The 81,641-nt window shown below is 73.2% G+C and carries 83 protein-coding genes; 48 read left to right on the forward strand and 35 right to left on the reverse strand.

Going from position 1 to position 81,641, the window contains the following annotated elements; translation table 11 throughout:
- Positions 1 to 107 precede the first annotated feature (107 nt).
- Both ACNAW0_RS15965 and ACNAW0_RS15970 read left to right on the forward strand, forming a co-directional pair.
- Positions 108 to 1,079 (forward strand): pirin family protein, encoded by a 972-nt coding sequence (locus ACNAW0_RS15965; protein ID WP_416288647.1) that lies wholly within the window; start codon positions 108 to 110, stop codon positions 1,077 to 1,079.
- 31 nt (positions 1,080 to 1,110) lie between these two features.
- Positions 1,111 to 1,779 (forward strand): hypothetical protein, encoded by a 669-nt coding sequence (locus tag ACNAW0_RS15970; RefSeq protein WP_416288648.1) that lies wholly within the window; start codon positions 1,111 to 1,113, stop codon positions 1,777 to 1,779.
- A 199-nt stretch (positions 1,780 to 1,978) separates the two neighbouring features.
- Here ACNAW0_RS15970 and ACNAW0_RS15975 read toward each other — a convergent pair whose 3' ends face one another.
- Positions 1,979 to 2,353, reverse strand: coding sequence for a hypothetical protein (locus ACNAW0_RS15975; protein WP_416288649.1), 375 nt, complete (start codon positions 2,351 to 2,353; stop codon positions 1,979 to 1,981).
- A 9-nt stretch (positions 2,354 to 2,362) separates the two neighbouring features.
- Positions 2,363 to 2,635, reverse strand: a complete 273-nt coding sequence (locus tag ACNAW0_RS15980; protein ID WP_416288650.1) for a DUF2795 domain-containing protein — start codon at positions 2,633 to 2,635, stop codon at positions 2,363 to 2,365.
- A gap of 159 nt (positions 2,636 to 2,794) precedes the next feature.
- Here ACNAW0_RS15980 and ACNAW0_RS15985 point away from each other — a divergent pair, with 159 nt between their 5' ends.
- Positions 2,795 to 3,199 carry a DUF2267 domain-containing protein gene (locus ACNAW0_RS15985; protein WP_416288651.1) on the forward strand — a complete coding sequence of 135 codons (405 nt, stop codon included), beginning with the start codon at positions 2,795 to 2,797 and terminating at the stop codon, positions 3,197 to 3,199.
- Between the two features lie 17 nt (positions 3,200 to 3,216).
- Here ACNAW0_RS15985 and ACNAW0_RS15990 read toward each other — a convergent pair whose 3' ends face one another.
- Positions 3,217 to 4,374: a CaiB/BaiF CoA transferase family protein gene (locus ACNAW0_RS15990; RefSeq protein ID WP_416288652.1), complete on the reverse strand. Its 1,158-nt coding sequence runs from the start codon at positions 4,372 to 4,374 to the stop codon at positions 3,217 to 3,219.
- Between the two features lie 189 nt (positions 4,375 to 4,563).
- Between ACNAW0_RS15990 and ACNAW0_RS15995 the strand changes: the two genes are divergently transcribed.
- From ACNAW0_RS15995 to ACNAW0_RS16010, 4 genes are all read left to right on the forward strand, one after another.
- On the forward strand, positions 4,564 to 5,553 hold the full coding sequence (locus tag ACNAW0_RS15995) for a TerC/Alx family metal homeostasis membrane protein (protein ID WP_416288653.1): 990 nt from the start codon (positions 4,564 to 4,566) through the stop codon (positions 5,551 to 5,553).
- A gap of 68 nt (positions 5,554 to 5,621) precedes the next feature.
- The gene (locus ACNAW0_RS16000; protein WP_416288725.1) at positions 5,622 to 6,212 is read left to right on the forward strand and encodes a sulfite oxidase-like oxidoreductase; all 591 of its coding nucleotides are present in this window, start codon (positions 5,622 to 5,624) and stop codon (positions 6,210 to 6,212) included.
- 1 nt (position 6,213) lies between these two features.
- Positions 6,214 to 6,975, forward strand: coding sequence for a ferredoxin reductase (locus ACNAW0_RS16005; protein WP_416288654.1), 762 nt, complete (start codon positions 6,214 to 6,216; stop codon positions 6,973 to 6,975).
- Between the two features lie 16 nt (positions 6,976 to 6,991).
- A complete protein-coding gene (locus ACNAW0_RS16010) occupies positions 6,992 to 7,285 on the forward strand; it encodes a DUF6510 family protein (RefSeq protein WP_416288655.1) in 294 nt (97 codons plus the stop codon).
- 76 nt (positions 7,286 to 7,361) lie between these two features.
- Here the strand turns inward: ACNAW0_RS16010 and ACNAW0_RS16015 are convergent, their stop codons facing one another.
- The gene (locus tag ACNAW0_RS16015) at positions 7,362 to 8,600 is read right to left on the reverse strand and encodes an MFS transporter (protein ID WP_416288656.1); all 1,239 of its coding nucleotides are present in this window, start codon (positions 8,598 to 8,600) and stop codon (positions 7,362 to 7,364) included.
- Between the two features lie 370 nt (positions 8,601 to 8,970).
- On the opposite strand from ACNAW0_RS16015, the gene ACNAW0_RS16020 reads away from it, so the two are divergent.
- The gene (locus ACNAW0_RS16020; RefSeq protein ID WP_416288657.1) at positions 8,971 to 9,504 is read left to right on the forward strand and encodes a GNAT family N-acetyltransferase; all 534 of its coding nucleotides are present in this window, start codon (positions 8,971 to 8,973) and stop codon (positions 9,502 to 9,504) included.
- A 48-nt stretch (positions 9,505 to 9,552) separates the two neighbouring features.
- On the opposite strand, the gene ACNAW0_RS16025 is transcribed toward ACNAW0_RS16020, so the two are convergent.
- The 4 genes from ACNAW0_RS16025 to ACNAW0_RS16040 form a co-directional block, all read right to left on the reverse strand.
- Complete coding sequence (locus ACNAW0_RS16025) at positions 9,553 to 9,711, reverse strand: hypothetical protein (RefSeq protein ID WP_416288658.1); 159 nt, start codon at positions 9,709 to 9,711, stop codon at positions 9,553 to 9,555.
- A complete protein-coding gene (rpsD, locus tag ACNAW0_RS16030) occupies positions 9,708 to 10,319 on the reverse strand; it encodes a 30S ribosomal protein S4 (protein ID WP_416288659.1) in 612 nt (203 codons plus the stop codon). The genes ACNAW0_RS16025 and rpsD overlap by 4 nt, the downstream gene beginning before the upstream one ends.
- A 99-nt stretch (positions 10,320 to 10,418) precedes the next feature.
- Positions 10,419 to 10,583: a hypothetical protein gene (locus tag ACNAW0_RS16035; RefSeq protein WP_416288660.1), complete on the reverse strand. Its 165-nt coding sequence runs from the start codon at positions 10,581 to 10,583 to the stop codon at positions 10,419 to 10,421.
- A gap of 221 nt (positions 10,584 to 10,804) precedes the next feature.
- A complete protein-coding gene (locus ACNAW0_RS16040) occupies positions 10,805 to 12,472 on the reverse strand; it encodes a recombinase family protein (RefSeq protein WP_416288661.1) in 1,668 nt (555 codons plus the stop codon).
- A 327-nt stretch (positions 12,473 to 12,799) separates the two neighbouring features.
- Here ACNAW0_RS16040 and ACNAW0_RS16045 point away from each other — a divergent pair, with 327 nt between their 5' ends.
- Entirely contained in the window at positions 12,800 to 14,098 is a 1,299-nt protein-coding gene (locus tag ACNAW0_RS16045; RefSeq protein ID WP_416288662.1) for an NAD(P)/FAD-dependent oxidoreductase, read from the forward strand.
- Between the two features lie 114 nt (positions 14,099 to 14,212).
- Here the strand turns inward: ACNAW0_RS16045 and ACNAW0_RS16050 are convergent, their stop codons facing one another.
- Positions 14,213 to 15,001, reverse strand: a complete 789-nt coding sequence (locus ACNAW0_RS16050; protein WP_416288663.1) for a spermidine synthase — start codon at positions 14,999 to 15,001, stop codon at positions 14,213 to 14,215.
- A gap of 57 nt (positions 15,002 to 15,058) precedes the next feature.
- Positions 15,059 to 16,036 carry a DUF2267 domain-containing protein gene (locus ACNAW0_RS16055; protein ID WP_416288664.1) on the reverse strand — a complete coding sequence of 326 codons (978 nt, stop codon included), beginning with the start codon at positions 16,034 to 16,036 and terminating at the stop codon, positions 15,059 to 15,061.
- Between the two features lie 188 nt (positions 16,037 to 16,224).
- Between ACNAW0_RS16055 and ACNAW0_RS16060 the strand changes: the two genes are divergently transcribed.
- Together ACNAW0_RS16060 and ACNAW0_RS16065 are read left to right on the forward strand one after the other, a co-directional pair.
- Entirely contained in the window at positions 16,225 to 16,539 is a 315-nt protein-coding gene (locus ACNAW0_RS16060; protein WP_416288665.1) for a hypothetical protein, read from the forward strand.
- A 189-nt stretch (positions 16,540 to 16,728) separates the two neighbouring features.
- Complete coding sequence (locus ACNAW0_RS16065; protein WP_416288666.1) at positions 16,729 to 17,259, forward strand: ATPase; 531 nt, start codon at positions 16,729 to 16,731, stop codon at positions 17,257 to 17,259.
- An 8-nt stretch (positions 17,260 to 17,267) separates the two neighbouring features.
- Here ACNAW0_RS16065 and ACNAW0_RS16070 read toward each other — a convergent pair whose 3' ends face one another.
- Positions 17,268 to 18,107 carry a hypothetical protein gene (locus tag ACNAW0_RS16070; RefSeq protein WP_416288667.1) on the reverse strand — a complete coding sequence of 280 codons (840 nt, stop codon included), beginning with the start codon at positions 18,105 to 18,107 and terminating at the stop codon, positions 17,268 to 17,270.
- A gap of 331 nt (positions 18,108 to 18,438) precedes the next feature.
- On the opposite strand from ACNAW0_RS16070, the gene ACNAW0_RS16075 reads away from it, so the two are divergent.
- A complete protein-coding gene (locus ACNAW0_RS16075; protein WP_416288668.1) occupies positions 18,439 to 19,386 on the forward strand; it encodes an endonuclease/exonuclease/phosphatase family protein in 948 nt (315 codons plus the stop codon).
- A gap of 3 nt (positions 19,387 to 19,389) precedes the next feature.
- Here ACNAW0_RS16075 and ACNAW0_RS16080 read toward each other — a convergent pair whose 3' ends face one another.
- Positions 19,390 to 19,818 carry an OsmC family protein gene (locus ACNAW0_RS16080; RefSeq protein WP_416288669.1) on the reverse strand — a complete coding sequence of 143 codons (429 nt, stop codon included), beginning with the start codon at positions 19,816 to 19,818 and terminating at the stop codon, positions 19,390 to 19,392.
- Positions 19,819 to 20,033: 215 nt separating this feature from the next.
- Between ACNAW0_RS16080 and ACNAW0_RS16085 the strand changes: the two genes are divergently transcribed.
- Positions 20,034 to 20,252, forward strand: a complete 219-nt coding sequence (locus tag ACNAW0_RS16085) for a hypothetical protein (RefSeq protein WP_416288670.1) — start codon at positions 20,034 to 20,036, stop codon at positions 20,250 to 20,252.
- A 228-nt stretch (positions 20,253 to 20,480) separates the two neighbouring features.
- On the opposite strand, the gene ACNAW0_RS16090 is transcribed toward ACNAW0_RS16085, so the two are convergent.
- On the reverse strand, positions 20,481 to 20,777 hold the full coding sequence (locus ACNAW0_RS16090; protein WP_416288726.1) for a helix-turn-helix domain-containing protein: 297 nt from the start codon (positions 20,775 to 20,777) through the stop codon (positions 20,481 to 20,483).
- Positions 20,778 to 20,912: 135 nt separating this feature from the next.
- On the opposite strand from ACNAW0_RS16090, the gene ACNAW0_RS16095 reads away from it, so the two are divergent.
- The 3 genes from ACNAW0_RS16095 to ACNAW0_RS16105 all read left to right on the forward strand — a co-directional run bounded on the left by ACNAW0_RS16095 (position 20,913) and on the right by ACNAW0_RS16105 (position 24,082).
- Positions 20,913 to 21,650 (forward strand): response regulator transcription factor, encoded by a 738-nt coding sequence (locus tag ACNAW0_RS16095; RefSeq protein ID WP_416288727.1) that lies wholly within the window; start codon positions 20,913 to 20,915, stop codon positions 21,648 to 21,650.
- Positions 21,628 to 23,169, forward strand: a complete 1,542-nt coding sequence (locus tag ACNAW0_RS16100; protein ID WP_416288671.1) for an ATP-binding protein — start codon at positions 21,628 to 21,630, stop codon at positions 23,167 to 23,169. The genes ACNAW0_RS16095 and ACNAW0_RS16100 overlap by 23 nt, the downstream gene beginning before the upstream one ends.
- An 82-nt stretch (positions 23,170 to 23,251) precedes the next feature.
- Positions 23,252 to 24,082 carry a helix-turn-helix domain-containing protein gene (locus tag ACNAW0_RS16105; RefSeq protein ID WP_416288672.1) on the forward strand — a complete coding sequence of 277 codons (831 nt, stop codon included), beginning with the start codon at positions 23,252 to 23,254 and terminating at the stop codon, positions 24,080 to 24,082.
- 92 nt (positions 24,083 to 24,174) lie between these two features.
- On the opposite strand, the gene ACNAW0_RS16110 is transcribed toward ACNAW0_RS16105, so the two are convergent.
- Positions 24,175 to 24,579 carry a VOC family protein gene (locus ACNAW0_RS16110; protein ID WP_416288673.1) on the reverse strand — a complete coding sequence of 135 codons (405 nt, stop codon included), beginning with the start codon at positions 24,577 to 24,579 and terminating at the stop codon, positions 24,175 to 24,177.
- A gap of 180 nt (positions 24,580 to 24,759) precedes the next feature.
- On the opposite strand from ACNAW0_RS16110, the gene ACNAW0_RS16115 reads away from it, so the two are divergent.
- The 4 genes from ACNAW0_RS16115 to ACNAW0_RS16130 all read left to right on the forward strand — a co-directional run bounded on the left by ACNAW0_RS16115 (position 24,760) and on the right by ACNAW0_RS16130 (position 29,853).
- The gene (locus ACNAW0_RS16115; protein WP_167604403.1) at positions 24,760 to 24,909 is read left to right on the forward strand and encodes a hypothetical protein; all 150 of its coding nucleotides are present in this window, start codon (positions 24,760 to 24,762) and stop codon (positions 24,907 to 24,909) included.
- A gap of 5 nt (positions 24,910 to 24,914) precedes the next feature.
- Positions 24,915 to 26,330: a class I SAM-dependent methyltransferase gene (locus tag ACNAW0_RS16120; RefSeq protein WP_416288674.1), complete on the forward strand. Its 1,416-nt coding sequence runs from the start codon at positions 24,915 to 24,917 to the stop codon at positions 26,328 to 26,330.
- Complete coding sequence (locus tag ACNAW0_RS16125; protein WP_416288675.1) at positions 26,323 to 28,365, forward strand: sulfatase-like hydrolase/transferase; 2,043 nt, start codon at positions 26,323 to 26,325, stop codon at positions 28,363 to 28,365. The genes ACNAW0_RS16120 and ACNAW0_RS16125 overlap by 8 nt, the downstream gene beginning before the upstream one ends.
- A gap of 204 nt (positions 28,366 to 28,569) precedes the next feature.
- Positions 28,570 to 29,853 (forward strand): citrate synthase, encoded by a 1,284-nt coding sequence (locus ACNAW0_RS16130; RefSeq protein ID WP_416288676.1) that lies wholly within the window; start codon positions 28,570 to 28,572, stop codon positions 29,851 to 29,853.
- A gap of 72 nt (positions 29,854 to 29,925) precedes the next feature.
- Here the strand turns inward: ACNAW0_RS16130 and ACNAW0_RS16135 are convergent, their stop codons facing one another.
- The 4 genes from ACNAW0_RS16135 to ACNAW0_RS16150 all read right to left on the reverse strand — a co-directional run bounded on the left by ACNAW0_RS16135 (position 29,926) and on the right by ACNAW0_RS16150 (position 35,186).
- The gene (locus tag ACNAW0_RS16135) at positions 29,926 to 30,633 is read right to left on the reverse strand and encodes a fasciclin domain-containing protein (RefSeq protein ID WP_416288677.1); all 708 of its coding nucleotides are present in this window, start codon (positions 30,631 to 30,633) and stop codon (positions 29,926 to 29,928) included.
- 80 nt (positions 30,634 to 30,713) lie between these two features.
- On the reverse strand, positions 30,714 to 32,831 hold the full coding sequence (locus ACNAW0_RS16140; RefSeq protein ID WP_416288678.1) for a M14 family zinc carboxypeptidase: 2,118 nt from the start codon (positions 32,829 to 32,831) through the stop codon (positions 30,714 to 30,716).
- 125 nt (positions 32,832 to 32,956) lie between these two features.
- Positions 32,957 to 33,613, reverse strand: coding sequence for a response regulator transcription factor (locus ACNAW0_RS16145; RefSeq protein WP_416288679.1), 657 nt, complete (start codon positions 33,611 to 33,613; stop codon positions 32,957 to 32,959).
- 175 nt (positions 33,614 to 33,788) lie between these two features.
- Positions 33,789 to 35,186, reverse strand: a complete 1,398-nt coding sequence (locus ACNAW0_RS16150; RefSeq protein ID WP_416288680.1) for a glycosyltransferase family 4 protein — start codon at positions 35,184 to 35,186, stop codon at positions 33,789 to 33,791.
- A gap of 161 nt (positions 35,187 to 35,347) precedes the next feature.
- On the opposite strand from ACNAW0_RS16150, the gene ACNAW0_RS16155 reads away from it, so the two are divergent.
- The 3 genes from ACNAW0_RS16155 to ACNAW0_RS16165 all read left to right on the forward strand — a co-directional run bounded on the left by ACNAW0_RS16155 (position 35,348) and on the right by ACNAW0_RS16165 (position 37,681).
- The gene (locus tag ACNAW0_RS16155) at positions 35,348 to 35,560 is read left to right on the forward strand and encodes a hypothetical protein (protein ID WP_416288681.1); all 213 of its coding nucleotides are present in this window, start codon (positions 35,348 to 35,350) and stop codon (positions 35,558 to 35,560) included.
- Positions 35,557 to 37,020, forward strand: a complete 1,464-nt coding sequence (locus ACNAW0_RS16160; protein WP_416288682.1) for a DUF3459 domain-containing protein — start codon at positions 35,557 to 35,559, stop codon at positions 37,018 to 37,020. The genes ACNAW0_RS16155 and ACNAW0_RS16160 overlap by 4 nt, the downstream gene beginning before the upstream one ends.
- Before the next feature lie 70 nt (positions 37,021 to 37,090).
- On the forward strand, positions 37,091 to 37,681 hold the full coding sequence (locus tag ACNAW0_RS16165) for a GNAT family N-acetyltransferase (RefSeq protein ID WP_416288683.1): 591 nt from the start codon (positions 37,091 to 37,093) through the stop codon (positions 37,679 to 37,681).
- Between the two features lie 4 nt (positions 37,682 to 37,685).
- On the opposite strand, the gene ACNAW0_RS16170 is transcribed toward ACNAW0_RS16165, so the two are convergent.
- Positions 37,686 to 39,164 carry a glutamate--cysteine ligase gene (locus ACNAW0_RS16170; protein WP_416288684.1) on the reverse strand — a complete coding sequence of 493 codons (1,479 nt, stop codon included), beginning with the start codon at positions 39,162 to 39,164 and terminating at the stop codon, positions 37,686 to 37,688.
- A 129-nt stretch (positions 39,165 to 39,293) separates the two neighbouring features.
- Positions 39,294 to 39,839 (reverse strand): hypothetical protein, encoded by a 546-nt coding sequence (locus ACNAW0_RS16175; RefSeq protein WP_416288729.1) that lies wholly within the window; start codon positions 39,837 to 39,839, stop codon positions 39,294 to 39,296.
- 142 nt (positions 39,840 to 39,981) lie between these two features.
- On the opposite strand from ACNAW0_RS16175, the gene ACNAW0_RS16180 reads away from it, so the two are divergent.
- From ACNAW0_RS16180 to ACNAW0_RS16190, 3 genes are all read left to right on the forward strand, one after another.
- Entirely contained in the window at positions 39,982 to 41,106 is a 1,125-nt protein-coding gene (locus tag ACNAW0_RS16180; protein WP_416288685.1) for a Vms1/Ankzf1 family peptidyl-tRNA hydrolase, read from the forward strand.
- A 319-nt stretch (positions 41,107 to 41,425) separates the two neighbouring features.
- A complete protein-coding gene (locus tag ACNAW0_RS16185; RefSeq protein WP_416288730.1) occupies positions 41,426 to 42,778 on the forward strand; it encodes a hypothetical protein in 1,353 nt (450 codons plus the stop codon).
- Between the two features lie 223 nt (positions 42,779 to 43,001).
- Positions 43,002 to 44,135, forward strand: coding sequence for a SigB/SigF/SigG family RNA polymerase sigma factor (locus tag ACNAW0_RS16190; protein ID WP_416288686.1), 1,134 nt, complete (start codon positions 43,002 to 43,004; stop codon positions 44,133 to 44,135).
- A gap of 140 nt (positions 44,136 to 44,275) precedes the next feature.
- Here ACNAW0_RS16190 and ctaD read toward each other — a convergent pair whose 3' ends face one another.
- From ctaD to ACNAW0_RS16210, 4 genes are all read right to left on the reverse strand, one after another.
- Positions 44,276 to 46,279: a cytochrome c oxidase subunit I gene (gene ctaD, locus ACNAW0_RS16195; protein ID WP_416288687.1), complete on the reverse strand. Its 2,004-nt coding sequence runs from the start codon at positions 46,277 to 46,279 to the stop codon at positions 44,276 to 44,278.
- 140 nt (positions 46,280 to 46,419) lie between these two features.
- Complete coding sequence (locus tag ACNAW0_RS16200; RefSeq protein WP_416288688.1) at positions 46,420 to 46,884, reverse strand: DUF4383 domain-containing protein; 465 nt, start codon at positions 46,882 to 46,884, stop codon at positions 46,420 to 46,422.
- 122 nt (positions 46,885 to 47,006) lie between these two features.
- Positions 47,007 to 48,161 (reverse strand): glycosyltransferase, encoded by a 1,155-nt coding sequence (locus tag ACNAW0_RS16205; RefSeq protein ID WP_416288690.1) that lies wholly within the window; start codon positions 48,159 to 48,161, stop codon positions 47,007 to 47,009.
- Positions 48,158 to 49,165 carry a glucosyl-3-phosphoglycerate synthase gene (locus ACNAW0_RS16210; RefSeq protein ID WP_416288731.1) on the reverse strand — a complete coding sequence of 336 codons (1,008 nt, stop codon included), beginning with the start codon at positions 49,163 to 49,165 and terminating at the stop codon, positions 48,158 to 48,160. The genes ACNAW0_RS16205 and ACNAW0_RS16210 overlap by 4 nt, the downstream gene beginning before the upstream one ends.
- 157 nt (positions 49,166 to 49,322) lie before the next feature.
- On the opposite strand from ACNAW0_RS16210, the gene ACNAW0_RS16215 reads away from it, so the two are divergent.
- The 7 genes from ACNAW0_RS16215 (at position 49,323) to ACNAW0_RS16245 (ending at position 58,195) form a co-directional block, all read left to right on the forward strand.
- Entirely contained in the window at positions 49,323 to 50,780 is a 1,458-nt protein-coding gene (locus ACNAW0_RS16215) for an RNA-guided endonuclease InsQ/TnpB family protein (protein ID WP_416288691.1), read from the forward strand.
- A gap of 143 nt (positions 50,781 to 50,923) precedes the next feature.
- Positions 50,924 to 51,970, forward strand: a complete 1,047-nt coding sequence (locus ACNAW0_RS16220) for a Gfo/Idh/MocA family protein (RefSeq protein ID WP_416288693.1) — start codon at positions 50,924 to 50,926, stop codon at positions 51,968 to 51,970.
- The gene (locus tag ACNAW0_RS16225) at positions 51,963 to 53,051 is read left to right on the forward strand and encodes a zinc-binding dehydrogenase (protein ID WP_416288694.1); all 1,089 of its coding nucleotides are present in this window, start codon (positions 51,963 to 51,965) and stop codon (positions 53,049 to 53,051) included. The genes ACNAW0_RS16220 and ACNAW0_RS16225 overlap by 8 nt, the downstream gene beginning before the upstream one ends.
- A gap of 128 nt (positions 53,052 to 53,179) precedes the next feature.
- Positions 53,180 to 55,474, forward strand: coding sequence for an accessory Sec system translocase SecA2 (gene secA2, locus ACNAW0_RS16230; RefSeq protein WP_416288695.1), 2,295 nt, complete (start codon positions 53,180 to 53,182; stop codon positions 55,472 to 55,474).
- Between the two features lie 195 nt (positions 55,475 to 55,669).
- A complete protein-coding gene (locus ACNAW0_RS16235; RefSeq protein WP_416288697.1) occupies positions 55,670 to 56,410 on the forward strand; it encodes a GAF and ANTAR domain-containing protein in 741 nt (246 codons plus the stop codon).
- 117 nt (positions 56,411 to 56,527) lie between these two features.
- Complete coding sequence (locus tag ACNAW0_RS16240) at positions 56,528 to 57,811, forward strand: RNA-guided endonuclease InsQ/TnpB family protein (RefSeq protein WP_416288698.1); 1,284 nt, start codon at positions 56,528 to 56,530, stop codon at positions 57,809 to 57,811.
- 30 nt (positions 57,812 to 57,841) lie between these two features.
- On the forward strand, positions 57,842 to 58,195 hold the full coding sequence (locus ACNAW0_RS16245; protein ID WP_416288700.1) for a DUF2231 domain-containing protein: 354 nt from the start codon (positions 57,842 to 57,844) through the stop codon (positions 58,193 to 58,195).
- Here ACNAW0_RS16245 and ACNAW0_RS16250 read toward each other — a convergent pair.
- Entirely contained in the window at positions 58,176 to 59,360 is a 1,185-nt protein-coding gene (locus ACNAW0_RS16250; protein WP_416288701.1) for an MFS transporter, read from the reverse strand. The genes ACNAW0_RS16245 and ACNAW0_RS16250 overlap by 20 nt on opposite strands.
- 123 nt (positions 59,361 to 59,483) lie before the next feature.
- On the opposite strand from ACNAW0_RS16250, the gene ACNAW0_RS16255 reads away from it, so the two are divergent.
- The gene (locus ACNAW0_RS16255) at positions 59,484 to 60,242 is read left to right on the forward strand and encodes a class I SAM-dependent methyltransferase (RefSeq protein ID WP_416288702.1); all 759 of its coding nucleotides are present in this window, start codon (positions 59,484 to 59,486) and stop codon (positions 60,240 to 60,242) included.
- Positions 60,243 to 60,256: 14 nt separating this feature from the next.
- Here ACNAW0_RS16255 and ACNAW0_RS16260 read toward each other — a convergent pair whose 3' ends face one another.
- Positions 60,257 to 61,183, reverse strand: coding sequence for a DUF3500 domain-containing protein (locus ACNAW0_RS16260; protein ID WP_416288732.1), 927 nt, complete (start codon positions 61,181 to 61,183; stop codon positions 60,257 to 60,259).
- 152 nt (positions 61,184 to 61,335) lie between these two features.
- On the opposite strand from ACNAW0_RS16260, the gene ACNAW0_RS16265 reads away from it, so the two are divergent.
- The 5 genes from ACNAW0_RS16265 (at position 61,336) to ACNAW0_RS16285 (ending at position 64,648) form a co-directional block, all read left to right on the forward strand.
- Entirely contained in the window at positions 61,336 to 61,719 is a 384-nt protein-coding gene (locus ACNAW0_RS16265; protein WP_416288703.1) for a signal peptidase I, read from the forward strand.
- A gap of 210 nt (positions 61,720 to 61,929) precedes the next feature.
- Positions 61,930 to 62,538 carry a winged helix-turn-helix domain-containing protein gene (locus tag ACNAW0_RS16270; protein ID WP_416288704.1) on the forward strand — a complete coding sequence of 203 codons (609 nt, stop codon included), beginning with the start codon at positions 61,930 to 61,932 and terminating at the stop codon, positions 62,536 to 62,538.
- A 68-nt stretch (positions 62,539 to 62,606) separates the two neighbouring features.
- Entirely contained in the window at positions 62,607 to 63,236 is a 630-nt protein-coding gene (locus tag ACNAW0_RS16275; RefSeq protein ID WP_416288705.1) for a uridine kinase, read from the forward strand.
- A 228-nt stretch (positions 63,237 to 63,464) separates the two neighbouring features.
- Complete coding sequence (locus ACNAW0_RS16280; protein WP_416288706.1) at positions 63,465 to 63,863, forward strand: TraR/DksA family transcriptional regulator; 399 nt, start codon at positions 63,465 to 63,467, stop codon at positions 63,861 to 63,863.
- A 356-nt stretch (positions 63,864 to 64,219) separates the two neighbouring features.
- Positions 64,220 to 64,648: a DUF2267 domain-containing protein gene (locus ACNAW0_RS16285; protein ID WP_416288707.1), complete on the forward strand. Its 429-nt coding sequence runs from the start codon at positions 64,220 to 64,222 to the stop codon at positions 64,646 to 64,648.
- Positions 64,649 to 64,718: 70 nt separating this feature from the next.
- Here the strand turns inward: ACNAW0_RS16285 and ACNAW0_RS16290 are convergent, their stop codons facing one another.
- Positions 64,719 to 65,462, reverse strand: coding sequence for a PIG-L deacetylase family protein (locus ACNAW0_RS16290; RefSeq protein ID WP_416288708.1), 744 nt, complete (start codon positions 65,460 to 65,462; stop codon positions 64,719 to 64,721).
- A gap of 254 nt (positions 65,463 to 65,716) precedes the next feature.
- Between ACNAW0_RS16290 and ACNAW0_RS16295 the strand changes: the two genes are divergently transcribed.
- Positions 65,717 to 66,004, forward strand: a complete 288-nt coding sequence (locus tag ACNAW0_RS16295) for a hypothetical protein (protein ID WP_416288709.1) — start codon at positions 65,717 to 65,719, stop codon at positions 66,002 to 66,004.
- Between the two features lie 9 nt (positions 66,005 to 66,013).
- Positions 66,014 to 67,285 (forward strand): cupin domain-containing protein, encoded by a 1,272-nt coding sequence (locus tag ACNAW0_RS16300; RefSeq protein WP_416288710.1) that lies wholly within the window; start codon positions 66,014 to 66,016, stop codon positions 67,283 to 67,285.
- A gap of 12 nt (positions 67,286 to 67,297) precedes the next feature.
- Here ACNAW0_RS16300 and ACNAW0_RS16305 read toward each other — a convergent pair whose 3' ends face one another.
- From ACNAW0_RS16305 to ACNAW0_RS16325, 5 genes are all read right to left on the reverse strand, one after another.
- The gene (locus ACNAW0_RS16305) at positions 67,298 to 67,963 is read right to left on the reverse strand and encodes a hypothetical protein (protein ID WP_416288711.1); all 666 of its coding nucleotides are present in this window, start codon (positions 67,961 to 67,963) and stop codon (positions 67,298 to 67,300) included.
- Positions 67,960 to 70,632, reverse strand: a complete 2,673-nt coding sequence (locus tag ACNAW0_RS16310; RefSeq protein WP_416288712.1) for an FtsK/SpoIIIE domain-containing protein — start codon at positions 70,630 to 70,632, stop codon at positions 67,960 to 67,962. Before ACNAW0_RS16310 ends, ACNAW0_RS16305 begins: the two co-directional genes overlap by 4 nt.
- Positions 70,625 to 71,512, reverse strand: a complete 888-nt coding sequence (locus ACNAW0_RS16315) for a hypothetical protein (protein ID WP_416288713.1) — start codon at positions 71,510 to 71,512, stop codon at positions 70,625 to 70,627. Before ACNAW0_RS16315 ends, ACNAW0_RS16310 begins: the two co-directional genes overlap by 8 nt.
- Before the next feature lie 8 nt (positions 71,513 to 71,520).
- Complete coding sequence (locus ACNAW0_RS16320; protein ID WP_416288714.1) at positions 71,521 to 71,781, reverse strand: hypothetical protein; 261 nt, start codon at positions 71,779 to 71,781, stop codon at positions 71,521 to 71,523.
- A gap of 226 nt (positions 71,782 to 72,007) precedes the next feature.
- The gene (locus ACNAW0_RS16325) at positions 72,008 to 72,391 is read right to left on the reverse strand and encodes a hypothetical protein (protein WP_416288715.1); all 384 of its coding nucleotides are present in this window, start codon (positions 72,389 to 72,391) and stop codon (positions 72,008 to 72,010) included.
- Between the two features lie 143 nt (positions 72,392 to 72,534).
- Between ACNAW0_RS16325 and ACNAW0_RS16330 the strand changes: the two genes are divergently transcribed.
- From ACNAW0_RS16330 to ACNAW0_RS16340, 3 genes are all read left to right on the forward strand, one after another.
- Entirely contained in the window at positions 72,535 to 75,078 is a 2,544-nt protein-coding gene (locus ACNAW0_RS16330; protein WP_416288716.1) for an ATP-dependent Clp protease ATP-binding subunit, read from the forward strand.
- 62 nt (positions 75,079 to 75,140) lie between these two features.
- Positions 75,141 to 75,308, forward strand: a complete 168-nt coding sequence (locus ACNAW0_RS16335; protein WP_167402628.1) for a hypothetical protein — start codon at positions 75,141 to 75,143, stop codon at positions 75,306 to 75,308.
- Positions 75,308 to 75,658 (forward strand): DUF3140 domain-containing protein, encoded by a 351-nt coding sequence (locus tag ACNAW0_RS16340; RefSeq protein WP_416288717.1) that lies wholly within the window; start codon positions 75,308 to 75,310, stop codon positions 75,656 to 75,658. Before ACNAW0_RS16335 ends, ACNAW0_RS16340 begins: the two co-directional genes overlap by 1 nt.
- A gap of 82 nt (positions 75,659 to 75,740) precedes the next feature.
- Here ACNAW0_RS16340 and ACNAW0_RS16345 read toward each other — a convergent pair whose 3' ends face one another.
- Positions 75,741 to 75,974, reverse strand: a complete 234-nt coding sequence (locus ACNAW0_RS16345; protein ID WP_416288718.1) for a hypothetical protein — start codon at positions 75,972 to 75,974, stop codon at positions 75,741 to 75,743.
- Positions 75,975 to 76,136: 162 nt separating this feature from the next.
- Between ACNAW0_RS16345 and ACNAW0_RS16350 the strand changes: the two genes are divergently transcribed.
- Positions 76,137 to 77,465, forward strand: a complete 1,329-nt coding sequence (locus ACNAW0_RS16350; protein ID WP_416288719.1) for a M20/M25/M40 family metallo-hydrolase — start codon at positions 76,137 to 76,139, stop codon at positions 77,463 to 77,465.
- Positions 77,466 to 77,525: 60 nt separating this feature from the next.
- Entirely contained in the window at positions 77,526 to 78,179 is a 654-nt protein-coding gene (locus ACNAW0_RS16355; protein WP_416288720.1) for a hypothetical protein, read from the forward strand.
- 85 nt (positions 78,180 to 78,264) lie between these two features.
- Here the strand turns inward: ACNAW0_RS16355 and ACNAW0_RS16360 are convergent, their stop codons facing one another.
- On the reverse strand, positions 78,265 to 78,456 hold the full coding sequence (locus ACNAW0_RS16360; RefSeq protein WP_416288721.1) for a DUF5703 family protein: 192 nt from the start codon (positions 78,454 to 78,456) through the stop codon (positions 78,265 to 78,267).
- An 80-nt stretch (positions 78,457 to 78,536) separates the two neighbouring features.
- Positions 78,537 to 79,508, reverse strand: a complete 972-nt coding sequence (locus tag ACNAW0_RS16365) for an aldo/keto reductase (RefSeq protein ID WP_416288722.1) — start codon at positions 79,506 to 79,508, stop codon at positions 78,537 to 78,539.
- Positions 79,509 to 79,678: 170 nt separating this feature from the next.
- Between ACNAW0_RS16365 and ACNAW0_RS16370 the strand changes: the two genes are divergently transcribed.
- Entirely contained in the window at positions 79,679 to 80,731 is a 1,053-nt protein-coding gene (locus ACNAW0_RS16370) for an LLM class F420-dependent oxidoreductase (RefSeq protein WP_416288723.1), read from the forward strand.
- Positions 80,728 to 81,564, forward strand: a complete 837-nt coding sequence (locus tag ACNAW0_RS16375; RefSeq protein ID WP_416288724.1) for an undecaprenyl-diphosphate phosphatase — start codon at positions 80,728 to 80,730, stop codon at positions 81,562 to 81,564. The genes ACNAW0_RS16370 and ACNAW0_RS16375 overlap by 4 nt, the downstream gene beginning before the upstream one ends.
- Positions 81,565 to 81,641 lie beyond the last annotated feature (77 nt).

Raw genomic sequence — 81,641 nt, forward strand, 5'->3', positions numbered from 1 at the left:
GCCGGCACCCCACCACGGGTAGCCGGCCAGCGGCGTCCGCGTACCCCCAACAGCAACCAGCCCCCAACAGCAACCAGTGAGCCGGAGGCGGCGCGTACAGTCGGGCGGTGGACCGTACCGAATCCTTGCCGGCGCAGACCGTGCCACCCGGCGCCGCGCCCACCGACCCGGGCAGCGTGCTGCTGCCCGGCCACGACGTGCCGCTCGGCCGCTACACCACGGTGCGGCGGCTGCTGCCGCAGCGGCAACGACGGATGATCGGGGCCTGGTGCTTCGTCGACCACTTCGGACCGGACGACGTCGCCGAGCGACCCGGCATGGAGGTGCCGCCGCACCCGCACACCGGGCTCCAGACGGTCACCTGGCTGCTCGACGGCGAGATCCTGCACCGGGACAGCCTGGGCAATGTGCAACCGATCCGCCCGGGGCAGCTCAACGTGATGACCTCCGGTCACGGCATCGCCCACTCGGAACGCAGTCCGGCGACACACCCACCGGTGATGCACGGTGTCCAGCTCTGGGTGGCGCTGCCGGACCCGGCTCGCGCCGGCGCGGCCGACTTCGCCCACCATGCGGAGCTTCCCGGGTGGCGTGACGGCGACCTGGACGTGATCCTGCTGGTGGGCGAGCTGGGCGGCGAAAGCTCCCCGGCGGTGGTGCACACCCCGCTGGTGGGCGCACAGCTCGAGCTGCGCGGGTCGGCACCGGTCACTGTGCCGCTGCGCCGCGACTTCGAGTACGGGCTGCTGGCGATGTCCGGTTCCGCCGAGGTCGACGCCGTACCGTTCGACCCGGGCGCGTTGCTCTACCTCGGGACCGGTCGGGACACGCTGACTCTGCGCGCCGCCCCGGGCAGTCGGTTGCTGCTGCTCGGCGGTGCTCCGTTCGAGGAGCCCCTGGTGATGTGGTGGAACTTCGTCGGCCGCTCACACGAGGAGGTCGTCGCGGCCCGGGAGGACTGGATGGCGGGCCGCCGCTTCGGCGTGGTCGCCGACGACCCCGCGCCTCCGCTGCCCGCCCCGGCGCTGCCCACCACCCGGCTGAAGGCCCGGAACCGGCACGGTGGTGTGCTCGGCTGAATGCCCGGCCCGGGCCTGGGTAGACGCGGGCATGCCGACCAGTGTGATTTCCAGCATCGAGGAAAAGAAGCGGCTGGTCCGCCGGCTTGCCGGGGACAACCGCGGGTTCGCCGAACGGTACGGGTTCCAGGTCACCAACAACCCGTCCCACCTGTTCCAGGTGCTCTACCTGTCCGTTCTGCTCGCACGGCGGGGAGACTTCCGCAAGGCGGTCGACAGCGCGCTGGCGTTGCGCGACAACGGGTGGGACAGCGCCGCGCGGATGGCCCGGTCGCTGCACGCCGACCGGGTACGCGTACTGCGTGCGGCGGGCCAGCGGGGCGACGTGAACGCGCTCGCGGACACCCTCGGCGACCTCGCCCGTGCCGTGGTGGACCGCTACCGGGGCGACCTGCGCCGGTTGCGGACGGCGGCGCACCAGGATCCGGCCCGGGAACGGCAACTGCTCGCCGGTCTGCCGGGGGTGGACGATCAGGTGATCGACCTCTTCCTGCGCGAGGCGCAGGCGGTGTGGCGCGAGGTGGCGCCGGTCGCCGATCGGCGAGCGCTCGCCGCGGCCCGTCGCCTCGGTCTCGGGCGGTCCGCCGACGACCTGGCCGGGCTTGCCGGCAGCGGTGAGTCGGAGCGGCTGGCCTGGCTGGTGGGGGCACTGGCCCGGGTGGACCTCGAGAAGCGGTACGCCGAGCTGACCGGGGTGTGACCGGCCACAATTCCGCGATTCTCACCCGTTCGGCTGACCTCATCTCGTATGATGATCGTGGCAGCGATGCCCGCCCGGTTCGGGCGAACATTCACCGCCTAGTGGTCGTGACCCGGTTCGGGTGCGTACCGACGGGGACAGGTGCTGCGTGGCGCCCCAGGTCGCGGTTCGTGACCCGGGGCGCTCGCCTTTCCACAGCCTATTTCGCCAGACCCGACGACGAACGCCAGATACGCGAAGTCCGCGTAGCAGGGCCGAAGTGGACGCGCGGCAGCCAGCAGCACACGCCAGGATCCTGACCAGGCAGGCGACCAGGAGCAGCGCGGTTCGGGTCCTTGTGCAGGGCCAACCGTGCGGTGGCCGCGGCGTCCAATCGCCACAGCCGGCGCCAGATCAGGGTCAGCCAGGCCAGCGCGGCGGTGTCCCAGCCAACCAGCGGGCCGAGCGCCGGCGATGTGAGCACTCCGACGAGCCCACCGCAGACGACCCCGACCAGCCCCATCACGGTGAGCTGGATCCCGGCCGGAGTGTGTTCGAGAGTGTGTTCGTCCGGGGTGGCGATCGGCCCCGGCACCGGGGGGCGTCAGATGCCGCGCAGGTGCTGCGACACGCGGTGGTGGCGCTTGTCCCGGGACTGCGCCGCCCGCTGGGAGCGGCCCACCTCCGGCGCGGCGTCGATGCCGGCCGACCGGGCCACCTCGGTGCCGTTGGCGTAGTCCACCGGAGGCAGTGCCCGCAGCGCCTGCAACACCTCCGGCGGCGCGCCCTCCCGCTCGGCCTCGCGGATGACGTCGTCCTTGCCCGCCGGGTAGTCCAGCGCCGACAGGTACTCAAGGACGTCCGTGTAACTCGCCATGGATCGGGCTCCTCGCGCCTCGATTGCGGTCACGACCGGCGGCGGTTACCCCGCGTACGGCCGGTCACGCGCGACCGCTACGAATTTCACGGCCGTTTCCACCGCGCGTCGGTGGGTAGGCGGCGCAAGGCGCGAGGCAGCCGTGAGGGGGTACGCCGGATGAAATACGACACCTTCGTCGACAAGGTCGCACGGCGGACCGGGGCATCCCCGGAACGGGCGGTCGAGCTGACCCGGGCCACGTTGGAGACTCTGGCGGAGCGGCTGACCGGGGGCGAGGTGCTGGACCTGGCCGCGCAGTTGCCGAAGCCTCTGCAACGAATGCTGAAGCCGCACCCCGCCACCGAGGCGGCCGACCGGTTCGGGGCGGCGGAGTTCATCGCCCGGGTGGGGCAGCGGGCCGGCGTCGACGGAAACATCGCCCGGTACGTGGTGCGCGCGGTCTTCACCACCCTGCGCGAGGCCGTCAGCGGCGGTGAGTTCGAGCACGTGGTCGTCCAGATGCCGCGCGACTACCGGGACATGGTGGAGCCGGCGCTGGCACCCGGCGCGATGCGTCGCTGAGCCCGGCACCGACCCGATCAGCTGGATCCGGCGACCGCCCCGGCGGCGCGCAGCTCGGCGATCCGCTCGGCGTCGAAGCCCGCCTCCGCGAGCAGTTCGTCGGTGTGCTCGCCGGGCTGCGGCGGCGGTCGGCGTACGGAGGTGGGAGTGGCGGAGAAGCGCGGCGCGGGGGCCGGCTGGGTGACCCCGTCGTGGTCGACGAAGACGCCCCGGGCGGCCAGGTGCGGATGCTCGGGGGCCTCCGCCCAGTCCAGCACGGGAGCGACGCAGGCGTCGGTGGCGGCGAGCAGCTCCGTCCACTCGTCCCGGGTCCGGCTACGGAACAGCCGCGCCCACGCCGCGCGTAGTGCCGGCCAGTTCGCCGGGTCGGTCCGGTCCGGGGCGTCGTCACCGTCGGCGGGGAAACCGGTGAGCCGTACCAGCTCGTCGTAGAACCGCGGCTCCAGTGCGCCCACCGCGAGGTACCGGCCGTCGGCGCACTCGTACGTGTCGTAGAAGGGCGCCCCACCGTCGAGTAGGTTCGCCCCGCGCGAGTCCTGCCACATGCCGGCCCGGCGCAGCGCGTGGATCTGCGTGGCCAGCACCGAGACGCCGTCCACAATGGCCGCGTCGACGACCTGGCCGGGGGCGCCGGCGCGCACCGCGTACAGGGCGGCGACGACGCCGAGGGCCAGCATCATTCCGCCGCCGCCGAAGTCGCCGAGCAGGTTCATCGGCGGCACGGGGCGCTCACCGGCCCGACCGATGCCGTGCAGCGCGCCGGTCAGCGCCAGGTAGTCGATGTCGTGGCCGGCGGTGCGGGCGAGCGGGCCGTCCTGACCCCAGCCGGTCATCCGCCCGTACACGAGCCCGGGGTTGACGGCGAGGCAGTCGTCGGGGCCGAGGCCGAGCCGCTCGGTCACCCCGGGCCGGAAGCCCTCGACCAGCGCGTCCGCGCCGGCGACCAGGGCCAGCACGACCTCGCGTCCCCCGGGTGACCGGAGGTCGACGGCGATCGAGCGACGGTTGCGGTTCAGCAGGTCCGCGGGGATGTCGCCGAGCCCGCCGCGGGCGGTGCGATCGACGCGGACCACGTCGGCGCCGAGGTCGGCCAGCATCATGGCGGCGAAGGGGCCGGGCCCGATGCCGGCCAGCTCGATCACCCGTACGCCGGCGAGCGGCCCCTGGTTGCTCATCGCGCCACGATAGGACGCCCAGGCGACTTGGAAAAAGAGGTGAGGTTGCCCTAACCTGGAGCGCGGCGAGGGGAGTACTTCCCACGAACCATCCCGGTCAGTACGGCGTGCCCGGGCGCGCCTCGGGTGGTTGCCCACGACGGTGGGTGAAGGAGACCTCGAACATGTCACCGTGTTCGAGGAGACCCCATGGCCGAAGTGCCGTATCTGTCCGCCGCCGCGCTGTCGACCGTCGGCACTCCCACCCTCTGGGCGACGACCATCGCCGGCGTGCTCGCCCTGCTGGCGCTGGACTTCCTGGTCACCCGCCGGCCACACGAGGTGTCGCTCCGCGAGGCGCTGGCCTGGTCGGCGTTCTACATCGCCCTGCCGCTGGCCTTCGGCGCGTGGGTCTGGTCCCGGTACGGCTCCGAGCTGGGCGTGCAGTACCTCACCGGTTACCTGGTGGAGAAGTCGCTCTCGGTCGACAACCTCTTCGTCTTCATGCTGCTGCTGGCGGCGTTCGCGGTGCCCGCCGTGCTCGCCCAGCGGGTGCTGCTCTACGGCATCGCCGGCGCGCTGGTGCTGCGCGCGGTCTTCATCGCCGTCGGCGCCGCCGCGCTGCAGACGCTTGACTTCGCCTTCCTGCTCTTCGCGGTCGTCCTGATCGCCACCGCGGCCAAACTGCTCCGCGACGCCCTCTCCGGGCACGAGCAGGAGGTCGACGTCAACACGATGCGGTCGGTCCGGCTGCTCCGCAGGGTCATGCCGGTGGTCGACGAGTACCACGGCACCAGGATGACCATCCGGGAGCAGGGCCGCCGGGCACTCACCCCGCTCGCCCTCGTGGTGGTCGCGGTGCTCGCCACCGACGTGATCTTCGCCGTCGACTCGGTGCCCGCCGTCTACGGCATCACCGAGGACCCGTACCTGGTCTTCGCCACGAACGCGTTCGCCCTGCTCGGCCTGCGGGCGCTCTACTTCGTGCTGCACGCCGCGCTGAGCCGGCTGGTGCACCTCAGCTACGGCCTGGCCGTCATCCTCGCCTTCATCGGCGTCAAGCTCGGCCTGCACTGGGCGCACGGCAGCTGGCCGGGCGTACCGCAGATCCCCACGCTCGCCTCCCTCGGCGTGATCATCGGCGTCCTCGCGGTGGTCACCCTGACCAGCCTGCGCGCCACCCGCCAGCCCGAGGCGTAAGACTTCCGGCTTCGGCGAAGGGGGCCGGGCATCGCCCCGACAGGTGGTACGACTGACGGGTGGGAATCGTGTCGCCGGGTTTCCAGGGCCGGCCCCGTTCGGCCGAGCCGGCCCTGCCGCCGGGGCAGTACCTCACCGAGGACTGGCCGGTGCTCTCCGCCGGTCCGACACCGAAGGTGCCGCTGGACACCTGGGAGTTCGTGGTCACCACCGAGACCGGCGCCGAGTACCGCTGGTCCTGGGACGAGTTGATGGGGCTGCCGCAGGAGACGCCCACCGTCGACATCCACTGCGTGACCCGCTGGTCCAAGCTCGGCACCAACTGGCAGGCCGTCTCCCTGGACACCCTGCTCGACGGCATCGACACCACCGCCCGCTACGCGCTGGCCCACTCGTACGGCGGCTACACCACCAACCTGCCGCTGGAGGACCTGCGCGGCGGACGGGCCTGGGTGGCGCACACGTACGACGGGGGTCCGCTCCCCGCCGAGCACGGCGGCCCCGCTCGGCTGCTCGTCCCGCACCTGTACTTCTGGAAGTCGGCGAAATGGGTGCGCGGCGTCCGGCTGCTCGTCGACGACCAGCCCGGCTTCTGGGAGACCGCGGGCTACCACGACTACGGCGACCCGTGGCGCGAGCAGCGCTACCAGGGCGACTGAGGTGTCCGCGCCCACCGCCGGAGGCCGGGTCGCCGCGCCGCTGACCTGGCGGGTGGCCCGTCTCGCCGAGCGCCGGATCGAGACGCCGACCGCGCAGACCCTGGTGCTGAACGTGCCCGGCTGGCCGGGGCACCTGCCCGGGCAGCACGTCGACGTCCGGCTCACCGCCGCCGACGGCTACCAGGCGGCCCGGTCGTACTCCCTCGCGGGGCCGGTCGAGGACGACCGGATCGCGCTGACCGTGCAGCGGGTGCCCGACGGGGAGGTGTCGCCGTACCTGACCGAGGTGTACGCCGAGGGCGACCCGGTGGAGGTGCGCGGGCCGGTCGGCGGCTGGTTCGTCTGGCGTACCGACGAGACAGCGCCGGTATTGCTGGTGGCCGGCGGCTCCGGCGTGGTGCCGCTGATGGCGATGGTCCGCGCCCGCCGTGCCGCCGGCAGCCGGGCACAGTTCCGGCTGATCTACTCGGTACGCGGCCCCACCGACGTCTTCTACGCCGACGAGCTGCGCCGCCGCACCCGCGACGATCAGGGCCTCGACGTGGCGTACCTCTACACCCGGCGAGCGCCGGAAGGCTGGCCCGGCGAACCGCACCGGATCGGCCTGGCCGACCTGACCGCCCACGGCTGGCCGCCCGACCTCGAACCCCTCTGCTACGTCTGCGGCCCCACCGGCTTCGTGGAGAGCGTGGCGGACCTGCTGGTGGGGCTGGGCCACCCGACCCGGCGGGTGAAGACCGAACGCTTCGGCCCCACCGGCTGAGCACCGAGGAGGACGCATGACGGACATGTCCTACGTGGACGGGAACATGCTCGACGGGCCGCTGCGGGAACTCTTCGCGGTCGACCTCAGCGCCGCCACCGGGCGGTGTGCGTCCTGCGGCGCGGTCGGCCCGATGGCCGGACTGCACGTCTACTCCCACGCCCCCGGCCTGGTCGGCCGCTGCCCGGTCTGCGGCCAGGTGATGCTGCGGCTGGTCCGCGCGCCCGACCGGGCCTGGCTGGACCTGCGTGGGACCACCTACCTGCAGGTGCCGATGCCGTTCGACCAGCCGCACCCCGGCCCGCTGTGACGGCCGCCTCGGACAGTTACCGTCCGTGCGGGACGGCAACTGTCCAAGGTCTCGTGAGGGGTGGAGGTTCGGCGGGTCAGCCCGCCGCGTCGGCCAGTCGTCGCCAGGCCAGCGCGGTGAGCAGCGCCAGCGCGCCGGCGGCCAGCCAGAACGGCGCCAGGATGTTCCCGGTCGCCTGGGCGACGAGACCGCCGGCCGCCGTGCCGACGGCGGCCCCGCCCAGGTCGGCGAGGGAGTAGACGCTGTTCACCCGGCCGCGCAGCCGGTCCGGCACGAGCCGCTGCCGCAGCGACACCACGAGCACGCCCCAGACCATGGCGTGCACCCCCCAGACGGCGAGCGCCGCCCCGGCCACCCAGACGTTCCGGGTGCTGACCAGCACGACCTGCAGCCCGATCTCGACCAGCAGCCCGACCCGGAGCAGCGCCGGGGTGCCGAACCGGGCCCGCAGCCGCGTCGCCAGGGTGCTCCCGGCGAGCCCGCCGAGGGCAGACGCGGTCAGCAGCAGGCCGTACCCGATCTCGGCGAGGCCGAGCCGCTGCCGGGCGTAGAGCACGAACGCCGCGAACGCCGCGCAGAACGCCACGTTCATCACCGCGATGCAGCCGGCGAGGGTCCGCAACACCGGGATGCCCCATAGCGCCCGTACCCCGGCGGCGATGTCCGCCCGTAGCGAGCGCTTCGGGCCGGTGTGCACCGGCTGCGGCGCCGCCGGCGGGACCGGCCGCCAGCGCACCAGCGCGAGCAGCAGCGCGGCCAGCCCGAAGGTGGCCGCGTCGAAGGCGAACGGCAGCGCCGCCGCGAGCACGAACAGGTACGCCCCGAGCGGCTTCGCGGCGAACTGGTTGCCGACCACGAAGGTGGCGAAGAGCCGGCTGTTGGCCTGCTCCAGCCGCTCGGGCGGGACCACCGACGGCAGCAGCGCCCCGGCGGCGGTGTCGGCCAGGGTCTCCCCGATGCCGGCGAGGAAGAACGCCAGGCAGATCAACGGCACGGTGGCCACCCCGGCGAGCACCGCCACGGCCAGGGCAGCGAGGACCAGGCCCCGGCCGAGGTTGACCCCGATGATCAGCCGGCGCCGGTCCAGCCGGTCGACGAGCGCCCCGCTGACCAGCGCGAACAGCAGCCAGGGCAACTGCGGGGCGAGGGCCGCGGCGGCAACGGCGGCCGGGTCCGGGGTGAGCGAGGCGACCAGCAGCGGGCCGGCGACCATGGTGACGCCGTCGCCGAGGTTGGAGACCGCGGAGGCGGTCCAGAGGCGGAGGAAATCCCGGCCGAGGCGGCCGGTGGGGACGGTGGGGGCGGTGGTCGTCATGCCGACCACCGGATATGGGTACGTGGTCCGGGCACGACGGGCTGCCCGGACGGATTCTCCGGAAACACGAGGAGCTCCCTCGGAAGCGATGCGGTGGCGTGGGTACGCCAGGAAAAAGGACCCGCGCGGGGCAGGTCACCTGATCGCTTCGCGGTGCGGGAAGGGTGTCGAGGGGGAGGCCCTCGCGGCGCCGGGCGTGGCCCGGGTCAGGACACCGTGGTCCCCAGCGGCGAAGCGGATACCAGCACCGTGCCGAGATGAGCCATCCGCATGATCGCCTCCTGTCGTTCGGGCTCACGGTAAGGGATGCCGATCCGTCGCGCGACCCCGGTTGGACAGCGGACGGGTCGGTGGCCGAGAGTGAGGCAACGTGAGATACCTGCGTACCGACGGGCGGGTCGGCATCCGCCGTCCACGACCCGGCGACGAGGCGGAGTTCATCGCCGCCGCCCGGCGCAGCCGGGACCTGCACCACCCGTGGCTGTCGGCTCCGGACGACCCCGAGCAGTTCGCGGCGTACCTGCGCAAGATCCGGCGGCGGGGCGACGCCGGCTACCTGTTCTGCGACGTGGCCACCGGCGAGATCGCCGGGTACGCCAACATCAGCGGCATCGTCATGGGCGCGCTGCGCGGCGGCTACCTGGGCTACGCCGTCTTCCTGCCGTACGCGGGCACCGGGCACGCCTCGGCCGGGGTCCGGCTGGTCATCGCGCACGCCTTCTCCGCGCTCGGGCTGCACCGGCTGGAGGCGAACATCCAGCCCGGCAACGAGCCGTCGAAGCGGTTGGCCCACCGCCTCGGCTTCCGGCTGGAGGGCTTCTCGCCGGACTACCTCTTCATCGAGGGGGCCTGGCGGGACCACGAGCGATGGGCGATCACCGCACCGGACCCCGAGGGGGCCTGACGCGCTGTGGCGGCCGCCGACCCGGCGACCGCCACCCGTACTCTCGGCTCAGCGTCCGGGGCCGCGCGCCTGCGTGCGCTGCCCGGTCAGCCGCTCCAACTTCGCCTGCTTGTGGTCCACGCGGCGGCGCTGCCTGGCGGTGAGCCGCGGGCGGCCACTCTGCCGCTGGTAGTTGGACACGCGCCGGTCGGTCGGGAGGATGCTCACAGCGGGCTCCCTTCGATGGTCTGGACGGCGAGTGGGACGTCCCGCAGCGCCGGCACCTCCTGCCGCTGTGGCTCCCGGGTAAGTGTCGCGGTGCCGCGGTCCGCGCGGACGTCCAGGTAGGGCGGGCTCTCGCCCTCGGCCTGATCGGCCATCGCGACGGCGACTCGGCCCCGGCACTGCCGGTCCGGGCGCACCTGGATGGTCTGCCCAGGCCGGACCAGGTACGAAGCCCGGTTGGCCCTTCCGCCGTCGACCGTGAACGTGTTGTGCGCGACCAGGTCGCGGGCCTCGTTGATGGAGCGGGCGAACCCGGCGCGGTGCACCAGCGCGTCCATCCGCTGCTCCAGTCGGCCGGTCAGGTTCTCGGCCGAGTCACCTGGTTGGCTGACGGCCGCCACGAGGGCCCGCGCCAGTTGCCGGTCGCGCAGCGCGTAGCGGGCGCGTACCTGGTGCCGCGCGGCGTCGTCCAACCAGGGTCCCCCCGGGGCCGGCCGTGGCCCACCGCGTACGCCCACCGGGTTGCGTTGCCGTCGCATCCGGTAGCCGTACGCGGGGTGGATCGGGAAGACGTCCTCGGGCGAGGGACGTACGGTGGTGCGGACCGCCATGTCGTTTCCCCCTTCGGCTCTCGCGGTCCCACCACCGTCCGTCGCGGCCGGGTGAGGCCGCCCCACCCGTTCCGGGTGACGAGCCCGGCCAGCTTCACATCAGTGACTTTTACCCCGGACCCGCATCTGGGCCGCCCCGTTCTCGGCGACGTCGCTGACGAAGCGGGCGAGCTGGCGGGACGGCGGGTCGTTCTCGCCACCGACGGACTGCCGGGTGCTCGCCTCGGCCGCCGGGGCCCTGGCCTTCGCTGCCTGGGCGGTCATCTGGGCCAACGACAACGGATACGCCTGATCAGGGGGCTGGACTCAGTGACCACAGCAGAGGCCCGACGTAAGGCGTTGATCGACCGTCAGCTCAAGGCTCCACCGCTCAGGAACAGTGGGTGGCCGCGAACGTGGCACTCGGGATCAAGGTGAAGCGCAGGCAGCCCGCATAGCAGAAGCTCCCAGCATCGCGCTGGGGGCTTCTTGCGCTTACGGGCCGGCTACCGCCACCCGATCTCGATCAGATCCTTGTTGAACTCCCTGCCTGCCGGCCGGACCATCCGGCCCTGCTTCTCGTTCCACACGGGCTCGATCGGCAGGATGATCACCGCCTCCACGTACCGCTCGATGAAGGCCCGCTTCTCGTGCACCGTGGCCCTGTCCCAGTGCTTACGCACGTCGTCGGCCTGGTCCGCAGACACCGCCTGGCGCTCGACCATCGACTGCGCCGCCAGCAGCTCGTCGCGTTCCTTGATCAGCTCGGCGCGCATGGCGAAGTAGTCCGTCCCCGGTAGCCTCTGGCTCCTGTCCGGGTGCTTCCACTGCGCCCATAGCTCCTGAAGCAACTCCTCGATATCGCTCAGCCGCTCCTTGTCCGACTCGTCCGGCTCTGCCGCTGGCTCCCCGACCTCGGACAGCTTGTCGTGGTGCTCGAACACGAGGTCGCGGATCAGGTCGTCGACCTTGGCCATGCTCCGGCTGTTGCCTCCGCAGCCACCGTCGAGCGAGCCATCGCAGGTGTACCGGGAGTACGGCGTGCCTCGGATCTTGCTGGTGGCTCCGGTCATGCGGGGGTGGTGCTGGCACTTGCCGCACCGGACCAGACCGGAGAGCAGGTACTTGCGGTTGCCTCCCACCTCGTAGTCCATCGCCGGCTTCGCGGATTCGCCGATCCGAGCGATCAGCGCGTTCCACTGCTTCCGCTCGATGATCGACTCCCACTGGCCGACAACCTCGGTGCCGTCCGGCTTGCGGACGATCTCCCAGTGGTCGCTGACCCGGCCTACCGCGTCCGGCGTACGCACCATCCGCGCCCGCAGCCCGCAGAGCCGGGGGTTGCGCAGCATCGACAGGAACGGCGACCACTTCCAGGTGTTGCCGCGTGGAGTGAGCACGCCCCGGTTGTGCCAGTCGTGCATGATCCCGGTCGGCGTGACGCCGGCCAGGATTTTGTCGACGGCGTTGCGGATCTCCTCGGCCTCGGTCTGGTTGAGCGTGCGCTTGTCGGCCATCCAGCCGAAGGGACGGTGCGCACCCACAGGGATGCCCGCCGCGGCCAACTCCTGGTGCTTGCGCTTGTTCCGCCGCGAGGTGTCGGCGCTGGACTTGTTCGCCATTGCCACCATGACCCGCGCCATCGCCCGGCCGTCGTCGTTGTTGAGTTCGAGCGAGCCGCTGGCCCCCTCGAATCGGCGCTTGTAGTACTCGGCCAGCTCGATCGCGTCTTCGAGGTCCCGAGGATCGCGGGCAAGGCGGTCCATGTTGTAGACGACCGCTCCCTGCTGCGCGCCGCTACGCAGGGCCGATAGCATCTTCTGCCAGCGAGGGCGGATCACCCGCCACACGTAGTACCGGTTGCCTTCGGGGTCGACCATGGTGAGGCGCTTCTTCTTGAACGCCGAGGTGTCGTTCTCGACGTAGAAGGTGATCTGGGTAGCACCTCGCAGGAGAGCGTGCCCTACCGTGTCGTCACCCTGCCGGCGTACGCCGCCCTCATCCTCGTTGCGGTCGTCCGAGATCCGCAGGTAGATGGCGACATCCATCCCCGCGAACATCTGCGCGTGGGAAGGCAGCAGCTTGATGCCCAGTTGTTTGCGGGCCAGATCGCCTGGGACGGTGACCCGATCGAGGTCCTCCGTGCTCTTGAGGAGAGTCGGGAGATCGAACACCCGTTCCTCCCGGGTAACGGCGCGAAGACGATGGTGGCCTCGGTGCGCCGGGTTGCCATCACCCGGGCAGCTCCATGATCACCTCCACGCCGGAGGTGTCGTCGGTGCCGGGGGCGTCGCTCACCGCGTCCACGTGGCGGCGGTGGCCGCGGCGGAGGCGGTCAGGAACGTGCCCCAGGTCGACCTCGTGGGACGCCCGCGTCCGGGGTGACTGTTCATCGCCGCATCGCCCCCGTCAGTAATTACCTCTGCCTATCTTCATACGACGGAAGCGGTCCGCCCCCGACCCTACGTTTGTCGGCCGTGTCGACGGGAAGGGCAGCGGGCATGACGAAACCTCGTGTGGTGATCGTGGGGGCCGGGTTCGCCGGATACCACGCGGCGAAGACGTTGAGCCGGCTGGCCGCCGAGCGGGCCGAGATCGTCCTGTTGAACACGACCGACTACTTCCTCTACCTGCCGTTGCTGCCCGAGGTCGCCGCCGGGGTGGTCGAGCCGACCCGGATCGCTGTGCCGCTCGCCGGCACCCTCGACGGGGTCCGGGTGGTGATCGGCGAGGCGGATCGGGTGGACCTGCAGAACCGCTGGGTCGGCTACCGCTCGCCGGAGGGCGACCACGGCCAGCTCGCGTACGACCGGCTGGTGCTCTCCGTCGGCAGCGTCAACAAGCTGCTGCCCATCCCCGGCGTGACCGAGTACGCACACGGCTTCCGCGGCCTGCCCGAGGCGCTCTATCTGCACGACCACGTGGTCCGCCAGATCGAGATGGCGGAGCTGACGGAGGACCCGGCCGAGCAGCGGGCCCGCACCACCTTCGTGGTGGTGGGCGCCGGCTACACCGGCACCGAGGTCGCCGCGCACGGGCAGCTCTTCACCGACCGCCTCATCGCCCAGCGACCCCACCTGAAGGCCCGCCCGCGCTGGATGCTGCTCGACGTGGCCCCCCGGGTGCTGCCCGAGCTGGACCAGCGGATGTCGGTCAGCGCCGACCGGGTGCTCCGCCGGCGCGGGGTGGACGTACGGATGGGCACCTCGGTCTCCGAGGCCACCCCGGACGGCGTCATGCTCACCGACGGCGAGTACGTCCCGACGTGCAGCCTGGTCTGGTGCGTCGGGGTACGCCCCGACCCGTTCGTCGCCGAGCTGGGGCTGCGTACCGAGCGGGGGCGTCTGGTGGTCGACGAGTACCTCACCGTCCCCGGCTACCCGGAGGTGTACGCGTGCGGCGACGCGGCGGCGGTGCCCGATCTGAGCCGCCCCGGGCAGATCTGCGCGATGACCGCGCAGCACGCGCAGCGCCAGGGCAAGCTCGCGGCGCGCAACATCGCCGCCTCGTACGGGCAGGGCACGCGGAAGGCGTACAAACACTACGACCTGGGCTGGGTGGTCGACCTGGGCGGCAAGCAGGCCGCGGCCAACCCGCTGAAGGTGTCGATGTCCGGCCTGCCGGCGAAGACGGTCACCCGCGGCTACCACCTGTTCGCCATGCCGGGGAACCGGGCCCGGGTGGGCGCCGACTGGCTGCTCGACGCGACCCGGCCCCGCCCGTCGGTGCGGCTCGGCCTGGTGCCGGCGAACGCCGTACCGCTGGAGAGCGAGTCGCCCGAGGTGGTGCACGGCCGCTGACGGGCGCAGCCGGTAGCTGTCGCGCGACGGTGGCCGGCCGGCCACCGAGGCGGATCAGCTTCATCATCGGGCAGGGCCGGCGCCCCGGCGATGATCGCGAGGCCGCCGGCGGGTTCAGCCGACGGCCAGGGCGGCGTCGGTGGCCGGGCGGGCGCCGGCGACGAACGTGTCCAGAGTCGCCCGGTGCAGCACGCCGCCGGGCACCGGGTCCCGAGCGGCGCGGGCGACGAGCCGGCGTACCGGCAGCCGGTCCGGGTGGCGGGCGGCGGCGAGCACCAGGTTGCCGTAACGCCGGCCGCGCAGCATGCGCCGGTCGGCGATCAGGCAGACGTCGGCGAAGACGGCGCGCAGCGTGGCCACCTGGGTACGGCAGAAGACCAGCGGCGGCAGGTCGGTCACGTTGACCAGGTAGACGCCGTCCGGTCGCAACACCCGGGCCACCTCGGTGACGAACTCGACGCTGACCACGTGCCGGGGCATCCGGGCCGCCCGGTAGACGTCGGCGAGCACCAGGTCGTACGCGTCGGACGGCGCGGTGGTCACCGCGTCACGGGCATCGCCGATCTCCACGGCCACCTCGGCGGGCGCCGGCGGCAGCTCCCGGCGGACCAGCTCGACCACCGCGGGATCCCGCTCGACCACCCGCTGCGGGGAGCCGGGCCGGGTGGCGGCCAGCCAGCGCGGCAGGGTGAGCGCCCCACCGCCCAGGTGCAGGGCGGTCAGCGGCCGGCCCGGCGGCGCGGCCAGGTCGATCACGGCGGCCATCCGGCGGACGTACTCGAAATGCAGGTGGCGCGGGTCGGCCACGTCCACGTAGGACTGCTCGACCCCGGCGGCGAGCAACGTCCGCCCGGTCGGCCGCCCCGGGTCCACGACGATCTCCAGGCTCTCGGCGCTCCCCACGGCGGGCAACGGTACCGCCCGGACCGGCGGGCGTGACGCCCGCCGGTCCGGGGCGGCTCAGCCGGCGTTCATGCCGGCACCCGCCTCGTCGATGGCGTCGTCGACCCGCAGGGCCAGGTCCACGTCCTGCGCCGTCACTCCGTCGACCTGCCGGGTGCGTACGGTGATCACCGCGCTGTCCGGTTCGGGCCGGCCGATCTGCGGGCCGCGCCCGGTCTCGACCCGGAGCAGGTCGAGCTGGTCGAGCACCCGGTCCAGGTTGTCGGCCGGCAGCTCGATGGTGCGTACCAGTGACTGCCGGTCGCTGGACCAGTACCGCAGCCGAGCGAGCGCGTCGCGCAGCTCCTGGTCGTTCAGCGGCGACGTGGCGGACGTCGGCCCCACCAGGCCACCGCCGGGCGACGGCGGTGCCAGCAGGTCCCGCAGCCCGTCCGGTACGCGCAGCGACTCGACCAGGTCAGCGTCGGCGTCGGCCAACGCGGCCAGGGTCGCCTCCGCCTGGTAGCGCGCCTGCTCCGGGGTGAGGCGGCTGCGGCGGCCCACCTCGGCCAGAAAACCGGGCAGGTCTTGGTGCCGTCCGACGCCCTCCACCGGCACCACGTCGTGCAGCTTCAGCGGCACCGCCCGGAGCAGCTGTTCCCGCTCGGCCTCGCCCAGCGCGTAGGCGAGCGCGAGCACCGTCGCCTCCGCCGCCACCTTCGCGGTCGAGAAGTCCACCCCGGCACGCCGGCTGACGTCGTCGACGAGATCCCGGTAGCCCAGCGTGGTCACTCGTGCGGCGCCCGGTGCCTGGTCCGGGCGGGGCCGGGGACGTTCGGGGATACCGGCCGGTGGCGGTGCGGGACCGCCCCGCGTGGTGTTGGGCTTGTGTCGCCCGGCTGGTGGCGGGCCAAACCGTTCCCGCTGGTCCAGCGAGGTGACCTGCTTGGACGCGCTCAGGCTGGCGCCGGTCTGGCTCGGCCGCCGACCGCGTTCCCGTGCCTCCCGGGCCAGGGCCCGGCGGCGCTGGTTGTCGCCCTCCATCTGCTTGCGCATCGTCGCACCTCGTTCCTCGTTGGTTCCGCCTTCGCGGGTGGCCTTCCCGGCGCAGGCCGGAAGGAAACGGGTGCCGTCGGGGGGGCCGGCGGGCTTCATCCGTCGGGGGTGAGGGCCGCTCACCCGCCGGTGTTCCATGATCGGGGTGGACCGGAAGACTTCCGATGCACGCGGAAGGGAAGGTCGTCATGAAGAGGATCATCGAGATCGTCCCCGCCCGCCCCGGCTGGTACGCGCGGTGGCAGGTCACGCCGGAGGCCACGCGCTGCTACCCGGTAACGCTGTGGGCGCTGCTCGAGGAGGCCGACGGCACCGGCCGCGAGGTGGTCGGCGTCGACTGTGTGGGGCAGTGGCCCGGAGCGGACGACAACGAGGTCGGTGGTGACTTCGTTCGCTATCTCTTCCAGACGCCCGATTCCGGTGCGCCGGAGGACGCCGAGTCGCCCACCGTCGCGGAGTTGCGCGAGTCGGGGCCGCGCCTGCAGCCCGTCCCGGCCACCTGAGCCATCCTCCCCGGGCCCCCGACCCCTGGTCCCAGGGTCGGGGGCCATCCCCTGTCCGATCCTTCTGCGCCTCGGCCGGCCCTCCGCCACGCGGATGCTGAATTTTTTCCGGGAACCGCCACGGCCGACGCCGCCACCCAGCAACATCGGCAGGTGGGGAAGTAACACCAGCTGCCTGGGGGGCGACAGATGAGGTTCTCCGTCGTTGAGACCGGTTACGACCAGCGGCAGGTGGACTCCTGCCTGGACGAGCTGGGAATCCGGTTGGTCCGGCTCGCCGCGCGCGCGGAGAGCGCCGGCGCCGGCCGCGAGTGGGACCGGATCCGGCAGGAGGCGACCCACCTCTGCGACCTGCTGCACCGGCGCACCGTGCCGGGCGAGGACGCGGCGACGGTGCGGGCCGGTGCGGTCCTCGTGGAGCGGGAGGCAGCCGAGCTGCTGGCCCGCGCGCGCGGCGAACTGGAGGCCGCTCGCGAGGAGGCCCGCCAGGTCCGCGAGCAGGCGTACGCGGAGGCGCTGCGCACGCGCCGCGACGTCGAGGCGGCCCTGCTGGCCCGGCGGCGGCGGGAGGCCCGGGTGGACGAGATCCTGTCCGGCGTACGCGGCGACGTGGTGCCGCCGGACACCCCGACTGCCGCGGCCGGGGTGCCGGCAACCCGGGTGGCCACCGGCGCTCCCGGCGATCCCGCGACCGGGCCCACCGAGCGCAGCGCCGCCTGAGTTTCGGCTCAGACCAGTGCGGCGACCACCGTGGTGGCGCGCTGCTCGTGCTGGGCGTACGCGTCGGGGTAGGCGGAGACCTGCACCGCCTGGGCCGCCTCGGTGAGGCTGAGTTCCGCCCAGCCCGGCACCTCGGCGAGCGCCGTGAAGAAGGCGCGGGCCGCGTACGCCGGCCGCATCAGCTCGGCGACCGTGCCCCAGCCGCTGCTGGGTCGCTGCTGGAACAGCCCGACCGAGTCGTGGTCGGAGCCGCTGCCCTGGTGCGGGTAGTCGTAGGACTCCGGCAGCACGTCGCTGGCCAGGTTGTACAGGTTGCTCTCCTGCATGGCCGTGGCGACGGCCACGACGAGGGCACGACGCGGCATCCGCATGGCCCGCCCGACGTCGACGATCACCTTGGCGTTGTCCATCTGCCGTTGGTCGAGGCCGGCGACCGGACGGGGGCGCTTCGGCCGGGCGGGCTTCTTCGGCGCCTGCTTGGTGGGCTTCGGGCGCGGGGTGGCCGCCGGGACCGGGGTGACCGGCACGGCCACCGGCGGCGCGGTGCGGACGAAGTCCCGGGAGGCGTGCTGCTCCGCGCCGGCGCGGTCGGCCAGCACCGAGCGGACCGGCTCCTGGCGCGGCCCGGCGTCCCGGGTGCCGACGAAGCCGACGAAGCCGACGAGGCTGAGGCAGCAGATCACCCCGAGCGCGAGAGCGACCCGGGCGGGGGTCGACCTGAGCGGGCCACGGCGAGGCCGTGCGACCCGGTGCCGTCCGGTCCTCCGTTCGGCCCATGCTCGGTCGGCCGTCAGGCCACAGACACACGTCTCGGTCAGGTTCTGCTGCGGGGGGTCGTCGGGGTGCACCCGGAGAGGCTAGAAAGCTGCGCGCCGTCTGCCAGCAGCCTGGCTGGTGGCATTCGCCACAATTTGCCATGATCCGCACCGGCATTACGCTCGGTAATTCATGAAAGGTGTCATCCTGCCTCTTCGTATTTGCCGGTAATAACCGAAAAAGCAGGACGAAATACGCGGTTGATCATCCTTGCGATGGCTCGCCCGCGCCTCCTCCGTTCGGCCGATGCGCACCCCAGCCACCTGCGACAACGCGCTCGGCCGGTGGGGCCATCCGGATCGCGGGCCCAGTGTGCCGGGATCCCGGCCACCCGCGGCAGTCCGGCTCGGTACGATGCGGACGGTGACGGAGCAGATGGTCGATGAGCGCGCCGCCGGCGATCCGGCCGGTCGCCAGGGCCGGCGGGGGCTGGTGATCAGCATCTCCGCCGTCCTGCTGGCCGGGCTGCTCGCCGGCCACCGGGCGGTGCCCAACGTCCACGGCCTGGGCAGCCTCGTCGACAGCGCCGTCCCGCTGCTCGGGCTGGGCGTACCCCTGCTCGGGCTCGCGGCCCTGCTACGCCGCTCCCGGCGGGCGCTGCTGGCGGTGCTCGTCCCGGCGGTCGTCTGGGCCGTGCTCTTCGGGCGCGTCTGGCTGCCGCCGGCGGCCGGCGCCGGGTCAGCCTCGCTCCGCGTGGCCAGCCAGAACCTGCGCTCCGGGAATCTCGACCAGGCCGCCACCGCCGGCGCGCTCGCCGCTGCCCGAGTGGACCTGATCGGGCTGCAGGAGGTCGACGACGACCGGGTCGACGCGGCACTGCGGCAGCGGTATCCGCACCGGGCCGCGGTGTCGACGGTCGCGCTGTGGAGCCGGTGGCCGATCCGCGACTCGGTCGGCGTGGACACCGGACTCGGCTGGGACCGGGCGCTGCGGGCGGTGGTCGCGGCCCCGCAGGGTGACCTGGTGGTGTACGTGGTCCACCTGGGCTCCGCCCGCGCCGGGCACACCGCCACCCGCGACGAGACCCTCGCCGCGCTGGCCGCCACCGTGCGGGCCGACCAGGCACCCCGGCTGGTGGTACTCGGAGACCTCAACACCGCCACCACCGACCGGGTGTTCGTCCCGCTCACCCGGCTGCTGCACGACGCGCAGGCCGACGCCGGTCGAGGCTTTGGCTTCACCTGGCCGGCGGAACTGCCGGTGACCCGCCCGGACCACGTGCTCTACCGGGGACTCACCCCCACCACGGCGGGGGTCCTGCACACCCCGGACAGCGACCACCGGGCGGTGACCGCCGGTTTCCGCTGGTGAGGGTCAGCGCCGGCCGTTGTCGGCGGGAGTGACGGTCAACCGGTGCCGGCTGGTGTCGCCGCTGGAGAACGGCCAGAGCCGGTCGGCGCACACGGCCAGGTCGGCCAACTGCTCACGGGTCAGCCCGGCGGAGGAGATCTCGGCGCGCACGTCCGCCCGGTACCGGCCGTCGTCGTCGCGGCCGAGCTTCGCCTCCGCGGTCACCTCGACGGTGTGCGCCTCGTCGGTGATCTCGGCGGCGGCCTCCACTGCCGCGTGGTGCAGGCAGGAGGCGAACGCCGCGGCCAGCAGCTGCTCGGGCGTCAGGCCGGTGCAGTGCGGCGCCAGCGGGGACGCCAGGGCTGTGGAGAGCCCGCCGTCCTCGGTGCTTACGTGACCCCCCGCAGCGGTCGCCGTGGCCTTCTCGGGCAGCCAGGAACTCGGATTCGGCATCGCGTTCCTCCCGTCACTCACCCGCCCGGCTACCCGGCCCCCGCACCGCGAAACCGGGCCCGCTCCGGCGGCGCTGCGAGTCGCGGTGCCGCGCCCCGAGCAGGGCAGACCGCCGGGGTTTCCCGGTGCGGGGGCGGTTGGCGCAAGGTAGCTTCCCGGGCAGGGCGCCGTGACGCGGCGTGCCACGGAGAAGCGGAGGGGGCGGGGTGGCTCTGGTGCGCGTACGGTTCGTCGGCGGGCCGGCCGACGACCTGGTCCGGGACCTGCCGGCCGACCCGGACGGGGCACCGCCGCAGCGGTGGATCCTGCGCCACCCGGACCGCCCGACCGCCGGCGGCGAAGCCGACCACCTCTACGAACGGGACCGCCGCGACGGCTGGGGCACCTGGACCATGCGGTACGTGCGTACCGAACCGTTCGGCGTCACCGAGTGAGCGTGGGTTACAGCGTGTCTCATCTCCCACCCGGATGCTTGCCCGACCTGCCTTGGTGGTCTTGCAGCGGATCCGATACGACGGCCGGGTGCGGGACTTGCGTTTGAATGTCGGGAACCCCACCCGGCGGCCCGACCGTTTCCCCCGCCGGGACTCGGCCCAGGCGCTCAGGCCACGACCCAGGTCGACAGCGGCTTCCTCACACACCTGCTGACACACCTGCGCCCGTCACGACAACCCCGTCACCACGACCTCGACCGAGCCGGCCGCATCGACCACGAACCGGCGACCCGCCGCAGCCGAACACTTCCACGAGTTGAACGCGTTGATCAGGTCGAAACCCGACCACGGCACCACCACCGACCCACCCCGACGCTTCACATCCAGGGCTTCCTTCACCAGAGCCAGGCACTGATTGAACGCGAACCGCGACGCCCCCGCATGACGAGCCAACACCACCACCTGCAACGGCGACGCGTCGACCGTGAACCGAAACGCGGTAAACCTCCCCACAACCCACACCATGCCCGCCACCTACGACACTTCCGAAACACGGCGTAGGCCGCCGGGTGCGCCGCCCGCCCGCCCGGGCCGTACAGCTGGTACACAGACTCGGGACAGGTCCGGCACAGCGGACACGCCCACGATGGGGGTATGGCCATGGAGGGGCAGACCGCGCAGGGCCGGATCGAGCTGCGTCGACCGGACGGTGAACCGGTCCGCGTACTGGTGGTGGACGACGAGCCGACGCTCACCGACCTGCTCTCGATGGCCCTGCGCTACGAGGGCTGGCAGGTGACCACCGCCGGCAACGGGACGGCCGCGATCAGCAGCGCCCGCCAGTTCAGGCCGGACGCGGTGGTGCTCGACGTCATGCTGCCCGACCTCGACGGGTTCCAGGTGCTGCGGCGGCTGCGTGAGGAGACCCCCACTGTGCCGGTGCTTTTCCTGACCGCACGGGACGCGGTGGAGGAGCGGATCGCCGGGCTCACCGTCGGCGGCGACGACTACGTCACCAAGCCGTTCAGCCTGGAGGAGGTGATCGCCCGGCTGCGCGCCCTGTTGCGCCGTTCCGGGTTCGCGGTCGCCCACGAGGACGCCGTACTCGCCGTCGGCGACCTCACCCTCGACGAGGACAGCCATGAGGTACGCCGCGGCGGCGACCTGATCACCCTCACCGCCACCGAGTTCGAGCTGCTGCGCTTCCTCATGCGTAACCCGCGCCGGGTGCTGAGCAAGGCGCAGATCCTCGACCGGGTCTGGAACTACGACTTCGGCGGCCAGGCCAACGTGGTCGAGCTGTACATCTCGTACCTCCGCAAGAAGATCGACGCCGGCCGCGAGCCGATGATCCACACGTTGCGAGGCGCCGGGTATGTCCTCAAGCCCGCGGAGTGACCGGGGCGGGCGGCTGCGCGTTTGGTTGGCCGGCTGGTCGCTGCGCCGCCGCCTGGTGCTCTCCGTGGTGGCGCTGCTGGCCCTGGTCAGCATCGGCATCGGCGGCCTCACCACGGTGGCGCTGCGGCACTTCCTGATCGCCCAGGTCGACAGCCAGCTCAGCATGGGCGACCGCCGCCCCGGCGACGTGCCGTCCTGGTTCCGCCAGTCCGGCGAGCAACGGTGGCCGGGCCCGGCCCCCGAGCCGCCGTCCCCCGAGCCGCCGTCCCCCGAGCCGCCGCGCGGCTTCCCGCCGGGCTCGATCGCGGTGCGCGTCGCCGACGGCAGCACGCAGGCGACGACTCGGGCCGAGGGCGGCGGCCTCGAGCAGGTGCCCGCCGCTCAGGTCGCCCCGCTGGCCGCGCTCCCCACGGACGGCCGGCCGCACACCGTCGACCTCGACGGCCGGGGCGACTACCGCGCGGTGGCCCGGCAGTTGCCCGACGGCGACCGGTTGGCCGTGGCCATCCCGCTCTCCGTGGTGGAGGAGACGGTCATGTGGATGGTGGTCGCCCAGGCGGGCGTGGTCACCGCCGGGCTGCTCATCGCCGGCAGCCTCGGTGCGCTGATCGTCCGGGCCGCCCTGCGCCCGCTGAACCGGGTCGCCGCCACCGCCGGCCGGGTCACCGAACTGCCGCTGGACCGCGGCGAGGTGGCGCTGTCGGTCCGGGTGCCGGCGACTGACACCGACCCGCGTACCGAGGTGGGGCGGGTCGGTGGCGCCCTCAACCGGATGCTCGGCCACGTCGCCGCCGCGCTCGCCGCCCGGCAGGCCAACGAGATCCGGGTACGCCAGTTCGTCGCCGACGCCAGCCACGAGCTGCGTACCCCCCTGGCGGCGATCCGGGGCTACGCGGAGGTGGCCCGGCGCGGCCGGGACGAGGTGCCGCCGGACGTGGCGCACGCGTTGCGTCGGGTGGAGTCGGAGAGCACCCGGATGACCAGCCTCGTCGACGACCTGCTGCTGCTCGCCCGCCTCGACTCCGGCCGGCCCCTCGCGGCCGAGCCGGTGGACCTCACCGCCCTGGTCGTGAACGCGGTCAGCGACGCGCACGTGGCCGGTCCCGACCACCGCTGGGAGCTCGACCTGCCCGACGAGCCGATCGGCGTCACCGGCGACGGCCACCGGCTGCACCAGGTGGTGGCGAACCTGCTCGCCAACGCCCGGGTGCACACGCCGCCGGGCACCACCGTCACCATCCGGCTCACCGCCGTGTCCGGAGGTGTCGAGCTGAGCGTGACGGACGACGGTCCCGGTATCCCCGCCGACCTCCAGCCGGAGGTCTTCGAGCGCTTCGCCCGCGGCGACAGCTCCCGTTCCCGTGCGAACGGCAGCACCGGCCTCGGCCTGGCCATCGTGGCCGCCGTGGTGGAGGCGCACCACGGACGGCTCGAGGTGTCCAGCCGTCCCGGCCGCACGGTCTTCACGGTGCTGCTGCCGGAATCCCCAGGCCCGCCTGAACCGCCGTGTCGATCATGAGTTTGTTGTCGAGCCGCCCGGCGTGTCACGACAACAACTTCATCGTCAGTGGTTCCGGTGGGTGGCGTGGCAGGGTACCGGAATGTATCGGGAACGGGCGGCGGCGGGGGTCCGTGGGGCGGTGGTCTGGCACAGCGTCGCGGCCGGTGGGGCGCCCGCCCGGGTGTTGCCGGACGGGTGCCTGGACCTGCTCTGGTCAAGCCGGGCAGGCCTGCTGGTCGCGGGTCCGGACCGGGCCGCCCACCTCTCCGTCAGCGCGCCCGGCGAGCGGTGGGTCGGGCTGCGCCTGCCACCCGGCACCGGTCCCGCCGTCTTCGGTGTCCCCGCCGAGGAGTTGCGGGACCGACGAGTCCCGCTGGCCGACCTGTGGGGGCGGCCGGCCGTCGAGCTGGCCGAACGGTTGGGGGTAGCCGCCGAGGCCGGCCGTCCACGGCAGACCGTTGGCGCGGCGCTTCCGGCGGTCCCCGGTCATGCCGGGTCACCCACCGGGCAGTTCCACGCCGCGCCGGGCGCCGTCGGGGTCCTCAACTGGCCGGGCGAGGCCGCGCCGGTCGCCGCCGTGCTGGAGGCGGTCGCGGTGGCGCGGCTGCGGGCCGCCGGCGGTCCCGATCCGGTCGGCGCGCGGGTCGCCGCCCGGCTGGCGGCCGGCGTCACCGTGGCCGCCACCGCCGCCGAGGTCGGCCTCGGCGCGCGGGCGCTGCACCGGCGCAGCCACGCCCTCTTCGGGTACGGCCCGAAGACCCTCGCCCGCATCCTGCGGATGCGCCGGGCCCTCGACCTGGCCCGCTCCGGCACCCCGCTGGCCGAGGTCGCCGCGCTGGCCGGGTACGCCGACCAGGCCCACTTCACCCGGGAGGTCAAGGAGTTGGCCGGGGTGCCCCCGACCCACCTGCTGCCGGCCCGCCGCGCCTGACCGGCCCGCCCCCCGGCATTGGCATGGAGGTGTTAGTTAGGAGGGGGCCCCTGTTATGCACCAGGCGTTAACAGGGGCCCCCTCCTTGCAACTCAGCCGGCGGGGGTGGGGAGCGGGGCGAACAGGTCGACGGCGTTGCCGTCCGGGTCGTGCAGGACGGCGTAGCGCTGGCCCCAGAAGGCGTCCCAGGGCGGCAGGTGGCCGTGGTGACCGACGTCGGTCAGCTCGGCGTACCAGCGGTCGACCTCGCCCGCGTCGGCGCAGCGGAAGGCGAGGCTGGTCCGGGGGCTGCCGGTGGGTGGGGTGTAGCCGGGGTCGAAGCCGCGGATCGTCTCCGCCGTGTCCCAGGCCAGCCGGACGCCGTTGGCCAGGGTCACCTCCACGTGCGGCTCGCGTTCCGCACCGGCGGGGACCGCCAGGCCCAGCCGGCGATAGAAGTCCAGGGTGCGGCCCATGTCGGTGACGACCATGCCGATGAGATCGAAGTGCGGTGTCATGCCGGGAACGGTAGGGGCAGGCGGGGCAGGGTGTCTTGAACGGAACGGACGGGGGTGCAGTGACCCGTGCGGCCTCCGCGCCCGGCCTCGACAGCGTACGGTGGAGGACAAGTCCGGCTTAGGGGTATGAAGGTGAACATATCGGGCCGGCCTCCATCAACGGCGAGGAAGGGAGCAGCCGTGACGCACCTGGCCTACCTGGACGCGGGATCGGGCAGCCTCATCGTGCAGGCGGTGGTCGGCGGGGTGGCCGGAGCGGCGGTGGCCGCCAAGCTCTACTGGCGACGGTTGGTGGCCCGGTTCCGCCGGCAGCCCACCGACCAGGGCTGACCGGCGTGGCGGTCTCCGACGCCGGCGCCTGGGTGGAGCCAGGCTCGTTCCGCGATCCGGGCAACCGGGTCTTCCACCGCCACGGCGAGGTGCTGCGCGGCCTCGACGAGCGGTCCGCCCGCGACTGGCGGGCCCTCGCCGCCAGCGACTTCTTCCGGGACCTGCGCGCCGCCGGCAAGGTGTGCGGCACCGAGGAACTCGTCCCGACCCCGGTCGACGTGCCCTGGGCCGCGGTGCTGCGGCACGAGCGCATCCCGTTCGTATCGCACCCGTACGAGTGGTCGTACGGGATGCTGCGCGATGCCGCCCTGCTGCACCTGGAGATCCTGCGGTCGGCGCTGGCCGCGGGCTTCACCATCAAGGACGGCTCGGCGTACAACCTCCAGTGGCGGGGCGCGCTGCCGGTCTTCATCGACATCGGCTCGTTCGAGCCGGCCCGCGACGGGGAGCCCTGGGCCGGGTACCGGCAGTTCTGCCAGACCCTGCTCTATCCGCTGCTGCTCCAGGCCCACCTCGGGCTGGACTTTCAGCCCTGGCTGCGGGCCCGGATCGACGGCATCGAGCCGGACCAGATGCGCCGCCTCTTCGCCGGCACGCGCCGGCTGCGCGCCGGGGTGCTCACCCACGTCCACCTGCACGGCGCGCTGCAGGCCCGCCACGCGCACGCCAGCACCAGCGACGTTCGGGCCCAACTGCGGGAGGCCGGCTACTCCCGCGAGCTTGTCCTGGCGACCGTACGCGGCCTCGAGAAGCTGGTCCGCCGGTTGGCCGTCATGCCGGGGGAGAGCCACTGGTCGGACTACCAGCGCACCTGCGCGTACTCGGTGCCCGACCGGCAGGCGAAAGAGGGCTTCGTCGACCGGGCGGCGGCGGTGACCGTGCCGGGGCTGGCACTCGACCTGGGCGCCAACGACGGCCGGTACGCCCGGATCGCCGCCCGACACGCCGAGTACGTGGTCGCGGTCGAGCAGGACCCGACGGTGGCCGACGTGCTCTACCGCGCGCTGCGGGACGAGGGGGAGCGGCGGATCCTGCCGCTGGTGATGGACCTGGCCGACCCTTCTCCGGGCGGGGGCTGGCGGGGCGTCGAGCGGGCCGCCTTCGCCGACCGGGCGCGGGGCGACCTCGTCCTCGCCCTGGCGCTGGTGCACCACCTGGCAATCGGCCGGAACGTGCCGCTGGCCGAGGTGCTGGACCAGTTCGCCGGGCTGGCGACGCCGGGCGGCACGCTGGTCGTGGAGTTCGTCCACCCCGAGGACCCGATGGCCCGGCGGCTGCTGGCCAACAAGCCGGACGGGCTCTTCCCGGACTACCGGCGCGAGGCGTTCGAGGGGCTGCTCGCGGCGCGCGGCCGGATCGTCCGCCGGGTCGAGTTGCCGTCCGGCACGCGGACGCTCTACCAGGTGGTGACAGGTGGCTGAGCAGACTCTGGCACCCCCCGAGGCACCCCCGGTCGCACCGGCGTCGACCGGCCGCCGGAGCGGCTGGCGGAACGAGCTGGGCCGGCTGCTGGAAGTGGTGGCGCTGGTCGGGCTGGTGATCACCCAGCCGCTGCTGGACGTGCTGGGTCACAGCCCGGACTTCTTCCTGTTCCACCGCGCCTCCCCGGCCGACGTGCTGCTCCTGGTGGCCCTGATCGCCGTCGTGCCGACCGTGCCGTTCGCCCTGCTCGGCGCGGTCAGCCTGGTGGTCGGGCGGATCGCCCGGGCGGCCGTGCACACCCTCGTGGTGGGGCTGCTGCTGGCTGCCCTGGCCGTCCAGGTGGGGCGGCACACCACCCCGCTGCGGGGCGTACCGCTGCTGTTGGCGGCGGGCGTGGTCGGCGTCGGTGCGGCGGTCGCGCACCGACGGTGGCGGGCCCTGGGGCGGGCGCTGCGGGTGGCCGCGGCCGGGCCGGTGGTCTTCGTCAGCCTCTTCCTCTTCGCCTCGCCGGCCTCGGCGGTGGTGCTGCCCCGGGGCCACGCCGGGGCCGCCGGGTTGGCCGGCGCGGGCGCCCACCCGCCGGTGGTCATGATCGTCCTGGACGAGCTGCCGCTGGTCTCGCTGCTGGGCCCGGACGGGCGGATCGACGCCACCCGGTACCCGCACTTCGCCGAACTCGCCGCCGGGTCGACCTGGTTCCGCAACGCCACCGGGGTGAGCGGCTGGACGCCGTACGCGCTGCCGGCCATGCTGACCGGCCGCTACCCGGCCGAGCCAGTCGCCCCGCACTACTCGCAGTACCCGGACAACCTGTTCACCGCCCTCGGCGGCCTGTACGAGATCAAGGCCGAGGAGAACATCACCCGGCTCTGCCCGCCCAGCCGGTGCGAACAGCCGGCCAGCCCGGAGCAGGGGCTCGGCGTGCTGGTCCGGGAGAGCGGCAAGCTGCTGCGGCAGGTCACCGCGCCGGTGGACAGCCAGGTCGACCCGGAGAGCTCGTACCGTGAGCTGACCCGGGCCGAGGCGAATCTGGACGCCGCCGAGCCGGTCCCGGCCGACCCGAAGTTCCGCTGGGACAAACTCAACGACAACCAGCCGGCCCGGTTTACCACCTTCCTCGCCGGGCTGCGCCCGTCCGCCCGGCCCACGCTGCACTTCCTGCACCTGCTGATGCCGCACGCGCCGTGGGCGTACCTGCCGTCCGGGGCGCGCTACGCCGCCCCCGAGGACCTGCCGAACGACGGCGCCGGCTGGGTGGACCTGGCCCGCCAGCGGCACCTGGCGCAGCTCGGCTACACCGACCGGCTACTCGGGGAAACGCTGCGGACGCTGCGCGCCAGCGGCCTCTACGACCAGGCCCTCGTCCTGGTCACCGCGGACCACGGGGTGAGCTTCCTGCGGGACTGGCAGGGCCGGGGGATGGACGCCATCAACCACGCCGCGGATCAGGTCGCCTGGGTGCCGATGTTCGTCAAGGAGCCGGGCCAGCAGGCCGGTCGGATCGACGACCGGAACTGGCAGCACGTCGACCTGCTGCCCACCATCGCCGACGAGACCCACATCAGGATCCCGTGGCACATGGACGGCCGGTCGGCGAAGCAGACCCCGCGCGACGGGGCCGGCAAGCTCTTCTACGACCGCCCCAGCGAGCCGGTGCCGATCACCGGCGGGGTGCCGTCCCCGCCCGCCACCCCCGCCCCGGACCCGCTGATCGGTACCCGGGTCGGCGACAAGCCCGCCGGCGGTACGGCAACGGTGGCGAACCTGGCCGCCTTCCGCGCCGTCGACCCGGCGGGCGACCTGCCCGCCCTGGTCTGGGGCACCGTGCCCGCTTCCGTGCCGGACGGGACGAAGCTCGCGGTGGCGGTCAACGGCACCGTGGGCGCGGTCGTCCCGGTCGTCCCGCGCGACAAGGGCGGCCGGCGGTTCGCCGCCTTCCTCCCCGACGACCGGCTCTTCGCCGCCGGGGCCAACCGCCTGGACATCTACCGCGTGAACGCCGACGGCAGCCTGCGTAGCCTCCGCCTGTCCTGACCGTCACCTCGCCTTTCGCCAGCCTCCGCCCACCTCGGCCTCGGCCGGATGGGCGCGCTCCCACAGGGTTTCCTCGCCGGCCGGTCGGGAATCGGGTGACGCATACCTCACCACTGAACCACGACGAGCGGTGTCCTCCGGACCGTGACTACGGTAAAAGCGAAGGCAACTCAATGAAGATCTTGCCGGCGAAGCGAGGAACAGATGACGGAAGTCAAGCTCGACCATCCGGGTGGCCAGCTGTCGATGCCGGTGCAGTCCGCGGTCGAGGGCCCCGGCGGAATCAAGGTGGGCAACCTGCTCAAGGAAACCGGGTTGACCACCTACGATCCCGGTTTCGTCAACACCGCGTCCTGCTCCTCCGCGATCACCTACATCGACGGTGACGCGGGCATCCTGCGGTACCGGGGCTACCCGATCGAGCAACTGGCCGAGAAGTCCTCCTTCCTGGAGGTCTCGTACCTGCTGATCTACGGCGAGCTGCCGACCCAGCAGCAGCTGACCGAGTTCAGCGAGCGGATCCGGCGGCACTCGCTGCTGCACGAGGAGATGCGCCGGTTCTTCGACGGCTTCCCGCGCGACGCGCACCCGATGGCCGTGCTCTCCTCGGCGGTCAGCGCCATCTCGACCTTCTACCAGGACAGCCTGGACCCGTTCGACTCCGAGCACGTGGAGATGTCCACGGTGCGGCTGATGGCGAAGGTCCCGACCATCGCCTCGTACGCGTACAAGAAGTCGATCGGCCAGCCGCTGCTGTACCCGGAGAACTCGCTCGGCTATGTCGAGAACTTCCTGCGGATGAACTTCGGCGTACCGGCCGAGCCGTACGAGGTCGACCCGGTGGTGGCCCGGGCGCTGGACATGCTCTTCATCCTGCACGCCGACCACGAGCAGAACTGCTCCACCTCGACCGTGCGCCTGGTCGGCTCCAGCAACGCCAACCTCTTCGCCTCCGTCTCGGCCGGCGTGAACGCGCTGTTCGGCCCGCTGCACGGCGGCGCCAACCAGGCCGTGCTGGAGATGCTCCAGCGGATCCAGGCCGACGGCGGTGACGTCCGCTCCTTCGTGCAGAAGGTGAAGGACAAGCAGGCCGGCGTGAAGCTGATGGGCTTCGGCCACCGGGTCTACAAGAACTACGACCCGCGCGCCGCGATCGTGAAGCAGGCCGCCCAGGACGTGCTCAGCCGGATGGCCAAGCCGGACCCGCTGCTGGACCTCGCGGTGCAGCTGGAGGAGATCGCCCTCGCGGACGACTTCTTCGTCTCCCGGCGGCTCTACCCGAACGTGGACTTCTACACCGGCCTGATCTACAAGGCCATGGGCTTCCCGACCAAGATGTTCACGGTGCTCTTCGCGCTGGGCCGGCTGCCCGGCTGGATCGCCCAGTGGCGCGAGATGATCAACGACCCGGAGACCAAGATCGGCCGCCCGCGGCAGATCTACACCGGCTACGCCGCGCGCGACTACGTACCGGCCACGGAGCGCTGACCTCCGGCACAACGGCGAAGGCCGCCGACCCCGCGCGGGGTCGGCGGCCTTTCGCGTACGCGGGTGTGCCGCTCAGTGGGTGTGGCTGCCCGTGCCCGCGGTGACGGGCAGGCTGCCGAGCACCCGGTTGATGAGGTGGATCCGCGCGTCGGCGGCCCGGTAGTCGGCGCACACGGTGTCGGCCTTGTCGGCCAGGCGTGCCGTCGCCCCGCCGCCGGTTACCCGGATCTTCGTACCGGCGAGCGTGGTGACCTCGCCGGCGGCCACCAGATCGGACAGCGACAGCGATCCGGCGACGAGGTGCTCGCGGAGCAGGCCGCGGAGCTTGTCCTTGTCGGCGATGAAGAGCTCGTCCAGGTTGTCCTCGGAGAACTGCTTCGCGAACGCGTCGTCGGTGGGGGCGAGGATGGTCACCCCGGACGTGGCGTGCAGTTCGGCCGTCATACCGGCGGCTCGTACCGCCGACTCGAACGTGGTGAGTACGGGCAGCCACTGCAGGGCCGTCTCCGGCGGTTCAGCGGCCAGCGATGCCGGGTTGCCCGGCTCGGTGCCCGAGGGCAGCGCGTCACACAGCGGTCCATGGACGGCGGACGCCGCCGGTGCGTTCGTGCCGGCGGTCGCCGCGGCTGCGCGGCCCGTCGGCCCGGCACCGGCGCCGGAGCAGCCCGTGCCGGCGAGGGCCAGGGACAGGCCCACCGCGGCGAGCGCGGCGAGCCTCCGTCGTGAATCGCGACGACCCGGCCGGCGGGGACGGGATGGTGCGGTGACGGGCTGGTCCACGGCGTCTTCTCCAGGTCAGGTCGGGCCGTACCGGCCGGACCGGCCCGGAGGCCGGCCCAGCCGGTACGACGATCAGCAGGTCACAGACCGGCGCACTGGCCGCTCTTCGGACCCTGCACCGAGTTGGCCACCTCGAGGTTGACCGGGGCCGCGGCGTTGCCGCCGCAGGACAGCGGACCCGCCACCGTGTTGGCCGCCAGCAGGGGCGCGCCGCCCCGGCTGTCCGACACCTCGACCGGACCGTCGACCGTGGCGTCGACGACCACCACCGGGCCGCTGGCGCCCGTGACCCGGACCAGGCCGGTGACCTTGCTGCTGGTCAGGAAGACACCCGCGGCGCCGCTGGCCTCGACCGTGCCGTTGATCGACGAGCCGGTCGCGACCAGCGTGGCACCGGGCTGGACCCGGACCGGGCCGGTCACGGTCGCCTCCCGCAGGCAGGTGAAGCCGGAGACCACCAGCTTGCCGGCGTGCCTGCCGGTCATGGTCGGGTAGACCCGCTCGGCGTCCACCAGGCTCTCGACCCCCTGCCCGTCGAGCAGCAGCGGGATCAGCCCCCGCTCCGGCTGGGCCAGTGGGACGACGTACCCGTCGGCGGTCTTGACGACCTGCCAGCCGTGCGCGGCGAGGCGCTCGGCCACAGTGGTACGCAGGCCGGCCGGGCCGTCGGTACGCGCCCCGTTGTACTGCTCCTCGGTGAGCTTGTACGCGCACGGCGCGTTGTCGAGGATCTGGCCGTCCTTCGGCGCGTCGATCGGCGGCGGGGCCTCGCCCGGGTGCGGGGCCGGGTGCGCCTCGATCGGGCGGGACCCGCGGAAGACGATCCGGCCGGTGTTCGAGACCTGGAAGGTGATCGCGTCGGCCCGCGCCGTGGTGATCTCCTTGAGGTTCGCGCGGTGGTAGTCGAGGAACTGGTTGAACGTCCACAGCGCGGAGAAGGTCTTACGCCGCCGGTTGTTCGCCGTGTTGGTCTCGTCCGGGCGGGTGGTGCCGCCGGAACTGCGCAGCTCGAGCAGCGAGTTGACGACGTTCTTGAGCCCCAGCGTGTTGCGGAGGATCGTCTCTTCGCTCAGGCCCACGTTCCCGCCGCCGTTGCACCCGTACGGGCACGGCCACCAGCCGTCCTTGGCGCCCTGGGTGTACATGTGGCCCTCGATCATGTGCTGCGACTCGTCGAAGATCGACTTGGCCACGTTCTGGTGCCGCGGCGGCAGCATCGGCAGGTCGCCGGCGCTGGAGTTGCCGAACTCGTGCCCGTCGTAGCCGGCCACCGGGCGGTACTGGCGCAGCATGTTGACCAGCGCGAACGTCTCGGGCTGACGGATCAGCGAGTAGTCGCGGTTGAGGTCCTGCCCGGTGGAATTGCCCCGGGTGTTGGCCGCCCGGCCGTCGCCGTTGATGGTCGGCACGATCACCACGGTGGTGTGCGACAGCAGGTCGATCGTCCGGGCGTCGTTGCTGAAGGCCAGCTTGCGCGCCATGATCAGGCAGGCTTCCCGGTCACCGGGCTCGTTGCCGTGCACGTTGCAGTTGACCATCAGCGGCGACGTGGCCGCCACGGCCGCCGGGGTGGCCGGCGGCGTCGGGTAGCCGATGACGAACATGTTGATCGGCCGGCCGAGCGCGGTCTTGCCGATCTCGGTCACCCGGACGCGGTCGCTCGCCTCGTCGAGCGCCTTGGTGTAGGCGTACTCTTCCACGTCGCTCGTGTACTGCGCCGCCAGGGTGGTCTCCCACTGGGTCCGCAGGTTCTCGCCCGGCACGTTCGGGTCGCCCCAGGGGGCCGAGGTGGTGCCGGACACCGGCGCCGAGTATGGCTGCTCGGTGGTCCCGAAGCGGGCGCGGACCCGCCACTGGAACCGGGCGCCCGGGTTGAATCCCGCGTCGGCGAAGGTCGGCGACTCGTTGTTGATCTGGCGGTTCGGCCGCCAGACGCCGGTGATGACGGCAGGGCCGGTCGCCGAGCCGTCAGCGGCGACGGGCGTGCGTTCGATCTGGTAGTCGGTGGCGCCGCCGACCGGCGTCCAGCCGAGGGTGGCGTAGCCGTCACCCTGCACGACCGTCAGGTTCTGAACCTGGTTCGGTTCGGCCTGGGCGGTGACGCCGGCCGGTTCGGCGTACGCCGGCGCGGGTGCGACGGCCGCCGCCAGGGTGGCGGCGAGTAGGACGGAGAAGATGGTCGTCCGTCTGTCTCTCATGGAAGCTCCAGAACAGGTGGGATGACACGGTGGGGCAAGCACACGTCAGCCGTGCCGCCGGCGGCCGACGGGGCGGGATTTCTTGAGGATGATCTGAGAATTCGACGGGAATCCCGCGCCGGCCCCTAGTGTGGTCGTAGCCGGTAGCCCACCCCGCGTACGGTCTCCACCAGGCCGGCGTCGTCGAGCTTGCCGCGCAGGGCCGCGACGTGGACGTCGAGGGTGTGTCCGGCCTTCCAGGTGGTCTGCCACACGTCCATCAGCAGCCGTTCGCGGGACACGACCGTGCCCGCCTGCCGGGCCAACGCCAACAGCAGGTCGAACTCCTTGCGGGTCAGGCTCACCTCCCGGTCGGAGAGCCAGACCTGCCGGGCGTTGAGGTCGACCCGCAGGTCGCCGACCTGCAGCGTGGCCTCGGCCCGTGCGGCGCGGGCGGTCCGGCGCAGCACCGCCTCGATCCGGGCGTGCAGTTCCGCCATGGAGAACGGCTTCACCACGTAGTCGTCGGCGCCGGCCCGGAGCCCCGCCACCCGGTCCCGCGCCTCGGACCGGGCGGTCACCGCGATGATGGCGACGTCCTCGTTCTCCCGGCGGATCTGCCGGCACAACTCCAGGCCGTCCCGGTCGGGCAGGTTGAGGTCGAGCAGGACGAGGTCGACCGGACCTGCCGTGGCCGCCTCCGCCACGGTCGTGGCCGGGATGACCGCGTAACCCCGGCGGCGCAGCGCGGCGCCCAGCGCGGACGCGACTCGCAGGTCGTCCTCCACCATCAGCACCCGCACGCACGTCTCCTCGGCCCTTGTCTCAACAGGTCCACGCGAGTTTGTCCGATGGACATCTGCTGTGACCAGCCTCGACCCAAGATCGTGACCGCACGATGACGTGGCTCGAACCATCACGGCGACCGCCCTATCGGGCGAGCGACCCGGACCGGGCCGCCCGCCGGCGGGGTACGCCTCAGCGCAGGCCGGCGGCGGCGAGCAGGTTGCCCTCCGGCAGCGGCGGGAGCGCCCGGCCGAGGGCCATCCGCTGTTCGGCCCGCTCCGCGGTGAACGCGGCGTCCCGGGCGATGGCGGCCGCGTACGCGGCGGCGGTGCGGGACGCGATCGCCGACCAGGCGTACCGCTCGTGGACCATGGCGCGGGCGCGCTGGGCGAGGCCGCGGGCCCGCTCCCGGTCCGACAGCAGCGCGTGCACCGCCTCGGTCAGCCCGTCCGGGTCATGTGGAGCGAAGGTCATCCCGGTGACGCCCGGCTCGACGATCTCGGCGAGCCCGCCGGCCCGTGACACGGCCAGCGGCGCGCCGGCGGCGGCGCCCTCCAGGGCCACCATGCCGAACGGCTCGTAGATGCTCGGTACGGCGAAGCAGTCCGCGGCGGCCATCACCGCGGGCAGGTCGGCGCCGCCGAGGAAGCCGGGCATGCTCACCGTGTCGGCCAGGCCGAGCCGGTGCACCTCGGCCTCCAGAGCCGCCTTGTACGGCCCGTCGCCGACGATCACCGCGCGCAGCCCGGGGTGCCGCTCGCGCAGCGTCGGCAGCCCGGCGAGCAGGTGCTGCACGCCCTTCTCGTAGACCAGCCGGCCCGCGAAGGTGACCAGCGGGCCGTCGCCGGCGAAGCGGGCCCGGGCGGCCGCCACCGCGGCCGCCGGCACCTGCCAGCGCTGCGGCTCGACCCCGTTGGGCACCACGTCGACCCGCCCGGCCGGCACGTCGAACAGCGCGGTCACCTCGTCGCGCATGTATCCGGAGCAGACGATCACCCGGCCGGACTCGGCGGCCAGCCAGTGCTCCACCCCGTGGATGGTGCGGTTCATCTCCTCGGGCAGCCAGCCCTGGTGCCGGCCCGCCTCGGTGGCGTGGATGGTGCTGACCAGCGGCGCGTCCAGGTGCTCGCGCAGGGTCATCGCGGTGTGCGCGACCAGCCAGTCGTGGGCGTGGATGACGTCGTACGCGCCGGTCTCGGCGGCGCGCAGGGCAGCCCGGGTGAGCGTGTGGTTGAACGCCATGGTCCAGGCGAGCAGCGAGTTCGTGGCGAGCGGGAAGGTGACCGGGTCCTCGGCGGCGCGGACGATCCTGACGCCCTCGGCGTACTCCTCCAGCGGGGCGCCGTCGGCGTGCCGGGTGACGACGGTGACCTCGTGGCCGGCGGCGGCCAGGGCGACGGAGAGGGCGTGCACGTGGCGGCCGAGGCCGCCGACGAGCACCGGCGGGTACTCCCACGACAGCAGCAGGATGCGTCGCGGCCGGGACGGCGCGCCGGGCTGTTGGGGGACGGTGGGGCGGGAGGTGAGGGTGGGCCGGTGGGGTCGGTCCGTCGCGGCGGCGGGGTGCTCGCCGACCCGCAGGATGGTCACATCAATCTCCGTCCAGGCATGCAGGGATGCGCCGACGACGCTGACGGCGTGGGAAGTGCGGTGAGGGTGGCCGAATGGCCGGGGTTGGCGCGGGCGGGCGCACGCGTCCGACATCCAGGAAAGGCCATCCCGCCCGAATCCGCACGTGGAAACGGGCGATCGTGACGGACGACACCCGAAGTTCCCTCCCCCAGGCGGACGGTCTGGTCCTGGAGAGGGGCGGCCTGACCGCGCCGTCGATTTCCGTTCATCGTGTTGCGGACATGTTCACCCGCCGGGTCTACAGTGGGTTTGAGCTGCTCCTTCATGATCTGTCGAGCACCTGTCCCCTCGCCCTGCTGGCCCCCACCGACTCCGTGGAGGATGCCGCATGACCGAGTTCACGGTGTGGGCGCCCGCAGCCGCCCGGGTCCGGCTGCGCCTGCCCGGCGTCGCCGATCACGACCTGCGGCGCGGGCCGGACGGCTGGTGGCGGGCCGAGGTGCCCGGCACCGGGCCGGGCACCGACTACGCCTTCCTGCTGGACGACGACGAGCGGCCGCTGCCCGACCCGCGCTCGCCCTGGCAGCCGGCGGGCGTGCCCGGGCCGAGCCGCCGCTACGATCATGCGGCGTTCCGCTGGACCGACCAGGGCTGGACCGGCCGGCAGCTGCCCGGCAGCGTCCTCTACGAGCTGCACGTCGGCACCTTCACCCCGGAGGGCACCTTCGACGCGGCCATCGGCCACCTCGACCACCTTGTCGACCTCGGGGTCGACCAGGTGGAGCTGCTGACCGTCAACGCCTTCGACGGCGAGCACAGCTGGGGCTACGACGAGGTCTCCTGGTACGCCCCGCACCAGCCGTACGGCGGGCCGGACGGGCTCAAGCGGCTGGTCGACGCGGCGCACACCAAGGGACTGGGGATGATCCTCGACGTCGCCTACCACCATTTCGGGCCCGCCGGGGCCCACCCGCCGATCTTCGCGCCGTACCTCTCCGAGCAGAACAACCCCTGGGGCCGCACGGTCGACCTGGACGGGTCGCACGCCGACGGGGTACGACGCCACATCATCGACAGCGTGCTCATGTGGCTGCGCGACTACCACGTCGACGGGCTGCGGCTGGACGGCGTACCCGCCGCGCCGGGCTCCCGGCTCCTCCACGAGTTGACGGCGGCGGTCGAGTCGCTCTCCGTTCAGCTGGGCCGGCCGCTGTCGCTGATCGCCGAGCCCGACGTGAACGACCCGGCCCACCACGCCCTGCCCACCCTGTTCACCGGGGACCGGGCCGCGCAGCCGCTCTCCGCCGGCCTGCTCCGCGTCGGCGCCACCCTGCTGATGACCGCGCCGCTCACCCCGATGCTGTTCATGGGGGAGGAGTGGGCGGCCAGCGCGCCGTGGCAGTTTCTCACCAGCCGCCCCGAGCCGGACCTGGTCACCGCGGTGGCGGTCGGGCGGCGGCGGCAGTTCGCCGGGCACGGCTGGGCGGCGGGGGAGGTGCCCGACCGGCAGGACCGGCAGGCCATCGTCCGATCCCGGCTGGACTGGGCCGAGCTGGACAAGCCCGAGCACCGCGAGATGTACGACTTCTACCGGCGGCTGATCGCCCTGCGCAGAAGCCGACCCGACCTGTCCGACCCGCGGCGGAGCCGGAACGACGTGCGGCACGGCGACCAGTTCCTGCTGATGCGCCGGGGCGAGTGCCTGGTGGTGGCGAACCTGGCAGGCAAGCCGCAGCGGATCAACCTGTCCGGTGTGGTGCGCCGGGTACTGCTGGCCACGGAGAGCGGGGTCACCGTGATGCGCGACGGGATCGAGCTGCCGCCCGAGTCGGCCGCGATCGTCGCGCTCTGACCGTCCGGGCGGCGGACGGCTGTCTCGCCCGGGGCCGCGCCCGGGGCGGCGAGCGTTTACCGTGTCGACGATGGATGGGACGTATCCGCCGGTGTCCGTCGCCGGCACCGCGCACGAGTTCGACGGAGTCGTCGTCCGGCTGCGGCCGGTCGCCGAGCCGGACCTGGCCATGCTCCGCCGGTTCCTCACCGAGCCGGGGCTGATCGGGCTGGACTGGGCCGGCTTCCGGGATGCGGGCGCGCCGGCCCGCCGGTACGCCGAGGACGGCTACCTCGGCACCCAGGACGGCCGGCTGATCGTCCAGGTGGAGCCGGAGGGCGCCGCCGCGGGCTTGGTCAGCTACCAGTCCGGGATCTACGGCGGGTCGGCGCCGTACTGGGAGATCGGCATCGTGCTGCTACCCGAGTGGCGGGGCCGGGGCATCGGCTGGCGAGCCCAGGCCCTGCTCTGCGACTACCTGTTCGCGCACAGCCCGGCCCAGCGGATCCAGGCCGGTACGCACGCGGAGAACCCGGCCGAGCAACGGTCGCTGGAGAAGGCCGGCTTCCAGTTGGAGGGCGTCGTGCGGGCCTGCGAGTTCCGGGCCGGTGCCTGGCGCGACGGCTACCTCTACAGCCGGCTGCGCGACGACCCGTCGCCCTGGGGCCGGAACCCCGGCTGAGCCCTCAGGGGATCGGCCACTCGTGGACGGGCCGGTTGCTGTGCATCAGGTCCACGTAGTGGCGGAGCACCTCGCGCAGCGCCTCCGGCCGGTCCAGGTGGTCGGCGGACTCCAGCCGGTGCAGCGTCTCCACCTGCCAGGTCGCGCCGTTGCGGCCGGTCAGGCAGCGCTGCTCGACGATGCCGAGCAGCCGGTCCCGCTCGGCCGGGTCAAGCCCCCACCGGTCCAGCCCGTGGTACGCCAGCGGCAGCAGCCGGCGCAGCACCAGCTCGGTCGCCGGCAGGTAGCCCAGCCCGGGCCAGAACACCTGGGCATCGATGCCGTGGCGGGCGCAGCTGGTGAAGTTCTCCTCGGCGGCGCTGAACGACATCTGCGACCACAGCGGCCGGTCGGACTCGGCCAGCGCGCGGACCAGCCCGAAGTAGAACGCCCCGTTGGCGATGGTGTCCAGCACGGTCGGGCCGGCGGGTAGCACTCGGTTCTCCACCCGCAGGTGCGGGCGTCCCTTCAGGACGTCGTACACCGGGCGGTTCCAGCGGTAGACGGTGCCGTTGTGCAGGCGCAGCTCGGCGAGCTGGGGCACGCCGCCGCTGGCCAGCGCTGCGGCCGGGTCCTCCGGGTCGCAGACCGGCAGCAGCGCCGGGAAGTAGCGTACGTTCTCCTCGAACAGGTCGAAAACGTTGGTGATCCAGCGTTCCCCGAACCAGACCCTGGGGCGTACCCCCTGGGCCTTGATCTCCTCCGCGCGGGTGTCGGTGGCCTGCTGGAACAGCGGCACCCGGGTCTCCCGCCACAGCTCCCGGCCGAAGAGGAGCGGCGAGTTCGCGCCGAGCGCGACCTGGATGCCCGCGATGGCCTGCGCGGCGTTCCAGTAGTCGGCGAAGTGCGCCGGGCTGACCTGCAGGTGGAACTGGGTGCTGGTGCAGGCGGCCTCCGGGGTGATGGTGTCGGCGGTGACGGCCAACCGCTCCACCCCGCTGATCGAGATTCGCAGGTCCTCGCCCCTGGCGGCGAAGATCTGCTCGTTGAGCAGCGCGTAGCGGGGGTTGGCCGAGAGGGTGGCGGCGGTCAGGTGCTCCGGGCGCAGGGTCGGCAGGATGCCGATCATGACCATGTGCGTGCCGACCGGGCGGGCCTTCTCCTCGGCGGCGTTGAGGCTGGCCCGTACGTGCTCCTCGAACTGGGCGGTGCCGGCGTCGCTGAGCCGGCGCGGCGGCACGTTGATCTCCACGTTGAACTGGCCCAGCTCGGTCTGGAAGCTGGGATCGGCGATCGCCTTCAACACGTCCGCGTTGCGCATCGCCGGCTGGTAGTCGTCGTCGACCAGGTTGAGCTCGATCTCCAGCCCGGTCATCGGCCGTTCCACGTCGAAGCGGGACTCGCGCAGCATCTCGGCGAAGACGTCGAGGCAGCGCCGGACCTTCTCCCGGTAGCGGGCCCGGTCCTCCCGGCTGAAGGTGCGTACGCCGACATCCTCGCCCATGGTCACCGCCCTGTCACCGTTGGCTTCCCCTAACCTCGCACGGGACGGCGGAGTGGGGAAGACCCGACGGACCCCTTACCTACCCATTCCTGGGCGGCGTGATCCCTGTCGCGTTCGGCGCGGAGCCCCTCAGGTGAGCGCCGAGCAGGCGGCGACGCTCAGCACCAGCAGCACGCCCAGCGCCGCCTGGAGCAGCAGCGGTGGGCCCAGGTGCGACCAGACCGTGGCGGTACGCGGGGTCAGCAGCTGGCCGGTGGTCAGGTTGACGATCCGCTCGATCCGCGGCGGCAGGTCGGCGTCGCGCTGGGGGCGCAGGGTGAGCTGCACGTGGTCGCCGGGATGCAGCGCGCTCTGCGGCAGGTGGCCGTGCAGCTCCACCTCCAGCAGCCGGTCCGCGACGTCGCGCAGGCGTACCGGGGTGACCAGGAACTCGGGGCCCTTCTTCAGCTCCTTGAAGCTGCGCCGGCTGCCCCCGGCCCCGCGGCGCATCGCCCGCACCAGCGGCGACAGCAGTCGCACCGTGCCGGCGGCGGCCAGCACCGCGACGAGCGTCGGCCGGCTCACCCGCACCTCGCGCGGGTAGCCCGTCAGGAGCCGGACCAGCCGGCCGGTGACGATCCGTTCGGTCGGCTGGACGACGCGCCGGATGTGGAGGTCAGCATCCATGAACACCACCGAGAGTCCGGTTTCGTGCACCCATGGTAGCGACTGTCGTTGGTTGAACGACGTGAATGAACTGTGGTCACGCGGCGGACGGGACAGGTGACATCCCTGGTGGCGCGGGTATGCGTGCGGCCGAGCTGGAAAGGGGTCGAGCATGCAGCTGTCCTTCCTGCGTCCGCTCTACGACCGTCCCGGGCCGTGGTGCTCGGTGTACATGGACGCCTCCCGGGACACCCACGACTCCCGTCCCGCGGTCGACCTGCGCTGGCGGTCCCTGAAGGGGCACCTGCTGGAGCAGGGCGCCGACCAGGTGACCATCGACGCGGTCGAGGACGTCATCCGTCGACACGCCCCGATGCCCGGCGACTACGGGCTGGCCGTGTTCGCCGCCCGGGGCCGGGTGGTGCTCACCGAGTACCTGTCCGCGCCGCCGCTGCGCGACCTGGCCACCTGGTCCCTGGTGCCGCACACGATGCCGCTGGTCGCGCAACGGGGCGAGCAGATCGCCTGGGTCCGGGTGCTGGCCGACCGGACGGGGGCGGACGCCGTCGCGGTCAGCGCCGGCGGGGTGCCCCGGCGGGCGCACGTCAAGGGGCGGGAGAGCTGGCAGTTGCGCCGGGTGAAGCCGGGCGGCTGGTCGCAGTCCCGCTACCAGCGCGCCGCGATGGAGGCCTGGCACCACAACGCCGGCGATGCCGCCGCGGCCACCGCCGAACTGGCCGACAAGGTCGGCGCGGACGTGGTGGTGGCGGCCGGGGACATCAGGGCCACCGGCATGATCGCCGCCCAGCTGCCGGAGCGCTGGCAGGACGTGCTCGTGCGTACCGACGCCGGCGCGCGGACCGGCGGCGCCGACCCGGCCGCCATGGATGACCTCACGGTGCAGACCATCGCCGAGGTCGCCGACAAGCGGATAGCCGCCGCGCTGGACCGGTTCGGCATGCAGGAGGACGTCGGGGCGGGCCTGGACGCGGTGGTCGCCGCCCTGCAACGCAACCAGGTCGACACCATGCTGATCGTGGACGACCCCTCCGCGAACGGCGAACTCTGGATCGGTCCCGAGCCGACCGAGATCGCCACCGACCCGCGGCAGTTGGAGGCGATATCGGTAGCCGACCCGCAGCGGGTCCGCGCCGACGCCGCGCTGCTGCGCGCGCTGGTCGGTACCGACGCGGAACTCACCGTGCTCGCGCCCGAGGAGGCGCCGGAACTCACCGACGGGGTCGGCGCGGTGCTGCGTTACGTCGACGCGAGCACGCCCGGGCGGGGCAACGCCTGACCATACGGGCGGGGACCCGGAGTTCATCCCGGCCATGAGAAAACGGCCGACAGCACGGGGCGGCGGGTGTCACCCGCCGCCCCGTCCGGTTCCGCCCCTGGGGCGGCGAGCCGTGCCGGCCTCGACGGCCTGGGTGCGGTGCGTGGCTCGGGCCCTGCCGCCGGAGACCCGAGGATTGGTGCGACCCGTGGGGCGATGCCCGTTTAGACCACATCCGGACGGGAAGCCGGGCCGCGTGGTGAGCGAACGAGGCAAGGTGGGGCCGGTGCGGAAGGTGTCCGTGGGGCTGGCGGCCGACGGACTGACCGGGGACCGGGTGATGGCGGCGGGCAGCGCGGCCCGGGTCCTGGTGGCGGCGACGGTCCGGGCCCTGCGCGGCGACGACTGCGCCGACCTCGGCCACGCCGCCCCGCTCTCCCGGTTCACCGGGGCGCCCGAGCCGGTGCGGCGGGCCGCCGCGGCACGGGCCGCCGGCCGGCTGGCGCTGACCCCCGAGCAGGTCGCCGAGGTGGACGCCGAGCGGGTGGCGGGCTGGATCGTCGACCAGTACCCGCCCAGCCGCTGGCCCGGCGTGGTGATCGGCTCGCCGCACGGCGCGGCGGCGCACCTGGCGGTGGCGCTGGGCGTGCCGTGGCTGCCCGCCGCGTTCGAGATGGCGGTGCACTGGAACCGTGGTGCGGTGGACCGGCCCCGATCCGCGCTCGACCACGGCGCCGCCCTGGCGGGCCGCCTGCTCGCCGGCAACCGTGACGTGCACGTCCGGCAGGTGCACTGCCCGGCCAGCCGCGGCGCGTCGGCCGGCGCCATCGTGAGCCTCGCCGTGCGTTGGCGCGCCCTGCCCGGGGCGTACGCCCGGTTCGTGGCCGAACACCTGGCCCCCGGCGCGCCGGTGCTGCTGCTGCACGACGCCCGCACCTGGCCGGTGCTAGACGAGGGGCGGGGGCACAGCTTCCAACTCGGCTCACCGGCCAGCGGCCTGGAGCCGGTCGACTTCCATCCCGACGCGCCGGCGCTCCGGCAGGTGCTGCGTACCGCCGGTGGCGACGGGCGGCACTGGGAGACGACGGACGTCTCCTGCCCGGCCGCGTACGCCGAGAACGGGGTGGAGCCCGGTTTCGAACACAGCACCCGGTACTGGACCGGCCGGCACGGTCACCCCCTGCACCGGGTGCTCGTCCCGCAGCCCGACGCGTTGAGCGCCGCCACCGCCGACCTCTACCGGTACTGGCTGCGCCGGGCCGGCAAGACCGGCGACCGCCTGGTGGTCGAGTGCGGCCGGCTGCTGGACCCGTGGCAGGTGGTCCGGGCCGGGCTGGTGCCGTACTGGTGCGAGAACGCGACCCGGCGCCGGGTGGAGGGGGCGGAGTGGTGGCTCGCCGGCAGCGAACCGTTCAGCTCGGTGGACGTGCTGCCGGAGCCGCCCGGTGTCCGGTCGCCCGCCCTCGCCGGCCTGCCCCAGTGGCTCGCCGTGGCCGGCTTCGGGCTCCGCCGCCGGGCGCTGGACCGGGGAACGGCGCGCGGCTACCCGGTCGCCTCGGTACCCACCCGGCGTGCCGCGGAGGTGTTGCGCAACCAGCCGTACGACCTGCCGGTCCCGCCGCCACTGGGGATGGCCGAGGCCCTCGCGGCGCTCCGGGACGCGGGCGCCCACCAGGGGCTGCTGGTCTCCTGAACCGAACCCGGGCGAAACATCCTCGCGATCCTGCGGTCCGTGATTGAGTACCTACGGAGCGGGAACACCGCTCGCTGCGAAGACGGCCCACGACGCCGTGCGGCGGGCTGTCGCGCTCCTGGCGTTCCGTCACGTAACCCACTTCCGGCCCGGCGTGCGGCCCGACCACGCGTACGACCGGGTTTCCCAATCCGGGCGAGGGACCTTCCTGAGGGAGGCGCGGATGTTCGGACAGACCACCACACCCACACCACCACCGACCGAGCGGGGCCTGGAGGACCTCGACGCAGCGGCTCTGGCGTACGCGGCACGGATCGAAGGGCTGCCGCCCGAACGGCGGCAGGAGGCGCGGGACGATCTGGTCCGTTTCGCGCTCCCCTTCGCCGGCCGGCTGGCCCGCCGCTACCGAGGTCGCGGGGAGCCGCTGGAGGACCTGGAGCAGGTGGCCCGCCTCGGCTTGGTCAACGCCGTCGACCGGTACGACCCGGAACGGGGCTCCTTCACCGCGTACGCGGCGATCACCATCGTCGGGGAGATCAAACGGCACTTCCGGGACCGCACCTGGGGCGTGCACGTGCCGCGCCGGCTGCGCGACCTGATCCTGGAGGTGGGGCAGGCGACGGCGGCGCTGACCAGCGAGTTGTCCCGGGCGCCCTCGGTCGCCGAGCTGGCCGCGCGGCTGGAGACGCCGGAGGAGGAGATCCTCGCCGCGCTGGAGTCGGCCGCCGGCTACAGTCCGGCATCGCTCAACGCGCCGGTCGGCGGGGAGAGTTCCGCCGAGTTCGGTGACCTGGTCGGCGAGTCGGACAACGCCCTGGAGTCGGTCGACGATCGGGTAACCGTCAGCGGCCTGCTGCACCGGCTGCCCTGGCGGGAGCGGCGGATCCTGGCCATGCGCTTCTACGGCAACCAGACCCAGGCGGAGATCGCCGCCCGGTTCGGCATCTCCCAGATGCACGTCTCCCGGCTGCTGTCCCGGGCGTTGACGTGGCTGCGGCAGGCGATGCTCGCCGACGCCCCACCGCCCTGGCAGAACGGCGCGGCCGAGGCCGAGCCGCCGAAGGCGAAGATCTCGGTGCGGCAGAACGGCGACCGGGTGGTCGTCGAGGTCGGTGGGGAGGTCGACCGCAACGGCGCGGACCAGCTCCGTCGGGCGATGCTGGAGGCGGTCACCGGGCAGCCCCGCGAGGTGGTCGTCGACCTGGTGGGCGCGGGTGGCTTCGACGCCGGCGGGATCGCCGCGCTGATGGCCGGCCGGGACGCGGCCGCGCGCACGGGGGTGCCGCTGCGGCTGACCCGGGTGCAGCCGGCGGTCCGCCGTTCGCTCGCCGCGGCCGGCCTGCCGGCGGCCGACTGACCCCGTACGCCGTCGGCGCGGACTGACCCCGTACGCCGTCGGCGGACTGATCCCGTACGCCGTCGGCGGGCTGATCCCGTACGCGGAAGTCGGGCCGGCGCCTCGCGGCGCCGGCCCGACCGTTCTCCTGATGGGCCCGGTCAGTCTTCCGGGCTGTCCTCGTGTCCGCTGGGGTTCCGCCACCGCTTGTTCCCCGGCCGTTCCCGCTCCGCGCCCTGGATGGTGACGCCCTCGGGCTCGCCGGTCTCCTCGAAGCTGGGCCGGCGGATCTCCTCCGGCGTCGGCACGTCGACCGGCCGGGCGCCGGACTGCGGGGCGGGGTGGTACTCGACGGCCTCGCGGGCGCCGTGCGCGCCCTCGGCGGCCGGCGATTCCGGAATCCGCGGCACGTGGTGCAGTTCCTCGATGAAGTGCTGCGGCGGTTTGGTGGTGCGCTGCGGCAGGTCGCGGCCCAGGTCGGCGACGAGCGGACCGTACTTGGCGTCGAACGCCGGCCGCTCGGAGCGGATCCGCGGCATCCGGTCGAAGTTGCGCAGCGGGGGCGGGCAGGTGGTGGCCCACTCCAGCGAGTTGCCGAAGCCCCAGGGGTCGTCGACCGTCACCCTCGCCCCGTACCGCCAGCTCTTCCAGACGTTGTAGATGAAGAACAGGGTGGAGAGGCCGAGGACGAACGAGCCGATCGACGAGACCGTGTTCAGGATGGTGAAGCCGTCGCTGGGCAGGTAGTCGGAGTATCGGCGGGGCATTCCCTCGTTGCCCAGCCAGTGCTGCACGAGGAAGGTCGTGTGGAAGCCGAGGAACATCGTCCAGAAGTGCATCTTGCCCAGCCGCTCGTCGAGCAGCCGTCCGGTCATCTTCGGGAACCAGAAGTAGATCCCGCCGAAGAACGCGAAGACCACCGTGCCGAAGAGCACGTAGTGGAAGTGGGCCACCACGAAGTAGGTGTCGGTCACGTGGAAGTCGACCGGCGGGCTGGCCAGCAGCACCCCGGTCAGCCCGCCGAACAGGAACGTGACCAGGAAACCGATGGCGAAGAGCATCGGCGTCTCGAAGGTGATCTGGCCCTTCCACAGCGTGCCGATCCAGTTGAAGAACTTGACGCCGGTCGGCACCGCGATCAGGAAGCTGAGGACGCTGAAGAACGGCAGCAGCACCTGCCCGGTGCCGAACATGTGGTGCGCCCAGACGCTCATCGACAGCACGGTGATCCCGAGGGTGGCGAACACCAGGCCGGTGTAGCCGAAGATCGGCTTGCGGGCGAACACCGGGATGATCTCGGTGATGATCCCGAAGAACGGCAGCGCGATGATGTAGACCTCGGGATGGCCGAAGAACCAGAACAGGTGCTGGTAGAGCATCGGCCCGCCGGTCGTCGCGTCGTAGACGTGGGTGCCGATCAGCCGGTCCGCCGCGAGCGCCAGCAGCGCGGCCGCCAGCAGCGGGAACACGAAGATCACCAGGACGCTGGTGAGCAGGATGTTCCAGGTGAAGATCGGCATCCGGAACATGGTCATCCCGGGCGCGCGCAGGGTGACGATGGTGGCGATCAGGTTGACCGCGGTGAGGATGGTGCCCAGACCGCTGATGACCAGCCCGATTATCACCATGTTAGGGCCGACGCCGGGGGAGTGCTGGCCGTTGCTCAACGGCGGGTAGGCGAACCACCCGAAGTCGGCTGATCCGCCCGGCGTGAGGAAGCTGCCGTAGAGCATCAGACCGCCGAAGAAGAACAGCCAGTAGCCGAAGGCGTTCAGCCGGGGGAACGCGACGTCCGGAGCGCCGATCTGGATCGGGACGAGGAAGTTTGCCATCCCCAGCGCCGCGGGCGTGGCGAAGAGCAGCAGCATCGCGAAACCGTGGGTGGTGAAGAGCTGGTTGTACTGCTCCGGGGAGAGGAACTGCAGCCCCGGTTGGGCCAGTTCGGCCCGGATCAGCATCGCCTCGATCCCGGCGGCCAGGAAGAAGCCGAAGGACGTGGTCAGATACATCAGGCCGATCAGCTTGTGGTCCGTGGTGCGTAGGAATCGCCACAGGGAGTCGCCCGGGATCGTCACCCGGATCGGGCCGGGAAAACCGCCGAACTCGGCCGGTGCGAGGATCGCGGGCCCCCGATCCCGCGGCTCCGTGACTACCCGCTTGGGCATAACTCTCACCCCGTCATGACGGCAAAAGGGACGGGCACCCCTACCCGGCCCTCTGCCCATGAAACCAGGCGAGAGCGATGATTTCGGTCAGTTCGCCATGCTGCCGTCCATCACGGCCCACGAACGGCGGCCGGTGCCGGTCAGCGGCGGACCGGGTCACGGACGGTGAGCAGCCCGAGCGCGATCATCCCAAGGCCGAGCCCGAGGTGCAGCCAGTTGTCGGCGAGGTTGACCGGGATGAAGTTCGCCGCGCTGCCGCGGTTGATCACCAGGCCGTAGAGCCAGAGCACGACGTAGATCGCCCCGCCGCCGACCAGGAAGGCGCGGGACCCGGGGACGGTGCGGGACATCGCCAGGCCCGCGACGCCGGACAGCAGGTGCACGATGTTGTGCAGCACGGAGACCTGGAACGTGCCGAAAAGCTTCGCGCCCGACTCGTGCCCGGCCCAGTACAGCTGGTGGAAGTTGCTGGTGACCCCCGGGAGGAAGCCGAGCACCCCGACGATCAGGAAGACCACGCCGACGCTTGCGGAGGCCTGCTGTGCCGGGGCGCGGCCCTGGGCCGGATTGCGCCGCCCGCGCGAATGCGCCATCGCGTTCGTCATGCCGGCCTCCTCACCTGGCCCGGGACCGCGCGGCATTCCCGGCGTCCCGGGCGGCAAACGCGCAGCCGGGCCCGGCCGCGCGGAGCACGGCCGGGCCGGACGACCGGCACGGCGCCCAAGTCTCAGGCCGACAGCAGTGGTGGCGCGGTGGGTTGGCGGACCCGCTCGTACAGGCCCACGTACTTCTCGGCCATCACGGCCGGGGTGAACCGGGCAGCGGCCTCGCGCCGGCACTCGTCCGGGTCGAGCAGGCCGGCGGCCAGCAACAGGTCGCCCAGTTCCTCCTCGTCGGTGCTGAGCAGGCCGGTGCGGCCGTGCTCGACCAGCTCCGGCAGGCAGCCGCGGCCGATGGCCACCACCGGGGTGCCGAGGGAGAGCGCCTCGACCACGGCCGTCCCGCCGGGCTCCTCCCAACGCAGCGGGAAGAGCGCGGCGCGTGCCCCGGCGAGCAGGTCGTCCCGCTCCCGGCCGGCGACCGTGCCGACCCAGCGGACCAGGTCGCCGTCGACGTACGGGGCGACCTGGTCGTGGAAGAAGCGCACGTCGGGGTTCTGCCGGGCCGCGTCGCCCGCCGCGGCCAGATCCTCCGGCCGGTGGTACGGCCCGACCGGGCCGGCGAGCACCAGCGGGAAGCCGCCCTGCCGCGCCAGCCGGGCGCCCAGGTCCTGCCCCTTGCCCGGGTTGATCCGGCCCAGGATCACCGTGTGGTCACCCTTCTCCACGGTGGGCCGGCGGTCGGCGTCGACGGCCAGCGGCGTCGACAGGTGCACGTGCCCGACCGAGTGCTCCCGCAGCGCGCGGGGTGCGCGGGCCAGCTGCGCCGCGGAGACCCCGTTGACCCGTACCCGGTCGCCGCCGTCGAGGTTGCCGTAGAGCTCCGGGTGTTTGGCCAGGTCCCAGTGCAGGGTGTGCAGCACCGGCGGCCCGTCCGGCCCCATCGCGGCCATGGTGGCCAGCCCCACCGCCTCCACGTGGTCGTGCACCAGGTCGATGTCGTCGCGGGTGTGCAGCGCCCGCACCACCCCGTTGAGGTGCGCCTGGGACACCCCGCAGACCTGGTTGTACGGCCGCTGCAGGGCGTGGAACTGCCCGTCCGGAAAGACCCAGATCTTCTCGTCGACCGGCAGTGTGCTGGCCTCCACCGAGGCGAGCACCACCCGTACGCCGAGTCTGCGCAGCTCGGGCACCAGGGTGGCGACCACGTTCTCGATCCCGCCGTAGCCCGGCGGCGGCACGGACAACCATGGACCCGCGTTCATCAGGACGGTGAGTGTCACCCTGCCCGATCCCCTCCCCCGGGGCACGCCGCGACCGGCCGCCGGGGCAGCCGGGCCCGCAACTCCGCCAGCGGCGGGCGCTCCTCGATCGAGACGTCGCTGACCAGGATCTCCCGCTCCAGGTTGGGCAGCACGTCCGAGCCGCCGCGCCGGAACTGGGTCAGCAGTGGGGTCGGCACGGCGCCCGGGCTCGCCCAGCCCCGCCGCTGCAGGCGTCCCCACACGGTGAGCAGGATCTGGGCGGACATCCGGCCCAGCGCCGCGGTGTCCTGGTGGCGGTGTTTGCGCTCGCCCAGGTCCACCTGGGCGAGGGCGTCCAGCCCGACCAGCTCCAACAGGTCGATGAGCATGGCCGTCTCCACGCCGTACCCGGAGACGAACGGCAGCTGCTCCAACACGTCGCGGCGGCCGGCGTACTCGCCGGCCAGCGGCTGTACGAAGCCGGCCAGCTCCGGCCAGAACAGGTTGAGCAGCGGACGGGCCGTCAGCTCGGTCACCCGTCCGCCACCGTCGGCCTCCACCCCGGTGGCCGAGAGCAGCGGCCGGTGGTAGAAGCCCTTGACGAACTCGACCGACGGGTCGGTCAGCAGCGGGCCGACCAGCCCGGTGACGAAGTGCGGCCGGAACTCGCGTAGGTCGGCGTCGACGAACGCGACCACGTCACCTCCGGCCGCCGCCAGCCCGGCCCAGAGCGCGTCCCCCTTGCCGACAAGCCGGGGCAGCCCGCGGGTCATCGCGTCCTGGCTGACCACCTCGGCGCCGGCCGCCCGGGCCACCTGGGCGGTCCGGTCGGTGGATCGGGAGTCGACCACGAGCAGCTCGTCCACCAGCGGGACCCGGTCCATCAGGTGCTCCCGGATCGTCGACACGATCGCGCCGACGGTGGCCTCCTCGTTGTGTGCCGGCAGCACCACGCTGACCTTGCTGTCGCCCTTGGCCAGCAGCAGCCGCCGTACCGGCCAGTCCTCGGCCGACGTGGTGCGGTACGTGGCCCACGCCTCCACCACGGGTGACACGATCGTTTCCGCAGCCCGCACTGGCACACCCCCAGGTCGTGGTGGAAGCGGGGGACGAGCTTTTCCCCTCAATCACCCGCACTAACCCGATCATGCCTACGCCGTGTTTCGGAAGTGTCGTAGGTGGCGGGCATGCTGTGGGGCTGTGGGGAGGTTTACCGCGTTCCGGTTCACCGTCGATCCGTCGCCGTCGCAGGTGGTGGTGTTGGCTCGTCATGCGGGGGCGTCCCGGTTCGCGTTCAACCAGTGTCTGGCTCTGGTGAAGGAAGCCCTGGATGCGAAGCGTCGGGGTGGGTCGGTGGTGGTGCCGTGGTCGGGTTTCGACCTGATCAACGCGTTCAACTCGTGGAAGTGCTCGGCTGCGGCGGGTCGCCGCTTCGTGGTCGATGCGGCCGGCTCGACGGAGATCGTGGCGACGGGGTTGTCGTGGCGGGCGCAGGTGTGTCAGCAGGTGTGTGAGGAAGCCGCCGTCGACCTGGGCCGCGCCCTGACCGCCTGGACTGATTCCCGGCGAGGGAAACGGCCGGGCCGCCGAGTGGGGTTCCCGACATTCAAACGCAAGACCCGCACCCGGGCGTCGTTCCGGATCCGCTGCACCACCAAGGCCGGTCGGACGAGCATCCGGGTCGGGGATCCCACGGCGGGACCGCGCAGCGTCTGCCTGCCGAAGATCGGGGTCCTGAGGGTACGGGAGGACACCCGCCGCCTGCGGCGGATGATCCACACCGGCCGAGCCCACATCCGGTATGCCACCGTCTCTGCCCGGGCCGGCCGATGGACCATCACCGTGACGGTCCAGGCGGCGGACCTGCATCCGGCCCGCCAGCACCCGCCCCGCCCCGACACCGACAGCGGTGGTTGGGTGGGTGTCGATCGGGGTCTTGCCGCTCTCGTCGTGGCCGCCGACACCACCGGTCTGCAGGTGTTGCGCGTCGATGACGCGCCGCGCCCGCTACGGGCCGCCCTGCCGAGGCTACGGCGTCTATCCCGCCAGGTCACCCGCAAACAGCGAGGCTCACGCAACCGGGCTGAGGCTGTCGCCCGGCTGGGCCGGGCCCACCATCGTGTCGCGAACGTACGTCGATATTTTCTGCACGAGGTCGCCAATCGGCTGGTCAAGACTCACGACCGGCTGGTCCTGGAAGACCTGCACACCGCCGGCCTGCTGCGTAACCGGCGTCTGGCCGCCGCCATCTCCGACGCGGGCTGGGCTGACCTGGCCCGCATCATCGGCTACCAACAATGCTGGCGCGGCGGGCAGACCATCCTGGCGCCCCGCTGGTATCCGTCGACCAAGATGTGCAGCGCCTGCCGCACCATCGGCCCCGCTCTGCCCCTGTCCGTCCGCGTCTTCCGCTGCGGCGAGTGCGGGCACACGGCGGACCGGGACGTCAACGCGGCGGTCAACCTCGCTGTCTGGGCCGAACACCACCATGCCCAGACCCGGGACCCCGAAGTACGAGGCCCGGTCATCAACGCCTCCCGAGAGGACGGCTCTGGCCGGCGCCCACGCGCCGGTGAAACCAGCCCCGATGACGGAGGAACCCTGCCGCCACGAACACCCGTGACGGCAGGGACGCCCGAGAAGGGCGGTGCCTCATGAGCCAAAAGACTTATGAGACACGCTGTAGCAGGCTGCTCACCATCCGCGTGTCGGCGGGTTCCCCGCCGGTGGACGTTTGACCGCGCGCCCACCCGGGGAGAGCTGACGGCAGCCTTCGGTGACGCGGCGAGAGGGACGAGGCCATGCGCACGTGCCGGGTGGGACTGGTGGGAGCCGGTGGGGTGGCGCAACGCCATGCCCGGGTGCTGACCGGCTTCGAGGACGTGGAGTTGCTCGGGGTGACCGACACCGCCCCGGACCCGGCGCGGACGCTGGCCGAGGCGCACGGCGGCCATGCCTTCGCCGACGTGGCGGACCTGCTCGCAGCCGGCCCGGACGCGGTGTACGTGTGCGTGCCGCCGTTCGCGCACGGCCCGGTCGAGGAGTTGGTGATCGAGGCCGGCGTGCCGATGTTCGTGGAGAAGCCGGTGGCGGTGGACCTGGAGACGGCGGAGCGGGTCGCCGCGTTGGTCGAGCAGCGGGGGCTGCTCACCGCGGTCGGCCACCACTGGCGCTACCTGCACGTGGTGCAGCAGGCCCGGGAACTGCTGGCCGACCGCCCGGTGCGGATGGTCAACGGCGCCTGGCTGGACAAGGTGCCGCCGGCGCCCTGGTGGGCCCGGCACGACCGCTCCGGCGGCCCGGTCGTCGAACAGGCCGCGCACGTGCTGGACCTGGTCCGGCTGCTGGCCGGCGAGGTGACCGAGGTGACCGCGTACGGCGACGGCAGCCCGCCGCCGGTGGAGGGTGCCGACATCGACTCGGTCACCACAGCCGCCCTGCGCTTCGCCACCGGTGCGGTCGGCACCCTCGCCGTGGCCTGCGTGCTCACCTGGAAGCACCGGGCCGGCGTGGAGATCCTCGCCGACGGGCTGGCGCTGTCGTTGGCCGAGGACGGCCTGCTGATCCGCGACGCCGACGGCGAGCGGCACCTGCCCGCCGACCCGGACGGCGCCCGGGTGGCCGTGGACCGGGCCTTCGTCGACGCGGTCCGGGGGGTCGGCGACGACGTCCGAGTCCCGTACGCCGAGGCGCTGCGTACCCAGCGGCTCGCCTTGGCGGTGGCCGAGTCGGCGCGGACCGGACGCGCCGTGGCGCTGCCCACCGGCCCGGCCGCCCGGCTCACCGCGCCGGTCGCCGACGCGACACCGGCCGAGGTCACCCTGCCGGGCGTGACCATCGATGCGTGACCGGGTGGTGGTCGTCAGCGGACCGGGCGCCGTCGAGCTGGTCGAGCAGGAGGCGGCCGAGCCGCGCGAGGGCACCTTCCGGGTGGAGACGCTGTTCAGCGGCGTCTCCGCCGGCACCGAGCTGAGCTACGTCAAGGGCACCAACCCCTACCTCAACGCCACCTGGAACGCCGACCTCGGACTTTTCCAGCCCGGCGCGGCGAGCGCCCCGTACCCGGTGACCCGGCTCGGCTACATGCAGGTCGGCCGGGTGGTGGAGAGCCATACCCCGGCGATCCCGGAGGGCACGGTGGGCGCGATGACGTACGGCCACCGCAGCGGGTACCTGGCCGACCCGCTCGCCGAGCGCTTCGTCCCGCTGCCCGACGACCTCGACCCGCTGCTCGGCGTCTACGTCGCGCACATGGGCCCGATCTGCGCCAACGGCCTGCTGCACGCCGCCGCCGACCTGTGCGGCCCCGACGTACGCGCGCTCGGCGACGGGGTGCGCGGCCGGCGGGTGGCGGTGGTGGGCAGCGGGGTGGTCGCCCTGCTCACCGCGCTCTTCGCCCGGCGGCACGGCGCCGCCTCCGTGGTGGTGCTCGATCCCACCCCGGCGCGGCGGGAGGTGGCCGAGGCGCTCGGTCTGGAGACGCTGGATCCGGCGGCGGACGACCCGGCGGTGCTGCTCAAGACCCGGTGGCACCACGCCGCCGGCGACCGGGGTGCCGACGTGGTCTTCCAGTGCCGGGGCCAGGCCTGGGCGCTGCAGCTCGCGCTGCGCCTGCTGCGCCCCCAGGGCACCGTGATCGACCTGGCCTTCTACCAGTCCGGCGCGGACGCGGTCCGGTTCGGGGAGGAGTTCCACCACAACGGGCTGTCGCTGCGCTGCGCCCAGATCGGGCGGGTGCCGCGCGGGCTCGCCCCCAGCTGGGACCGGGAGCGCCTCTCCGCGGCGACCATCGAGCTGCTGCGGCAGTACGGGGACCTGATCCGCGAGCACCTCGTCTCGGCGGTGGTGCCGCTGGCGGAGGCACCGGCGGTGCTGACCGACCTGGCACAGCGCCGCCGGCACGAGCTGCAGGTGATCCTCACCGCCTGAAAACGCCGGTACGGCCATCCGGCCGGACCGCCTCTGAACTCCGGAAACAGACACGGATTCGAACATCGGGCAACACCGGCGCCAGGCGGGGGTCACAACCGGCCCCGGTTCGCGTACCGTTGCCGCTCATGGGTGTGTCGCAACGGTTCAAGAGCAGGTTCCGGCGGTTCCTCCAGCGCCCGGGGACGACGGTCGACCTGGCTCCGCTGGAGAAGCTGCTGCCGGCCGTCGAGGCCCGCGAGGCGGAGCTGGAGAAGCTCACCGACGCCGAGCTGACCGAGGCCGCCGGGCAGGCCGAGGGGTACGAGGAGATCTGTGCGATTGGCCGCGAGGCGGCCCGCCGCGGCCTCGACCAGCGGCCGTACGACGTCCAGCTGCTCGGCGCGATGGCCCTGCTCTCCGGCAAGGTCGCCGAGATGGCCACCGGTGAGGGCAAGACGCTCACCGCGACCGTCGCCGCGTACGGGCACGTCCGGATGGGCAACGGCCCGGTGCACGTGCTCACGGTCAACGACTACCTGGCCCGCCGCGACGCCGAGTGGATGGCGCCGGTCTACGACCTGCTCGGGCTCACCGTCGGCTGGGTCAACGAGGCCTCCACCCCCGACGAGCGGCGCGCCGCGTACGCCTGCGACGTCACCTACGTCTCGGTCAGCGAGGCCGGCTTCGACTTCCTCCGCGACCAGCTCGTCACCGACATCGACGACCGGGTGCAGCCGGCGCTGAAGACCGCCATCGTCGACGAGGCCGACTCGATCCTCATCGACGAGGCCCGGGTGCCGATGGTCCTCGCCGGCGCGGTCCCCGGCGAGCAGGACCCGGTGCACGCGGCCGCGGCGCTGGTCCGCGGGCTGCGCAAGGGCAACCACTACACGATCGCCGACGACGGCCGCAGCGTCGCCTTCACCTCGGCCGGTCTGGCCACCGTCGAGGCCAAGCTCGGCGGCATCGACCTGTACGACGAGGAGCACGTCGGGCAGCTCTCCGCGGTCAACGTGGCGCTGCACGCGCACGCCCTGCTGCACCGCGACGTGGACTACATCGTCCGGGACGGCTCGGTCGAGCTGATCGACGAGATGCGCGGCCGGGTGGCCCAGCGTCGCCGCTGGCCGGACGGGCTGCAGGCGGCGGTCGAGGCGAAGGAGGGCCTGGACGCCACCGCCGAGGGCGAGGTGCTGGGCACCATCGCCGTGCAGGCGTTCATCGCGCTCTACCCGAAGGTCTGCGGGATGACCGCGACCGCGGTGCTCGTCGGTGACCAGCTCCGCGAGTTCTTCGGCCTCGAGGTGGCGGTGATCCCGCCGAACACCCCGTGCGTCCGGGAGGACGAGCCGGACCGGATCTACGCCACCCGCGCCGAGAAGGAGGAGGCGCTGATCGACGAGATCAAGCGCTGCCACGAGGCGGGTCGTCCGGTGCTGGTCGGCACCCTCGACGTGAAGGAGTCGGAGGGCCTGGCGGCCGGGCTGCACGCGGCCGGGGTGTCCTGCGTGGTCCTCAACGCCAAGAACGACGACGAGGAGGCGGCGATCATCGCCGAGGCCGGCGCGTACGGCGCGGTGACCGTCTCCACCCAGATGGCCGGCCGGGGCGTCGACATCCGCCTCGGCGGCAGCGACCAGTCCGACCGGGAGCGGGTGGCCACCCTCGACGGCCTCTACGTGATCGGCAGCGGCCGGCATGACAGCCGCCGGGTCGACGACCAGCTCCGCGGCCGGGCCGGGCGGCAGGGCGATCCCGGCGGTTCGGTGTTCTTCGTCAGCCTGGAGGACGACCTGGTCGTCCGGCACGCCGGCGACACCGTCCCGGCCTCACCCCGGATGAACGCCGACGGCCTGGTCACCGACCCCCAGGTCGACTACGCGGTGGAGCACGCCCAGCGGGTCGCCGAGGGCGTCAACCACGAGATCCACCGCAACACCTGGCGGTACAGCGTGGTGATCGAGCAGCAGCGCAAGGCCCTCGCCGAGCGTCGGGAGCGGCTGCTGACCAGCGACATCGCCGCGCTGATGCTGCTGGAGCGGGTGTCGGAGAAGGCCGGCGAGATGGACGAGGACCTGCTCGCCGACGTGGCCCGGAAGATCGCGCTCTACCACCTGGACCGGCTCTGGGCCGAGCACCTGGCCGAGCTCTCCGAGGTCCGCGAGGGCGTGCACCTGCGGGCGCTGGGCCGCCTCGACCCGCTGGACGAGTTCCACCGCAGCGCCGTCCCGGCGTTCAACGCGCTCGTCCCCGAGATCGAGACGCGGACCATCGCCACCTTCGAGGAGACGGAGTTCTCCGACGGCTGGGAGCCGGACGCCGCGAAGCTGGTCCGGCCGAGCGCCACCTGGACGTACCTGGTGCACGACAACCCGTTCGGCTCGGAGCTGGACCGGCTGATCGCCTCGGTGGGCCGGCGGCTGATCTCCGGGTCGCGCTGACCTTCGACGAAGGGGTCCCTGCCGGCACCTCCGCCACGCCGGAAGGGACCCCTTTGCACTGTTTCGAACCTGGTTTGGAAGGGTAGTAGGCCGGGGCTTCGAGTCAGGGAGAGAGCAGCGGATGGCACAGGCAATGGCGCCGGACGGGAACATCGCGCGGTCGTACGCGGGGGTGGTGGCGGGGGCCGTGGGCCGGTGAACCTCGACACACGGAAGCCCCGGCTCGACACGTTCGGGGTGCTGGAGACCGCCGCGCTGCTGCGCGAGCTGACCGCCGGCCTCATCGCCGTCGCCGACTTCGACGAGGCGCTGACCCGGCTGGTCCGCATCGCGCGGGACGCCGTACCCGGGATCGACTGCTGCGGCTTCACCGCCCTGCGGGCCGGCGAGCCCGCCGGGGTGGCGGCCTCGGACGTCGGCCGGGCCGAGCTGGACGACCTCCGGCACGGCCCGGACACCCCGGCGATGACGGCCATCCACCGTCGCGAGATGATCATCGCGCCCGACCTCCACCGGGAGGCGCGCTGGCCGGCGTGGGCCGACCGGGCCCGCGGGCTCGGCGTGCGCGGGGTGATCTCCGCGCCGGTCGACGTGGACGAGCAGGTGATCGGCGCGATCAACCTGTACGCCGAGTCCGCCGCCGCGCTGGCCACCCGGCACCAGCTCACCGCGATGCTCCTCGCCGAGCACGCGGGGCTGCTCCTCGCCGCCGTGCGGAATCGGGAGCGGCAGGCCGCCTGGGCCGACCAGCTCGACTCGGCGTTGCTGGAGGAGGGGGTCGTCGGGCAGGCCGTCGGTGTGATCATGACCCAGCGCGGCTGCCCGGCACCCGAGGCCCTGGACGTGCTCCGCACCGCCGCCTCCTCGTTGGACATACCGCTGCGCGAGGTTGCCGAGCGGCTGGTCCTCACCGTCTCCCGACCCCGGGACAACTGAACGACTTGCCCGGTACTTTCTGACGAAAACCAAATGGGTGTGAAGCAGGAAAACGCAGTGCCTGCCAGCGGGAACCGGGTAACCGGTGGCCATCAGAACAAGTGTACGATGTAGAACGTGACGGCGGATATGGGCCGCAGGTACCGGCTGTACCCCGCAGAGGACCAGGCGCAGCGCCTGGCCTCGTGGGGGCACACGTGCCGCTGGCTGTATAACACCGCTTTGGAGCAGCGTCAGTTCGCGTGGCAGCAGCGCAGGGCCACCCTCGGGGTCGCCGTGCAGTGCGCCTCATTGACCGAGGCGCGCAAGGAACTCGACTGGGTGGCTGACCTGCCGGCGCAGTCCGGCCAGCAGGTGTTGCGGCAGCTGGATCAGGCGTATCGCAACTGGTGGGACCCGCAGCACCCCGCCGGAGCGCCGACGCGCAAGCGCCGCTCCGCGCGGCTGTCGGTTCCGTTTCCGGGCCAGGCGATTGCCGTACGGCGGGTCAACCGCCGGTGGGGCGTGGTCAGCCTGCCGAAGATCGGCGAGGTCAGGTTCCGCTGGTCCCGCCCGTTGGGCGGCGCGGTCCGTAACGCGGTGGTGTCCTTCGACGGAGTCGCCTGGCACGTCGGGTTCGGCGTCCACGCCGGTGTCAAGACGCCCGAGGCGCACGCCCAACCTGGCACCGTTGTGGGCGTCGACCGTGGCGTGAAGGTCGCCCTTGCCATGTCCGACGGGCGCATGTGGAACCGCATGTTCACCAGGCCCGGCCAGGAGCGGGAGTTGGCCAGGCTGAAATCGGCAGCTGGCCGGCAGGAGACCGCCCGCCGCAAACACGGCACGAAGACCTCGAATCGCGCCCGCAAGATCCGTGCCGAGATCGCCCGAACCGAGGCGAAGATCCGTAATCGGCGTCGCGACTTCGTCATGTGGGCGGCGAACCGGCTCTGCGCCCAGCACGCGGTCGTCAAGCTGGAGCGCCTGCCCGTCATAGCGATGACCGCGACCGCGAAAGGCACCATCGCGGAGCCTGGCGTCAACGTGCGGCAGAAGGCCGGGCTGAACCGGGCGATCCTCGACAAGGGCTGGGGGCTATTCGAGACGGCCCTGGCCAACCGGGCACGTGTCACCGGCACCCGAATCGCCAGGGTGCCAGCCGCGTTCACGTCCCAGCGGTGCAGCCGCTGCGGGTACACCGATCGGAACAATCGCGAAAGCCAAGCGATGTTCCGGTGCGGGTCCTGCGGATATCAGGCCAATGCTGACGTGAACGCGGCGATCAACGTCAGGGACGCCGCCGAGGCGGCGTCCCCACTCCCCGGGCGGGCAGTCCGGGACAGGGATCGAAAGGTGCCCTGTCGACCACCCACCCAGCGCCGATCACGCACGGCGCTGGAAGCGGGAATCTCCCGCCTTTAGTTAGGCGGGGGAGGATGTCAATGGACCGCCGTGGTCGCCCTGGTCGCCGCCGCGCTCGCCGTCGTCGCCGGGATGGTCGACCTGTGGGACGTACGCGCCGATCCGGCCCGGCGCACCGCGGTCACCTGCCACCTGGTCAATGCCGCGATGGTGGCGCTGTTCCTGCTCACCTGCCTGATCCGGGCCCAGGCGCCGCAGCGCGGCGCGACCGGCGTGGAGCTGGCCACCGAGCTGGTCGCGTTGGGCGTCGGGTCGGTCGGCGTGTGGCTCGGCGCCCGGTTGATGCGCCAGCTCGACCTCGGTCCGGCCGCCGAGGCGACCGGCCTGGAGACGCTTAGCGATCTCCCCGTCTCCACCGTGGAGATCATCCGCCCGCCGGCATGAGCCGGCGTGTCGCCGCGCGGGCGCGTGGCAGCACGAGTGCCGCAGCGAGGGGCGCTGACGCCGCGAGGGCATACGCGGGGCCGTAGCCATGTGCCTGGATGCCGGCGCCAAAGGCATACGGCGTCAGCGCGGCGGCGACGTTCTGCACTGTCGTCTGGGCGCCCACGGCCCGTCCGGTCCAGCCACTCGGCGCGGCATCGCTGACAGCTGCGTACGCGATGCCGTGCCAGCTCACCGTGACCAGTCCCGCCAGCAGCAACGCGAACACCGACGCACCCGGGCCGAACTCGGCCGTGACGGCCAGCATGCCGAGCGCGGCCGTGGCCGCGACCGCGATGACCCGCAGCGGGACCATCCGATCGGCGACCCGGTCCGACCATCGCCCGGCCGCCACCCGGGCCACCGCGCCCGCGAACTGCGCGCACGCCAGCACGGCGCCCGCGGCGGTCAGCGACCAACGGCGTTCGTGGACGACGAAGTCGGTGGCGAAGGTGACCGCCACGGACTGGGCGACCACGAGCAGGACGCTCGCGCCGTGAAGCTGCCAAATTTCGGCCCGTCGATAGGGCGACGGGCCGGTGGCGGCCACGGCGGCCGCCGGGCGGTGCGCGTCCACCAGCAGGAACGCGCACACAACGGCGGCACACACGCAGGCGGCAGAGCAGGTCAGCAGCGCTGCCCGCACGCCGCCCCACTCGGCGAGCGCCGGCAGCACCGCGCCGGCAAGCCCGACGCCGACCGGCTGCGACGCCTGCCGTATGCCCATCGCGAGCCCACGTTGCCCGGGCGGAAACCATCCGACGACCACTCGTCCACTCGCGGCGTAGACCGCCGAGCCGGCGGCCCCGGCCAACACCAGCAGCAGCCCCTGGAGCAACAGTGGTCCCTCGGCCGCGGCGGCGACCAGCAGGACCGCTGCCGCGCCGAGGCCGACGAGGATGGTGAGCCGCTCGCCCTTCCGGTCGGCGATCGCTCCCCACGCGAATACTCCGAGCACCATCCCGATCCCCGGCGCCGCCGTCACCCCGCCTAGCGCCGCCAGCGAGGCACCGGGGCGCTCGGCGTGCAACGCGGGGATGAGACACACCAGCCCGTACAGGTACGTGGTCCCGGCCGTCTGCGCGCCGGTGCCGAGACCGAGCATGGTCCAGCGTGAGTTTCGCATGTGCCGGACAGTAGGGGGTCTGTCTCATAACCAGGGAAATAGCTCCCACTATGTAAAATGCCGCGTTCTCGTGCGGCACGGAAACCTGTTGCCGCAGCGCGGGCTGACGTGCAGGGTCGGCTCGTGAGCGCGAACCGTGACGTCGAGGATTTGATCACCGAGGGCGCCGCCGCGCCGGTCGAGGGCTGGGACTTCTCCTGGCTCGCCGGGCGGGCCACCGAGGAGCGCCCACCCTGGGGGTACGCCCGCCTGGTCGGCGCCCGGATGGCCACCGTCGACGCCGCGCTGGACATCGACACCGGCGGGGGAGAGGTGCTGGCCGAGGTGCCCGTCCCGCCCCCGCTGCTGGTCGCCACCGAGGCGTGGCCGCCGAACGTCGCGGTCGCCCGGCGTACGCTGCGCCGGGTCGGCGCCGCCGTCGTGCAGGTGGCCGGAAAGCCGTCGCTGCCGTTCCGGGCCGGGTCGTTCGATCTGGTGGTGAGCCGGCACCCGGTGGACACCTGGTGGGGCGAGATCGCCCGGGTGTTGCGCCCCGGTGGCAGTTACCTGTCCCAGCAGATCGGCGCCGGCACGGTGCGGGAGCTGAGCGAGGCGATCCTCGGGCCGCTCCCGCCGCCGGCCGCCCGCCACCCCGAGCAGGCGGTCGCCGCCGCCGGGGCCGCCGGGCTGGCGGTCGTGGACCTGCGTACGGCCACCCTGCGTATGGTGTTCCACGACATCGGCGCGGTGGTCTACTTCCTGCGCAAGGTGATCTGGACCGTCCCCGGCTTCACCGTCGACCGCTACCACGACGAGCTGCGCCGCCTGCACGACCGCATCCGCGCCGACGGCCCCTTCGTCGCCCACGCCCAGCGCTTCCTCATCGAGGCCCGCCGCCCCTGACCGCCCAGCGACGGTCAGTGGGCGTGGGTGGTGTGGTGGGCGGCGAGGACGTCGGTGCCGAAGTCGCTGGCCGGACGGCGCAGCACGGTGTGCGCGTGGTTGCCGTCGTCGGTGGTGTTGTCGTACTCGATCAGCAGGTCGTCGCCCTGGATCCGGTAGTAGTGCCGCTGCCCGGGGCGGGTCGCGCCGGCCCAGGCGAAGTGCAGCTCCCCGCCGTCGAGCCGGCCCGCCTCGCGCGCCGCCAGCTCGGGCGGGAGCCGGTCCAGGTAGAGGGCGACGAGCTGGTCGAGCAGCGCCCGCCCCGTCGGGGTGAGCCGATCCCGGGGTACGCCGAGCGGATCGAGCCGCTCCGGGGCGGTGGGCCGGGTGGCGCTGATGATGTCGGCCGGCGCCTCGTCGGCGATGATCGTGGCGGCCCGCCCGGCCGGCCCGAGCGCGTCGAGCAGCTCGCGGGCCAGGTCCTCCTCGGGGCCGAGCGGCCGGGAGACCGGGCGGCCGGCGTGCCGGACGGTGGCCGGGTTGGCGCCGAGGAACAGCGGGGCGGGGGAGACCTGGTCGTCGACCACGGTCATGCTCACCGACAGGTGGTGCCCCTCGAACCGCCACCCCCACCGGTCGTCGCGGGCCGGGTCGCCGAAGACGGCCACCCAGTAGTCGCCGCTGTGCCGGCCGCGCCGCCAGTCCTCCGCCCGGTCGAGCACCTCCTCAAGCGCGACGACCGCCATGGCCTGGGCGTACGCGGCGGGGCTGAGCGCGGTGGCGAGCAGCCGGTGGGCGGCCTTGCGGGCGGTGGCGTCCACGTCGGCCAGGCTGACCCCGGGCCGGGGCCGGGGTCGGTACTCCAGCCAGCGCCGGGCGTCGTCGTCGTCGAAGTCGTGCCGGGCCCGCTGCCGGGCCGGCTCGTCGAGCGCCGTCAGCAACGCGCCGGCCGCCGCGCGCATCTGCTCGGTTACGGGATCCTCCACCGCACCTGTATACCGCCTGGCCGGGTCCTGCGCGGGAGCACGGCGGGAGGCCAGTTCCGGTCGAGCAGGTTGGTGCGATCATCCCGGTACCGGCGGACAGCTTGCCGAGCCGGTGGGGGAGGGGTCGGATGGACGATCGGGTTTACGTCGGCAACGCGGCGGTGGACGGGGCGACGGACGCGGGCTGGCTGCTCGGCCACTTCAAGCCGCCCGGCGACGTCCGGCACAGCACCGAGGTCGAGGTGAAGTGGGGCGTGCACCCGGCCGGGGAGGCCCGCTCGACATGGGCGACGGGGGAGCGGCGTACCGCGCTGCTGGTGCTGATCAGCGGCGCGTTCCGGGTCGAGCTGCCGGATCGGACGGTGCTGCTGCGGGACCCGGGCGACTACGTGGTGTGGGGCCGGGGCGTGGACCACTCCTGGTACGCCGAACGGGAGTCGGTGCTGCTCACCGTGCGCTGGCCCTCGGTGCCCGGCTACCGGGTGGATCCGCCGGTCCGCAGCCCACGGTGAATCGGGCGGGGACCCCGGGTAGCGGATCATCTCGTCGCTCTGCTGTAATCATCTGACCCATACGCAGAGCGAGCATCTGGCTCCGATGTGTTCGTCAATTGTCACAGTCATGCAACGCGGTAGCCCCTTGATCCTCGGAGGGGGCCGGGATGCATCGATGAAGCGGCGCCCCGGGCCGCGGGGGGATCCCCGGACCAGCCAAGGAGGATCATGTCCGTCAGCCCCGCCTCGTCGCGCGCCGGATGGCATCTGTCCCAGCCCGCGGTTCCCGGGCGTCCCCCCGGCGGCCAGCGTCGCCCGGCCAACACGGGCACCCCGGTGCTCACGGTCACCCTCAACATCCCGCTGGCCTGTGACGAGTCGCTGAGCCCGGCCGCGCGGCGACTGCTGGAGGCCGCCCGCGAGCTGCTGGAACGCGGCGACGCCGTGATCACCGGCGGGAGCGGCCCGGCGGAGCGGCGGCCCGACCCGGTGCCGGCCGGGCGTTCGCCGGCCCTGCCCCTCGCGCCGGCCGTCCCGGCCCTGCACATCCTGGCCGCGTCCCGATCCGTGCTGCGCGACGGCGAGCCGCTGCCGCTCACCCGGCTGGAGTTCGACCTGCTGCTGCACCTGGTCGCCAACCCCCGCCGGGTGTTCACCCGGTTGCAGCTGCTCAACGCCGTCTGGGGCTACGAGCACGCCGGCGTCCGCACCGTCGACGTGCACGTGCGCCGGCTGCGCGGCAAGGTCGGCGTCGACGTCCCGCTGGTCACCACCGTCTACGGCGTCGGCTACCGGCTCGCCGACGACGCCCGCGTCACGATCGACCGCACCGGCTGACCGGCGTCGGGGACTGGGAGGCTGCCCCGGGCGCGGCCGCCGGCGTCGTGGCCGGGCACGATGGTCGGGTGCGTGTCCGTCCGATCACTCCCGAGCGACTCGTCGCCGAGCTGACCGACCGGCTCGCCGGCGCCGCCGTACCGGGCCGGCTGAGGGTGGCCGTCGACGGTCCGCCGGCCGCCGACCCGGACGCCCTCGCCGCCGCCCTGGTCGATCCGCTGCGCGCCGCGGGGCGTCCGGTGCTGCACGTACGGTCCGCCGACTTCCTCCGGCCCGCCTCGGTCCGCCTCGAGCACGGCCGGACCAATCCCGACGCGTACTACGAGGGCTGGCTCGACGAGGCCGGGCTGCGCCGGGAGGTCCTCGACCCGGCCGGCCCCGACGGGTCGGGGCGGGTGCTGCCCTCACTCTGGGACGCCGGCGCCGACCGGGCCAGCAGGGCGGCGTACGTCGAGCTGCCGCCCGGAGGGGTGGTGCTGGTCAGCGGGGCGCTGCTGCTCGGCGGCGGGCTGCCGTTCGACGTCATCGTCCACGTGGAACTCTCCCCGGCGGCGCTGGCCCGGCGGACCGACCCCGGGCTGCGCTGGACGCTGCCCGCCTTCGCCCGGTACGCCGACGAGGTGGCGCCCGCCTCCTTCGCCGACGTGGTGGTCCGGGCCGACGACCCACGCCACCCGGCCCTGGTCGAGGCCGCCTGATCCGAAATCCGATGATCCGGTCATCAAGGACGTCAGGTGACGAACCGGATCGGCGCAACGTGCACGAAGGTCGGCAAAGAACGCGGAAGTCCCCGGTTTGACCCGGAGTGGCGGCGGGTAATCGCCCGGCTCACACAGCACGGGTGATCCGCCAGTGCATCCATCGGACCATGTCCGGGGCGCTCGTCGCCCCGGACCGGCATGAGGCGCCAGGAAAGGCAGGCAGCGATGCTCGTCCACGACACGACAGCCCAGGGCCGCTCCCAGGCGGAGGTCGACCAGATCCGGCAGTCCCTGCAGTCGCGGTACGACGAGCTGACCGCGGAATACGAGCAGGCCGTGGTGCAGAGCCAGGTGCTCCGGCTGGTCGAGATCGGCGACACCGCCGGCGACGACCAGGCCGACAGCGGCACCAAGACCGCCGAGCGGGACACCGCCCAGTCCCTGCTGCGCAGCATCCTGGACCGGCGGGCCCAGTTCGAGCACGCGCTCACCCGGCTCGACGAGGGCACGTACGGCTTCTGCGAGGGCTGCTCCGCGCCGATTCCCGTGGAGCGGCTGGAGATCTTCCCGTCCGCCACATCCTGCGTGTCCTGCAAGCAGAACCGGGAGCGGCGGGCGGCCTGAGCGGCCCCGGTCGCGCCCAGCGCAACGGCCAGCGATTGCCGGCGCTGCCCGGCGGCGACTGACGGCGGAATCATCCCGACGGGGTGAGGCGGGCTCACCCGCTCCCCGAACAGTCTGGACGGTGTGTGCGGTCCGTCGTCGACGCGGCCGCCAAGCCGACAGGAGGTGGGCCATGGTTCGGGTGGTATCGGATCCACGCCGTGGCGGGGTGCTGCATGTGGTCGGGCAGTCCGACGGCCCCCGGCGCGGCGAGCGGTCCGGTCGGTTCAATCCGACCCGGCAGTGGCGGGGGCCCAGCGGGCCGCCGCGACGCACAGACGACCGACGATGGGAAACCGACCAACGGGGGTGGGCAGATGGCTGAGCAGCTGAGTACCGCGGTTGAGTCCTCCATCGAGAAGACCAACCTGATCCTCAAGGACATCGAGCAGGCCTACGGGTGGCCGAAGTCCCAACGCAACCAGTCCTACTGCGCCCTGCGTACGGTGCTGCACCTGCTGCGCGACCGGATGCCGGTGCAGGAGAGCGCCGAGTTCGCCCAGCAGCTGCCGGTGCTGCTGCGCGGCATCTACTTCGACGGCTGGCAGCCGACGAACGTGCCGGTGAAGCTGAACCGGGACGACTTCCTGTTCGAGGTGCGGCAACGCTTCCCGTACGACGTCGAGGGAGGCACCGAGCGGGTGGTCCAGGTGGTGCTGGACGCCCTGAGCCAGCACATCACCCCGGGGCAGTGGCAGGACGTGAAGGACAACATGCCCCAGGACCTGGTGCAGAACTTTCCCTGACCGGCAGTCCCGACCGGCCCGCCCCACCATCGGTGGAGCGGGCCGTCCGCGTCGACCCGTCGCCGCCGCTCTAGGCGAGGTCGAGGCGGAAGACCTCGAAGGCGGCGCCGTACCGGACGCCCAGGCGGGTGCCGGCCGGGCGGGCCAGCCCCTCGAGGAACTCCTCCGCGTCGAAGCCGCCGTCGCCCAGCCCGCTCAGGTACGCCCCGTGCGCCCGCAGCGACGCCACGCCCCGGTCGAAGGTGGCGGTCACGTCCACCCCGTGCCGGGCCCGCGGCGAGGCCGCCGCCCACACCTCGCGTACCCGGGGCCACGGCTCGACACCGTCCACCAGCTGCTCCGGGAAGAGCCACCGGTTGCCGGCGTCGCGGACCCCGTCCAGCACCGCCCGGCCGCACGCGATGTGGTCGGCCTGATTCAGCGCGTACGCCCCGTCCCAGGTGTCCCGGAAGTTGTTGGTGATCACGATGTCGGGGCGGTGCCGGCGGACCACACCGGCGACCTCCCGGCGCAGCGGGACCCCGTACTCCAACAGCCCGTCCGGCAGGCCCAGGAACTCCACCGTGTCCACCCCGACCACCGCCGCAGACGCGCGTTGCTCCTCCTCCCGGAGCACCCGGGCGCGGTCCGGCGGCATCCCGTCGATGCCGGCCTCGCCGCTGGTGAGCAGGCAGTAGACGACCTGCTTGCCCTGCCCGGTCCAGCGGGCCACCGCGGTCGCCGCGCCGAACTCCAGGTCGTCGGGGTGGGCCACCACGGCGAGCGCCCGCTGCCAGTCCTCGGCTAGCGGCGTCAATGGCTCCGGCTGCCCCACGGCCATCTCCTCTCCGGCGTACTCTCCGCCATCCTGGCACCGACCGGGCCGGCGCGCCGGTCACGTCCGCGCCCACCACCTTCACCGTCAACGGCCTCACCCGCCGCAACGGGCGAGTCCCGGCGGGCCCGGCGAACGGTCCGTGTCGCCCGGTCCCGCCGTCTAACGTGTGGTTAGAGAAGATCGCGTGGGGTATCACCCGCTCCACGACGAACCCCGACGTACGCGGGGGCGGCACACCCGAGGGAGCACCCATGGCACTCAACGACGACGACATGCAGACCAGCGGCGGCGGCGCGGAGGGACCGGCCGACGGTGGCGCGACCCTGGGCCAGCGGGACGGCGGCGCGGACGGTGCCGCCGACCGCGGCGCGGAGCGCGGGGCGGATCGCGGCGCCGACCGGGGCGCCGAGGGGCCGGCCGACGGTGGCGCCACCCCGGGCAAGCAGGACGGTGGCGCGGACGGCGGCGCCGAGGGCCCGGCCGACGGCGGTGCGACCCCCGGTCAGCGCGACGGTGGCGCCGACGGCAGTGCCCGCTGACGGCTCGTCATGCGCCACATCGACCCGCCGGGCGGCGACAGCCGCCCGGCGGTTTTGTCCTCCGCCACGGCGGCGCTCGCCCGCTGCGTGGCCGTCGATCCGGCCAAGTTCGCCGCCGACCACTGGGGGCGTAGCCCACTGCTGTCCCGGGCGGCCGAGTTGCCCAACCCGGACGGGTTCACCGACCTGCTCAGCCCCGCCGACGCCGACGAGCTGCTCAGCCGCCGCGGCCTGCGTACCCCGTTCCTGCGGGTGGCCAAGGACGGCGAGCTGGTGCCCGCGGCGCGTTACACCGGCGGCGGTGGCGCGGGCGCGGAGATCGGCGACCAGGTCCTCGACGAGAAGATCCTCGAGCTGTACGCCGACGGCGCCACCCTGGTGCTGCAGGGCCTGCACCGGACCTGGCCGGCACTGGTCGACCTCGCTCGCGACCTGGGCGCCATGCTCGGCCAGCCCACCCAGGTCAACGCCTACCTGACCCCGGCCGGCAGCCAGGGCTTCGCCACCCACTACGACACCCACGACGTCTTCGTGCTCCAGGTCGACGGCCGTAAGCACTGGCGGATCCACCCGCCTGTGCTGCCCGACCCGCTGGAGCGGCAGCCCTGGGGCGGGCGGGCCGACGAGGTGTCCGCCACCGCCGAGGGGCGGCCCGCGCTGGACGTGGTGCTCGCCCCGGGCGACGCGCTCTACCTGCCCCGCGGCTGGCTGCACAGCGCCCAGGCGCAGGAGGCCAGCTCGCTGCACCTGACCGTGGGCATCCGGGTGCTGACCCGGTACGCCCTGGTCGAGGAGCTGCTGGCGCTCGCCGCCGAGGATCCTCGGCTGCGGTCCGGGCTGTCCTTCGGCGTCGACGTGGCCGACCCGGACGCCATCGAGCCGGAACTGACCGAGACGGTGGAGGCGCTGCGCGACTGGCTGCTGCGGGTCGACCCGGCCGCCGTGGCCGCCCGGATGCGGAACCGGGCCTGGCCGGCCGTCCGGCCGGCACCCATCCGCCCCCTGGCCCAGGCCGCCGCGCTGGCCGCGCTGACCGCGGACAGCCGGGTCGCCCCGCGGGAGGGCCTGCGCTGGCAGCTCGAGCCGAGCGGGGACGGGCGGATCGTGCTGCGCCTGTTCGACCGCACCATCACCCTGCCCGGGACCTGCGAGCCGGCCCTGCGCGCCGTACTCACCGGCGAGGTGACCCGGGTCGGTGACCTGCCCGGCCTCGACGACGACGCCGACCGTCTGGTGCTGGCCCGCCGCCTCCTCAAGGAAGCCGCCCTGACCCCCACCTGACCGGGGTGGGGATCAGCGGGGGGCCAGGGCGACGAGAAGGATGGTTGTCGCCAGGGCGGCGGCGACCACCACGGTGATCGCGCGGGGGGTCAGCACGGCGTGCCGGCGGTCGGCCAGCAGGCGGGCCGGGGCCAGCCCGACCAGCGGGCCGAGCAGCGTCACCACCAGGGCCAGCACCGGCATCCCGACCGCCAGGTCCCCGCCGGAGCCGGCGCCCAGCGCCCGCGCGCCCACCCCCAGCGCGTACGCGACGACCGACCCGCCGACCCCGCAGAGCACCAGCAGCGGGTTCGTCGAGCCGGGCAGCTCGCCCCGCTGGCGGATCCGGTCCAGCAGGTCCCGAACCCCGCGCAGCCGGGGCACCGGGTCGCCGGTGGCGTCCCGAGCCGGCCCGGGCGGGTCGCCCAGCCGCCCGCCGGAGCGGACCCGAGCGCTCAGCTCCCCCCACAGGTGGGCGGCCTCGGCGTCCACCCGGTCCACCAGCTCCCGCGCCTCGGCGACCTCCGCCTCGGCCCGGCGGACCTGCTCCGCGGCTTCGGCCACGGCCCGGTCGGCGGCGGCGCACTGCTGCGCGTACCAGGTGTGCGCCTCGGCGCGCTTGGCGGCCACCCGGGCGGTCAGCTCGGAGAGCCGGCGGATCTGGGCGGCGTACGTCTCACTGGCGATCGGTCCGTTCATCGGGACGGACCGTAGGGGATGATCACCTGTCCGGTGCGGTGCACCGCCCGGTCGAAGTAGAGGCCCCGCCACGGGCGCGGGTACCAGTCCGGCCCGCCGGTGCCCGGATAGAGCGAGGAGCCCAGCTCGGCGCCCTGCACGTCGAGCGCCACCCAGGCGCCGATGTTCTCGATGCGGGCCGCCGGGCCGCCCAGGTCGGCCCGCATCCGGGCCACCCCCCGCCACCAGGCCAGCACGTGCGTACGCCGTTCCGGCCCGTCGTGCAGGATCCGGCGCAGCTGCTCCAGCCCGGTCCGCCGGCCCGCTTTTCCGGCAAGCTGCCCGGCGGCCGCGTCGACCGCGTACAGCAGCAGGTAGTGCGGGCTGTTCGGGGTGCCCGGGGCGCCGAGGGAGTCGCCCACCTCCGCCATCAGCTCGGGCACCGTCTCCTCGTCGTACCAGGCCGCGTCGTCGGCCAGGTCCTCGTAGAGGGCGCGGGCGGTCGGGTCGGCGTCGGGGTCGAGGCAGGCGATGGAGAACCGGGCCGTGCCGGGGCGGTGCTGGCGGGCCAGCGAGCGGGCGGCGGCGTCCAGCACCGCGCACGCCTCGTCCACCCGGGTGCCGAGCACGGCCAGGTTCCGTCCGGGTGCCCGGGGCAGCCGCAGCGCCGCCGAGCGGGCCTGTACGTCGATGATCTCCCCGAGCAGGGCCACCGGGCTGCGCGGCACCCCCTGCTCGGGGGCGGCCAGCGCGCCGTAGTCGGGCGCGTCGGCGAGCCTCGGGATCGAGTCGCCGTCGAAGAGTCGGGCCGGGGAGGCGTCCTGCGGGCGCATCCGCCACAGCCGGTGCTGCAGCTCGCTCCACGTCTCCCAGTCGCTGGCCGACGGGATACGCGCCACCTGGTTCCCCTCGACCAGCCCCGACTCGGCGTTGACCACCGCGTGGTGCCGGGGCAGCGACTGCGCCGCGTCGTTGCGTTCGGCGAGGATGCGCAGCGCCTTCGGCAGCGCGATGCGCAAGGTGAACTGGGCGACCAGCGCCGGGCGGCCCCACAGCGCCTCGATGCCGCGTACGTCCTGCGAGGCGAGCACCAGGTGGATGCCCTGCGAGCGGCCCCGCCGGGCCAGGTCCTCCAGCAGGTCGGCGGCCTCCCGGGCGACCACGTCCCGGCCCGCGAGCAGCGCCTGGAACTCGTCCACCACGGCCACGATGCGCGGCCAGCGCCCGGACGGGTCCACCGCGCGCAGCTCGGCGAGCTTGGTGACCTCGTGCTTTTTCGCCGCGTCCGCCCGGCGGCGCAGCTCCTCGGCGAGGAAGCGCAGCAGGGCCAGCCCGAACTCCCGGTCGGTGTTGACGTTGATCCCGACCAGCCGCATGTGCGGCAGCCAGCTCGGGTCCCGCCGGCCCTGGGCGAACCGGGCGAAGGACACCCCCTCCTTGAAGTCCAGCAGATAGAACTCCAGCTCCGCGGGGGAGTAGCGGGCGGCGAGCGCGCCGATCCAGGCGAAGATCAGGTTGGTTTTGCCGGTGCCGGACGGGCCGCCGATCAGCGCGTGCGGCGGGTAGTCGCCGAGGGGCAGCAGCACCGGCCGCCCGTGCCGGCCCTCGCCGATCGGCGCGGTCAGCCCGGCGGCCGAATCCTCCCTCCAGTAGTCCTCGGGCGGCGGGAGCAGGTCGGTGAAGGGCGCCGGCGGGGGACCGGCGTTGACCCGGGAGGCCGCCTCCCGGCAGGTCTCGGTGACGAGCCCGGCCGGGGGCGGCTCGTCGAGCCCGACCGGCAGCCCGGCGATCCGGGCGTCGTCCGGCTCGACCACGATCCGGGTCACCGTCGGGTCGTCCGGCAGCGCCACGCCGCGGACCACCAGGTGTACGCCGCAGGCCGCCCCGGTACGCACCACCCGGTCCAGCTGGCCGCGCTCGTGCCGGGACAGCTCCTCGCCGCCGAGCAGCACCGCCACCCGCCACGGCTCGGGGCGGCGGCCGGTGGCGGCGGCCAGCTCGCGCAGCGTCGCGTACTCGCCGGCCAGCACGGTCTCGTTGATCCGGCGGATCTGCTCCACCAGGTCGTCCAGCAGCCGCCCCAGCCCGCCTGGGCCGACGAAGGTGAGCAGCCCGGCCGTGCCGAGTGGGGCGAACCCGGCCAGCCCACCCCCCAGGTGCTCCGGGTCGTACCCGAACAGCCGGACCGTGCCCGGCTCGACGCGCCCGAGCGAGCGCAGCAGCAGGGCCGGCACCACCGCGGCGATGCCCGCTTGGTCACCGCCGGCCAGGTGCACGTGACCGGCGTCCAGCAGCGGCACCAGCGCCGGCACCGGCTCGGCGCCGGGGATGCGTACCGTGCCGACCCGGACCGCGCCGGGCGCCTCGTCCCGATCGGCCGGGGTGACCCGCCACCGTTCCCAGGGCGCGGATGCCGCGCCGGGCGCCTCCCGCGCCGCGGCCGTGGCCGCCCGCCGGACCAGCTCGGCGATCCGGGCGGTGTGCCGGGCGTCGATCTCGGCCAGCCGGCCGTCGCGGGCCGCGCCCACCCGCTCGGGTACGGCCGCCGCGGCCCGGCGCACCCGGGCCAGGCGGTCCCGGCCGGCGGCCAGGTCGGCGTCGGCGGCGGCCAGCCGGTTCCGGGCCGCGCCGAGAGCCTCGGAGAGCATCCCCCGGACCCGCGACACCACCTGGGTGCGGACGTCAGCCATGCGTACCCCGGGACGGCTCCCGCTCGTCGGCGGGCTGCGGCAGGTCGCGGCCGAGCCGGTCCAGCAGCACCCCGGTGACCACCCCGGCGGTGACCGCGGGGTCCGCCGCGTGCGGCTGCTCCTGGTCGGTGGCGCGGCGCGGCGGTGGCATCCGGCACACCCGGGTGAGCAGGGTGTCCAGCACCGGCGGCGGCAGCCCGGGCAGCAGGTCCCGGACCCGCCCGTCCAGCTCCCGGCGTAGCCGGCCCAGGTCGTCGGCGCGGGGCGGGTGCCCGAGCAGCTCCCCGGCCAGGTCGCGCAGCAGCGGCGGGGCGACCGCGGCCAGCCCCAGCCCCACGTCGGCGTGCGCCCGGCGCAGCTCGCGGTGCAGCCGGTCCCGGTCGCCCGAGCGGACCCCGGTCACCACCCGGCGCAGCAGCTCCCGGGCGTCGCCGACCCGCTCGTCCGGCTCGTCCGGCGGGCCCTCCCGGCCGCCGGTCAGCTCCGCCACCCGCACCGACCACCAGCGCCGCGCCGTCGGATCGACGCCCTGGTCCGGTACGGCGGCCGGCGCCGGCGCCGCCACCTCCCGGGGCGTGTCGTGCTTCGACTGTCGGCTGTCGGCGGTCGGCGCGGGCGTCCCGTCGGCGGCGATCCCGATCGCGGCCAGGTACGCGGACAGCTGCTCCTGCGCCACCCGCAGCGCGTACCCGGCGGTCTCGGCGTGCTCGGTCGCGGCCGACAGCTCCGGCACGCCCATCGGGTCGGCCGACTCCTGCCGCACCCAGCGCAGCCGGTCGGTGGCCTGGCCGAACTTCTCCAGCGCGACGGCGAGCTGGGCGAGCGGCAGCTCGTCGGCGACGGCGCGTACCTGCGCGCCGATGTCCTCGACGATGGACACGGCCGGCCCTAGAGGGTGGAGACGTAGAGCTGCGCCTGCTCGACCGCGACCAGGGTGGCGGCGAGGCACTCCTCCAGCTCCTGGCTGGCCTGGGTCAGCGACGCCTGGGCCGCCTCGACCGTCTCGTGCCCGCTGCCCTCCAGGGCGCCGGCCAGGGTCTGCTGTGCCTCGGCCAGTTTCTCACCGGCCGCGTGCACGGCTGTCTGCCCGTCACCTATCTGCTGGAGGGCGACATCGATGGCTGACTTCAGCTCGGCGACGCTCGCCACGGGGGACCTCCTGGGGGCGGGGAGATCTCCATTACAACCCATCGCGGCGGGTGGGAGAACATCCGCCCTCGCGGTGTTCCTGCCCGGCTGCCCGATTACGGCCCCTGACGTGCGTCGAGGCGCTTCCGCGCCCGGCGTGCCGGTCCCGCCGGCGGGGCAACCGGTCCCGTCCACGGGCCGCCCCGCCCGTCGCGTGCCCGGGCGCCAAGCCGACCGGCGGCGGCGCTCAGCCGTCCCGGGGCAGCCAGCGCGGGCCGTGCACCTCGGCGCCCAGCGCGCCCACCCGGGCCCGCAGCTCCCGGTCGGCGGTGACCACGACGCGGCGGCGCCGCGCCGCCGCGGCGACCAGCTCGACCATGGTGTCGTCACCGGAGCCGGTGGCGGCGACCACCCCGACGCCCGGCACCGCCGGCACGCCCCGCGCCGCCCCCTCCACCACCAGCACCACCTCGACCGGCGGCGGCAGCTCCGGCGGTACGCCCGTCTCGGCCAGCGGCACCAGCGCGTCGCGCAGCCGGGCTGCCGCCCCGGCCCGGTCCCGCCACCAGCCGTCCGGCCGCGAGCCCACCACGTTCGCGCCGTCGACGATCAGCAGCGGCCTGGTGTCCATGTCCCCAAGCGTGCCACCGAGCCGGCTGCCACCCACTCTCGACCCGCTCGCGTTTGTCCCGCCGACCGCCGGGTAGCCACCGCCGACCGTGCCGCGCCAGGTCGCCTCGGCGATCCTGCCCGCCCGAGGAGCGGAGGACAGAGATGATGGGACCCGGTGACTTCGGCTCCGACCCGTGGGACGAGTTCCTGGCCCGGTACTTCGGGCGAGGCGAGGGGGGACGCCGGCCGGCGCACCGGGTCGACATCACCCGGCTGATGACCGCCGACGCGCGGGAGATGCTCGCCGACGCCGCCCGCCGGGCGGCCGAGAAGCACAGCAACGACCTGGACACCGACCACCTGCTCTGGGCGGCGCTGCAACGCGAGCCGCTGCGCGACCTGGTACGCCGCGCCGGCGCCGACCCGGACGCCCTGCTCAACGCCCTCGGCGGGCGCGGCCAAGGGGCGCCCCGGGGCGAGGTGCCACCGAACCTGTCGCTCACCCCGGCGGCCAAGCGGGCGCTGCTCGACGCCCACCAGCTGTCCCGGGCGATGGGCGCCAACTACATCGGCCCCGAGCACATCCTGATGGCCCTGCCGCTGAACCCGGAGTCGCCCGCCGGGCGGATGCTCGCCGCCGGCCGGATCCAGCCGGAGTCGTTGCAGGCGGCCAGCGCGGAGCGCGGGGGCGCGCCGCGACCCGACCGGGGCACCCCCACCCTCGACCAGTACGGCCAGGACCTCACCGAGTTGGCCCAGAACGACCAGATCGATCCGGTGATCGGGCGGGCGGACGAGATCGAGCAGGCGGTGGAGATCCTGTCCCGCCGGACCAAGAACAATCCGGTGCTCATCGGTGAGGCCGGCGTCGGCAAGACCGCCATCGTGGAGGGGCTCGCCGAGCGGATCTGCGACGGGGACGTGCCGCAGACCCTGATCGGCAAGCGGGTGATCCAGCTCGACCTGCCTGGCCTGGTCGCCGGCACCCGCTACCGCGGTGACTTCGAGGAACGGCTGAAGAAGGTGATCGATGAGATCCGGGCGCACCGCGACGAGCTGATCATCTTCCTGGACGAGATCCACACACTGGTCGGCGCGGGCGGCGCCGGCAGCGAGGGCGGCATGGACGCGTCCAACATGCTCAAGCCCGCGCTGGCCCGGGGCGAGCTGAGGGTGATCGGCGCGACCACGCTGGACGAGTACCGGCGCAGCATCGAGAAGGACGCCGCGCTGGCCCGCCGGTTCCAGCCGGTCTTCGTGCCCGAGCCCAGCGTCGAGGACAGCGTCACCATCCTGCGCGGCCTGCGCGACCGGTACGAGGCGCACCACCAGGTCCGCTTCACCGACGAGGCGCTCGTCGCCGCCGCCGAGCTGTCCGACCGGTACGTCACCGATCGCTACCTGCCGGACAAGGCGATCGACCTGATCGACCAGGCCGGCGCCCGGGTTCGGCTGCGTACCCGGACCCCCGCCGAGGACGTGCGGGAGGTGGAGCGGCAGCTCGACGAGGTCCGCCGCAACAAGGAGCAGGCGGTCGCCGACGAGCAGTACGAGCGCGCCTCCGAGCTGCGCGACCGGACGGCCGAACTGGAGGACCAGGTCCGCCGCGCGAAGGGGGAGGGCGAGACCCCGAACGTGCCGACGGTCGGGCCGACGGAGATCGCCGAGGTGGTCTCCCGGGCCACCGGCATCCCGATCAACCAGCTCACCGAGGAGGAGCGGGACCGGCTGCTGCGCCTGGAAGGGTATCTGCACGAGCGGGTGATCGGGCAGGACGACGCGGTCCAGGTGGTCGCCGAGGCGGTCCGCCGTTCGCGTACCGGCATGGCCGACCCGAACCGGCCGATGGGCAGTTTCCTCTTTCTCGGCCCGACGGGCGTGGGCAAGACCGAGCTGGCCCGGGCCCTGGCCGAGGCGCTCTTCGGCGAGTCGGACCGGATGGTCCGGGTGGACATGAGCGAGTTCCAGGAGCGGCACACGGTCAGCCGGCTGGTCGGCGCCCCGCCGGGGTACGTCGGGTACGAGGAGGCCGGCCAGCTCACCGAGGCGGTCCGCCGCCGCCCGTACGCGGTGGTGCTGCTCGACGAGATCGAGAAGGCGCACCCGGATGTGTTCAACATCCTGCTCCAGGTGCTCGACGACGGCCGGCTCACCGACAGCCAGGGCCGGACGGTGAACTTCAAGAACACCGTACTGATCATGACGAGCAACCTGGGTTCGGAGCTGATCACCGGCACCCAGCGCACGGTCGGCTTCGCCACCGGCGAGCCCGGCCAGCAGCAGGCCGCCGAGCTGCGGGAGCGGCTGATGCGCCGGCTCCAGGAGAACTTCCGGCCGGAGTTCCTCAACCGCATCGACGAGGTCATCATCTTCCAGCGGCTCGAGGCCCAGCAGCTGCGCCAGATCACCGAGCTGCTGTTGGAGGAGACCCGCCGCCGGCTGCACGCCCAGGACATCCAGGTCGACTTCACCACGGCCGGTGTCGACTGGCTCGCCGAGCACGGCTACCAGCCCGAGTTCGGTGCCCGGCCGCTGCGCCGGGTGATCCAGCGGGAGGTCGACAACCGGCTCTCCCGGATGTTGCTGGAGGATGCGGTATCTCCCGGCCAGCGGGTCATCATCGATGCGCGGGACGGGCAGCTCGCCTTCGAGGTGGCTGCCGGCGACCGCGGCTACAAAGCGGCCGTGACGTCCCATCCGCGGTGAGCGGTGAGGCGCCATCCGCGCAACGCGGCGAGGTTCCATCCCCGACGGAGCGGAGGGCGGACATGACCGAACCCGAGGAGACCCGGGAGGAGACCGAGCGGCGCGAACCGATCGTGAGCCCGCCGACGGCGAACCCGTCCCGGGTCAAGGTGCCGCCGGAGGGTGTGAAGAAGCAGACCGACGAGGGCGACCGGACCCCGTCCGGGCCGCCGCCGGAAGAGGAGGCGTGATGGTACGCGAACAGCGCGTGGAGCCCGAGGTGGACGTGCTCTGGGACGACTTCCACGCCCTGGTGAACGTCCCCTCCGAGCAGTTGCGCCAGTGGCTGCTGACCCGGGGTTCGGGCGAGGAGTCGTTCGGCCCCGACCCGAACATGGGCCTGCCCGAGCCGGGCCGGCACATCCTGCGGGTGCTGAGCAAGCGCAAGGTGGATCTCACCCGGGAGGACGTCGAGGTGATGCAGGAGGCGGTCGACCGCATCCAGTCCCTCATCGACGCCCGGCCGAGCGGGGGCAACACCGACAACGAGTGGCGGTACTCGCTGCTCGACCTCGGCCACGACGCCCTCGTCGAACGCTGAGCCGGCTCTTCGGCACGGTGAGCTGGACCTGCCCGACGGCACCCGGACTGCGTCCCGGGTGCCGTCCGCGTGGGCGCTGCTACTAGGTCTCCATGCTGGGCAGCTGCAGCCCGGCCGCGTCCGCGGCGGCCTGCCGGTCGGCGCGGGTCTGCTCCTCCCGGCTGAGCAGGTTGGCGTACTCGGTGATGTCGGCGGGGCCGGGCACCTCCGGCAGCCGGCGCAGAAAGGTCTCCACGTCCTGGGATGCGGCGGTGTGCGCGGCGGCCGCCTGGCGCAGCAGCTCCCGCTGGTCGGCGGCGGGGTACAGATCAGTCATGCCGCCCTGATACCCGCGCTCAGGCGGTTCGCACCCCACCGGTCGCGGCCCGGGCGCCGAAGTCGGGATGCCGCGGCAGCCAGGCCAGGTAGTCGGGATGCGGCGACAGCGCGTCGGTGTACGGGTGGGCCGGCCGTCGGGGTCGACTGGTATGAAGAAGCGATGACGAGCGACGCCGCCCCCTCCCGCACGGACCCCGCCGACGAGGTCGTGGACCTCTGCCGCGACCTGCTGCGCATCGACACCACCAACACCGGGGACAACGACACGAGCGTCGGCGAGCGGCGCGCCGCGGAGTACGTCGCGGAGAAGCTCGCCGAGGTCGGGGTCGACGCCGAGATCCACGAATCCGCACCCGGCCGGGCCAACCTGGTCGCCCGGATCCCCGGCACCGACCCCGGGCGGGACGCCCTGCTGGTGCACGGCCACCTCGACGTGGTGCCCGCCGACCCCGACGAATGGTCGGTGCACCCGTTCTCCGGCGAGATCCGCGACGGCTACCTGTGGGGCCGTGGCGCGATCGACATGAAGGACTTCGACGCGATGGTGCTCGCCGTGGTCCGTGGCTGGCAGCGCTCCGGCGTACGCCCGTCGCGGGACATCGTGCTCGCCTTCACCGCCGACGAGGAGGCCGGCGGCGACTACGGCGCGCACTACCTCACCGAGCGGCACCGCGACCTCTTCGACGGCTGCACCGAGGCGATCGGCGAGGTGGGCGGCTTCTCGTACTCGATCGACGAGCAGCGACGGCTCTACCTCATCGAGACGGCCGAGAAGGGCCTCGACTGGCTGCGCCTGCACGCCAAGGGCCGCCCCGGCCACGGCTCGATGATGCACGACGACAACGCGGTCACCGCGCTCGCCGAGGCGGTCGCCCGGATCGGCCGGCACCGCTTCCCGGTAGTGGTCACCGACACCGTACGGGCGTTCCTCGCGGAGGTTTCCGACGTCCTCGGCATCGAGATCGACCCGGAGGACCCGGAGACCGCGATCGCCAAGCTCGGCCCGATCGCCAACCTCATCGGCGCGACCATCCGCAACACCGCCAACCCGACCCGGCTGGCCGCGGGCTACAAGGACAACGTCATCCCCGGCCGGGCCACCGCCACCATCGACTGCCGCAGCCTGCCCGGCCAGTCGGAGCTGCTGGAGCGGCAGCTGCGGGAGCTGGTCGGCCCGGACATCGCCATCGAGTACATCCAGCGCCAGCCCGCCCTGGAGACCACCTTCGACGGTGACCTGGTCGACGCCATGTCCGCCGCGCTACGCGCCGAGGACCCGGGTGCCCGCCCGGTGCCCTACATGCTCTCCGGCGGCACCGACGCCAAGGCGTTCTCCCAGCTCGGCATCCGCTGCTTCGGCTTCGCGCCGCTGCGGCTGCCCGCCGACCTCAATTTCTCCGGCCTGTTCCACGGCATCGACGAGCGGGTTCCGCTGGACGGACTACAGTTCGGCGTGCGGGTTCTCGACCGGTTTCTCCGCAGCTGCTAGCCGTGCCCGTCGCGTCGCCGTCGGCGCGGAATCTCCCCCATCGCGAAGGGACTGCCACACATGACCGACCAGCACGGTGAGCTGGACGCCGCCCTCGAGCGGGTGATCGACGCGGCGCGCGCCCACCTCGCCGCCGTCCGCGCCGCCGAGGGGCGGATCGACGACGACGCCGTCTGGCAGGCGTACGTCAACTTGAACAACGCCTCGTTCGCGTACGACGAGCAGCTGCTCGACGCGTTCGGCGAGGTGACCCCGTGGGACGTCGAGGCGATCGACCCGGACGAGGCCGACCAGCGCTTCGGCGCGGTCGAGGGGGTCGAGGCCACCGACCCGCACCCGCGCGTCATCTCGGTGCGGCAGCGCCGCGACTACCGCGTCCCGAGCGTGTCCGCCCTGATCCGGGCGGCCAACGCGGCCCGCCGCGAGGGCATCCCCGAGGAGGACGAGCCGGCCCCGGTCGAGGGCGTCGGCGAGGCCGTGCTGGAGCTGCTGCAGAGCGGCGACGGCTCGCTCAGCGCGCTGGACGTGCCCGAGCTGGAGCCGCTCGACGGCCTGGTCATGGTCAGCGAGGTCGGCACCCCGGTCGACCTGGAGTCGTTCGACGACGACGACCCGGTCGGCCCGTTCCAGCCGGCCCCCGACGACCGCCTCGTCGGCCGGCTCGACGAGCACCCGTTCCTCGAGCTGGACGAGGAGCACGACCACGCCCACTAGCCGGCCGTGACGCCCCCGGGGCCCGACCGTTCGGTGCGGGCCCCGGGGGCGTGCGGACCGGAGCGGCGGTGCGCCCGGCCCTCAGCTAGTACGACAGGCCCGGCTGCGGCTGGTTGACCCGGTGGCGGCGCAGCATCACCTGCCGCGTGCCGTCCCGGTACAGCCGCACCCGGGCCAACTCCCAGCCGGAGAACTCCGCCTGGATCGCCAGCTGCGCCGCGGCGGTCAACCGGTCGACGTTCGATGGCAACCGCAGCGGCGCGTATTCGTAGTCCATGACCCCTATGCTGCCCAGCCCGGTGGCCCGCCGCCACCCCCGAGGGTGACCCGAATCGCGTCCGAGCGGCCCGGTCGGGCTCAGCCGTCCCGTTCCGGGTAGCCGACCGGCACCGCCGAGACGTCGTCCAGGGCAGTGACGATCTCCTCGGGCAGGGTCACCCGCTCCACCTGCAGCGCCCCGAGAAGCTGCCCCACCGTGCGGGCGCCGAGGATCGGAGCGGTCACCCCGGGCCGGTCGCGGATCCACGCCAGCGCCACCTCGAGCGGGGACACACCCAGCCCGCCGGCGGCGGTGGCGACCGCCTCCACGATGCTCGAGCAGCGCGGCTCCAGGTAGGTGGCGACGAAGGGCTCGAAGTGCGGCGACGCGGCCCGGGAGTCCGCCGGGCGGCCGTGCCGGTACTTGCCGGTGAGCACCCCACGGCCCAGCGGCGACCAGGGCAGCACCCCCAACCCCATCGCCTCGCAGGCGGGCAACACCTCGCGCTCCACACCCCGCTCCAGCAGCGAGTACTCCACCTGCGCGGCGACCACCGGAGCCCGCCCCGGCCAGGCGGCCTGCCAGGCGGCGGCCCGGGCGGTCTGCCAGCCCGAGAAGTTGGACACCCCCACGTAGCGGGCCTTGCCGCTGGACACCGCATGATCCAGCGCGGCCAGGGTCTCTTCGAGGGGGGTGTCCGTGTCGTACCCGTGCACCTGCCACAGGTCCACGTGGTCGGTGCCGAGCCGGCGCAGCGACGCCTCGAGGGTCCGCAGCAGGTGGCCCCGGGAGCCGTCCCGGCGCCGGCCGCTGCCCGGCCGCAGCCCGGCCTTGGTGGCGATGAGCAGTTCGTCCCGGGTGACCAGGCTGCCGAGCAGCGAGCCGATCACCGACTCGGCGTCGCCGTCGGCGTACACGTCGGCGGTGTCGACGAGGTTGCCACCCGCGTCCAGGTAGCTCTTCAGCTGGGCCGCCGCGTCGTCGGCGTCGGTGTCCCGTCCCCAGGTCATGGTGCCGAGCGCGAGCCGCGAAACCGCCAGCCCGCTTCGGCCGAGCGGTCGCAGTTGCATGGGTGAACCTTATTTCGAACCTCGCGTGACGGACATCCTCGTCCGGAGTCAAGTTCCTGCTCCACCGACCCGGCCGGGGGCATGACCCGTTCGGGGTGAGCCGGTGATCGGCCCGGCCACCCGTATTGCGTAACCTGATGCGACCTGTGGTGCGGACGGTGGGAGGACCAGTGCGACTCGGGCTCAGCCTCGGATACCAGACGGCGTGGAGTACGCCGGCCGATCATCTGGCCCTGGCCCAGGAGGCCGACCGACTCGGCTACTCGGTGGTGTGGGCGGCGGAGGCCTACGGCTCCGACTCGCCCGGCATGCTGGCCTGGATCGCCGGCCAGACCGAGCGGATCGACGTCGGCAGCGCGGTGATGCAGATCCCCGCCCGTACCCCGGCGATGACCGCGATGACCGCGGCGACCATCGACGCGCTCTCCGGCGGCCGGTTCCGCCTCGGCCTGGGCGTCTCCGGCCCGCAGGTCTCCGAGGGCTGGCACGGCGTCCGCTTCGCCAAGCCCCTGGCCCGCACCCGTGAGTACGTCGACATCGTGAAGCTGGCGATCGCCCGCAAGGAGCTGGCGTACGACGGGGAGCACTACACCCTGCCGCTGCCGGACGGGCCGGGCAAGGCGCTGCGGCTGGGCTTCCATCCACCGCGGGCGCACATCCCGATCTACCTGGCCGCCGTCGGCCCGAAGAACCTCGAACTCGCTGGCGAGATCGCCGACGGCTGGCTGGCCGTCTTCTACGCGCCCGAGTTCGCCGAGGAACAGCTCGCATCCGTCCGGGCCGGACGCGCCAAGGTCGGCAAGGAGCTGGCCGGCTTCGACGTGGTGCCGTCCGTTCCGGTGGTGGTCGGCGACGACATCGCCTCCTGCGCCGAGCTGGTCCGCTGGTACGCCGCCCTCTACGTCGGCGGTATGGGCAGCCGGCAGCAGAACTTCTACAACCAGCTGGCCACTCGAATGGGCTACGGCGACGCCGCCCGCGAGGTGCAGGATCTCTACCTGGCCAAGCGGCAGCGGGACGCCGCCGCCGCGGTGCCGATGGAGTTCATCGACCGCACCTCGCTGCTCGGCTCGAAGGAGCGCATCGCCGACCGGATGCGGGAGTACGCCGCCGCCGGCGTGACCACCCTGTCGGTGTCCCTGTTCGCCGCGGACCGGGAGAGCGGTGTGCAGACCCTGCGCACCGTCGCCGAGGCCCTGGAGCTTTCTGGAGTCGGCGAATGACCTGGGTAGAGGCCATCGTCCTGGGCATCGTCCAGGGGCTCACGGAATTCCTGCCCGTCTCGTCCTCCGGGCACCTGCGGATCACCTCGGCGCTCTTCTTCAACCGGGACGCGGGCGCATCCTTCACCGCGGTGACCCAGCTCGGCACCGAGGCAGCGGTGCTCATCTACTTCGCCAAGGACATCTGGCGGATCGTCCGCACCTGGCTGGTCGGTCTGGTGGACCGCTCGGTCCGGTCCAGCCTCGACTACCGGATGGGCTGGTACGTCATCATCGGCACCATCCCGATCGGTATCTTCGGGCTGCTGTTCAAGGACCAGATCCGCACCGCCGGCCGGAACCTGTACCTGGTCTCCTTCACGCTGATCTTCTTCGCGTTGGTGCTGGCCTTCGCCGAGTACTGGGGGCGACAGACCCGTACGCTGGAGAATTTCCGGATGCGCGACGGTATCATCATGGGCTTCGCCCAGGCCATGGCGCTGATCCCGGGTGTCTCCCGCTCCGGCGGCACGCTCACCGCCGGCCTGCTGATCAACCTGACCCGGGAGACGGCGGCGCGCTACTCGTTCCTCCTGGCGATCCCGGCGGTGGTCATCTCCGGGGTGTTCAGCCTCCCGGACGTCTTCGAGCCGTCCGCGCCGGGGACCGCCGCGCCGAGTGTGGCCCAGATGATCGTCGCGACGGTGATCGCCTTCGCCATCGGCTACGCGGCCATCGCCTGGCTGCTGCGCTACGTCGCCCACCACACCCTGTACCTCTTCGTTCTGTACCGGGTGGCGGTCGGTTCGCTGGTCCTCAGCCTGCTCCTGACCGGGGTGATCTCCCCGACCTGATCTGGCTGCTCCGCGGACGCCGCTGGCCGGCACCCGTTGTGGGGTGCCGGCCAGCGGCGTGTTGGTGCTTGTTTGGT

It is taken from the genome of Micromonospora sp. SL1-18 (genome assembly GCF_047921505.1).
GTDB lineage: Bacteria > Actinomycetota > Actinomycetes > Mycobacteriales > Micromonosporaceae > Micromonospora.

What these genes read in the sequence shown, in the direction of transcription:
- ACNAW0_RS15970 (WP_416288648.1), top strand. Translation starts at nt 1,111, where the DNA reads ATGCCGACCAGTGTGATTTCCAGCATCGAGGAAAAGAAGCGGCTGGTC.
- ACNAW0_RS15980 (WP_416288650.1), bottom strand. Translation starts at nt 2,635, where the DNA reads ATGGCGAGTTACACGGACGTCCTTGAGTACCTGTCGGCGCTGGACTAC.
- ACNAW0_RS15985 (WP_416288651.1), top strand. Translation starts at nt 2,795, where the DNA reads ATGAAATACGACACCTTCGTCGACAAGGTCGCACGGCGGACCGGGGCA.
- ACNAW0_RS15990 (WP_416288652.1), bottom strand. Translation starts at nt 4,374, where the DNA reads ATGAGCAACCAGGGGCCGCTCGCCGGCGTACGGGTGATCGAGCTGGCC.
- ACNAW0_RS15995 (WP_416288653.1), top strand. Translation starts at nt 4,564, where the DNA reads ATGGCCGAAGTGCCGTATCTGTCCGCCGCCGCGCTGTCGACCGTCGGC.
- ACNAW0_RS16010 (WP_416288655.1), top strand. Translation starts at nt 6,992, where the DNA reads ATGACGGACATGTCCTACGTGGACGGGAACATGCTCGACGGGCCGCTG.
- ACNAW0_RS16015 (WP_416288656.1), bottom strand. Translation starts at nt 8,600, where the DNA reads ATGACGACCACCGCCCCCACCGTCCCCACCGGCCGCCTCGGCCGGGAT.
- rpsD (WP_416288659.1), bottom strand. Translation starts at nt 10,319, where the DNA reads ATGGCGGTCCGCACCACCGTACGTCCCTCGCCCGAGGACGTCTTCCCG.
- ACNAW0_RS16035 (WP_416288660.1), bottom strand. Translation starts at nt 10,583, where the DNA reads ATGACCGCCCAGGCAGCGAAGGCCAGGGCCCCGGCGGCCGAGGCGAGC.
- ACNAW0_RS16045 (WP_416288662.1), top strand. Translation starts at nt 12,800, where the DNA reads ATGACGAAACCTCGTGTGGTGATCGTGGGGGCCGGGTTCGCCGGATAC.
- ACNAW0_RS16055 (WP_416288664.1), bottom strand. Translation starts at nt 16,036, where the DNA reads ATGCGCAAGCAGATGGAGGGCGACAACCAGCGCCGCCGGGCCCTGGCC.
- ACNAW0_RS16060 (WP_416288665.1), top strand. Translation starts at nt 16,225, where the DNA reads ATGAAGAGGATCATCGAGATCGTCCCCGCCCGCCCCGGCTGGTACGCG.
- ACNAW0_RS16065 (WP_416288666.1), top strand. Translation starts at nt 16,729, where the DNA reads ATGAGGTTCTCCGTCGTTGAGACCGGTTACGACCAGCGGCAGGTGGAC.
- ACNAW0_RS16080 (WP_416288669.1), bottom strand. Translation starts at nt 19,818, where the DNA reads ATGCCGAATCCGAGTTCCTGGCTGCCCGAGAAGGCCACGGCGACCGCT.
- ACNAW0_RS16090 (WP_416288726.1), bottom strand. Translation starts at nt 20,777, where the DNA reads ATGGTGTGGGTTGTGGGGAGGTTTACCGCGTTTCGGTTCACGGTCGAC.
- ACNAW0_RS16095 (WP_416288727.1), top strand. Translation starts at nt 20,913, where the DNA reads ATGGAGGGGCAGACCGCGCAGGGCCGGATCGAGCTGCGTCGACCGGAC.
- ACNAW0_RS16100 (WP_416288671.1), top strand. Translation starts at nt 21,628, where the DNA reads ATGTCCTCAAGCCCGCGGAGTGACCGGGGCGGGCGGCTGCGCGTTTGG.
- ACNAW0_RS16105 (WP_416288672.1), top strand. Translation starts at nt 23,252, where the DNA reads ATGTATCGGGAACGGGCGGCGGCGGGGGTCCGTGGGGCGGTGGTCTGG.
- ACNAW0_RS16110 (WP_416288673.1), bottom strand. Translation starts at nt 24,579, where the DNA reads ATGACACCGCACTTCGATCTCATCGGCATGGTCGTCACCGACATGGGC.
- ACNAW0_RS16130 (WP_416288676.1), top strand. Translation starts at nt 28,570, where the DNA reads ATGACGGAAGTCAAGCTCGACCATCCGGGTGGCCAGCTGTCGATGCCG.
- ACNAW0_RS16140 (WP_416288678.1), bottom strand. Translation starts at nt 32,831, where the DNA reads ATGAGAGACAGACGGACGACCATCTTCTCCGTCCTACTCGCCGCCACC.
- ACNAW0_RS16160 (WP_416288682.1), top strand. Translation starts at nt 35,557, where the DNA reads ATGACCGAGTTCACGGTGTGGGCGCCCGCAGCCGCCCGGGTCCGGCTG.
- ACNAW0_RS16165 (WP_416288683.1), top strand. Translation starts at nt 37,091, where the DNA reads ATGGATGGGACGTATCCGCCGGTGTCCGTCGCCGGCACCGCGCACGAG.
- ACNAW0_RS16170 (WP_416288684.1), bottom strand. Translation starts at nt 39,164, where the DNA reads ATGGGCGAGGATGTCGGCGTACGCACCTTCAGCCGGGAGGACCGGGCC.
- ACNAW0_RS16180 (WP_416288685.1), top strand. Translation starts at nt 39,982, where the DNA reads ATGCAGCTGTCCTTCCTGCGTCCGCTCTACGACCGTCCCGGGCCGTGG.
- ACNAW0_RS16185 (WP_416288730.1), top strand. Translation starts at nt 41,426, where the DNA reads ATGGCGGCGGGCAGCGCGGCCCGGGTCCTGGTGGCGGCGACGGTCCGG.
- ACNAW0_RS16190 (WP_416288686.1), top strand. Translation starts at nt 43,002, where the DNA reads ATGTTCGGACAGACCACCACACCCACACCACCACCGACCGAGCGGGGC.
- ctaD (WP_416288687.1), bottom strand. Translation starts at nt 46,279, where the DNA reads ATGCCCAAGCGGGTAGTCACGGAGCCGCGGGATCGGGGGCCCGCGATC.
- ACNAW0_RS16200 (WP_416288688.1), bottom strand. Translation starts at nt 46,884, where the DNA reads ATGACGAACGCGATGGCGCATTCGCGCGGGCGGCGCAATCCGGCCCAG.
- ACNAW0_RS16220 (WP_416288693.1), top strand. Translation starts at nt 50,924, where the DNA reads ATGCGCACGTGCCGGGTGGGACTGGTGGGAGCCGGTGGGGTGGCGCAA.
- ACNAW0_RS16225 (WP_416288694.1), top strand. Translation starts at nt 51,963, where the DNA reads ATGCGTGACCGGGTGGTGGTCGTCAGCGGACCGGGCGCCGTCGAGCTG.
- secA2 (WP_416288695.1), top strand. Translation starts at nt 53,180, where the DNA reads ATGGGTGTGTCGCAACGGTTCAAGAGCAGGTTCCGGCGGTTCCTCCAG.
- ACNAW0_RS16250 (WP_416288701.1), bottom strand. Translation starts at nt 59,360, where the DNA reads ATGCGAAACTCACGCTGGACCATGCTCGGTCTCGGCACCGGCGCGCAG.
- ACNAW0_RS16260 (WP_416288732.1), bottom strand. Translation starts at nt 61,183, where the DNA reads ATGCGCGCGGCGGCCGGCGCGTTGCTGACGGCGCTCGACGAGCCGGCC.
- ACNAW0_RS16265 (WP_416288703.1), top strand. Translation starts at nt 61,336, where the DNA reads ATGGACGATCGGGTTTACGTCGGCAACGCGGCGGTGGACGGGGCGACG.
- ACNAW0_RS16270 (WP_416288704.1), top strand. Translation starts at nt 61,930, where the DNA reads ATGTCCGTCAGCCCCGCCTCGTCGCGCGCCGGATGGCATCTGTCCCAG.
- ACNAW0_RS16280 (WP_416288706.1), top strand. Translation starts at nt 63,465, where the DNA reads ATGCTCGTCCACGACACGACAGCCCAGGGCCGCTCCCAGGCGGAGGTC.
- ACNAW0_RS16285 (WP_416288707.1), top strand. Translation starts at nt 64,220, where the DNA reads ATGGCTGAGCAGCTGAGTACCGCGGTTGAGTCCTCCATCGAGAAGACC.
- ACNAW0_RS16295 (WP_416288709.1), top strand. Translation starts at nt 65,717, where the DNA reads ATGGCACTCAACGACGACGACATGCAGACCAGCGGCGGCGGCGCGGAG.
- ACNAW0_RS16300 (WP_416288710.1), top strand. Translation starts at nt 66,014, where the DNA reads ATGCGCCACATCGACCCGCCGGGCGGCGACAGCCGCCCGGCGGTTTTG.
- ACNAW0_RS16305 (WP_416288711.1), bottom strand. Translation starts at nt 67,963, where the DNA reads ATGAACGGACCGATCGCCAGTGAGACGTACGCCGCCCAGATCCGCCGG.
- ACNAW0_RS16310 (WP_416288712.1), bottom strand. Translation starts at nt 70,632, where the DNA reads ATGGCTGACGTCCGCACCCAGGTGGTGTCGCGGGTCCGGGGGATGCTC.
- ACNAW0_RS16325 (WP_416288715.1), bottom strand. Translation starts at nt 72,391, where the DNA reads ATGGACACCAGGCCGCTGCTGATCGTCGACGGCGCGAACGTGGTGGGC.
- ACNAW0_RS16330 (WP_416288716.1), top strand. Translation starts at nt 72,535, where the DNA reads ATGATGGGACCCGGTGACTTCGGCTCCGACCCGTGGGACGAGTTCCTG.
- ACNAW0_RS16335 (WP_167402628.1), top strand. Translation starts at nt 75,141, where the DNA reads ATGACCGAACCCGAGGAGACCCGGGAGGAGACCGAGCGGCGCGAACCG.
- ACNAW0_RS16340 (WP_416288717.1), top strand. Translation starts at nt 75,308, where the DNA reads ATGGTACGCGAACAGCGCGTGGAGCCCGAGGTGGACGTGCTCTGGGAC.
- ACNAW0_RS16345 (WP_416288718.1), bottom strand. Translation starts at nt 75,974, where the DNA reads ATGACTGATCTGTACCCCGCCGCCGACCAGCGGGAGCTGCTGCGCCAG.
- ACNAW0_RS16350 (WP_416288719.1), top strand. Translation starts at nt 76,137, where the DNA reads ATGACGAGCGACGCCGCCCCCTCCCGCACGGACCCCGCCGACGAGGTC.
- ACNAW0_RS16355 (WP_416288720.1), top strand. Translation starts at nt 77,526, where the DNA reads ATGACCGACCAGCACGGTGAGCTGGACGCCGCCCTCGAGCGGGTGATC.
- ACNAW0_RS16360 (WP_416288721.1), bottom strand. Translation starts at nt 78,456, where the DNA reads ATGGACTACGAATACGCGCCGCTGCGGTTGCCATCGAACGTCGACCGG.
- ACNAW0_RS16365 (WP_416288722.1), bottom strand. Translation starts at nt 79,508, where the DNA reads ATGCAACTGCGACCGCTCGGCCGAAGCGGGCTGGCGGTTTCGCGGCTC.
- ACNAW0_RS16375 (WP_416288724.1), top strand. Translation starts at nt 80,728, where the DNA reads ATGACCTGGGTAGAGGCCATCGTCCTGGGCATCGTCCAGGGGCTCACG.